Annotated in this window: 107 protein-coding genes, 1 tRNA gene and 3 pseudogenes (1 of these 111 only partly in view); 48 read left to right on the top strand and 63 right to left on the bottom strand. The window is 66.3% G+C overall.

All coding sequences use genetic code 11. The annotated features are described in order from the left end of the window. The 3 genes in view from HNP02_RS27885 to HNP02_RS27875 are tightly spaced (at most 58 nt apart) and all read right to left on the bottom strand, a layout consistent with a single transcriptional unit that may run on beyond the window. Window positions 1–213, bottom strand: partial view of an AarF/ABC1/UbiB kinase family protein gene (locus tag HNP02_RS27885; RefSeq protein ID WP_184443992.1) — the beginning only. The gene continues 1,128 nt to the left of window position 1, outside the view; 213 of the gene's 1,341 nt are visible here — the first part of the coding sequence; the start codon lies at window positions 211–213; its stop codon lies beyond the left edge, outside the window. A gap of 42 nt (window positions 214–255) precedes the next feature. After that, on the bottom strand, window positions 256–1,098 hold the full coding sequence (locus HNP02_RS27880; protein WP_184443872.1) for a TOMM precursor leader peptide-binding protein: 843 nt from the start codon (window positions 1,096–1,098) through the stop codon (window positions 256–258). A 58-nt stretch (window positions 1,099–1,156) separates the two neighbouring features. Next, on the bottom strand, window positions 1,157–2,497 hold the full coding sequence (locus HNP02_RS27875) for a zinc-dependent metalloprotease (protein ID WP_184443871.1): 1,341 nt from the start codon (window positions 2,495–2,497) through the stop codon (window positions 1,157–1,159). Between the two features lie 123 nt (window positions 2,498–2,620). Here HNP02_RS27875 and HNP02_RS27870 point away from each other — a divergent pair, with 123 nt between their 5' ends. From HNP02_RS27870 to HNP02_RS27860, 3 genes are all read left to right on the top strand, one after another. Next, window positions 2,621–3,643 (top strand): PDZ domain-containing protein, encoded by a 1,023-nt coding sequence (locus HNP02_RS27870; RefSeq protein ID WP_184443870.1) that lies wholly within the window; start codon window positions 2,621–2,623, stop codon window positions 3,641–3,643. Between the two features lie 86 nt (window positions 3,644–3,729). Continuing rightward, window positions 3,730–6,744, top strand: a complete 3,015-nt coding sequence (locus HNP02_RS27865; protein WP_184443869.1) for a UPF0182 family protein — start codon at window positions 3,730–3,732, stop codon at window positions 6,742–6,744. 128 nt (window positions 6,745–6,872) lie between these two features. Then, window positions 6,873–6,946, top strand: a tRNA-Met gene (locus HNP02_RS27860). A gap of 543 nt (window positions 6,947–7,489) precedes the next feature. Here HNP02_RS27860 and HNP02_RS27855 read toward each other — a convergent pair. Beyond that, complete coding sequence (locus tag HNP02_RS27855; RefSeq protein WP_184443868.1) at window positions 7,490–10,945, bottom strand: serine/threonine-protein kinase; 3,456 nt, start codon at window positions 10,943–10,945, stop codon at window positions 7,490–7,492. A 1,109-nt stretch (window positions 10,946–12,054) separates the two neighbouring features. On the opposite strand from HNP02_RS27855, the gene HNP02_RS27850 reads away from it, so the two are divergent. The 5 genes and pseudogenes from HNP02_RS27850 (at window position 12,055) to HNP02_RS27830 (ending at window position 15,806) form a co-directional block, all read left to right on the top strand. Then, window positions 12,055–13,014, top strand: a complete 960-nt coding sequence (locus tag HNP02_RS27850; protein WP_184443867.1) for a cutinase family protein — start codon at window positions 12,055–12,057, stop codon at window positions 13,012–13,014. Between the two features lie 30 nt (window positions 13,015–13,044). After that, on the top strand, window positions 13,045–13,224 hold the full coding sequence (locus tag HNP02_RS27845) for a hypothetical protein (RefSeq protein WP_184443866.1): 180 nt from the start codon (window positions 13,045–13,047) through the stop codon (window positions 13,222–13,224). 132 nt (window positions 13,225–13,356) lie between these two features. Next, window positions 13,357–14,571, top strand: coding sequence for a hypothetical protein (locus tag HNP02_RS27840; protein WP_184443991.1), 1,215 nt, complete (start codon window positions 13,357–13,359; stop codon window positions 14,569–14,571). 35 nt (window positions 14,572–14,606) lie between these two features. After that, the gene (locus HNP02_RS27835) at window positions 14,607–15,047 is read left to right on the top strand and encodes a DUF2231 domain-containing protein (RefSeq protein ID WP_184443865.1); all 441 of its coding nucleotides are present in this window, start codon (window positions 14,607–14,609) and stop codon (window positions 15,045–15,047) included. 82 nt (window positions 15,048–15,129) lie between these two features. After that, window positions 15,130–15,806, top strand: a pseudogene (locus HNP02_RS27830) (response regulator transcription factor). Here HNP02_RS27830 and HNP02_RS27825 read toward each other — a convergent pair. From HNP02_RS27825 to HNP02_RS27790, 8 genes are all read right to left on the bottom strand, one after another. Further along, complete coding sequence (locus HNP02_RS27825; RefSeq protein ID WP_184443864.1) at window positions 15,779–17,182, bottom strand: cell wall metabolism sensor histidine kinase WalK; 1,404 nt, start codon at window positions 17,180–17,182, stop codon at window positions 15,779–15,781. The pseudogene HNP02_RS27830 and the gene HNP02_RS27825 overlap by 28 nt on opposite strands. A gap of 69 nt (window positions 17,183–17,251) precedes the next feature. Continuing rightward, window positions 17,252–17,473 carry a hypothetical protein gene (locus HNP02_RS27820; protein ID WP_184443863.1) on the bottom strand — a complete coding sequence of 74 codons (222 nt, stop codon included), beginning with the start codon at window positions 17,471–17,473 and terminating at the stop codon, window positions 17,252–17,254. Next, window positions 17,470–18,252: a COG4280 domain-containing protein gene (locus tag HNP02_RS27815; RefSeq protein ID WP_184443862.1), complete on the bottom strand. Its 783-nt coding sequence runs from the start codon at window positions 18,250–18,252 to the stop codon at window positions 17,470–17,472. The genes HNP02_RS27820 and HNP02_RS27815 overlap by 4 nt, the downstream gene beginning before the upstream one ends. An 18-nt stretch (window positions 18,253–18,270) precedes the next feature. Then, the gene (locus tag HNP02_RS27810; RefSeq protein ID WP_184443861.1) at window positions 18,271–18,978 is read right to left on the bottom strand and encodes a phosphatase PAP2 family protein; all 708 of its coding nucleotides are present in this window, start codon (window positions 18,976–18,978) and stop codon (window positions 18,271–18,273) included. 186 nt (window positions 18,979–19,164) lie between these two features. Further along, window positions 19,165–22,527: an ATP-binding protein gene (locus HNP02_RS27805; RefSeq protein ID WP_184443860.1), complete on the bottom strand. Its 3,363-nt coding sequence runs from the start codon at window positions 22,525–22,527 to the stop codon at window positions 19,165–19,167. Beyond that, window positions 22,520–23,221, bottom strand: a complete 702-nt coding sequence (locus HNP02_RS27800; RefSeq protein ID WP_184443859.1) for a DUF4194 domain-containing protein — start codon at window positions 23,219–23,221, stop codon at window positions 22,520–22,522. Before HNP02_RS27800 ends, HNP02_RS27805 begins: the two co-directional genes overlap by 8 nt. Then, window positions 23,218–24,666: a DUF3375 domain-containing protein gene (locus HNP02_RS27795; RefSeq protein WP_184443858.1), complete on the bottom strand. Its 1,449-nt coding sequence runs from the start codon at window positions 24,664–24,666 to the stop codon at window positions 23,218–23,220. Before HNP02_RS27795 ends, HNP02_RS27800 begins: the two co-directional genes overlap by 4 nt. 241 nt (window positions 24,667–24,907) lie before the next feature. Further along, the gene (locus HNP02_RS27790) at window positions 24,908–25,720 is read right to left on the bottom strand and encodes a 2OG-Fe(II) oxygenase family protein (protein WP_184443857.1); all 813 of its coding nucleotides are present in this window, start codon (window positions 25,718–25,720) and stop codon (window positions 24,908–24,910) included. 124 nt (window positions 25,721–25,844) lie between these two features. On the opposite strand from HNP02_RS27790, the gene HNP02_RS27785 reads away from it, so the two are divergent. Then, window positions 25,845–26,786, top strand: a complete 942-nt coding sequence (locus HNP02_RS27785) for a LysR family transcriptional regulator (protein WP_184443856.1) — start codon at window positions 25,845–25,847, stop codon at window positions 26,784–26,786. A 21-nt stretch (window positions 26,787–26,807) separates the two neighbouring features. On the opposite strand, the gene hutH is transcribed toward HNP02_RS27785, so the two are convergent. Then, a complete protein-coding gene (gene hutH / locus HNP02_RS27780) occupies window positions 26,808–28,355 on the bottom strand; it encodes a histidine ammonia-lyase (protein ID WP_184443855.1) in 1,548 nt (515 codons plus the stop codon). A gap of 487 nt (window positions 28,356–28,842) precedes the next feature. Between hutH and HNP02_RS27775 the strand changes: the two genes are divergently transcribed. Next, window positions 28,843–29,634, top strand: coding sequence for an ABC transporter substrate-binding protein (locus HNP02_RS27775; RefSeq protein ID WP_255507010.1), 792 nt, complete (start codon window positions 28,843–28,845; stop codon window positions 29,632–29,634). A 47-nt stretch (window positions 29,635–29,681) separates the two neighbouring features. Here HNP02_RS27775 and HNP02_RS27770 read toward each other — a convergent pair whose 3' ends face one another. Genes HNP02_RS27770 through HNP02_RS27760 form a run of 3 tightly spaced genes read right to left on the bottom strand, consistent with a single transcriptional unit; the run spans window position 29,682 to window position 31,892 of the window. After that, window positions 29,682–30,086 (bottom strand): RidA family protein, encoded by a 405-nt coding sequence (locus HNP02_RS27770; protein ID WP_184443853.1) that lies wholly within the window; start codon window positions 30,084–30,086, stop codon window positions 29,682–29,684. 10 nt (window positions 30,087–30,096) lie between these two features. After that, window positions 30,097–30,855 carry an IclR family transcriptional regulator gene (locus HNP02_RS27765; protein ID WP_184443852.1) on the bottom strand — a complete coding sequence of 253 codons (759 nt, stop codon included), beginning with the start codon at window positions 30,853–30,855 and terminating at the stop codon, window positions 30,097–30,099. Then, complete coding sequence (locus HNP02_RS27760) at window positions 30,852–31,892, bottom strand: sugar kinase (protein ID WP_309241712.1); 1,041 nt, start codon at window positions 31,890–31,892, stop codon at window positions 30,852–30,854. Before HNP02_RS27760 ends, HNP02_RS27765 begins: the two co-directional genes overlap by 4 nt. A gap of 92 nt (window positions 31,893–31,984) precedes the next feature. On the opposite strand from HNP02_RS27760, the gene HNP02_RS27755 reads away from it, so the two are divergent. Genes HNP02_RS27755 through HNP02_RS27740 form a run of 4 tightly spaced genes read left to right on the top strand, consistent with a single transcriptional unit; the run spans window position 31,985 to window position 37,042 of the window. After that, window positions 31,985–33,286, top strand: coding sequence for an amino acid deaminase (locus tag HNP02_RS27755; protein ID WP_184443851.1), 1,302 nt, complete (start codon window positions 31,985–31,987; stop codon window positions 33,284–33,286). A gap of 22 nt (window positions 33,287–33,308) precedes the next feature. Next, the gene (locus tag HNP02_RS27750; protein ID WP_184443850.1) at window positions 33,309–34,922 is read left to right on the top strand and encodes an amidohydrolase family protein; all 1,614 of its coding nucleotides are present in this window, start codon (window positions 33,309–33,311) and stop codon (window positions 34,920–34,922) included. Continuing rightward, window positions 34,919–35,548, top strand: coding sequence for a bifunctional 4-hydroxy-2-oxoglutarate aldolase/2-dehydro-3-deoxy-phosphogluconate aldolase (locus tag HNP02_RS27745; protein WP_184443849.1), 630 nt, complete (start codon window positions 34,919–34,921; stop codon window positions 35,546–35,548). The genes HNP02_RS27750 and HNP02_RS27745 overlap by 4 nt, the downstream gene beginning before the upstream one ends. 30 nt (window positions 35,549–35,578) lie before the next feature. Continuing rightward, window positions 35,579–37,042 carry a GntP family permease gene (locus HNP02_RS27740; RefSeq protein WP_184443848.1) on the top strand — a complete coding sequence of 488 codons (1,464 nt, stop codon included), beginning with the start codon at window positions 35,579–35,581 and terminating at the stop codon, window positions 37,040–37,042. A gap of 28 nt (window positions 37,043–37,070) precedes the next feature. Here the strand turns inward: HNP02_RS27740 and HNP02_RS27735 are convergent, their stop codons facing one another. After that, on the bottom strand, window positions 37,071–37,649 hold the full coding sequence (locus HNP02_RS27735) for a TetR/AcrR family transcriptional regulator (RefSeq protein WP_184443847.1): 579 nt from the start codon (window positions 37,647–37,649) through the stop codon (window positions 37,071–37,073). Between the two features lie 105 nt (window positions 37,650–37,754). Between HNP02_RS27735 and HNP02_RS27730 the strand changes: the two genes are divergently transcribed. From HNP02_RS27730 to HNP02_RS27710, 5 genes are all read left to right on the top strand, one after another. Beyond that, the gene (locus HNP02_RS27730; RefSeq protein WP_184443846.1) at window positions 37,755–38,612 is read left to right on the top strand and encodes an oxidoreductase; all 858 of its coding nucleotides are present in this window, start codon (window positions 37,755–37,757) and stop codon (window positions 38,610–38,612) included. Beyond that, window positions 38,609–39,460, top strand: coding sequence for an alpha/beta fold hydrolase (locus tag HNP02_RS27725; protein WP_184443845.1), 852 nt, complete (start codon window positions 38,609–38,611; stop codon window positions 39,458–39,460). Before HNP02_RS27730 ends, HNP02_RS27725 begins: the two co-directional genes overlap by 4 nt. Window positions 39,461–39,541: 81 nt before the next feature. Further along, on the top strand, window positions 39,542–40,150 hold the full coding sequence (locus tag HNP02_RS27720) for a hypothetical protein (protein ID WP_309241711.1): 609 nt from the start codon (window positions 39,542–39,544) through the stop codon (window positions 40,148–40,150). After that, a complete protein-coding gene (locus tag HNP02_RS27715; RefSeq protein WP_184443844.1) occupies window positions 40,147–41,553 on the top strand; it encodes a hypothetical protein in 1,407 nt (468 codons plus the stop codon). The genes HNP02_RS27720 and HNP02_RS27715 overlap by 4 nt, the downstream gene beginning before the upstream one ends. Before the next feature lie 26 nt (window positions 41,554–41,579). Next, complete coding sequence (locus HNP02_RS27710) at window positions 41,580–42,368, top strand: NAD(P)-dependent oxidoreductase (protein ID WP_221318096.1); 789 nt, start codon at window positions 41,580–41,582, stop codon at window positions 42,366–42,368. Here HNP02_RS27710 and HNP02_RS27705 read toward each other — a convergent pair. The 4 genes from HNP02_RS27705 to HNP02_RS27690 form a co-directional block, all read right to left on the bottom strand. Continuing rightward, complete coding sequence (locus HNP02_RS27705; protein ID WP_184443843.1) at window positions 42,365–42,802, bottom strand: ankyrin repeat domain-containing protein; 438 nt, start codon at window positions 42,800–42,802, stop codon at window positions 42,365–42,367. The genes HNP02_RS27710 and HNP02_RS27705 overlap by 4 nt on opposite strands. 26 nt (window positions 42,803–42,828) lie before the next feature. Next, on the bottom strand, window positions 42,829–44,295 hold the full coding sequence (locus HNP02_RS27700) for a catalase (RefSeq protein WP_184443842.1): 1,467 nt from the start codon (window positions 44,293–44,295) through the stop codon (window positions 42,829–42,831). A gap of 407 nt (window positions 44,296–44,702) precedes the next feature. Continuing rightward, on the bottom strand, window positions 44,703–45,461 hold the full coding sequence (locus tag HNP02_RS27695) for a hypothetical protein (protein WP_184443841.1): 759 nt from the start codon (window positions 45,459–45,461) through the stop codon (window positions 44,703–44,705). A gap of 161 nt (window positions 45,462–45,622) precedes the next feature. Further along, window positions 45,623–47,404 carry an ABC transporter ATP-binding protein gene (locus HNP02_RS27690; RefSeq protein WP_184443840.1) on the bottom strand — a complete coding sequence of 594 codons (1,782 nt, stop codon included), beginning with the start codon at window positions 47,402–47,404 and terminating at the stop codon, window positions 45,623–45,625. Window positions 47,405–47,546: 142 nt separating this feature from the next. On the opposite strand from HNP02_RS27690, the gene HNP02_RS27685 reads away from it, so the two are divergent. The 6 genes from HNP02_RS27685 (at window position 47,547) to HNP02_RS27660 (ending at window position 51,948) form a co-directional block, all read left to right on the top strand. Then, window positions 47,547–49,451, top strand: coding sequence for an ABC transporter ATP-binding protein/permease (locus tag HNP02_RS27685; RefSeq protein ID WP_184443839.1), 1,905 nt, complete (start codon window positions 47,547–47,549; stop codon window positions 49,449–49,451). A gap of 169 nt (window positions 49,452–49,620) precedes the next feature. After that, window positions 49,621–50,424 carry a crotonase/enoyl-CoA hydratase family protein gene (locus tag HNP02_RS27680; protein WP_184443838.1) on the top strand — a complete coding sequence of 268 codons (804 nt, stop codon included), beginning with the start codon at window positions 49,621–49,623 and terminating at the stop codon, window positions 50,422–50,424. 139 nt (window positions 50,425–50,563) lie between these two features. Beyond that, a complete protein-coding gene (locus HNP02_RS27675) occupies window positions 50,564–50,812 on the top strand; it encodes a type II toxin-antitoxin system Phd/YefM family antitoxin (protein WP_184443837.1) in 249 nt (82 codons plus the stop codon). Window position 50,813: 1 nt separating this feature from the next. Continuing rightward, a complete protein-coding gene (locus tag HNP02_RS27670) occupies window positions 50,814–51,209 on the top strand; it encodes a type II toxin-antitoxin system VapC family toxin (RefSeq protein ID WP_184443836.1) in 396 nt (131 codons plus the stop codon). Window positions 51,210–51,268: 59 nt separating this feature from the next. Next, window positions 51,269–51,556: a helix-turn-helix transcriptional regulator gene (locus HNP02_RS27665; RefSeq protein WP_184443835.1), complete on the top strand. Its 288-nt coding sequence runs from the start codon at window positions 51,269–51,271 to the stop codon at window positions 51,554–51,556. Next, window positions 51,553–51,948, top strand: a complete 396-nt coding sequence (locus HNP02_RS27660; protein WP_184443834.1) for a VOC family protein — start codon at window positions 51,553–51,555, stop codon at window positions 51,946–51,948. Before HNP02_RS27665 ends, HNP02_RS27660 begins: the two co-directional genes overlap by 4 nt. Here the strand turns inward: HNP02_RS27660 and HNP02_RS27655 are convergent. Then, window positions 51,945–53,657, bottom strand: coding sequence for an MOSC and FAD-binding oxidoreductase domain-containing protein (locus HNP02_RS27655; RefSeq protein WP_184443833.1), 1,713 nt, complete (start codon window positions 53,655–53,657; stop codon window positions 51,945–51,947). The genes HNP02_RS27660 and HNP02_RS27655 overlap by 4 nt on opposite strands. A gap of 116 nt (window positions 53,658–53,773) precedes the next feature. On the opposite strand from HNP02_RS27655, the gene HNP02_RS27650 reads away from it, so the two are divergent. The 6 genes from HNP02_RS27650 to HNP02_RS27625 all read left to right on the top strand — a co-directional run bounded on the left by HNP02_RS27650 (window position 53,774) and on the right by HNP02_RS27625 (window position 58,628). Then, window positions 53,774–55,123, top strand: coding sequence for a TetR/AcrR family transcriptional regulator (locus HNP02_RS27650; RefSeq protein WP_184443832.1), 1,350 nt, complete (start codon window positions 53,774–53,776; stop codon window positions 55,121–55,123). A gap of 132 nt (window positions 55,124–55,255) precedes the next feature. Then, window positions 55,256–56,161, top strand: coding sequence for a DUF427 domain-containing protein (locus HNP02_RS27645; protein WP_255507009.1), 906 nt, complete (start codon window positions 55,256–55,258; stop codon window positions 56,159–56,161). After that, window positions 56,158–56,553 (top strand): VOC family protein, encoded by a 396-nt coding sequence (locus tag HNP02_RS27640; RefSeq protein WP_184443831.1) that lies wholly within the window; start codon window positions 56,158–56,160, stop codon window positions 56,551–56,553. The genes HNP02_RS27645 and HNP02_RS27640 overlap by 4 nt, the downstream gene beginning before the upstream one ends. Window positions 56,554–56,557: 4 nt before the next feature. Further along, on the top strand, window positions 56,558–58,024 hold the full coding sequence (locus HNP02_RS27635; RefSeq protein ID WP_184443830.1) for an NAD(P)/FAD-dependent oxidoreductase: 1,467 nt from the start codon (window positions 56,558–56,560) through the stop codon (window positions 58,022–58,024). Then, window positions 58,021–58,308, top strand: a complete 288-nt coding sequence (locus HNP02_RS27630; RefSeq protein ID WP_184443829.1) for a hypothetical protein — start codon at window positions 58,021–58,023, stop codon at window positions 58,306–58,308. Before HNP02_RS27635 ends, HNP02_RS27630 begins: the two co-directional genes overlap by 4 nt. A gap of 59 nt (window positions 58,309–58,367) precedes the next feature. Continuing rightward, complete coding sequence (locus HNP02_RS27625) at window positions 58,368–58,628, top strand: hypothetical protein (protein WP_184443986.1); 261 nt, start codon at window positions 58,368–58,370, stop codon at window positions 58,626–58,628. A gap of 34 nt (window positions 58,629–58,662) precedes the next feature. Here HNP02_RS27625 and HNP02_RS27620 read toward each other — a convergent pair whose 3' ends face one another. Further along, window positions 58,663–59,634, bottom strand: a complete 972-nt coding sequence (locus HNP02_RS27620) for an NADPH:quinone oxidoreductase family protein (protein WP_184443828.1) — start codon at window positions 59,632–59,634, stop codon at window positions 58,663–58,665. A gap of 53 nt (window positions 59,635–59,687) precedes the next feature. Between HNP02_RS27620 and HNP02_RS27615 the strand changes: the two genes are divergently transcribed. Together HNP02_RS27615 and HNP02_RS27610 are read left to right on the top strand one after the other, a co-directional pair. Beyond that, window positions 59,688–60,782, top strand: a complete 1,095-nt coding sequence (locus HNP02_RS27615) for an NAD(P)-dependent alcohol dehydrogenase (RefSeq protein WP_184443827.1) — start codon at window positions 59,688–59,690, stop codon at window positions 60,780–60,782. Between the two features lie 79 nt (window positions 60,783–60,861). Continuing rightward, the gene (locus HNP02_RS27610) at window positions 60,862–61,812 is read left to right on the top strand and encodes an alpha/beta fold hydrolase (RefSeq protein WP_184443826.1); all 951 of its coding nucleotides are present in this window, start codon (window positions 60,862–60,864) and stop codon (window positions 61,810–61,812) included. Here HNP02_RS27610 and HNP02_RS27605 read toward each other — a convergent pair. Then, the gene (locus tag HNP02_RS27605) at window positions 61,809–63,143 is read right to left on the bottom strand and encodes a flavin monoamine oxidase family protein (protein WP_184443825.1); all 1,335 of its coding nucleotides are present in this window, start codon (window positions 63,141–63,143) and stop codon (window positions 61,809–61,811) included. The genes HNP02_RS27610 and HNP02_RS27605 overlap by 4 nt on opposite strands. 111 nt (window positions 63,144–63,254) lie before the next feature. On the opposite strand from HNP02_RS27605, the gene HNP02_RS27600 reads away from it, so the two are divergent. Then, on the top strand, window positions 63,255–64,739 hold the full coding sequence (locus HNP02_RS27600) for an NAD(P)/FAD-dependent oxidoreductase (RefSeq protein WP_184443824.1): 1,485 nt from the start codon (window positions 63,255–63,257) through the stop codon (window positions 64,737–64,739). A gap of 1 nt (window position 64,740) precedes the next feature. On the opposite strand, the gene HNP02_RS27595 is transcribed toward HNP02_RS27600, so the two are convergent. After that, complete coding sequence (locus tag HNP02_RS27595) at window positions 64,741–65,502, bottom strand: AraC family transcriptional regulator (RefSeq protein ID WP_184443823.1); 762 nt, start codon at window positions 65,500–65,502, stop codon at window positions 64,741–64,743. A gap of 36 nt (window positions 65,503–65,538) precedes the next feature. Here HNP02_RS27595 and HNP02_RS27590 point away from each other — a divergent pair, with 36 nt between their 5' ends. Continuing rightward, the gene (locus HNP02_RS27590) at window positions 65,539–65,916 is read left to right on the top strand and encodes a DUF4345 domain-containing protein (protein WP_309241710.1); all 378 of its coding nucleotides are present in this window, start codon (window positions 65,539–65,541) and stop codon (window positions 65,914–65,916) included. A gap of 227 nt (window positions 65,917–66,143) precedes the next feature. Further along, entirely contained in the window at window positions 66,144–66,311 is a 168-nt protein-coding gene (locus HNP02_RS27585) for a hypothetical protein (protein ID WP_184443822.1), read from the top strand. A 58-nt stretch (window positions 66,312–66,369) separates the two neighbouring features. On the opposite strand, the gene HNP02_RS27580 is transcribed toward HNP02_RS27585, so the two are convergent. Then, window positions 66,370–67,485, bottom strand: coding sequence for a hypothetical protein (locus tag HNP02_RS27580; protein WP_184443821.1), 1,116 nt, complete (start codon window positions 67,483–67,485; stop codon window positions 66,370–66,372). Further along, entirely contained in the window at window positions 67,485–68,663 is a 1,179-nt protein-coding gene (locus HNP02_RS27575; RefSeq protein WP_184443820.1) for a phosphotransferase family protein, read from the bottom strand. The genes HNP02_RS27580 and HNP02_RS27575 overlap by 1 nt, the downstream gene beginning before the upstream one ends. Before the next feature lie 42 nt (window positions 68,664–68,705). On the opposite strand from HNP02_RS27575, the pseudogene HNP02_RS27570 reads away from it, so the two are divergent. The 3 genes and pseudogenes from HNP02_RS27570 to HNP02_RS27560 form a co-directional block, all read left to right on the top strand. Next, window positions 68,706–69,329: pseudogene (locus HNP02_RS27570) on the top strand (TetR/AcrR family transcriptional regulator); the annotation flags it as partial. Then, window positions 69,327–70,019, top strand: a complete 693-nt coding sequence (locus HNP02_RS27565; RefSeq protein ID WP_184443984.1) for a PIG-L deacetylase family protein — start codon at window positions 69,327–69,329, stop codon at window positions 70,017–70,019. The pseudogene HNP02_RS27570 and the gene HNP02_RS27565, both read left to right, overlap by 3 nt. A gap of 33 nt (window positions 70,020–70,052) precedes the next feature. Further along, complete coding sequence (locus HNP02_RS27560) at window positions 70,053–70,886, top strand: carboxylesterase family protein (protein ID WP_184443819.1); 834 nt, start codon at window positions 70,053–70,055, stop codon at window positions 70,884–70,886. Here HNP02_RS27560 and HNP02_RS27555 read toward each other — a convergent pair. The 18 genes from HNP02_RS27555 to HNP02_RS27470 form a co-directional block, all read right to left on the bottom strand. Further along, window positions 70,876–71,652, bottom strand: a complete 777-nt coding sequence (locus HNP02_RS27555) for an enoyl-CoA hydratase (protein WP_184443818.1) — start codon at window positions 71,650–71,652, stop codon at window positions 70,876–70,878. The genes HNP02_RS27560 and HNP02_RS27555 overlap by 11 nt on opposite strands. A 9-nt stretch (window positions 71,653–71,661) precedes the next feature. After that, the gene (gene nuoN, locus HNP02_RS27550) at window positions 71,662–73,239 is read right to left on the bottom strand and encodes an NADH-quinone oxidoreductase subunit NuoN (RefSeq protein WP_184443817.1); all 1,578 of its coding nucleotides are present in this window, start codon (window positions 73,237–73,239) and stop codon (window positions 71,662–71,664) included. Continuing rightward, complete coding sequence (locus HNP02_RS27545) at window positions 73,236–74,786, bottom strand: NADH-quinone oxidoreductase subunit M (protein ID WP_375373715.1); 1,551 nt, start codon at window positions 74,784–74,786, stop codon at window positions 73,236–73,238. Before HNP02_RS27545 ends, nuoN begins: the two co-directional genes overlap by 4 nt. Then, a complete protein-coding gene (gene nuoL, locus HNP02_RS27540; RefSeq protein ID WP_184443816.1) occupies window positions 74,783–76,729 on the bottom strand; it encodes an NADH-quinone oxidoreductase subunit L in 1,947 nt (648 codons plus the stop codon). The genes HNP02_RS27545 and nuoL overlap by 4 nt, the downstream gene beginning before the upstream one ends. Further along, entirely contained in the window at window positions 76,729–77,028 is a 300-nt protein-coding gene (gene nuoK, locus HNP02_RS27535) for an NADH-quinone oxidoreductase subunit NuoK (RefSeq protein ID WP_184443815.1), read from the bottom strand. The genes nuoL and nuoK overlap by 1 nt, the downstream gene beginning before the upstream one ends. Continuing rightward, entirely contained in the window at window positions 77,025–77,807 is a 783-nt protein-coding gene (locus tag HNP02_RS27530) for an NADH-quinone oxidoreductase subunit J (protein WP_184443814.1), read from the bottom strand. The genes nuoK and HNP02_RS27530 overlap by 4 nt, the downstream gene beginning before the upstream one ends. After that, a complete protein-coding gene (nuoI, locus tag HNP02_RS27525; RefSeq protein WP_184443813.1) occupies window positions 77,804–78,358 on the bottom strand; it encodes an NADH-quinone oxidoreductase subunit NuoI in 555 nt (184 codons plus the stop codon). The genes HNP02_RS27530 and nuoI overlap by 4 nt, the downstream gene beginning before the upstream one ends. Further along, window positions 78,351–79,559 (bottom strand): NADH-quinone oxidoreductase subunit NuoH, encoded by a 1,209-nt coding sequence (gene nuoH / locus HNP02_RS27520; RefSeq protein WP_255507035.1) that lies wholly within the window; start codon window positions 79,557–79,559, stop codon window positions 78,351–78,353. Before nuoH ends, nuoI begins: the two co-directional genes overlap by 8 nt. A gap of 11 nt (window positions 79,560–79,570) precedes the next feature. Continuing rightward, a complete protein-coding gene (locus HNP02_RS27515) occupies window positions 79,571–81,988 on the bottom strand; it encodes an NADH-quinone oxidoreductase subunit G (protein ID WP_184443811.1) in 2,418 nt (805 codons plus the stop codon). A 93-nt stretch (window positions 81,989–82,081) separates the two neighbouring features. After that, a complete protein-coding gene (gene nuoF, locus HNP02_RS27510) occupies window positions 82,082–83,395 on the bottom strand; it encodes an NADH-quinone oxidoreductase subunit NuoF (RefSeq protein ID WP_184443810.1) in 1,314 nt (437 codons plus the stop codon). Continuing rightward, window positions 83,392–84,246: an NADH-quinone oxidoreductase subunit NuoE gene (gene nuoE / locus HNP02_RS27505; protein WP_184443809.1), complete on the bottom strand. Its 855-nt coding sequence runs from the start codon at window positions 84,244–84,246 to the stop codon at window positions 83,392–83,394. Before nuoE ends, nuoF begins: the two co-directional genes overlap by 4 nt. 22 nt (window positions 84,247–84,268) lie before the next feature. Continuing rightward, complete coding sequence (nuoD, locus tag HNP02_RS27500; protein WP_184443808.1) at window positions 84,269–85,579, bottom strand: NADH dehydrogenase (quinone) subunit D; 1,311 nt, start codon at window positions 85,577–85,579, stop codon at window positions 84,269–84,271. Continuing rightward, a complete protein-coding gene (locus HNP02_RS27495; protein ID WP_184443807.1) occupies window positions 85,579–86,268 on the bottom strand; it encodes an NADH-quinone oxidoreductase subunit C in 690 nt (229 codons plus the stop codon). The genes nuoD and HNP02_RS27495 overlap by 1 nt, the downstream gene beginning before the upstream one ends. Continuing rightward, on the bottom strand, window positions 86,265–86,822 hold the full coding sequence (locus tag HNP02_RS27490; RefSeq protein ID WP_184443806.1) for an NADH-quinone oxidoreductase subunit B family protein: 558 nt from the start codon (window positions 86,820–86,822) through the stop codon (window positions 86,265–86,267). The genes HNP02_RS27495 and HNP02_RS27490 overlap by 4 nt, the downstream gene beginning before the upstream one ends. A 5-nt stretch (window positions 86,823–86,827) precedes the next feature. Then, window positions 86,828–87,202 carry an NADH-quinone oxidoreductase subunit A gene (locus tag HNP02_RS27485; RefSeq protein WP_184443805.1) on the bottom strand — a complete coding sequence of 125 codons (375 nt, stop codon included), beginning with the start codon at window positions 87,200–87,202 and terminating at the stop codon, window positions 86,828–86,830. A gap of 170 nt (window positions 87,203–87,372) precedes the next feature. After that, window positions 87,373–87,768: a response regulator transcription factor gene (locus HNP02_RS27480; RefSeq protein WP_184443804.1), complete on the bottom strand. Its 396-nt coding sequence runs from the start codon at window positions 87,766–87,768 to the stop codon at window positions 87,373–87,375. Window positions 87,769–87,778: 10 nt separating this feature from the next. Beyond that, entirely contained in the window at window positions 87,779–88,324 is a 546-nt protein-coding gene (locus HNP02_RS27475) for a YceI family protein (RefSeq protein WP_184443803.1), read from the bottom strand. Continuing rightward, on the bottom strand, window positions 88,321–88,710 hold the full coding sequence (locus HNP02_RS27470) for a nuclear transport factor 2 family protein (protein ID WP_309241709.1): 390 nt from the start codon (window positions 88,708–88,710) through the stop codon (window positions 88,321–88,323). Before HNP02_RS27470 ends, HNP02_RS27475 begins: the two co-directional genes overlap by 4 nt. Window positions 88,711–88,765: 55 nt before the next feature. On the opposite strand from HNP02_RS27470, the gene HNP02_RS27465 reads away from it, so the two are divergent. Further along, window positions 88,766–89,392 carry a class I SAM-dependent methyltransferase gene (locus HNP02_RS27465; protein WP_184443801.1) on the top strand — a complete coding sequence of 209 codons (627 nt, stop codon included), beginning with the start codon at window positions 88,766–88,768 and terminating at the stop codon, window positions 89,390–89,392. Window positions 89,393–89,396: 4 nt separating this feature from the next. Here the strand turns inward: HNP02_RS27465 and HNP02_RS27460 are convergent, their stop codons facing one another. The 10 genes from HNP02_RS27460 to HNP02_RS27415 all read right to left on the bottom strand — a co-directional run bounded on the left by HNP02_RS27460 (window position 89,397) and on the right by HNP02_RS27415 (window position 99,281). Then, window positions 89,397–90,788, bottom strand: a complete 1,392-nt coding sequence (locus HNP02_RS27460) for a phosphotransferase family protein (RefSeq protein ID WP_184443800.1) — start codon at window positions 90,786–90,788, stop codon at window positions 89,397–89,399. Beyond that, the gene (locus HNP02_RS27455; RefSeq protein ID WP_184443799.1) at window positions 90,785–92,026 is read right to left on the bottom strand and encodes an acyl-CoA dehydrogenase family protein; all 1,242 of its coding nucleotides are present in this window, start codon (window positions 92,024–92,026) and stop codon (window positions 90,785–90,787) included. Before HNP02_RS27455 ends, HNP02_RS27460 begins: the two co-directional genes overlap by 4 nt. A gap of 23 nt (window positions 92,027–92,049) precedes the next feature. Next, the gene (locus HNP02_RS27450; protein ID WP_184443798.1) at window positions 92,050–92,667 is read right to left on the bottom strand and encodes a TetR/AcrR family transcriptional regulator; all 618 of its coding nucleotides are present in this window, start codon (window positions 92,665–92,667) and stop codon (window positions 92,050–92,052) included. Window positions 92,668–92,676: 9 nt separating this feature from the next. Then, the gene (locus HNP02_RS27445) at window positions 92,677–93,588 is read right to left on the bottom strand and encodes a hydroxymethylglutaryl-CoA lyase (protein ID WP_184443797.1); all 912 of its coding nucleotides are present in this window, start codon (window positions 93,586–93,588) and stop codon (window positions 92,677–92,679) included. After that, window positions 93,585–94,790: a CaiB/BaiF CoA-transferase family protein gene (locus HNP02_RS27440; RefSeq protein ID WP_184443796.1), complete on the bottom strand. Its 1,206-nt coding sequence runs from the start codon at window positions 94,788–94,790 to the stop codon at window positions 93,585–93,587. The genes HNP02_RS27445 and HNP02_RS27440 overlap by 4 nt, the downstream gene beginning before the upstream one ends. Continuing rightward, on the bottom strand, window positions 94,787–95,980 hold the full coding sequence (locus HNP02_RS27435) for an alpha/beta fold hydrolase (protein ID WP_184443795.1): 1,194 nt from the start codon (window positions 95,978–95,980) through the stop codon (window positions 94,787–94,789). Before HNP02_RS27435 ends, HNP02_RS27440 begins: the two co-directional genes overlap by 4 nt. Then, entirely contained in the window at window positions 95,977–97,071 is a 1,095-nt protein-coding gene (locus tag HNP02_RS27430) for a homogentisate 1,2-dioxygenase (RefSeq protein ID WP_184443794.1), read from the bottom strand. The genes HNP02_RS27435 and HNP02_RS27430 overlap by 4 nt, the downstream gene beginning before the upstream one ends. Window positions 97,072–97,189: 118 nt before the next feature. Further along, window positions 97,190–97,501: a nitroreductase/quinone reductase family protein gene (locus tag HNP02_RS27425; protein ID WP_184443793.1), complete on the bottom strand. Its 312-nt coding sequence runs from the start codon at window positions 97,499–97,501 to the stop codon at window positions 97,190–97,192. A gap of 1 nt (window position 97,502) precedes the next feature. Beyond that, complete coding sequence (locus HNP02_RS27420) at window positions 97,503–98,675, bottom strand: acyl-CoA dehydrogenase family protein (RefSeq protein ID WP_184443792.1); 1,173 nt, start codon at window positions 98,673–98,675, stop codon at window positions 97,503–97,505. A 39-nt stretch (window positions 98,676–98,714) separates the two neighbouring features. Continuing rightward, entirely contained in the window at window positions 98,715–99,281 is a 567-nt protein-coding gene (locus HNP02_RS27415; protein ID WP_184443791.1) for a TetR/AcrR family transcriptional regulator, read from the bottom strand. Window positions 99,282–99,534: 253 nt separating this feature from the next. Between HNP02_RS27415 and HNP02_RS27410 the strand changes: the two genes are divergently transcribed. Continuing rightward, window positions 99,535–100,515 carry an esterase family protein gene (locus HNP02_RS27410; RefSeq protein WP_304611020.1) on the top strand — a complete coding sequence of 327 codons (981 nt, stop codon included), beginning with the start codon at window positions 99,535–99,537 and terminating at the stop codon, window positions 100,513–100,515. A gap of 71 nt (window positions 100,516–100,586) precedes the next feature. Here HNP02_RS27410 and HNP02_RS27405 read toward each other — a convergent pair whose 3' ends face one another. Genes HNP02_RS27405 through HNP02_RS27395 form a run of 3 tightly spaced genes read right to left on the bottom strand, consistent with a single transcriptional unit; the run spans window position 100,587 to window position 102,104 of the window. Beyond that, window positions 100,587–101,090 (bottom strand): chromate transporter, encoded by a 504-nt coding sequence (locus HNP02_RS27405; protein ID WP_184443789.1) that lies wholly within the window; start codon window positions 101,088–101,090, stop codon window positions 100,587–100,589. Next, a complete protein-coding gene (locus HNP02_RS27400; protein ID WP_184443788.1) occupies window positions 101,080–101,691 on the bottom strand; it encodes a chromate transporter in 612 nt (203 codons plus the stop codon). Before HNP02_RS27400 ends, HNP02_RS27405 begins: the two co-directional genes overlap by 11 nt. A gap of 17 nt (window positions 101,692–101,708) precedes the next feature. Continuing rightward, the gene (locus HNP02_RS27395; RefSeq protein ID WP_184443787.1) at window positions 101,709–102,104 is read right to left on the bottom strand and encodes a VOC family protein; all 396 of its coding nucleotides are present in this window, start codon (window positions 102,102–102,104) and stop codon (window positions 101,709–101,711) included. Between the two features lie 145 nt (window positions 102,105–102,249). Between HNP02_RS27395 and HNP02_RS27390 the strand changes: the two genes are divergently transcribed. The 5 genes from HNP02_RS27390 to HNP02_RS27370 all read left to right on the top strand — a co-directional run bounded on the left by HNP02_RS27390 (window position 102,250) and on the right by HNP02_RS27370 (window position 107,637). Continuing rightward, a complete protein-coding gene (locus HNP02_RS27390) occupies window positions 102,250–103,029 on the top strand; it encodes an IclR family transcriptional regulator (protein ID WP_184443786.1) in 780 nt (259 codons plus the stop codon). 147 nt (window positions 103,030–103,176) lie between these two features. Next, on the top strand, window positions 103,177–103,659 hold the full coding sequence (locus HNP02_RS27385) for a tripartite tricarboxylate transporter TctB family protein (RefSeq protein WP_184443785.1): 483 nt from the start codon (window positions 103,177–103,179) through the stop codon (window positions 103,657–103,659). Window positions 103,660–103,703: 44 nt separating this feature from the next. Beyond that, on the top strand, window positions 103,704–105,275 hold the full coding sequence (locus HNP02_RS27380) for a tripartite tricarboxylate transporter permease (protein ID WP_184443784.1): 1,572 nt from the start codon (window positions 103,704–103,706) through the stop codon (window positions 105,273–105,275). Further along, the gene (locus tag HNP02_RS27375) at window positions 105,272–106,273 is read left to right on the top strand and encodes a tripartite tricarboxylate transporter substrate binding protein (RefSeq protein WP_184443783.1); all 1,002 of its coding nucleotides are present in this window, start codon (window positions 105,272–105,274) and stop codon (window positions 106,271–106,273) included. Before HNP02_RS27380 ends, HNP02_RS27375 begins: the two co-directional genes overlap by 4 nt. Next, window positions 106,270–107,637 (top strand): MmgE/PrpD family protein, encoded by a 1,368-nt coding sequence (locus tag HNP02_RS27370; protein ID WP_184443782.1) that lies wholly within the window; start codon window positions 106,270–106,272, stop codon window positions 107,635–107,637. Before HNP02_RS27375 ends, HNP02_RS27370 begins: the two co-directional genes overlap by 4 nt. A 3-nt stretch (window positions 107,638–107,640) precedes the next feature. Here the strand turns inward: HNP02_RS27370 and HNP02_RS27365 are convergent, their stop codons facing one another. The 4 genes from HNP02_RS27365 to hisN all read right to left on the bottom strand — a co-directional run bounded on the left by HNP02_RS27365 (window position 107,641) and on the right by hisN (window position 112,202). Further along, window positions 107,641–108,639 carry an MDR family oxidoreductase gene (locus tag HNP02_RS27365; protein WP_184443781.1) on the bottom strand — a complete coding sequence of 333 codons (999 nt, stop codon included), beginning with the start codon at window positions 108,637–108,639 and terminating at the stop codon, window positions 107,641–107,643. 57 nt (window positions 108,640–108,696) lie between these two features. After that, a complete protein-coding gene (locus HNP02_RS27360; protein ID WP_184443780.1) occupies window positions 108,697–109,905 on the bottom strand; it encodes an acyl-CoA dehydrogenase family protein in 1,209 nt (402 codons plus the stop codon). 33 nt (window positions 109,906–109,938) lie between these two features. Beyond that, entirely contained in the window at window positions 109,939–111,336 is a 1,398-nt protein-coding gene (locus HNP02_RS27355; RefSeq protein WP_184443779.1) for an acyl-CoA dehydrogenase family protein, read from the bottom strand. An 80-nt stretch (window positions 111,337–111,416) separates the two neighbouring features. Then, window positions 111,417–112,202, bottom strand: a complete 786-nt coding sequence (gene hisN / locus HNP02_RS27350) for a histidinol-phosphatase (RefSeq protein ID WP_184443778.1) — start codon at window positions 112,200–112,202, stop codon at window positions 111,417–111,419. A gap of 24 nt (window positions 112,203–112,226) precedes the next feature. Here hisN and HNP02_RS27345 point away from each other — a divergent pair, with 24 nt between their 5' ends. Continuing rightward, a complete protein-coding gene (locus HNP02_RS27345) occupies window positions 112,227–112,598 on the top strand; it encodes a hypothetical protein (protein WP_184443777.1) in 372 nt (123 codons plus the stop codon). A gap of 18 nt (window positions 112,599–112,616) precedes the next feature. Beyond that, window positions 112,617–113,483, top strand: a complete 867-nt coding sequence (locus tag HNP02_RS27340) for a PhzF family phenazine biosynthesis protein (RefSeq protein WP_184443776.1) — start codon at window positions 112,617–112,619, stop codon at window positions 113,481–113,483. Between the two features lie 34 nt (window positions 113,484–113,517). On the opposite strand, the pseudogene HNP02_RS27335 reads toward HNP02_RS27340, so the two are convergent. Then, window positions 113,518–113,847 (bottom strand): annotated as a pseudogene (locus HNP02_RS27335) (HNH endonuclease); the annotation flags it as partial.

Genomic DNA, 113,847 nt, shown 5'->3' with positions numbered 1-113,847 from the left:
CATCGCGCCGCCCTTGAGCTCACCAAGGACGGTGAACAGCTGTTGGGCGGCCTTGTCCATCAGCTCGGCATTGACCTCGTCCTTCGACGAGCCGGTCAGGCGCTTTCCGAGGCCGAGCGCAGCCCGGCCGGCGATGCCGACGGGAAGGGACGCCAGCTTGGCATTGCGCGCAGCTCGGCCACGTTTGATGTCTGCCACCCGACCATCATCCATGACGATGCTGAACACCCGTCCACAACATACGCACAAACGTTGTCAGCACTGGCAGCGCGGGTGCCGCGACCAGCGTCGGCTGGCCGTCGAACCGGTCCTGACGTCCACCTCAAGGGTGGTGTCGAGGGTGGGCGGTGGATCGCCTGCCCTTCTGGGGTCGCCCGCGTCGCGGATCGCCTTGATGACGCGGTCGACCTGGCTCAGCGCCAGTGCCGCGGTGGCCAGCATGGTGGCCCGGTCGGCGCTGCCGACGGCGTCGCGCAGTTGGGCGGCCAGCGCGGGCCAGGCGGCGTCGCGGTCGCTGCGATGCAGGTCAGCGCAGCGCAGACAACTCGTCATGCCGGGGATGACCAGCGGGCCCACCAGGCCGGTGCCATCCCGTACGCGGACCGGCAGATGCGGCACCCTGGCGTCGTGCAGGTCCCGGAGCACGCGGGGATCGCTGACCAGATAGTCCGACAGCACCACCAAATCGGTGGTGCCAGGCCGGACGCCTGCGTGGCTGAGGTTGCTGTGTCGGACCCTGGCGCCCGAGCATCGCAGCGCCCCGGCCAGCAGATCGGACAGCGGCCCGCGGCCATGGATGCGGATGGACGCCGAGCGTGCAGGCGGGGGTGCGGTCGTCACGACCCCCGCGCCGACCAGGGAGGCGACGAGGTCGGCAACGGCTTCCGCGTCCGCAACACCCCGGTTCACCGCGAGGGCCTGCAGATCGGCCAGCGCGATGCCGGACTGCATGACGCGCAGCAGGTCGACGAGGGCAGCGGTGGACAATCCGTCCGGCGGGCGGACCAGCAGGGCGCGCCGAGGATCCCAGCCCACCTGAACGGCGCCGTCGGGGCGCATCAGCACCGGCATCGCCGGATCGAGTGCATACCGCGTCATCCGACGACTGTGCCACGCGCGACGGCCTTGGCGTTTTAGTTATCCACAGGCCTGCGCGCTAGTCGTCGGTGCGCTTGTCCTCGTCGTTCTGCAGGTCGGCGATCGCCTGCTCGATCCCGCTGGTGTCACCGCCGACGAGGCTGTCGATGAACGCGGCGGGCTCATCGAGGTCCTCGGCACGCGGCAGCAGATCCGGGTGCTGCCAGACGGCGTCGCGGGCGTCGGAGCCGATGGCCTCGGTCAGTCGCTCCCACAGCGCCGCAGCCTCGCGCAGCTTGCGCGGCCGCAGCTCCAGCCCGACGAGGGTGGCGAACGTCTGCTCGGCGGGGCCGCCGGTGGCGCGGCGGCGGCGCAGCATCTCGCTCAGCGCCGACGTGCCGGGAATGCGGTCGCCGAGGGCGTCGTTCACGACGGTCTGCACCCATCCTTCGATGAGCGCGAGCAGCGTCTCGAGCCGTTCCAGCGCCGCGACCTGCTCGGGTGTCGCCTTCGGCTCGAAGATGCCCTGGTTGAGCAGCTGCTCCATGGCCGAGGGATCGGCAAGCGATTCCGGATTGAAGCCGCGGGTGAATTCCTCGAGCCCGCTGGTGTCGACCTTCATACCCCGTGCGAACGCCTCGACGGCGCTGAGCAACTGGCTCGACAGCCACGGCACGTGGGTGAACAACCGGTGGTGCGCCGCCTCGCGGGCGGCCAGGAACGTCAGGATCTCACTGCGCGGTTGCTCGAGGCCCTCGGCGAGCGTCTCGATCGCGTCGGGCATCAGCGCGGCCACTCCCTTGGGGCCAAGCGGCAGTCCAATGTCGGTGGAGGTCAACACTTCTCGCGACAGAGTGCCAAGGGCCTGGCCGAGTTGCGATCCGAACGCCATGCCGCCCATCTGGGACATCATCGCCAGCAGGGGGCCGGCCATGCTCTTGGCCTCCTCGGGCAGCGTCGACGCCCACACTCCTGAGATCTGCTCGGCCACCGGATCGCACAACCGCTTCCAGGTGTCCAGCGTGTTGTCGATCCAGTCGCTGGGTGTCCACGCCGTCGACTTGGTGGTGCCTGCGGGTAGCGGCGTCACGCCGTCCAGCCACGTCTCGGCCAGGTGGACGGCATCGGCGATGGCGATGGCCGTGGCCTCGGGGATCGGCTTGACGAAGCCGATCGAGTTGGACGCCAGCTGACGGGCGAGGTCGTAGTTCACCGGGCCGGACTGCGAGCCGCCGCCCATCACGTTGCCGCCGCTGAACATCTCGCCGAGCTTGGTGAAGATCTGGCCCAGGTCGGACATGTCGAATCCGGCCCCGCCGAATCCGAACGGATCCGGCTGCGAGCCCGGATTGGGGTCCTTCTTGGGCTTGTCGCGGTCGGGGTCGTCTCCGGAGGAGAAGCCGAAGGGCAGGTCAGACATGCTTCAACGGTACTCACCATGGGGGCCCCACGTCGGCATGCGGGTCACGCTGAGAGTGAATATTCGCCCGCCTGGAGCGCAGCGACCGGGGGCTTGGCTGCGCAGAGCCTTAATGTGGGCGTCGTGAACAGGCGGATTCTCACCCTGGCGGTGGCACTGGTGCCGATCGTGACGTTCGGTCTACTGCTGTCGGCAGTGGCCGTGCCGTTCGTGGCGCTGGGTCCGGGGCCGACGTTCGACACGCTCGGCGAGGTCGACGGCAAGCAGGTCGTCGACATCGAGGGGACCAAGGTCTATCCCACCTCGGGGCACCTCAACATGACCACCGTGTCCCAGAGCGACGGGATCACGCTCGGTGAGGCGCTGGCGCTGTGGATGTCGGGTCGCGATCAGCTGGTGCCCAGGGATCTCGTCTATCCGCCGGACAAGTCCAAGGACGAGATCGACAAGAACAACAACAGCGACTTCCAGCGCTCCGAGGACAACGCCGAGTACGCCGCGTTGTCCTACCTGAAGTACCCGGAGGCGGTCACCGTCGAGAACGTCACCGACCCAGGGCCGTCGGCGGGCAAGCTGCAGGCGGGCGACGCCGTCGACATGGTCGACAACAAGCCCGTCGCCAACCTCGACGAGTTCACCGCGCTGTTGAAGGCCACCAAACCCGGCGACCAGATGGTGATCGACTACCGCCGCAAGGGCGACGGGATCGGCACGACCACGATCACCTTGGGCGAGAACAAGGATCGTGACTACGGCTTCCTCGGCGTCGGTGTGCGGGACGCGCCGTGGGCCGACTTCAAGATCGACTTCAACCTCGCCAACATCGGCGGACCGTCGGCGGGCCTGATGTTCAGCCTCGCCGTCGTCGACAAGCTCACCACGGGCGACCTGAACGGCGGCAAGTTCGTTGCGGGCACCGGCACGATCGGCGGCGACGGCAAGGTCGGCCCCATCGGCGGCATCACCCACAAGATGATCGCCGCGCAGGAGGCGGGCGCGACGATCTTCCTGGTGCCTGCGGACAACTGTGACGAGGCGCGCTCCGCGCACGACGATGGCCTGCAGTTGATCAAGGTCGACACCCTGACTTCGGCGGTCGATGCGTTGCACGCGGTTTCCGCCGGTGGCGAACCTCCCCATTGCTGAGAATTCCCTTGGCGACCAGTGCGTAGAGTTGTGGCACGTCGAACCCAGACGTGGACGTTGTAGACACCCGAGAGCGGAGTTGACGAGTGGGTATGCGGCCCGCGGCGAGGATGCCGAAGCTGACGCGGCGTAGCCGGATTCTGATCGCCATTGCATTGGTCGGCGTCCTGTTGGCCTTGGGCTCAGGCCCGCTGGTCGACACCTATGTGAACTGGCTGTGGTTCGGCGAGCTCGGCTACCGCTCGGTGTTCACCACCGTGTTGGCCACCAAGCTGGTCGTCTTCCTGGTCGGCGCACTGGTGATCGGTTCCGTGGTGTTCGGCGCGTTGGCGCTGGCGTACCGGACGCGGCCGGTCTTCGTCCCGACCGCCGGTCCGAACGATCCGGTGGCCAGGTACCGCACCGCGGCGATGGCCCGGCTCCGGCTGTTCGGCATCGGAATCCCGGTGTTCATCGGGGTGCTCGCGGGCATCGTCGCCCAGGCCAGCTGGGTGAAGGTGCAGCTGTTCCTGCACGGCGGAAGCTTCGGGGTCACCGACCCGCAGTTCGGGATGGACCTCGGTTTCTACGCGTTCGACCTGCCGTTCTACCGGCTGGTGTTGAGCTACCTGTTCGTGGCGACGTTCCTGGCGTTCGTCGCCAACCTGTTGGGCCACTACCTGTTCGGGGGCATCCGGCTTTCCGGTCGCACCGGGGCGTTGAGCCGTTCTGCGCGCATCCAGCTAATCTCGTTGGTCGGCACACTGATTCTGCTCAAGGCGGTCGCCTACTGGTTCGACCGCTACGAGCTGCTCAGCCACACCAGGGGCGGCAAGCCGTTCACCGGCGCCGGCTACACCGACATCAATGCGGTGCTGCCTGCCAAGCTGATCTTGCTGGCCATCGCGGTGATCTGCGCGGTCGCGGTGTTCTCGGCGATCGTGTTGCGCGACTTGCGCATTCCTGCCATCGGCGTGGTGCTGTTGCTGTTGTCCTCGCTGATCGTCGGCGCGGGCTGGCCGCTGGTCGTCGAGCAGATCAGCGTCAAACCCAATGCGGCGCAGAAGGAAAGCGAGTACATCAGTCGCAGCATCACCGCGACCCGGGATGCCTACGGACTGACCGACAAGAACGTCACCTACCGCGATTACAGCGGCAACAGCAACACCACCGCACAGCAGGTGGCTGCTGATCGTGCGACGACGTCGAACATCCGCTTGCTCGATCCGACGATCGTCGCCCCGGCGTTCACGCAGTTCCAGCAGGGCAAGAACTTCTACTCGTTCCCCGACCAGCTGTCGATCGACCGGTACGACGGACCCGACGGCAACCTGCGCGACTACGTCGTCGCGGCGCGGGAACTCAACCCCGACAGGCTGATCGACAACCAGCGTGACTGGATCAACCGGCACAGCGTGTACACCCACGGCAACGGGTTCATCGCCTCGCCGGCCAACACGGTGCGCGGCGTCGCCAACGATCCGAACCAGAACGGCGGCTATCCGGAGTTCCTCGCCAGCGTGGTCGGCGCCAACGGCACCGTGGTTACGCCAGGCCCTGCGCCACTGGATCAGCCCCGCATCTACTACGGCCCGATCATCGCCGGGGCGACCGACGACTACGCAATCGTCGGCAGGAACGGCACCGATCGCGAGTACGACTACGAGACCAACACCGAGACCAAGAACTACACCTACACCGGCTCTGGAGGGGTGCCGCTCGGGAACTGGTTCTCGCGCTCGGTGTTCGCGGTGAAGTTCGCCGAACGAAACTTCTTGTTCTCCAACGTCATCGGATCCAACAGCAAGATCTTGTTCAATCGTGATCCAGCCGCACGGGTGGAGGCGGTGGCGCCGTGGCTGACCACCGACAGCAGTGTGTACCCGGCCATCGTGAACAAGAAGCTGGTGTGGATCGTCGACGGCTACACCACGTTGGACAACTATCCGTACTCGGAGTTGACGTCGCTGTCGTCGGCCACGGCGGACTCCAGCGAGGTGGCGCTCAACCGGCTTCAGCTCGACAAGCAGGTGTCCTACATCCGCAACTCGGTGAAGGCCACCGTCGACGCCTACGACGGCACCGTGACGCTGTATGCGCAGGACGAGCAGGATCCGGTGCTCAAGGCATGGGAGAGCGTGTTCCCTGGGACGGTGAAGCCGAAGAGTGACATCTCGCCGGATCTTGCTGCGCACCTGCGGTACCCGGAGGACTTGTTCAAGGTGCAGCGCTCGCTGTTGGCGAAGTACCACGTCAACGATCCGGTGACGTTCTTCTCCACCTCGGACTTCTGGGACGTGCCGCTCGACCCGAACCCGACCGCGAGCAGTTATCAGCCGCCGTACTACATCGTCGCCAAGGACATTGCGCAGAACGACAGTTCGGCGTCCTTCCAGTTGACCAGCGCGATGAACCGGTTCCGCCGAGACTTCCTGGCGGCCTACATCAGTGCCAGTTCCGATCCGGCTACGTACGGCAAGATCACGGTGCTGACCATTCCGACTCAGGTCAACGGACCGAAGCTGGCGTTCAACGCGATCAGTACCGACACCGCGGTCAGCCAGGACCTCGGTGTGATCGGGCGTGACAATCAGAACCGGATCCGCTGGGGCAACTTGTTGACGCTGCCCGTGGCTCAGGGTGGTCTGCTCTACGTTGCGCCGGTGTACGCCTCGCCAGGGGCCAGTGACGCGGCATCGTCGTACCCCCGACTGATCCGCGTGGCGATGATGTACAACGACAAGGTGGGCTACGGCCCGACCGTCAGCGACGCGCTCGACGAGCTCTTCGGGGCCGGCGCTGGCGCCACGGCCACGGGGCCTGCACCGGTCGCGGGAGGGCCGGGAACCCCGCCTGCGGCGCCGCAGGCGGGCAACGTCGCACCGCCTGCCGCGTCACCTGGACCGGAGCAGCAGGGCCGAGCGCCCGAGGTACCGACGCCCGTTGCGGCGGTGCCGGGTGGTGCGATAGAGCTGTCGGCCGCGAAAGCCGCTGCCCTGCAGGACATCAATTCTGCGCTCGATGGGCTCCGTACGGCCCAGCAGGGCGGCAACTTCGCCGCCTACGGAGCAGCGCTGCAGAAGCTCGACGACGCGGTCGCCAAATATCAGAACGCGAAGTAGCTTGTCCGCGAGCGCGCGTGTCTGTACCCCGACGCACCGGGAAACAGCAGCATTCTGCGCGCGCTCGCGGCTGGTCAGGAGCCGATTTGGTAGGCAGCCGGTCCTTCGGTAACCTTGTGTTTACCCGTCGCGGGGTGGAGCAGCTCGGTAGCTCGCTGGGCTCATAACCCAGAGGTCGCAGGTTCGAATCCTGTCCCCGCTACTAACCCGCTAGCAGCGGAAAAAGGCCCCCAGAGGAGACTCTGGGGGCCTTTTTGTGGCCATTGGGAACACGATTGGGAACATTCGCAAAGCTAACGACTCAGCGGGAACCGATTGGGAACATCGCCCCAGTAACGACCTATAAGTCTTGGAGACCGTTCATCGACGCCCGTGACGCGAGACGCGGTCATCGCGCGACACCGTTCGTCTCAGGTTGGGACGACGTCGACGCACGCTCCACCAACAGCGCACTGCCCACTACGTCCAGCACGTCATGCAACGACGAAGGACAGCCGTGCTGCGTCGACATGCCGAACACCGGGCATGGCGTCGGACCGTCCGCGCGGCAGACGAGCGCGCAAGAGACAGGGCACGTGACGCCAGCCGCAGTCGCAGCGGTGCCGTATGCAGACAGACGGCCAGGCGGTTGGCCGCATTTACGTGAATCGCGCGCGTGCCGCCAGGACATTGACGCCACCGGGCTGTCGTTGGCGGGGCCGTCGCCGCCGCGGCGGTCACGGTCGGTGTCGGGAGGGGTACGCGGTCAGATGCGCTGCACCACTTGCGCGTTGATCGCCTGGTCGAGGAAATCGGCCGGGACGTCCGGCCATTGGGGCTGCCACCGGGCGGATCGCTGGTCGGCACGTAGCTCCAACAGCGTTGCGGCGACGTACGGACCGCCGTCGACGAGGTAACGCACCATCCGCAACTGTGCGCACTGCGCCGCGACGACCGCGATCGTGGCCTTCGCCTCATCGACACGCCCGGCGGCCGAAAGGCTGGCGCCCAGCAGCCGACGCGCCCGTAACAACGCTTGAGGGCGGTTCGGCGTCGCGGTTCGATCGACCCACTCCTGCGCCCACCGGCAGGCAAGTTCCCTCTTTTCCGGATCACCGGCGTCCATCAGGATCCGGATTGCCGAGGCCTCTTCAAACTGCAGGGTGATCTCGTCGATCGCGTCAACCGGTTGGCGGCGTAATTCGTAGGACGTCGGCGGCCACGAATCAGATCCCGGATATGGCGCAAGCCCGAGGCGGGTGCGTTCATGCTCCGCCATCGCCCGCAACCGGTTCAGTGATAGTGCCTGCGCCACCCGGGCGGCCTCGTCAAGCCGTTGACCGGCCGCAAACCGGTCGCCCTGAAGCGCCTTGATCCTTGCGGCGATCACGTAGCGGGCGATCTTGAAGTCGACCGAGCCACCCTCGGGGCCGAGTTTGTAGCCCTCCTCGAGCAGGCGGCTGGCCTCGTCGAGATCGCCTCGCTCGTAGAGCAATTCGCCCAGTGCCGAACTCGCCAGCCGAGCGGTGTAGGAGTGGCTGCCGCCGGACCGCTTGGCGATCTTGAGAGCCTTGCGCAAGCATGCCTCCGCCGCCGGTATGTCGAGCATCAATCGGTGCGCAAGGCCTGAGTAGCAGAGTCCGTGCACAATGTTGAAGTTGTCCCGGTTGTGTTCGGCGTACGGCGCCGCCCACGCCTGGATTCGGTTCACTTCGTCGAGGTCGTAACGATAGGCGGCGGCGAAGGTCGCCACGGTGGCGGCCACGCCTACGGCGAACGGACGCAGGTGATCTCGACGTGCCAGGCAGGGCGCGATGTGCTCGTCGATGCCTGCGAGCCGGTCCGAGCGCAGATCGGCAACCGCCCGCACAACCCCGCCTTCCGCGCGAAGGTCTGCGATTTCTTCGTCGTCGAGGTCGCACGACCCGAGCCGGGATTCCATGAGGGCCAGTGCCTGTTCGGCAGCTGGAATCCGGTGCAGCACGATGTTGGCCCAACCCAGGGCGAGCTGCACCCGCGGATCCGAATGCACGGCGGCGGCCGGAAGCTTGCCCACCAGCCCGATCAGCGTGGCCATTTGGGAATTCGCCACCAAGTAGATGCCGTCATTCTCGACGAGCTGCACCGCCCGCTGGTCATCGCCGGCGGCCAGCGCGTGATCGACCGCCTCGCTGACCAGGCGGTGCTCGGCGAACCACGTCGACGCCACGCGGTGCAACCGCTCGACCCGCTCGGGTTCATCACGACCGAGCCGGTGCCGCAGGAAGTCGAGGAACAATTGGTGGTAGCGGAACCACTGCTCGTCGATCCGGCGCAGGAACAAGTCGCGCTCCTCGACCTGTTCGAGCATCGCCTGCCCGTCCGGCACACCGGTCAGTGTCGTCGCCAGGTCCCCGCAGATGCGCTCGGTGATCGATGTGGCCAGCAGGAAGTCGAGCATCGACGGTTCCAGGGTGTCGAGTACGTTCTCGACGAGAAATTCGCTGATCGCGTGGTGGCGGCCGGTCATCGTGCCGATGAGCCGGACAGGATCGTCGCGGCCGCGCAGCGACAACGACGCCAGCTGGAGTGCCGCCACCCAGCCGTCCGTCTTGGTGGTGAGCTCTTCGACGTCGGCGTGGTCCAGGTCCAGGCCACTTAGGTCGACCAGAAAGTTCTCCGATTCGGCCACGTCGAAACGCAATGCGGTGGCGTCGATTTCAAGAAGTTCGTTCTGCATCCGCATCCGGCTCATCGGCAGGCCGCTCTGGCTGCGGCTTGTCACCACCACGCTCAGGCCGGCAGCGACGTTATCGAGAAGGTAGCGCAGCGCCGCGATGGTCGCCGGGTCGGTGACGCGCTGCCAGTCGTCGATCACCAGCGTCATGCGCGTGCCACTCTGATGGATCTCGTTGATCAACGAGGTCAGGACATAACGTTCGGCCTCGTCGCCGTGCTCCTCCAAGACGCCGGCGAGCTCGGTCGCCAGCGTGGGCGTCACCGCGCGGATGGCCTCGATCAGATGAGACAGAAACCAGACCACGTTGTTGTCGTCGTGGTCGACGGTCAACCAGGCCACCGCGACGCCTTCGGCGGTCAGCACCTTCGCCCATTGGGCGGCAAGCGTGCTCTTCCCGAAGCCGGTTGGCCCGTGGATCACCGTGAGCTTCTTGACCTGTTCTCGTAGCACGTCGATCAAGCGCGCGCGGTCCACCAACGCCTTCGTCGACACGGGTTGTTGGAACCGGGTTGCCGGTGTCGGCGGTGTCACCACCCGCGCCGGGTAGCTGCCGGATGGCGTGGCCGGCGACCGCGTGGGGTTGTACCGGATCGTCGGCGCACTTATCGGCACGGGCATGTCGTCGACCGGCAGGCCATGCCGCCGTTGCACGTCGCGCAACTGCTCCCCGAAGGCCTCCGCGGTCGCCGGCCGGTCCTCGATATCGCGCGACATCGCCTGCTCGATCACCGCGCACACATCGGTCGGCAGGCCGGAGTCTCGCAGGGTCGGCATCGGGTGCCTGGTGATCCGGAGAAACTGGGCGACCATCTGCTCGCCCTTGCGACGCTCGAATACCGCGTGACCCGTGCCGGTGCAGAACAACGTCGACGCCAGGCTGTAGACATCCGAGCTCACGTCCGGGGTTTGGCCGATTAGCACCTCCGGCGCCGTATACGCCGGCGAACCCGTGACCGCGCCGTCCGCGGTCTCGAACCCGCCGATGATGCGGGCAATCCCGAAGTCCGTCAGCTGCGGTTCGCCGTATTCGGTGAGCAGGATGTTCGCCGGCTTGACGTCGCGATGGAGCATCTTCCGCCGGTGCGCGGTTTCCAACGCGCCGGCGACCTTGACGCCGATGTGCAGCGCGTCGGCCCACCCGACCGGCCCGTTGTCATGAATCTTGGTCTCCAACGAACCGTGCGGGTGGTACTGCATCACGATGTATGGCCGGCCGGTGGCGGTCGTCCCGACCTGGAAGATGTTGACGATGTGCGGATGCCCGGACAGTTTGCCCATCGCGACCTGCTCGCGCACGAATCGCTCCAGGTTCTCCGGCTCGAGATACGCGGTCAGCACTTTCACCGCGACAGTGCGATCAAGCTCGCGCTGGTTGCACCGATACACCACGCCGAACCCGCCTCGGCCGATCTCCTCGGGATCGTCGAAACCGGCAGCCACCAACTCCGCCGGTACCCCGGCGTGCATATCGCCCTGCGTCGGCAGGGGGTCGCTGCTGACCATCGCTCGCCCCGTACTGCACCGGCGCCATGGCAGCCCCATGGCCACCCAACCTGAGCATAAGCCGAACGGTCATGGGGCGATGGCCGATGACCAAGCGAGTGCCGGGCGGATCGAAATCATTTCGGCCCAGGATCGTAGCCCAGCATCGTGGACACATCGGAAACGGATTTGGGAACAAAAGGTGGCGCCACTGCCGAGATGGCGTGAAACGTGGCGCGATGACTTGGACGCGCAATCAGTCGTGACCTGCAAGTCTGGGACGCGGGCGGCGACGCAAGACGGTCACCGGTTGGCTCATAACCCAGAGGTCGCAGGTTCGAATCCTGTCCCCGCTACTAGATGAAACGCCCCCGGAGATTTCTCCGGGGGCCGTTTTCATGTCTGCCGAGAACGCCAACGCCATGCTTTTCCTGTGGTCTGCACCGGATTTGGCGACAATCTGGCGGACCGAGCACACGCTGCGCCACGAAACGACGTCTTTGGCATGGTGGCACGAAGGCGCCACCGATGATTGAGCACCGACGACGGGCGACGCTCGCCGAAGCCAGCGATTTGGCGATGTATTGCCGTCTGGATGTCGTCACATTGGCTGGACCTGACCGAAGTCTGGCGGCGCGCGAATTGCGTCAAGTCGCCGCGGGCCTGCCGAATCTCCGAGGCATGCTGATCGCGCCGACCGTTGGACCCGCGCTGAGCGTTGGTTGAACTGCTGGTTGCGCGCGGATGCGTATCGAACTCCAGCCATTGCTGTCGGGTTCTGCGGGACGCTGGCACCGTGCGTGTCGGTCGGCACCATGGTGGCGGTCTAGACGCTCTGGGAGCCAAACCGAGGGCGACCAACGGTGTCACCGTCTTCGCTAGGTTTGGCAGCCGAGTCGATAGCGGCGGTTGAATCGTTGTCGTGACGGGTCACGCGATGGCTCTAGCGGCGGGGACGTCCGGCGTGACGACGTCGACGGGGTCGCCTGTGCTCGGTCGCCAACATTCGACGCAGGGTTTTGCTGGACATCGGTTTCGCCGAGCATGGGATCTGTATGTCGGCACCCGCATGGAGTCCATCCGCAGGTCGCGGGAGCCTAATTCGCTCGGCCTCCGAGTATGATTCCAGGATGTCGATCCACCGCGTACGTAGCTGCCGCGCGGTCAGTGCGCGGGCGGCGCTTCGCTGGGTCGGCCTGGGCGCGTCGGCGCTACTGGCCCTCTCGGCCCCGATCGTCATCCCCGACACAGCGGCTGTGGCAGCTGCCGACGATTGTCCCGACGCCGAGGTGGTCTTCGCTCGTGGCACCGACGAGCCACCCGGTATGGGCCGGGTCGGCGATGCCCTCGTCGATTCGCTACGCCAGCAGACCGACGGCCTGAACATCAGGGCCTACGCGGTGAACTACAAAGCCACCATCACTCAGCGGCACGGCGGCGATGGCGCCAAAGACGCGATTTCCCACATCAAATCCACCGTGTCTTCGTGTCCCAACACCAAGATCGTCTTGGGTGGTTACTCGCAAGGTGCGAGTGTGGTCAACATCGTGGCCGGTTTCTCCGGTATCAACTGGGGCGATCCTCTACCACCTGAGTACATGAAAAACATTGCGGCGGTTGCTACTTTCGGAAATGTGGCCGACCGCACCGACGGACCGCCACCGACCCAGAATTCGCCGCTCAGTGCCAAGGCGATCGACCTCTGCAACCCCAGCGACCCGATTTGTCACGCAGGTCCGGGCAACGCTTGGAGCGGGCACACGCAGGGCTATGTCCCCGAGTACACCGACCAGGCTGCGGCCTTCGTTGCGGCCGCGCTTCTGGCGGGGTCGGCCCAGTCGGTGCCCGGCTACGGCTCGCAGTCGCCGGTGTACGGCCCGCAGTCGCCGGTCTATGGCCCACCGCCCGGCCCGCAGTCGCCGGTCTATGGCCCACTGCCCGGCCCGCAGTCGGGGTATGGACTTCAGCCGCCAGAGTCTGTTCCGTCGGCACCGTCCCTCTCGCAGTTGCCGACGGATGGCTCGCAACAACCCACGTCCGCCCCTGGGAATGGGTCTACACCGTCGTCTCCTGGACCTGGATTGGCTTAGCGCGCGCTCTACCGCGGTGTCTCGAGCATCATGCTCGCCACCCTCTGTCGGGGAATTCCGCTGCAGGACATGGCCGATGAAGCCGTTGCCGTCGGCGAAAAAGGCTTGCAACGGTGCAATCCGGCGCAATGGCTGCGGCTGCCTACCGCCACTGAGCAGCGTATATGCGACCCGGCATCACCGCTCAAGCGCATGGAACGCAGCTCATAACCCAGAGGTCGCAGGTTCGAATCCTGTCCCCGCGAGCCGAATCAACCGTCTCAGCGTTCGTTCAGCGACCCGTCGATACCGTCCAGCGTTGTGACTAAGACGAGTGCAACTGCCGCCACAACCGGGCGGGCGATGTTGAGCAAGGTTCCCGAGATCACGGTGTGGTTCTGGATCATCAAGATCCTGTGCACCACCGTGGGTGAGAGCTTCGCCGACTGGATCAACATGACGTTGGGCCTTGGCCTCAACGCGACCGCGCTGATCTTCACCGCTGTACTCGTCGCGGTGCTGGGGTGGCAGTTGAGCCTGACCCGCTACGTGCCGTTCGTGTACTGGCTCACCGTCGTGGTGGTCAGCGTGACGGGCACGCTGTACACCGACATCCTCACCGATGACCTGCAGGTGCCGCTGGCCCTGAGCACCAGCGTGTTCGCGGCGGTACTGGCCGTGGTCTTCGGGGTGTGGTGGGCCCGGGAGCGGACGTTGTCGATCCACAGCATCGTCACGCTGCCACGGGAGTGCTTCTACTGGCTGGCGATTCTGGTCACCTTCGCCCTGGGTACCGCATCGGGTGACTGGATCCTGGAGCTCACCGGCTGGGGACCGGGTATTTCGGTGCTGTTGCCGGCTGGCCTGATCGTCGCGGTCGTGATCGGCTGGCGGCTGGGCGCCAACGCGGTGTTGTCGTTCTGGTTGGCCTACATCTTGACCCGCCCGCTGGGGGCCAATCTCGGTGACTGGTTGGGCTTCCCGCCCGACCAACAGGGCCTGGGTTTGGGTACGGCGATGACCAGCGTGATCTTCCTGACCGCGATCCTCGCCACCGTCGTGTACCTCACCGTCACCCGCAGCGACGTGATCGAAGAGCACGAACGGAGCAACACCCCTGCGGTCACCACGCACCCGGCCCGCGAGCGCGTCATGCACGGGTACTACGGCGTCATCGCGGTCGCCACGGGCGTTCTGCTGGTCTGGGCCGCCGGCCAACCGCACTCCGTCGCGGCGGCCAGTGAGGCGGAATCGGGCTCGTCGGTGACCGCGACACTGGCCCCGGGGCAGTCGGCAACGGCGAAGTTCCCGCCCGCCGAGACGGTGAAGTTCCGCACCATCACTGCCGACACACTGGCCAAGGTGCAGGCCGGTGACCAGGCGGGTGCGACGGCGCGGATCAAGGACCTCGAGACCGCGTGGGACGACGGCCAGGCCACCCTGCAGCCCCTCGACGACAACGGGTGGACCGTGCTGGACGGCCAGATCGACCACGTACTCACCGCGTTGCGGGCCGGCCAGCCCGACCCTGCGACCGAAAAACAAGCACTCACCACGCTTTTGACCGGACTTCAGTGACGATGACAACTTTGAATGGGTGACCCGCCCACGCCATGCTCGTGCACTTCATCGTGGTACTGGCTCCGCTGACCGCCGTCCTCGCGGTCACGTGCGCCGTCTGGCCGGCCGCACGGCAGCGGCTCGTCTGGCTGGTCGTGGCACTGGCCGCGGGCACCACGATCCTGACTCCGCTGACGACCGATGCCGGCGAATGGCTGGAGAAACGCGTAGGCCCGTCGCCGGTGTTGCACGCCCACACCGAACTCGGTGACACCATGATCTACTTCTCCGTCGGCCTACTGGTCGGCGCACTCTTGCTCGCCTACGCGCATATCCGTGAGCGTCGAGGGCAATCGGTCAAACGGGCTCTGCACTGGCTCATCGCGGCCGTCGTGGTCCTGGCGAGCGTGGCAGCCGGGGTGCAGGTGTACCGAATCGGTGACTCGGGCGCAAAGGCCACCTGGGGTGACCAGATGGCCGCGGCAAATCCCTGATGGCATCGGCTTGATGCGGCGCAGGCGACGGCTTCGGTCTGCTGTACTGCCGGAAGGACATCCGACCAGGGTGGAGGACGACATGCGCATCCTGCTGGTGGAAGACGAGCCGCGGCTGGCCGAGACCATCCGCCGCGGACTCGTCGCTGAGGGGTTCGTCGTCGACGTGGAGCCCGACGGGCTCGCCGGATTCGAGCAGCCTCCGGCGGTGGGTTCGACGTTCTTGTCCTCGACATCATGCTGCCCACCAAGAGCGGGTATGACATCGTGCGTGATCTGCGCAACGCCGCGGTGTGGACACCGGTGCTGATGCTGTCAGCCAAGGACGGCGAGTACGACCTCGCCGACGCGTTCGATCTGGGTGCCGACGACTACTTGGTCAAGCCGTTCTCGTTCGTGGTGCTGATCGCTCGGTTGCGGGCGCTGCAACGCCGGGGTGCCCCGCAGCGACCCGCGGTTCTCACCGTCGACGACCTGGCGTTGGACCCGGCGCGCCGTCGGGTCACCCGCGGCGGCGTCGAGGTGGATGTGACGCCCCGCGAATACGGGGTACTCGAGTTCTTGATGCGCCATGCGGGCGCGGTGGTCACCAAGCAGGAAATTCTGCAGTCGGTGTGGGACGTCAACTACGAGGGCGATGACAACATCGTCGAGGTCTACGTCGGGTATCTGCGTCGCAAGGTGGACGTGCCGTTCGGCACCCAATGCATCCACACCGAGCGCGGTGTCGGTTACCGGCTGGCCTCTGCAGCGACGTAGCTGTCGATGTCGGCCGGCAACGTCACGGTGAAGCATGCGCCGCCCCCGACGCGATCACTGACCTGCACGGTGCCGTGGTGCGCGGCGACGATTTCGGCGACGATGGCCAGGCCCAGCCCGCTGCCGCCTGCGTCTCGGGTGCGCGACGCGTCTAGGCGAACGAAACGGCCGAATACGTTTGTCCATTGTTCGCGGGGTATCCCGGGTCCGTCGTCGGCGACGCGTATCACTGCCACACCACCGTGTAGCTCGCAGCGCAGCTCGACGATGCTGCTCGCGTGCCGGGCGGCGTTATCGGCGAGATTGCGCACCATCCGCGTGAGTTGGCGCGCGTCACCGGTAACGCGGACCGCGGAGATCGACGCCCTAACGGTCAGAACGGAATTGCCGTGTAGCCGCGCGTGTTCGGCATTGAGGATGTCGTCGAGGTCGACGTCGCCGGGGCGATGCGACAGCTGGTGTTCGTCTGCGCGGGCCAACAGCAGCAGGTCCTCGATCAGTTCGCGCATCCGACGTGCCTCGGGAATCAGCGACTCGTCGATCAACGCGGTATCGAGCATCTCGGGACGCTTATGAGCGAGGTCGAGGGCCGTGCTGATCGTGGCCAGCGGACTGCGCAACTCGTGTGAGGCGTCACTAACGAACCGCCGCTGCGCGGCGTGGCCGGACTCCACCCGGCCCAGCATCGCGTTCATCGTCTGTGCAAGGTGCGCAATCTCATCTCCGGTCGGCGGCACGGGAACACGCTCGTCGAGATGCTCGGTGGAGATCGATGCCACCCGGGCTCGGATCTGCTCCACCGGACGCAGCGCCCCACCTACGAGTACATGGGTTGCCCACGCAACCAACACCACCAGCAGCGGACTGCTGACGGCCAGCAGCACCGCAACGGTTGCGATGATCGACTCGACGGGTTCGCGGGCACCGCCCACTATTACCGTCACCGGGCCCACCGGTGTGTCAGCACCGTCGGCGGTCATCCAGTAATCGCCGTTGTCGCCGGCGATTTCCACGTGACCCAGAAACGCCGAGTGACCAGGTGGCACCGTTTGGGAGACCAGCGGTGTCGCCGGCGCATCGGAGGAGGAGGCCACCACAATGCCGCGGGGATTCAGTATCTGAATGACGCCGACCTGGCCGTCGGTGCCGAGCAGGCCTGGATCGAGATCGGCTGGCGCATCACTGCGTAACTGTTCGACGAGCTGCACGGCGCGAGCCTCGGCGGCTTGCTGCGCCGACTGCTGCAACGTGTGATAGAGCACCAACAGCATCGCCGCTGACGCCACCGCCATACCCACGGTCACCACCACGGCCGCGACGACGGTCGAGCGGGTGCGCACCTTCCATCCCGACGGACGAACCGTCGGCAATCTCATCGCGGAACGCTTCGTCGCGAGCGGCGCGCAGTGCCAACGGCAGCCTCGTGCGCCGTATTCACTGAGTCATCATCTCTTGGCGTCAGGGGGCCGCCGGGTCGCCCGGCGAACGCTGACCGCGAGCAGTCCGGCGACGGTGACGACGACGATCCACCATGTCGGGGCCGTGGTGGCGCGGCTGAGCAGGTAGGTGATCAGGAGCGCAAGGAATACACCCGCGGCGACGCGCCAATCGTCTCCGACGATGAATCCGTACCAGAAGGCGCCGAACGCGCGGATGCGGCGGATCATGCGCGTTTTCCCGTCTGTTCGTCAGACATGCTGTTGCTCAGAGCATTTGGTCGAGATTGGCGCCGTCGAAACACTGCCACCAGGATCAGGGCGTATAGGCCGACCGCGGGAATGAGGACGAGTAATGCCAGATCCGATCCGGGCCACTGCGCCCCAGCGCCTTCGGCTCCCCAGAACATCCCGAACGCGGTCAGCATGATGCCGACGACGAACTTCATGCTGTTCTCCGGAACCCGCGACAGCGGCGCCCGCACCGCCACACCCGCAGCGGCCACCACGAGCACCGCCGCCACCGCCGCCACTGCGGCCAGCGCGACGTTGTGCTGATTGCTCCCAAAGGTCAACGCGATGAAGACGACCTCCAACCCCTCTAGGACAACGCCTTTGAAGGCGAGTGTGAAGCCATACCAGTCGGGGACCACGCGGCCCGACCCCGCCTGCGTGTGCTGCGTCGCGGCCAGCGTTGCTTGAAAGGCTGCGGTCTCGTCGTGCAGGGCCTTGTTACCGCTGGCCCGCAGAACCGCCTTGCGCAGCCATTGCAATCCGAACACCAACAACAGCCCACCTACGACGAGCCGCAAGGTGTCGAGCGGAATGGCTGATACCGCAGGCCCCAGCGCGGCGACGATCACGGCAAGGGTGAGCAAGCCGGCGAGAAGGCCCGCGATGGCCGAACGCCAACCCCGGCCGATGCCGGCAGCGAGAACGATCGTCAGAGCCTCGACCGCTTCGACGGCGCACGCGAGGAAAACCGCGATGAACAGCGCTGAGTTTCCCATTGACACCTCCCTTCCGTTCTAGGCGGCGACCGCGGGCACCGGGCCCGACACCGCGGCCGGGCCTGACCGACCGTGGGTATCCGACGATCCCATCATGCGCCGGTAGGCGAGATGCGCGAGCACCACAGCGGTGGCACCGAGGAGCACGCCTCCGACGATGTCGGTCACCCAGTGCACCCCGAGGTAGAGGCGGGTGAGGGCGACCAATGCGGTCGCGGTTGCGGTGAGCGCGAGCAGCGCACCGTGGGCGGCCCGTCCGCCGTGCTGGCTGGTCACGACCGTGAGCGCGCCAAGAAGGGCCAAGGTGCCGGTGACGTGCCCTGAGGGAAACGACCGATCGGTTTCGACGATGAGTTGGATGGCCTGCGGGGGACGATGGGCACCGACGACGATCTTGGTCAATGTGCTGGTGGCGCCCGCGGCGCCCAGCGTCACCAGGATCAAGATCGCTGGCCGGGCCGAACCGCTGCGCCACCACAGCACTGCCCCGGCGACGAGGGCGATCACACCCGTCGCTACCGGACTGCCCGCATCCGTCACCGCGATCGCCAACCACGTCAATCCGGGCCTGCGATGGTCCACCATCCAGCCGAGCACCTCGTGGTCGAACCCGGTGCCGGCCGCTGCATGATGCGCAAGGGCCCCCAGAGCGACGAACAGCGACAGCAGCACCGCCGAAATGAACGTGGGGGTCACGGTCCGGCAGGTGGCGGTTGGGTCGGTCATCGCTGCAGTCTCGATGGTTGCCGCTGAACGGCCGCTGAGAATCCATTCTTGGTTAGCTGATCGCGGGCACGGTCAGCCGGGGTTGGCTGAGGTCCCCACCGTGCCCGGTGAGCGCTGAGTATTCGCTGAACGGTGCTGAGGGTGCACCCAGGACATTTCCCTGGAGGGTCTGCCCGAGCGGTCTGCTCAGACTCCGGCAGGCACCCGTTGCGCGTCCGCACGCATCTCGTGGCGCAGCGTGGTGAACTCCGAGATCGTTCTGCTCGACACCGATGCGACTGGGCGGGCGTTGCGGCCCGTGGCCTCGGTCTTGGACACCATCACCACGCTGTCGATGTAGGGCTGGATGGTAGTCGCGTTCTGCACGGTCGCGACGATCACCAGCTGGAAGCCGAACTTGCGGAACGCCTGCAGCGCCTGCTGGGCGAACTGCGGGTCGGACTTGGAGAACGCCTCGTCGAGCATCAGCTGCGCGAAAACCGGTGTGTTGTCTTCGCTTTCCGGGCTGGCCAAGTTGAAGCTCAGCGCGCCCGCGAGGCAGAACGCCATCAGCTTCTCCTGCTCGCCGCCGGAGTTGTCGCCGGCATTGCTATGCGTGCGGATCAGCTCCTCGCTGCTGACGTGCCACTCGGCGCAGTCGAAGGTGAACCGGTTGCGCACGTCCAGCGCGTCACGGGTCCAGGCCCTGTCCTCCGGTGCGGTGGACGCCAGCCGATTGCGCAATCGCAGGATGTCGGCGTACTGGTCGAGGATCGCCTGCTTGTCGCCAAGCCCGACCTCGGCGATGCGTCGCGAGATGGACCGCACGATCTCGGTGAGCTCGGACACCGCCGTCAGCTGCCGCGGTGTGGCCCGCAGCGTCAGCCGGGTGCCGCGATTGAACTCCACCGAACCCAAACCCGTGTTCACGCGGTCGATCTGCTCGGCGATGCGTCGAGTCTCCTGCTCGGCGACGCGGTGCAGCGTCAGGATCGCGTCGGGCGCCTGTTCGGTGACCAGCCGCATCATCCGGTCGTACGCCTCGGGCAGTTCGCGCTCGTCGATGTGCCTGCACATCGCGACGTAGTCGTGGACGCGCTCGTCGAAATCGTCCGAGTCATTCGGTATCGCGTCGGGGAACGACGTGTCGAACGTGTTGAGGATGCGAGCCAGTTCGTCGTAGGAGCGGCGACGGCTCTCGCGCAGTTGTTCGCGTTCCTTCTTGATGGCGGTGAACAGCGCGTCGCGGTGCGGCTCGGGGTCGAGCAGCTCGAGCGACACCGGAAGCGCAGCGGCGTAGCGGTGCAGCAGCTCCGTCAGCGGCTCCGAGACGAACGCGGGGGACAGCCGCTCCTGCAGATCCATCAGCCGGGTGCGTCGCTCGTCGAGGGCGTCGCGCCGAGTCTGAATCGCGCCGCGGCGGGTCATGAACTTCTGGATCTGCGACCAGCATTCGTCGGCGCGCGCGTTGAGGGCCTCGAGGTCGGGGTTGTCGGCCATCAGCAGCTCGTACTGCTCGCGCAACCGGTCGGCGTGCCCGTCTGCGGTCTCGGTGTCGATCTGGCTCCACTGCGGGTACTGCTCGCAGATCGCCTTGCACGTGGCGGCGCGGTCGCGCCACTGCTGGCGCTGCGCGGCGATGTCGTCGGCGGCGCGGCGGGCCTTCTGGTAGATCTCCTCGGCCGACGCGAGTTCGAGGGTCAGGGCGTTGATCTTGGCCGACACGTCGCCCTGGTACAGGTATTCGGACTGCTTGACCGGTCGCCGGTCGTCCTTGATGGCCAGCCGGTCGGAGTCCTTGTACAGCCCGGCGTCGGTCACCGCGCGGCGGAACCGGGCGAACACGTCGGGGGTGTCGACGCAAACGTGGTCGCCTGCTGCCGTGATGACGTCGACGGCCTCCGCCGCGCACGGATGCTTGGGATCGACGGCGAACAGCTTGCCCGCCAACGTGTTCGGCTCGGGATCGACGGGTTCGGCGCCGAGCAGCTTCGCACGGACGTGATGCAGTTGCAGTCGGCCGCGCATGTCGGTCTCGTTGACGAACCGCAGCACCTTCTCCCAGTGCTGATCGGGCACCAGCAGCCGCAAGCCCGCACCGCGGAGCACCTTCTCCACCGCGAGCCGCCAGCGGGTCTGGTCGGGCTTGAGGTCCAGCAGTTCGGCGATGTAGGGCAGCTCGGCGACGTCGGCGCCCACCTCGGCGCAGATGTGGTCGCGCATCAACAGCGCGAATTCTGGCAGCGCCGAGCCGACGTGCTCGACGCGCTTGAGCTCCTTGGTGGCGTCGTCGCGGGCGATGCGGGCGGACTTCTGCGCATACTCGGCGTCGGTGGACGCCTCTCGATTGCGTTCGACCTTGGCGAGCAGTTCGGTGGCCTGGGTGAGCAGTTCCTCACGCAGGTTCCAGAACTCGTCGGAGGTGTCCGGGATTTCGACGTCCTGGGCGGTAAGCAGGTCTTCGTAGGCGGCGCGACGGCGTTCCACCTGCTCGGCCTCGGTCTCGGCGGCGGTCACCTGCGACTGCAGGGGGGCGATGTTCGCGCTGGTTCCGCTGATCTGTGCGTTGAGCGAATCCGCTTCGGCCTTGGCCAGATTCAGTGATCGGGTGACGTCCTCGTACTCGTTCTCGAGCTGATCGATGGTGCCGTCGAGCGTAGAAATTTGATCAGGGATCTGCACGATTCGGACGTGGTCGGTGTACGCCCGCACCATCGGCGCGTCGACGAGGTCGATGATGCCGAGGTCGGAGGATTCGGAGGCGTACCGGTGCTGGATCTGCTCGATGTCGCCGAGGATCTTGCGCTTCTTCTGCGCGACGGCGAGCAGTTCGCGGGCCTCGACCAGCGGGTCGATCTGCTTGAGCGCCTCGGGCAGCCGGGCCAGGCTGTCGGGTTCGTCGAGCATGAACTCGCGAACGAACTGCTCAAGTCCACCAACGCTTTTCAGTGACTTGGCCTTGCCGAGGAGCTGCTGGGCGGCGTCGGAGGCGCGGATGCCGATGGTGGCGTACAGCTGCGCGAGGTACTGCGACTCGACCTTGGTGGAGAACCGCCAGTCTTCCTTGAACACGCCGGCGTCGAAGCGGCCGGAGGCCCAGCGGTTGCAGACCTCCTCGATGTCGAGGTCCCCGTCGCCGAGGATGAACCGGCTCGAGGAGTCGTTGCGCGACTCGCCGGTCAGCCACTTGAGCACCAGGCCGGTCACGGTGCGGCCGGAGTCGCTGGCGTAGGTGACCGCGACCGCCGACCAGGCGCTGCCTTCGCCGCGCAGGTACATCACCCGGCTGGTGCCGCCGTCGCTGCGTTGTCCCCAGGCGCCGCGGACGTACTTGTCGACCGTTCGGCGGCCCGCGCTGGAGCCAGCAGCGGTGTTGTCACCGGAGGCGTTGAAGTTGCGCCGGTTGAACGGCAGGAAACCGATCGAAATCGCGTCCAGCAGTGAGGATTTGCCGCTGCCGGAGGCGCCGGCGATCAGCGCCCCGCCGCTGCTGAACGGGATGGAGTGATAGCCGTCGAACACGCCCCAGTTGATGACCTGAAGCCGCGACAGGTGGAATTGCTCAGTCAAGGTCGACCCCTTCGTTCTGGTCCTCGGGAGCGCCGCCGTTCAGTAGCTGTTCGAACTGCTGCTGGAGTTCGGTGATCACCGATGCGGTCATGATGGCGGTGATCACGGTGCTGATGGTGTAGCTGTCCTCGTCGTCGCGGGTCTTGCGGAGGATCTCGAGGCCGTTGAGGCGGGCGATGGCGGCGTCGATGCGGGCGGCGAAGCCGACGGCGTCGCGGTCGGTCTCGTTGAGCACGCCGGAGAACAGGCCGTGCATCTCCTCGCGACTGATCAACACGCTCTGCCCGCCTGAGGCGCGCATCATCTGCGCGAGGTGCAGGGCGAGGATCGAGTCGTAGGTGCCGAGCGGTTCGCGGCGCAGAAGCTTGATGCCCCTTGCGGATTCGTAGCGGGCCTGTTCGACGAACGCGACGTCGGTGGTGTCGACGATGCGCAACAGCAGGTCGAGTTCGGACAGCCGGACCGACAGCTCCTTGCGGTACTCGATTACCCAGCTGTAGATGTCGGCGTCGGCCTCGGCGCTGATGTAGCGGCGCGTGAGGAGCTGCTGCAGGGCCCAGCACGCACGGTCGGGCAGCTCGGAGACGTCGCCGTCGAAGCGCGGCCTGCGCGCAACGGACGGGCGGGCGGTCTCTTGGTCGACCTGCGGCAGCGAGGAGAAGTCGATGTCAACTTCTGTTTCTTGGTGGGTCACGTGCTAGCTCCAGCGATGGTTTCCGTGAAAGTCAAACAGGGGACGGCCATTTCGCGGTCGCGACCGTCCAGGGAACGGAAGCGAACGGTGGTCGACTCCGCGGAGGTGGCTGCTGCCGGTTGTTTTAGCGCCCAGGACCACAGCACGATGACGTGACCGAGGTATGCGGTGTCGAGCATGGCGACGGCCTCCGGCAGGGAGACGGGCCCTCCAGCGATGGCGCCGTTGAGCATGTCGGACATGGCGGGCGCGTCGACCTGGGTGGTCAGGGCAGCGAAGCTGGTGAGATCGACCTCGGTATCGCCGTGCACGGCGGGCTTGGGATTGGACAGGTCGCCGATCTTGAAGCCAAGGGCGCCAACGGAACTGATGGCGTGGCGGGCCAGCGGGACCTCGATGTCCAGGCGGGAGTCGGTGAACGAAGACTTCAGCAGGGCACGGGCGGCGCCGATGGCCTCGTTGAGTTGGCGGGCGACGCCGCGGCTCTGCTCCATGGTGCCGAAGGCGGTGAAGCGCTTGACGCGCTGGGCGCAGCGCTGCTGGATGCGCTCGACTTCGTCGATCTGGTGGCCGACGAGCTCGAAGAACCCGGCCATGACCTTGCGCAGCGCGGGGTCGAGTGCGGGCAGGGCCTCGGCGACGGCGGCGACGTCGGCCTCGAACTCGGCGCGCTGGTCGGGGTCGTTGATCATGCGCAGGAAGGCGCGGTGGCTGTCGCGGCCCTGGGAGTCCCATGCGGTCTGGTAGTCGGTGTACATCTGGCGCTGGCGGTCGCGGTACTCGAGGTTGGTGTCGATGGGTTCGTCGAGCGCGGAGGTGGCCTGCTCGATCAGGGTTCCGTACTGGCCGATGTCGGTGATCAGACGTTCCATCTGCAGGGCGATGGCGCGGGCCTCGTCGTAGCAGTCGGTGACATCGGGTTCGGGGCGCTGGCCGGCGTCGAGATCGTCGAGTTCAAGGTGGCGGGCCGCGATTTCGGCTTCGATGTGCTTGCGGATGCGGGCGGGGTCGTGATCGACCTTGACGGCCACCTGCTTGAGGCGCGCAGCGATGCCGGTGATGGAGCCCCCGGTGGCGATGGTGTCCTGGCGGCGCATCCCGCGGAGGAAGTCGAGGGCGCGGCGGGCGTCCTGGGTGAGGTAGCAGACGTTGCGTTCGGAACGTTCGGCTCTGGTCTCGGTGATGCGGTGCAGCCAGCCCTGGCTGGCCCAGGACTTGATCAGCGCGAGGCCTGACTGGGCGTCGTCGAGATCCTCGAGGTCGCGTTCGAGCCGCACGACCAGCTCGGTCTCCGCGACCGCGCCATCGCTGAGGTGACGTTCCATGAGCGTCGCGTACAGGCTGATGTTGTTGGTCGCGAGCAGGCGGATCGCCCGGGAGCCTTGTAGGTCGCGGTTGAGCTCGAGCAGGTCGACCGCGGACAACCCCGCGTTGTCGTCGTGCACGTGCGTTCCTCTATTCAGCGCATTGGTCTGGACGCCCCAACATAGGGCACTGCGACGACAACTCCGGCCCGCGGAGGGGCCGTGTCGGCGGAGAAATCACGCCTGACCGGGAGCAATGGGGTCAGTGTGATTCACGAGGCGGGTGTTGTGGTCAATGGGTCACCACCACCTGCGTCGCGCGGAGACGGCGGTGAGCAGATAAAGGGCCCCCGATGACTACCGTCATCGAGGGTGATCGTGACTACTGGGTCCGGCCGTAGAACAGGTCCTGCGTGAGCGTGTTGAGCCGCATGTCGGGTTTCTCTCCATAGGTGAGCACGGAGTTGATCCGCGGGCGGGACCCCGCTATCGGGCTGACGCGGTGCAGCGCGTTACGCCCGTGGAAGATGGCAAGCGCACCGGGTCCGCTCGGCAAGCGCACCGCGCCATCGCCGTCGCTCTGCAGGGTCTTCTCGATCGTCTGGTGGTTGTCGTTCTCGGCCGACCGCAGTCCCGGGTAGTAGTCGAAGTGGCCGCCATTCTCTGCTTCCTGGTACATCACGGTGACGGCGAACTCGCTGCGGTCGAAGTGCCAGCCAAGCTCGTCGCCATCTTCGAACAGCGCGATCATTACAGCGTCGAGTGGATCGGCGCTGCGGTAGAGCTCAGTCTTGCCGAGAACCGCAGCGATGAACTTGGTGAGGTCGTCGGATTCGTACAGCCGGCGGATCGGTGCATCGGCGGGTATCTGGTCGCACGCGATCGTCTTCTTCGCCGACCGTTGTTGTGCGGCGAGGGGGTGGGTGGCCGGCACGCTCGTGTCGGTTGGCTCGAAATAGATGGTGTGCGTGTTGTCGGTGCTGTGCGCAGCCGAGCCGAGTTGGTCGGCGTGCCGGATCATTTCGGTGCCGGCTTGGGTCGTCACGAACCCTGGCAGGTTGCACACGCCGTCGCGTCGCAGCTGCTCACGGCAGTCGGCGACGAATGCGCGACCACGGTCGCTGTCGAGATCGTTGATCGGATAGCGATCCAGATCGACGACGTCGGCGTAGGTGAGAGTTGTCGTCGTGCTCATCGTGTTCCTCCTCGAATGTGGGTGGACGTATTCGGGTCGATGACACCGAGCCTGTCAGGCGGACCACATTAGGACAATTCATACTTTTGCTGACATCCATTAGGAGCAGTCATATAATGGGCAAATGGGTCGTGACAGCAGCGCCATCGATCTGCGCTACCTCGCCGCGCTCATCGCGGTCAACAAAGACGAATCGTTCAGTCGCGCAGCCGAGCGCCTCGGGTACACCCAATCCGCCGTGAGTCAGCAGATCAGCCGTCTCGAACAATCGATCGGCCATCAATTGGTAGAACGCCCCGGCGGTCCACGTCCGGTTTCACTCACACCTGCGGGAAAGATGTTGCTGCGTCACGCAGAAGCGATAGTCGCCCGATTGACCAGCGCGGCGGCTGATCTGGACGCGCTGGACAACGGCTCGACGGGCAGGTTGCGCGTCGGCTGCTATCAGAGCGTCGGCGTACGAATACTCCCGCGGGTGCTGCGCGAATTCACCACGAGCCATCCTGGCGTCGACATTCAACTCGTGGAAAACGAGGACGACGGCGTGTTGCTTGCACAAGTCGAACGCGGCGAGTTGGACCTGAGCTTCGTCGTCGCGCCGCTACCAGAAGGCCCTTTCGATGCAGAGGAGCTGCTCGAAGATCCTTACGTCGTGGTGGTTCGGTCCGACTCCCCACTCGGCCAAGGTAAATCGACGATCACGCTGAAAGCCCTGATGGGTGTACCACTAATCACTTACGCCCGGTTACGCGAGGCGCATCTCATCGAGAACCGCCTCGGCCACCCCGCCCTGCGGGACCAGATCGTCTTCCGCTCCAACGACAATGGCACGATTCTCGGCCTTGCCGCTGAAGGTGTCGGCGCCGCCGTCCTCCCATGGCTCTCGGTGGATCCACACCGGCAGGGGATTCGTGTGCTGCAAATTTCCGGAGTGAGCCGGCGAATCATCGGAATCGCCTGGCACCAGGATCGATACCAGATTCCCGCCGCGCACGCATTCATCGACCTCGCCCACACCGTCGCTCGCGAGGAGGCAGAGTCGCTGCGCACCGCTACCAGCAACTGAGGCGCCTGTGCCCAGCGCGCGTCAGAACTCCAGGGTTCCCACCACGTCTTCCACGACTTGCGTTATGGTGCCACCGAATACGAGCTTCTGCAGCCGCTCCATGTCATCACCAAAGAATCGGTCTCGTGTAACCGGCGAGACGGCACCGCGCACCGCCTCGTAGACCGCATTCGACGCTTCGGAGCCTTGTCCGGCATTGAGTAGGTCACGTGCCTGCGCGGCGCACATCAGCTCGATGGCGAGCACATACCGCAACTTACGGGCGACTCGGTACGCCTTTGTCGCGGCCAAGTAGGCATTGCTGACGGGGTCCTCCTGGTTGGCCGAAGTCGGTACCGAATCAACCGAGGCCGGCGTGCTCGCGTTCTTCATCTCCATGTACAGGGCCGCCGCGGTGTACTGCGGGATCATGTAACCGTTGTGCAGACCGGGGTTCGGCGAGAGAAAGGCTGGCAGCTCGCTGAACGCGCTGTTGACCATGCGGTCCGTGCGGCGTTCGGAGATCTTCGCGAGCACCGTCATCGAAGTCACCATCAGGTCGGCCTGAATACCCACGAAGGTGCTGTCGAAATTCGCGCCCATCAGGGCCACGCCGTCGTCGCCCTCGGGAAAGATGACCGGGTTGTCGCCGACCGAATGCAGCTCGTCCTCGATGACCTTCAACGCGTCCTTGATGGCACGCTTTGCACCACCGTGCATCTGGGGGATCGCGCGCAGACTGTAAGTGTCCTGCACCCGGTAATCGCGGAACTTCTCGACAATTTCGCTGCCCGCGAGTATCCGTCGGACGTTGGCCGCGGCAGCCGACTGCTCCGGATGGCGCTTCATGGTGTGTAGTCGGGCGTCGAACGCGTTGATGGTTCCCCGAAGAGCCTCTAGGCTGACGGCCGCCGCCACGTCGGCCGCCTTCGCAGCTTCGATCGCGTCGTACGTCGCGAGCACGGCGATGCCGTTGACGGAGTGCGTGCCGTTGGTGAGGGTGAGCCCTTCCTTGCAGCCAAGGGTGACCGGCTTCAGGCCGGACCGCTCCAGAGCAGCTGTGCCCGAGAGCAACTCATCGCCCAGCCACGCCCGGCCTTCGCCGATGACGACAAGTGCCATGTGCGCCTCAGGGCTGAGATAGCCGACGGAGCCTTCGCCAGGGACATACGGCGTGATGCCGTTGTTGAGCATGTGTCGGATGAGTGTCAACACCTCGATGCTGGTGCCCGAGTAACCCTGGCCGAGGCCCACGAGCTCCATCAGCTGGATCGCGCGCACTACTTCGATGGGAAGAGGCTCACCCACCGACACGGCGTGCGACAGCACGATGTTCCGCTGCAGGGCTTCCGCATCCTCGGGTGAGATGACCTTGGACACGTTGTCGCCGAATCCCGTTGTAACGCCGTAGATCAGCCGGTTTTCGGCGAGAAAACGCTCGATCAGCTTGCGGGAGCGCTGGACTCGGTCGACGTATGCCGGTGCGAATTCGACCCGAGCGCCGTGGCGGGCCACCGCCACGAACTCCGCGATTGTCACGTCTCGGTCACCGAGCGTCACCACGTCGATGTCTACGGGGCGCTGCGTCATCTGCGGACTCCTTTGTGATGAGGAATGACTAGGAACCATTACGGTATGTCGTCTAAGACGTGAAGTTGATTAGAGTTACTACTGGAAACCATTAGCGGTGGGATGCTTGCAGCGTCTCGAGATCGACGGCCGCGCAGCAGAACACGTTCCGGGCGGGAGTACGACACACGTTGATGCCCCCAAGGCATTCGACGAGTCAGGGTCTGGTGCCGCTCAAGGTCTAGTACGAGAATTCATAGAAATCATCAGAAAACAGAATTGTCCTAATGTCGTGCAGATGACATTCTGCTGCAAGGAGTGGTCCCCGCTACGGCCGTGAAAATCTTTGAGGAGCATCGTGAATGTACGCGATTTGGTAGCCACTTCGAGTGGACGCCGAGACCGACTGGAACGACTCTGTCACGTTGGCGCTGTGTTTGCTACGGGCGCCGTGCTGACTCTGTCAGGGTGCGCGACTAACACCGAAGGCGGACAATCGACGACCTCGATGACCGCCGTGACCGCCGAGAAGGTGGACGCGATCGCCAACTCGGTACCCGAGGACATCAAGGCGAGCGGAAAACTCGTAGTCGGTGTGAACGTTCCCTACACGCCGAATGAGTTCAAAGACCCCACCGGAAAGATCGTCGGCTTCGATGTCGACCTGATGGACGCCGCCGCCTCCACCCTCGGCCTAAGCCCCGAATATCGCGAATCTGACTTCGCCAAGATCATCCCGTCGATTCAAGAGGGCACCTTCAACGTGGGGATGTCCTCGCTCGGTGACACTAAGGAACGCGAACGCAGCGTCGACTTCGTGACCTACTTCTCGGCGGGCTCGCTATGGGCGGGCCGCCATGGCGAGGGAATCGACCCAGAGAATGCATGCGGCAAGAAGGTCGCCGTACAGACCGCAGGCACTCAGGAACTTGATGAGCTGCCCGGTCGAAGCAAGAAGTGCACCGATGCCGGCAAGCCTGCGATCGAGGTTCTGAAGTTCGACGGCCAGGACGCCGCGACCAACGCGGTTGTGCTCGGCCAGGCGGATGCGATGTCGGCAGACTCACCGGTGACGCTCTACGCCATCAAACAGAGCAACGGCAAGCTCGATCGAGCGGGTGAGGTATTCGCCTCGCTGCCCTATGGCTGGGCGCTGGCCAAGGCTTCACCCCTAGCGCAGCCGCTGCTAAAGGCGTTGGAGCACTTGATACAAACCGGCACATACAAGCAGATCGCGACCAACTGGGGTGTCGAAGAGGGTGTGATCGACAAACCCGTGATCAACGGCGCCGTCAGCTGAGGCGACGAGCTCGCCGCGGAGTTGGCACTACCTCCGGTGAAGCGGTCCTAGTCCGTGATCGCGAACGCGTCTATCTCGACGAGCATCTCCTCGCGTGGAAGCCCGGTGAAAACCGTTGTGCGGCTGGGCAGCACGCCACCGGAGGTGTTGGCAGCCACGAACGCACCGTAGGCGTCGTTCATGGCGGCGAAGTCGTCTCGCGTGGTCAGGTAGACCCGCAGCATCACCACGTCGTCGAAGGTGGCGCCGCTGGCGTCGACGATGGCCTTGACGTTCTGCAACGTGCGTGTGGTCTGGGCCGCGACGTCGCCGGGATGGAGGTATTCGTTGGTGGCTGGATCCACCGGTCCTTGGCCCGACACCTGGACGAACGGGCCCCTTCGGATGCCCTGGGAGAAGGTGTGCGCGGGGGCGGGTGCATCGGAGGTGCGCACGGCTGTCTTGTCGGTCACGTCATGCCTTTCATGGAGTGTCCCGGCGGGGATCCCAGCCGAGTTCGTCGGAGATGGCCTCTGCGGCAGCGCGAACCTGCGGCAGGGTGGCCAGTACCTGTTCGTGGTTGAGGAGCATGTCGGGAACCGACATCGACACCGCGGCCGCCACGGCGCCGGTGCCGTCGCGGATGGGCACCGCAATGCAGTTCACGAAGCTCTCGTGTTCCTCGTGGTCCTCGGCGTAGCCCTGTGCGGCAACGAGTTCCACCTCGGCGACATAACGGTCGGGGGAGTCGATGGTGCGCTCGGTGAACTTGGTGTACTCGATCCGTTCGGCGATCTGTCGCCACTGCGACTGGGGCAGACCTGCGATCAGAACCTTGCCGACGGCGGTGCAGTGCAGGGGAGCGGGCCTGCCCACCCGCGAGTACATCCGCACGCTCTGGATCGCGTCCAACTTGTCGATGTAGACGGCCTCGGGCGGTTCGTAGACCGCGAGGTGGACGGTTTGACCGGTGCTGGCGTTCAGTGCGCTCAGGTGCGGACGCGCCAGGGTTCGCACGTCACGCTGCTCGAGCGCGCGGTTGGACAGCTCGAAGAACCGCGAAGCCAGCACGTAGCGGTGGTCGGCGTCATGTCGGACGAAGCGCTCGGACTCCATCGTGCGAAGCAACCGCAGCACCGTCGACTTGTGCACGTCGAGTTGTGTTGCGAGCTGCTCCAACGACTTCGGGCCCTCGCCGAGGGCGCCAAGGATGGTCAGTGCGCGCGACAGTGACTGGCTCATGCGATGCGCTCCGCCAGCTCGTTCGCGACCTCCAGTCGGGCCCACTCGGCCACGCCGACCTCGAGGAGTTCCTCGAGCCGGTGCAGCGGCGGAAGCCGCGCGATGTCGCCATGGCCCGTCAAAGCCGCGGCGGCGCAGAGGTGCCCGAGCCGAATCCGTTCCTGGTGCCCAAGTCCGTGCAAGAGCCCGGCCAGGAACCCGCCGGCAAAGGCGTCGCCTGCCCCGATCTTCTCGACGACGGCCAGACGCAACGCGGGCACGTCGACCCGCTTCAGTCCGTGGAAGCCGGTCACGGTGTGCGCGTCGTTCTTGACGATCAGGTGCTCGGGTTGTGGGAACAGCGCCCGCAGTTCCGCGGGGTCGTCGGTGCCGAACACCGCGAGTGCCTCGTCGGCGCCCATGAAGACGACGTCACTGCCACGGGTCACTCGCCCGAGTACCTCCGTTGCTTGCGTTGCTCTGCCGAGCCATAGCGCCGGCCGGTAGTTCAGATCGAAGCTGGCCAGGCGGCCGCGTCGTGGCATCGAAACGAGCGAATCGGTCAACTCCGTTGTCGATTCCGACAGTGCAGGGGTGATTCCGGTGACGTGCGTGAGAGCCGATGCGTCGAGCCATCTTTCGGCCATCGGCGTGCCGAGGTCTGCAGGTGAGAGCGCGCTCGCCGCGGATCCACTGCGGTAGTAGAGCATGCGACTCTCGCCAACGGCCAAGTCGCCGACCGCACCGGAACCTCCGCCGCGTTCCTTGACGTAGAGGCCGGTGGGTCGCACGGGGTCGGTCACCACCGCGGAGACGTCGACGCCCCGTTCGACGAGATGCTGGACCAGGTACCGGCCGAATCCGTCGTCCCCGACCCTGGAGATCCATCCTGCGGTGACGTTCAGCTGGGCGAGGACCGTCGCGACGTTGGCCTCCGCGCCGCCGGCCGTGCGCTCGAAGGACTCGGAGTCCTCAAGGGGACCCGGCTGCGCCACCAGCACCGCGAGCCCTTCGCCGATCGTGACCGCGCGCGGACGTGGCGCTGTCGGCGAAATCACATCGAACTCCTCAAGTGCTTGCGGTCACCAACCCTCTGGTGCAGAATAGCGCCCATCAAACAAATAGCGCAATTAGCGTTGCAAAATGCGCAATGCTAATCGGGAGGGAACCGATCGTGATCGACAAGGCCGCGGTAGCCGCGCTCGACGATCGCGTCCTTGGCCCGCAACACAAGGGGCTCCCTCCAGCGGCGTGGGGCAAGACCGCTCGCGAATTCGCGAGCACGGCGCCGTCTTTGGATCAGATGTCCACGCCCCTGTTGACGGTGGATCGCGGTGCGATGGAATCGAACGTGGCGGTGATGGCTGACTGGGCGAAGTCGGCGGGCGTGCTGCTCGCACCGCACGCGAAGACGACGATGGCGCCGCAGATATGGGCGAAGCAACTGACCGCAGGCGCCTGGGGCCTCACGTTGGCCACGCCATGGCAGGTGCAGCTGGCGCGGTCCTTCGGCGTCGGCCGGATCATGCTCGCCAACTCGATCGTGGACCCCGTGGCGTTGGCCTGGCTGGCCGCGGAGCTGGACCGCGATCTCTCCTTCGAATTCTTCAGCTGGGTGGACAGCGTCCAGACCGTCGAGCTGATGGATCGCCTACTCGGTTCGTGGCCGGGTGAACGGCCCGTCGACGTGGTGGTGGAACTTGGCGCGCCACACGGGCGCACCGGGGCGCGCACGCTCGAATCGGCACGGGCCGTCGCCGCGGCAGTGACGGACTCGGCACGGCTCGCACTGGCGGGCGTCGGCGGTTACGAGGGCGCGCTCAGCCACGATCGCGGGTCCGCTGGACTCGACACCGTCCGGGAGTATCTCGACCAACTCGGTCTTCTGCACCGCCAGCTCGACGACGAAGGACGTTACGGCACTGCGGCTTTGATCACTGCGGGTGGCAGCGCCTACCAGGACGTCGTGGTCGACCGGTTGGCGCACCTCGCCGACGAACGGGGTGAGCACGGTGTGCCCACGTCGGTCGTGCTCCGGTCGGGGGCGTACGTCATTCACGACGACGGCTTCTACGCAGGCATCTCACCGCTCATCCCCGGCCGGAGCGAGCGCCCACTGCGATCGGCGATGCACGGGTGGGCGCGCGCCGTCTCTCGACCCGAGCCGGAACTGGCGCTGCTCGACGCGGGTAAGCGCGACCTACCGTTCGACGAGGGGATGCCGATCCCGCAGCGCATCGCGGGCACCGCCGAGATCACCGCACTCAATGACCAGCACGCGTTCCTTCGGCTCCCCGGCGGGAGTGCCGACGACGTCCCTGTCGGCAGCGTCGTGCGGTTGGGGCTGTCGCATCCGTGCACGGCATTCGACAAGTGGCGGCTGATCCCGGTCGTCGACGACGCCGATGCGGCAACACCCCGCATCGTCGACCTCATCCACACCTTCTTCTAGCCCTTAGGCAGCGCGAAAACCCATGACCGACTTGCTGATCCGAGACGTCGACGTGGTCGACGGCACCGGCTCGGACAGATACCGGGCAGACGTGGTGGTACGCGACGGCCGGATCGCGGACATCGCCGGCGCCCGATCCATCCCTGGGGCGGACCGGATCATCGAACCGAGCCCTGGTGTCGTGTTGTCGCCGGGATTCATCGACATGCACGCCCATTCCGATCTGCGGCTGCTCACCGATCCCGGGCACTTCCCGAAGATCAGCCAAGGCGTGACCACCGAGGTCATCGGTCAGGACGGAATCGCCTACGCGCCCATCGACGACGCCGCGCTCGACGTGATCCGCCGCCAAATCGCCGGCTGGAACGGCAATCCGGCGGACCTGGACTTCTCCTGGCGCAGCGTCGCCCAGTATCTTGACCGGCTCGACGAGGGGATCACCCCCAACGCCGCCTACCTGGTGCCCCAAGGCACCCTGCGGCTGCTCGCGGTCGGCGCAGATCAACGCCCGGCCACCGCCGCCGAGATCCAGAACATGAAAGAGCTTCTCGCGCAGGGTCTCCGCGAGGGTGCCGTCGGCATGTCCAGCGGACTGACCTACACCCCTGGCATGTACGCCGACACCGGAGAGCTTGCCGCGCTGTGCGAGGTCGTCGCCGAGATCGGCGGCTTCTACGCCCCACACACCCGGTCGTACGGAGCGGGCGCGCTGGAGGCGTACGCCGAGATGATCGACCTCGCGCGCACTACCGGCTGCCCCCTGCACCTGACGCACGCGACGATGAACTTCGGCGTCAACCGCGGACGGGCCCAGGAGTTTCTGGACATGGTCGACACCGGTATCGCCGACGGGTGCGACATCACGCTCGATACCTATCCCTATCTGCCTGGCTCCACCACGCTGTCAGCCTTGCTGCCGAGCTGGGCCATGTCGGGTGGGCCGGACACGGCACTGGACCGCATGCAAGATCCCGACACTCGCGTGCGAATCGCCCAGGACGTCAACGTGAACGGGTCCGACGGCTGTCACGGCGTCACCGTCGAATGGGATACCATCCAGATCAGCGGGGTGGCCAACAGCGAGCTCGACGAGTACGTCGGGCGCACGATGCAGGCGATCGCCGCGGATCGCGGAGTTCCCCCGGTCGAGGTCTTCTTCGACCTACTCCTGCGTGATCAGCTGGCCACCAGCATCCTGCAGCACGTCGGCCACGAAGAGAACGTCCGCGCAATCATGGTGCACCCCAAGCACATGGGTGGCAGCGACGCCATTCTGGTGGGAGCAAAGCCGCACCCGAGGGCATGGGGCACCTTTCCGCGGTACCTCGGTCACTACGTTCGCGACATCGGCCTGTTGAGCCTGGAAGACTGCGTCAACCATCTGACGGGGCGAGCCGCCGAACGGCTGCGGCTCGCCGACCGCGGCATCGTGCGGGTCGGCTACGCCGCGGATCTCGTCCTCTTCGACCCCGCCGTCGTCACCGACACCGCCACGTTCGAGAACCCGAAGCAGCAGGCACGCGGAATCAGCCATGTCTTCGTGAACGGCGAGTGCGCGATCGACGACGGCCAACCCACCGGACGACTCGCCGGCCGCGCACTGCGGATGGACTCCACGAGGAATCAGACCATATGAATACCGCTGCTTCGGTCGCGATGGCGACCATCCTGGCCGACCGGGCACTGGCCGTCGTTCGCGCCCCTGAGATCCCCGATCCCGTCGCGCTCTCGAACGCCCTCGCGCAGTCCGGCATTCGCGCCGTCGAGCTGACCTTCACCACACCGGGTGTTCTCGACTACCTGACCGCCGCCGCGTCCTCGGATGCGGTGCTGGGAATGGGCACCGTCTGCACGGGGGATCAGGCCAAGGCGGCCATCGATGCGGGCGCACAGTTTCTCGTCACTCCGGGGATCCGGTCAGAGGTCGCGAAAGTCGGTTCAGACAGCGATGTTCCGGTGATCATGGGGGCCCTCACGCCTACCGAGGTCCTCACCGCACTGGATCTCGGCGCCGCTGCGGTGAAGATCTTTCCGGCCAGCGCCTTCGGTCCTCGGTACTTCAAGGATCTCCGCGGGCCGTTTCCCGACGTCGCGTTGATCCCCTCCGGCGGGGTCAACGCAGGCAATGCCGCCGAGTTCCTCGCCTACGGTGCCGTCGCCGTTACCGCGGGAACCGACGTCGTCTCACCGCAGGCCGTTGCATCTGGCGATTGGTCCGACATCGCCTCTCGCGCTGCCGCGTTCGTGCAAGCACTGAACTAGCCCACACCACCGTCACCGAAAGGCTCTCCGATGATCGACTGGCTCAGAACATCGACACCAGGACTGCTGGTCCTCTGCGGACTCGCGATCGCGATCCTGCTGTTCGCCATCATCAAGGTCAAACTGGAGCCGTTCATCGCGCTGCTCCTCACCGGCCTCGGACTTGCGCTGGCTGCCGGCCTACCGGTCAAGGACATCGTCGGTACTGCGATCAAGGGCAGCGATTCGATCCTCGAGACGGGTTTCGGGTCCATCCTCGGACACATCGCGGTGATCATCGGACTCGGCACGGTCTTGGGCGCCATCCTCGAACGGTCGGGCGGCGCCGACGTCTTGATGACCAAGCTGCTCGGGATATTCGGCGAACGCGGCGCGCCCGTCGCGATGGGCCTGCTCGGTCTGATCTTCGGCATCCCGGTCTTCTTCGACATCGGAATCTTCGTGCTGGCGCCGCTGGTCTACGTGGCCGCCAAGCGTGGCGGCAAGTCGCTGGTGCTGTACGCGATGCCGATGCTCGCCGGCCTGTCGATGACCCACGCGTTCCTGCCGCCACACCCGGGGCCGGTCGCCCTCGGTGGTCTGCTGGAGATCAGCTTGGGGTGGCTCATTCTGATGGGATTCGTCTGCGGGATACCGGGTTTCATTGCCGCCGGACTTGTGTGGGGCACCTACATCGGCAAGCGCATGATGGTCGAGGTCCCACCCGACTTCATCGTCGAGGAGCCCAAGGATTCCGACGGCGGGGGCGGATCGCCCACCGGCGGGGGAGTCGGCACTGTGAAGGAGACGGCGGCCAAAGTCGACAACGTCGTCAAGACCAATCCACCGTCGGTGGGTCTCATCGCGGCGATCATCGCCATACCGCTGGTTCTGATCCTCGGGGCGACGTTCGGCACCCAGCTTCTCGACCCGGGCCCGCTGCTGTCGGTGCTCACCTTCCTCGGTACGCCCGCGGTCGCGCTGCTCATCGCCGTGCTGGTCGCCTTCTACGTGCTCGGTGTCCGGCGCGGCTCAAGCGTGCAGGAACTCAGCGTCCTCACCGGCGAGTCGCTGCGCCCCGTCGGCATGCTGTTGCTGGTCGTCGGTGCCGGCGCCTTCTTCGGCAAGGTCATCTCCGCCACCGGAATTGGTACCGCGTTGGCCGAGACGATGTCCGCGGCGGGGCTGCCGGTGATCGTGTTGGCCTACGTCATCAGCTGTGGGCTGCGCATCGCGCAAGGCTCGGCGACCGTCGCCATCGTCACCACCGGTGGCATCGTGGCTCCGCTGGTCCACGCGGGTGGCTACTCCCAGATGGCGGTTGCCCTGATCGCGATGGCGATCGCCGCGGGTTCCATCATCCTCAGCCACGTCAATGACGGTGGCTTCTGGATCATCTCGAAGTTCTTCAACCTGTCCGTGAAGCAGACGCTGCAAACCTGGACGGTGCTGGAAACGGTGCTGTCGGTGGTGAGTTTCGCCGTGGCGGCGGGGTTGTTCGCAGCGTTCGCCTGACCGGCGAGCCCGTCAGCGCCCGGGGTACTTAGTCAGAGCCCAGCATGGCCAGAACCCTGGCCGCGACGTTGTCGAGGATCTCCTCGGCAAGCGCCCCATCGTTGACGGCGCGCGAGATCTGTAGTGCGCCCACCATCATCGCGAAGGCATCGAGCACCGTGGCCCGTGCCGAGAGCGGATCGTGCGGTGCGACGGCGGTGGCGACGGCATCGACGAACGAGAGCACGCCGTCGGTGTAGGACCGTTTGATGGCCGGGATGCTGCGGCCGATCTCGTCGAGTAGCGCCGCCGACGGGCAGCCCTCTTCGGCGTGATCACGGTGATCCGGCGACAAGTACAGCCGCACGAACGCTTCCACGCCGCCGGGCTGCTGGACCAGGGCGCCGATGTCCTCGCATTGCCGGGCCAATTGGTCACCGATCGACGTGGCGACCAAGTCGTTCTTCGACGAGAAATGCGCATAGAAAGCGCCGTTGGTCAGCCCGGCGTCGGCCATCAACGCGGCCACGCCCGAGCCGTCGATGCCGCAGCGTCTGAACCGCCGACCGGCAGTGTCCAGGATCCGCTGTCTGGTTGCCTGCTTCTGGTCGGACCCATATCGCGCCATCTGAGCCTCCACTTCCTTCAGGAGGACTTGCCATCCCTCCGCTCCTCAGTTTAGATTACAATCATACGATCACATTATGGTCATAATTCAATCTGAGGAGAACCCGTGTCAGCAGGACCACCGGTCGCACTGGTCACCGGCGCCACGTCCGGCATCGGGGAGTTGGCCGCCGCGGCACTGGTACGGGCGGGTTTTCGCGTTGTCGGAACCGGCCGCAACACGTCGAGCACAGGGGCGCGTGACGGAATCACCTTCGTCGATCTCGACGTCACCAATGACGAGGCGGTCGTCGCCACCGTCGCCCACGTCATCTCGCGCTTCGGCCGGATCGACGTACTGGTCAACAACGCAGGCATGGGATCGGCCGGTGCCGCCGAGGAGAACTCGCTTCGCCAGGACTGGAACGTCTTCGACGTCAACGTCTTCGGTGTACTGCGGATGACCAAAACGGTGCTGCCGCACATGAGGGCCCATGGCAGCGGCCGGATCATCAACATCTCGTCGATCTTCGGATTCATCCCCGCCCCGTTCATGGCCTCCTACGCCGCGGCCAAGCACGCCATCGAGGGGTACTCCGAATCGGTTGATCACGAGACCCGCGAGCACGGCATCCGGGTGCTCACCGTCGAACCCGCAGGTACTCGAACGCGATTCGACGACAACACTTCGCGACCGGACAACCCGATGCCGGTCTACGCCGCGGCACGCCAGATCGTCGGCGACGTGGTGGCCGCCGCGGTCAACGACGGTGACGATCCGGCTCTGGTCGCCGCGGCGATCGTGGCCGCAGCCACCGACTCCCGCCCGAAGCTGCGCTATCCCGCCAGCCCGAGGGCACGCCAGCTGGCCGTGTTGCGGCGGTGGGTTCCCGCCTCGGCCTTCGACAAGCAGATCCGCAAGTTCAACAAACTGCCCACCCACCGGTCGGTGCAGCCACTTCGCCAGGAAAGAAGCACCCCATGAGCGCCTTCGACGCCGACAATGCCGAAAACCTCACCGTGGACGGGCCCTCGGCGCGGTTCACGTACCGACGTTTGGGGCCTCGGGGCGGCGTACCGCTGATCCTGGTGCAGCGCTTCCGCGGAACCATCGACTGGTGGGATCCGGAGTTCCTCGACTATCTGTCCGCTGAGCATGACGTGATCCTGTTCGACAACGTCGGCATCGGTTACACGAATGGCGAGCCGCGTGATTCGGTCGACGGTTTCGCCGCCGGGGTCATCGAATTCATCGATGCGCTGGGGCTTTCCACCGCCGACCTGCTGGGCTGGTCATTGGGCGGCATCGTCGCCCAGGCCGTCGCCCGTCGCCGTCCCGATCTGGTGCGCAAGCTCGTCGTGGCAGGCAGTAGCCCGGTCGGACCGGTGCCCGGTCAACCCGAGATGAACCAGGATGTCCTGCGCATCATGGCCCAGCCGGAAGCCACCGCCGACGATCTACTGTTCCTCTTCTATCCCGACACCGACGTGGCCAGATCCCGCGGCGTCGACCACCTGAAGAATGTATCCACTCGGCTGGCCGCCGGGGGACCCCAAGTCTCCGAAGATGCTGCCCTGGGCCAACTTCAGGCCATCGGGAAGATCTTTTCGATACCTTTCGACGAGGTGCGATCGACGCTGGAGGCGATCAAGCATCCCGTGCTCTACGCCAACGGCGTCCACGACGTCATGATCCCCGCGCTCGCTTCCTACGTCGCCGTGCAGCACCTCGACGACGCGACGCTCGTGCTCTACAGCGACGCCGGGCACGCCTTCCTGTTCCAGCACAGCCGCGCCTTCACCACCCAGGTTGCCACCTTCCTGGCCGCCTGACCGCAGGCCCGTCACCCCGCGGCGCCACCGACGGATGGTTTTCCGTCATCACGGGCGTTGCGGTAGTGCGAGACTGACAAGGTGCACCATGTACTGCGAGCAGGCCTTCTGGGAGATCTACCGGTGCGGGACTTCATCGTCTCGCCTGGCTTTGCCGGCGTAGTCGCGCTGCTCGCGGCGGTCATCGCTGCGGGTGCCGTGCTCTACGCGTCCCGACGAGCCCGTCAGCGGTTCGAACAGCAGCGTGAGCAGCAGGAACGCCGTCAAGAACAGACTCGTGACGATGCGGCGAACGCTCTGGCGTGGGAGCGGTGGCAATGGGTGGTCGACACCGCAGGGATAGAGCCTGCCACCAGCGAGGGCGCCACTCTGGGTCTTGGGCCCGCGGTGACCCTGGAGCTGCTGGGTGGGCTGCTCCGTGATGCCGAGCGGCTCGGCGATGAGACGCTCGCCAAGGCCGTGGCGGTGTACCAGGAGCAGCTCTTGCTGGTGCTGGCGCAGCAGGCCGGTTCCGTTGCCGATCTCGGGGTGCCCACGAGGGCGCAATCGCCAGATGGCAAGCCAGCCACCAAACCAGCATCGTCGGCGCACCGGAAGCCCGACACCGCGGCGCCGGCGACGCCGACGACGCCCGGTGAAACGGCACCCGCCACGGTGACGCAGAGCGGCGGAGGGCGGCGGCGCCGATGACGACCACGCGGCAACACATCGAGGACCTCGACGTCGACAAGTGGGCGACGTTGACCCGACGCGCGGCGGCGGACTCAGTCGCGGCTGCCGAGCGGTTGGGGCTACAGCCACGGGCTGAATCGGTCGCATTGGCCCGGATGACTGAGCGCGAACTCGTCGAACACCGCCAACACAATGGGCCACCCGTGCCACGCCGGTCCCTGGCGATGCAGCTCGTCGAGGCCGACCATCTACGCCGTGTGGCCGAGGAGCAGGCCCGCGAGGCGCACCAGGGCAGGTTGGACGCCGAGGCGGCGGCCTCGCTGGCTCGGACGGAAGCCGGGGAAGCCGCGCGCGTTGCCACGGCGGCGGGCGAGCGGGTCCGCGCGGTGGAGGCGGAGGCCGCGCGCAAAGACGCTGAACGCGCAGCGGAGCGGGCGGCCGATCAGAAGGCGGTGCAGCAGGCGCAAGCCGAGACCGAACGGGTCCGCGCCACTGCGGCGGCCGAGGTGGCGGCAGCCGAGGAGAAGGTTCGGGCCGCGGAGGCACGTGCCGTCGAGCGGGGCACCGAACGGACGACCGAGCGGGCGGCGGGGGAGAAAACCCTGCAGCAGCTGCAGGCGGAGATCGAGCGCACCCGCGCCACTGCGGCGGCCGAAGTGGCGGCAGCCGAGGAGAAGGCGCGAGCCGCCGAGGCACGAGCCGAACAGCGGAGTGCCGAACGGACGGCCGAGCGGGCGACGGGGGAGGAAGCCGTACAGCGGGTGCGCGGCGAGCTGGAAAAGGTGCGCTCCGACGCGGCCGCCGAGGTGGCAGCGGCGCGCGGGCAGGCCAGCGGTGACGTCGCTGCTGCGCGGGAAACCGCAGAGGCCGACGTCACTGCTGCGCGGGCAGCTGCAGAGGCCGCGGTCACCGCCGCGCAGGAAGCCGCAGAGGCCGATGTCGCCCACTGGCGGGCCCATGCCGATGACATGGAGCGATGGGCGCGCGCCGAAGTGTCGACCCAGCTGTTGACGATTCCCATCCCGCCGTTGGACGTGCGTGCCCGAATCGGGTCTGTCGAAAGTACGGTCGACGCGCTGTACCAGATCGATTACGTGCTGGAGGTCGGACTGGCCGAGGACGTCGAGTCGCAGTTCGTGCCCGATCTCGAGTTCACGCGCAACCTCGTGTGGAAGGTGCAGCAGCAGGCCAAGGACCTAACCAGCGAATTGGCCAATCTGTCCTCGCGGTACGCCGACCCATCGCAGGCGCAGGCCGCCGCTGGCTACGCCGAAGCCGTGACCGACGCCTATCGTGCGTTCGTGCAGCGCATCGACGCCGCCATTCAGCGATTGGGAAGCCGCTTTCACAGCCCAGATGCCGAGATCATCGCGGCGGTCACCGCCATGCTCGCCGACCTTCGGGCTCAAGGCCTTTACTAGAGCCCACCCGCTCATAGGCTGTCGAGATGGGATCGATGCCTGCGCTCGCCGTCCTCCATCCCGGTGCCATGGGCGCGGCCGTGGCCGCCTGCCTGGTTGGGCGCGGCCACCAGGTCGGCTGGTTGCGCACCGGCCGCAGTGACGCGACGGTACGGCGGGCCGCAGAAGCCGGCTTGACCCCGTTCGACGACCTCGCGAAGCTGCTGGCCCACACCGACGTCGTGTTCTCGATCTGCCCGCCGCATGGGGCGCTCGACGTGGCCCGGGAGCTGGCGGGCTTCGGGGGAATCGTGGTGGACGCCAACGCCGTTAGCCCCGGGACGGCGATGCTCGTCAGTGACACCGTCACCGCCGGAGGAGCCCGCTACGTCGACGGCGGCATCATCGGACCGCCCCCGCTCACGGCGGGCACGACCCGCCTCTATCTGGCCGGCGACGACGGCGAGGTCGCGAACCTGTTCGCAGGGTCCGCGCTCGATGCGGTCAGTCTCGTGGGCGCGGCGCCGGCCGCATCGGCGCTGAAGATGACGTATGCCGCGTGGACCAAGACCACCGCGGCGTTGTTGGTCTCGATCCGAGATACCGCTGCCGCCTACGGAGTCGACGCCGACCTGGCAACCGAATGGGCGATAAGCCAACCCCACCTTGCCGATGCGTGGCTGCGCGCCCGCGAGCAGACCCAAGAGAAGGGCTGGCGTTGGGCCTATGAGCTCGCCGAGGTCGGCAGGACCTTCGCCGCGGTAGGACAGCCCGAAGGTTTCGGCGCCGCCGCCAGCGAGGTCTTCACGAGCAACGACGACCCACCGGGACGCTAGCTCACGCTGCGCCGCTCCACGAGTTCCACCAGTCGCCGTGCGAGTTCATCCCTTTCGAAGTACCTCGCGGTTTCGAGTGCGGACGGTGAGCCTGCCAGCGGATCGGCATGGGCCGCCAGCAGCAGGTCGATGACCGTCGAGTCGTTCTTGAAGACGGCGCCCGCCAACGGTGTTTGTCCTCGATTGTTGTGTCGATCGACGTCGGCCCCGCGTGCGATCAGTGCCGCGACCGCGGAATCGTTTCCGTAGTAGGCCGCCAGCATCACCATGGTGTCCCCGTTGGTGTTGGTGAGGTCCACGGGTACGCCTGCGTCGACGTAGGCGGCCAACATTGCGGCGTCGCCGCTGCGGGCCGCGTCGAACAGGCGGGCCGCCAGGTCCATGAGTTCGGCATCGAGGGTGGCTCGCTGCTCGTCAATCACGTTGTCTGCCATCTCAACTCCAGATTCGTGGTTGGCTGTTACAGCGCGCCGAGGGCCTCGCAGGCCTTGCGAACGCCTTCGCCGTAGGCGGGGTCGGCCTGGGTGCAATGCTCGATGTGCGCTTCGACGGTCTGGTGCCGGGCGCCCTTGATGGCGCGGGCGGTGTTGTCGAAGAGCCGCTGCTGCTCGTCGCCGGTCATGAGCCGGAACAGGTCACCGGGCTGCTCGAAGTAGTTGTCGTCGTCCTCGCGGAAGTCGAAGTGATCCGCGGTCGACCCGATCGACTCGGCGGGATCGGCGTAGGCGGGCTGCTCGGCCCACCGGCCGAAGGTGTTCGGCTCGACACCCGCGACTCCACCCTGGTTGCCGTCGACGCGCATGGCCCCGTCGCGGTGGTAGGTGTTCACCAGCGTGGCCCCGCGTGGGTAGTTGACCGGGATCTGGTGATGGTTGACGCCCACCCGGTACCGGGCGGCGTCGCCGTAGGAGAACAGCCTGCCCTGCAACATCTTGTCCGGGCTGAACGAGATCCCCGGGACGAGGTTGGACGGCGTGAACGCGGCCTGCTCGACGTCGGCGAAGTAGTTGTCCGGGTTGCGGTTCAGTTCGTATTCGCCGACCTCGATCAACGGGTAGTCCTTCTGGCTCCACACCTTGGTCAGATCGAAGGGGTGAAACCGGTAGGTAGCGGCGTCTGCTTCTGGCATCACCTGGATGTACACGGTCCACTTCGGGTAGTCGCCACGTTCGATGGCCTCGAAGAGGTCGCGGCCGTGCGACTCGCGGTCGCGGCCGATCAGTTCTCCTGCTTCGGCGTCGGTGAGGTTCTCGATGCCCTGCTGGGTGCGGAAGTGGAACTTGACCCAGTGCCGCTGGCCTTCGGCGTTGATCATGCTGTAGGCGTGCGAGCCGTAGCCGTGCATGTGCCGGAAAGACTTTGGGATGCCGCGGTCGCTCATGGTGATGGTCACCTGGTGCAACGATTCGGGCAGGCCCGTCCAAAAGCCCCAATTGTTCTCGGGGTCACGCATATTGGTGCGCGGGTCGCGCTTGACCGCACGGTTGAGGTCGGGGAACTTCAGCGGGTCGCGGTGAAAGAACACCGGGGTGTTGTTGCCGACCACGTCCCAGTTGCCTTCAGTGGTGTAGAAGCGCAGCGCGTAGCCGCGGATGTCGCGCTCGGCGTCGGCGGCTCCGCGCTCGCCGGCCACGGTGGAGAACCTGGCGAACATCTCGCAGCTGTTGCCGACCTGGCCGAAGATCGCCGCCTTCGTGTAGCGGGAGATGTCGTGGGTGATGCGCAATGTGCCGAAGGCACCCGAACCCTTGGCGTGCATGCGCCGTTCGGGGATGACCTCGCGGGCGAAGTGGGCGAGCTTCTCGATGAGCCACAGATCCTGCAGCAGCAGCGGGCCGCGTGGTCCGGCACTCATGCTGTTCTGGTTGTCGACGACCGGCGCTCCCGCCGCGGTGGTCAAGGGCTCGGTGTTCTCCTCGAATGCCATGATTTTCTCCTTGGCGGTGGGCCGTTGGGCAGGTCTAGATTGGACTGATTCCAATATCGCTCTGTGCGGGGCGTAGCGGTCGCACGGCGAGCGACAGATACTCCACAGATTTGGACATCGGATGCGGACTGATGTTCGTGTTTCATCGTCACAGCCACTTTGGGTGATGTCTCTACGGCTGCCCTGCAACTGACCTACCTGCTAGCCGTAATCCTTGACCCTGCGGTCGATGAAGTACGAGTTCGACATGGTGTCGATCACCGCGACGCCCAGGACACTGCCCAGCTCACGCGTCGTTGACTACAGTCCTGCTCCCACGCCGGCATGCCCGTGGGGCAGCGCGGTCGTGATCGCCGCAGTCAGGCCATCTCACCCGCGGCGGCGGAACGAAGGTTCAGGGTGCCCAATCAGAAGGGCTGATTTGGCTCGCCTTCAGTGGGGTTGTCGTGGTCATCTGTTCCAGAGGCGGTGTGGGCAATGTCGTGCCCCTCACCCACCCGAACACAGCCCGCGGTGCAGTCCTGCATCACGATTGGTTCGGAACCGCCCTGCTTCACTCGCCACTTCCAGGCGGTCTGGATGATGTTCAGCTCGTTGAGGACGGCGTCGCGTTCACCGACGGTGCAGTGCAGCGTCCGGTTGGCGCCGTCACTCGTTTCGTGAAGCAACTCGCGCTCGGAGAGTTGCAGCGGGTTGCGAATCAACCGAACTCCAAAGCGCTCCACCTTGTTGTGCGCCTGGAGCCGCTCGCAGATCCCGGCCAAGATCGCCTCGTCGTCATCGCTCAGCGGCTCGGTGTCACCGAAGTCGTCCGGCTCGGCGAATTCCAGGCCGACGACACCGACTGCTTCGTCAGCGGAGTCGTCGAATCGAATTGCGGTAGTACTCAGGCCCTGCTCGGTGAAGACCGAGCGCATGAGTGGGGCGGTCTGGGTCCCTCGCGGAGCACGCACCGAGCGCTCGACGAAGACCTCTCCCGGCTCCGGCTCGAAATGCTTGTGCAGCAACCAGATACCGAAGCGATTCCAGGCATCGGTGGCGACGAGATACTGGCCAAGCTCTTCCAGGCAGGCGTGGTCGTCCTCGCGCAGCTCTCCGACGTCGGTGGTATCCATGTCCCGCAGCGACTCGTAATCCTCGACACCGTGATCGCGCACCGTCAGCATCGCTCGTCTCCTTAAGCTGTCAATGTGCTGAAGGGATTTCCCAGCAGCAGTGGACAATCCGGATGCTAACAAGGGGAACGGCGCCGAACGAAAGATTCGACGAGAACGTAACGCTCGTGCACCCCTGCGTATCAACAGTTCACCGGTTGTTGGTGTGGCCGTCAGGCAGGTTGGTCGAATTGCAGGTGGTGGAGCTCGGCGTAGACACCGTCGAGGGTCAAGAGTTCCTCCTGGGTGCCGTCCTCGACCACCACGCCGTCCTTGACGACGATGATCTTGTGCACGTCGCGCAATGTGCTCAGCCGATGGGCGATGGTGATGACCGTGCGGCCGGCCATCAGCCGTTCCAGCGCCTGGATGACCAAGTGCTCCGATTCGGCATCCAGCGCCGCCGTCGGCTCGTCGAGGATCAGGATCGGGTTGTCCCGAATCAGCGCGCGGGCAATGCCAATCCGTTGGCGCTGACCGCCGGAGAGCGTCGAGCCACGGTCGCCGACCAGGCTGTGGTAGCCGTTGGGCATGCGGCTGATGAACTCGTCGGCGTTGGCCAGTTTGGCCGCCTCGATGATTTGCTCTTCGGTGGCGTCGGGACGGCCGAAGGCGATGTTGTCCCGGATCGTGCCCCGAAGGAGCACCGTGTTCTGCAGGACGAAGCCGATCTGGGTGCGCAGTCCGTGCAGCGTGTAGTTGTCGATGTCGACACCGTCGATCAGAATCCGGCCGCCCCCCAGGTTCCTGAACCGTGGGATGAGGCTGACGAGGGTGGATTTGCCACTGCCAGTGGGGCCGACGACGCCGACCATCTGGCCCGCACCGATCGTGAACGAGATGTCACGTAACACGGGCACCTCGGGGTCGTAGCCGAAGGAGACGTTCTCAAAGGTGACCTGACCCTTGAACGGCGGGGGTTCGGTCGGCGCCGCACGTTCGGGGATCACGTTGTCGGCGTCGCACACCGCCGTCACTCGCTGGAACCCCACCGAGACCTGGGCGAGGGTGTTGGTCATCTGGGAGAGCGCGCGCACCGGTTGGAAGAACCGCGCCATGTACGACAGGAACACGGTGAGCGCGCCGGCGGTCATCGTGCCGGCAATGATGAGAAGGGCGCCCCGCCAGAGCACCAAACCCGTACATACCGCGACTATCAGGCTGATGATCGGCGACAGCAGCGCCGACACCCGTCGCGTCTTGAGCCACGCAGTGACGGTTTGCTTGCTGACCTCCTGCAACTGCTTGTCTTCGTAGTCCTCGCGCGAGTAGGCCTGCACCACCTCAATCGACTGCAGACCCTCTTGCAGCGTGGCGAGCAGGTCGGACTGTTTGGTACGCACCTCTTGTGTCGCCGTTTTTATCGCCTTGTTGACGCGGACCAGGAAATAGAGCAGGAACGGGGCCACCGCGAGCGCGATGAGAGCGAAATCCCAACGGAGCAACAACATCACGATGACCATTGAAATGAGCGTCAGAGCGTCGGTGAAGATGTTGAGGACCGAGGTCGACGCAAAACTCTGGATCGTCTGAACGTCAGTGGTGAGCGTGCTGAGGATCGTGCCGACCCGGTTCGTGTCGTAAAAGGAGAGCGACAGTTCCTGCAAGTGGTGATAGAGCCGCACCCGCAGGTCGTTTCCGATGCACTGCCCGACCCGTTCCGTCGTATAGCTGGCGACGTAGAACGCCACGCCGCTCACCACCGCGATCAACACCACCATGATCCCGGCCGCCGCGGCGATGTGTGTCTTGGTCGAGCCGCCAACCATCGGGAACCAGAAGGTGATCCATGCCGGAGGTCGATGGCTTGCAACGACGTTGTCGAGGATGATCTTCAGCGGCCACGGCAGGGCGAGACCCATCAGAATCTGCACCAGCGTCGCCATCAGGATGACGGCGAGGGATCCGCGGTAGGGGCGCAGCAGATCACGAAGCAGCGGCGGCACGGCGGGCATCTCCTATTCCTACGAGCATTCAGCCGAACCGTAGCGGTGGGCGCCCACGCACGCTGGCCATTTCATACAGCGTTCAGCTACGGGGTCGATACTCGCCACGCAACGGTGCCCTTCAGGCGCCACCGCACCGGAGGGTGGTCCGTTGGAGAAGTTCAGGCCCTCGATCGACTGGGGCAATCAGATCGTCGTGTCCGTGTGGTGGATCCTCGAAGCCTGGGCCATCAGCGCGGCGTGCGTGTTGGTGATTGGAATCCTGCTGATCCGCTACACGACATGGGCGAAACGGTTCTGGAGCGTCACCGGCGACTACTTCATCGGTAGAGACAGCCTGCCCGTGTGGGCGACGCTGGCGGTCTTGCTTCTGTCGGTCATCTTCGAGGTGCGCATTGCCGTGCTGCTCAGTTACTACAACAACGATTTGTTCTCGGCGCTGCAGATCGCGTTTCAGGGGGTGGGTGCGCACAATGCGGCACAGCGTAATTCGGGAGTGCACGGCTTCTGGGTGGCGATCGGAATCTTTTGCCTCCTGGCAGTCATCCACATCGGCCGGATCCTGTTGGACACCTACCTGACCCAACGCTTCATCATCCGCTGGCGGGTGTGGTTGACCGACCGTCTCACCGGGGACTGGCTGACCGGCCGCGCCTACTATCGAAGCCGATTCACCGAGCCCATCATCGACAACCCCGACCAACGCATCCAGCAGGACATCGACGTCTTCACCACGGGCATCGGCACCGGCCCCAACGTTCCGACGTACTACTCGCAGAGCATCCTGCTGTTCGGTGCGGTCAACTCGGTGGCCTCCGTGGCGTCCTTCGCCGTGATCCTGTGGCGGCTTTCGGGGTCACTGACATTGTTCGGCGTCGAGATCCCCAAGGCACTGTTCTGGATCGTGATCGCCTATGTGCTCACGGCGTCGCTGATCGCATTTCGGATCGGTCATCCGTTGATACGGCTGAGTTTTCGCAACGAGCAGACCAACGCCGCGTTCCGGTACGCATTGGTGCGGCTGCGTGATGCTGCGGAGGCTGTCGCCTTCTACCGCGGTGAACGGGCCGAGCGGGAGCAGCTCGACAAGAGGTTCGCCGCCGTGATCGCCAACTACCGACACTACGTCCGACGCACACTGGGCTTGATCGGGTGGAACTACACCGTCACCGAAACCATCCTTCCGCTGCCGTTCGTGTTGCAGGCGCCGCGGTTGTTCGCCGGCACCATCAAGTTGGGCGACGTCACACAGTCGGCGGGGGCATTCGGCAGGATCGAATCGGGGATGTCGTTCTTCCGCAACGCGTACAGCCAATTCGCGAGCTACAACGCCGCGATCATCCGGTTGCACGGACTCGTGGAGGCCAACGAACGCGCCCGCGAATTACCCGTGCTGACAACTGAATCGAGCCCCGATGGCTCCATTGAGCTGACCGGCGTCGAGGTGCGAACACCCGCAGGCGACCGGCTGATCGATCCGCTCGATGTGCGACTGGAGCGTGGCGAGTCCATGGTCGTCACCGGTTCGTCGGGCAGCGGCAAGACCTCGCTGTTGCGCAGCCTCGCCGAGTTGTGGCCTGCCGCCACCGGTGTGTGGCGCCGACCCGCCGACGACCACGCGACGATGTTCTTGTCTCAACTGCCGTACCTGCCGCTGGGCGATCTACGTACGGTGGTGTCGTATCCGCAGAGATCGGGTGATGTCCCTGACGACGAGTTGGACGACGCGCTCACTCGGGTGTCACTGGCCCACCTGCGTTGGCGACTCGACGAAACGCAGGATTGGGCGAAGGTTCTGTCACCGGGGGAGCAGCAGCGCGTTGCGATCGCTCGGGTGTTGCTGACCAAGCCCACGGCGGTGTTCCTCGACGAAGCGACCTCCGCACTGGATGAGGGCATGGCGTTTGCGCTCTACGAGCTGCTGCGTACCGAGTTGCCGGGCACCGTGGTGGTCAGCGTCAGCCACCACAGCTCTCTGATGGAGCACCACCAACACCACTTGGCGCTGCTCGGGGAAGGTGCCTGGCGGCTCGACCGACTCGAGTCCGAGCAATGACGTCACCAGTCCGCCCCGCCCTCCGTTGAGATGGCGGTAGCGGCGGAGAAGTGCGAGTAGCTCTGACCGTCAGTGCTATCTGAACGCTTGTTGATGGGGTCGGATCGGTCGAGCATCAAACGTTGACGGCTCGTCTTCGTCGCTTCGCGCGGCAGTATCGTTGCCACGCATGAGCGAAGACAGGGTTCGGGTCACAATCGATACCGCGGGCGTGGCGACGGTGACGATGGTTCGCGCCGAAAAGCACAACGCGCTCGATCAAGCGATGTTCGAAGGGTTGATCGACGCTGCCGAGCAGGTGGCCGCCAACGCGTCCATCCGCGCCGTCGTGCTGCACGGGGAAGGCAAGAGTTTCTGCTCCGGCCTGGACATCGCGAGCTTCATGAGCGGACAAGGTGGCACGGGCGTGCTGCTGGTTCGCGACGACGACCGGCTGGCGAACGTCGCGCAACGCGTGGCGTATGACTGGTCGCTGGTGCCGGCACCGGTGATCGCTGCGGTTCACGGCAACTGCTTCGGCGGCGGTCTGCAGATCGCGCTCGGCGCCGACATCCGGATCGCCGCACCCGACGCGAAGCTGAGCGTCATGGAGGTCAAGTGGGGCCTCGTGCCCGACATGGGAATCACGCAGACGCTGCCGCGGCTGGTACCGATCGACGTCGCGAAGGAGCTGACGTTCACCGGTCGCACCGTCTCCGGCACGGAGGCATCCGCGCTGGGATTGGTCACACGCGTTGCCGACGATCCGCTCGCCGCGGCCCAGGAACTCGCAGCCGAGATCGCCCAGAAGTCACCCAACGCCGTCCGCGCGGCGAAGCGCCTCTACGACGAGACCTGGACCAGTAACGACAGTGCCGCGGCTCTGGTGCTCGAGACCGACCTGCAGGTGGGGCTCATCGGATCGCCCAATCAGATCGCCGCCGTGATGGCAGGAATGTCGGGGGAGCCGCCGGTCTTCGCCGACCCGGCTTAGCTTGGCGGCGAGGCGATTTAGAGGTCGAGGACGTACACCTCACCGCGCACACAGCGTCTCCATGTCGCGAAGCATTGGCGATGTGCCGTCCAGGACATGCCCGTAGCTCTGTGTAGCACTTCTTGCTACGATTAAACCCATGGCCAAGACCATCGCGCAGCGCGAACTGCGCAACGACAACGCCCGGGTGATCGACGCGGTCACGGCGGGCGAAACCTTCGTCGTCACCCGCAATGGCGAACCGGTCGCCGAGCTTCGGCCGATTCGAGCCGGTCGCCGCACCTTCATATCCCGCGACGAAGTCGCTGCGTTGGCGGCAGCCGGCGTGCGAATCGACCATCGCCGGTTCCGCGCCGACCAAGACCGGTTGATCGACCAAGGGCTATGAGGTGACGTCGGGCCTTCTCGACACGTCCGTCGTCATCGACTGGCACGATCCGGTCGTGCTCGCTGCGCTGCCCGACGAGATGGCGATATCCGCGATCACCGCGGCCGAGTTGGCGGCCGGCCCACACCTTGCCGCCGACGCGATGGAAGCTGCGAAGCGGCAGGCCCGGCTCCAGGAAGTCGAATCAACACTGGAACCCATCCAATTCGACGGGGCGGCTGCACGGAGTTACGGACTCGTCGTCGCCGCCGTCGTCCGCGAAGGAAGGACCCCGCGGAGCCGATTCGCTGACCTATTGATTGCCGCAACCGCACACGCCAATCAGCTCGATCTCTACACGCGAAACGGCGATGACTTCAACGGACTGGAGAAGCTCGTCGCGGTCATCGTCATCTGACGGGTCGCTCGGGCAGCTGAAGCTTGATATGCAAGTAGCCACTTGCCTATCATGAAGGTGTGGCGGACGTGTTCAGGGCACTCGACGACGAGACCAGGCGTCTCATCCTCGACGAACTCGCCGCGAGCGACGGACAGACCTTGTTCGAGATCTGCACACTGCTCACCACGCGGCATCGGCTCAGCTCGAGTCGGCAGGCGGTATCGCAGCATCTCGCCGTGCTCGAGTCGGCCGGGCTGGTCGTGACCGAGCGTCGCGGCCGGTCCAAGTTCCACTACTTCAACGGCGAGCCTCTCGCCGAGATCACACGACGATGGCCGTTCGTCGTCGGGAAGGAAGACCCATGAAGATCCGTCTGACCAGCCTCTTCGTCGACGATCAGCGAGCAGCGCTGGCGTTCTACACCGACGTGCTCGGCTTCACGAAACGCCGCGACGTGCCGATCGGGGAGGACTCCTGGCTCACCGTGGTTTCCTCCGACGACCCCGAAGGGCCCGAACTACTGCTGGAACCGTGCGGTCACCCCGCGGTCAAGCCCTACCGTGATGCCCTCGCCGAAGACGGAATCCCGTTGGCTCAGTTCGCCGTCGACGACGTCGAGGCCGAGCACGATCGATTGACGAAACTCGGCGTCGTCTTCACGCAGAAGCCGACCGATGGTGGCGACTACACCACGGCCGTGTTCGACGACACGTGCGGCAATCTCATCCAACTGATCGCCGAGAAGCCGGCCTCCTAGAGGTCGAGGACGAGGTCGCCGTCTGGGGCCGCGGAGCAGATGAGCACCGAGTCGCTTGGCGGTCGATCCAGTGGCGCCTGGACATACGTCGCGGCACCGGCCACGATCCCGGTCAGGCAGATGTGGCAGACGCCGCTCCTGCACGAGTACCTGGTGGGAACGTCGCAGGCTTCGGCCAGTTCGAGCAGGCTGTGGTAGTCCGGTGACCAGTTGGCGGTGAGTCCGCTGCGGGAGAACGTGACCTGCGGTCCCGTCGTGGGCATGCCCGGCGGCCGGTGTGGGCGCGAGGGGGCAGGCGCGTCGACGACGCCGGGGTTGATGGCAGACAGCGCGCCGAAGGATTCGGTGTGGATCCGGCCCCGGTCGATCCCGACGGCGGTCAGGGCGGCTCGCATGTCGTCCATGAATGCGTTTGGGCCGCAAAGGTATACGGCGGCTTCGGTGGGCAGGTTCAACATCGCGATCGATGACGCGGTGAGGCGCTCGGCTGGGCGACCCGGCCCGGGCTCGGCGGTGTAGAAGATGCGCTGCTGGGCATGGGGGAGGGCTTCGATCAACCGGGTGACCTCAGTGGCGAAGGCGTGCGACTCCCGGTCGTGCGTCGTGTGCACCCACCGGATTTGGCGTTGGCTACCGGCCTCGGCGAGTGCGTGCAGCATGGCCAGCACGGGCGTGGCGCCGACACCCGCCGACACCAGCACGACGGGGAAGCTGTCCTCGGTGAGGAAGAAGTCTCCGCGGGGCGCAGCGGCGTCCAGGGTCGATCCGGCACGGATGTGGGCGTGCAGCCATCGGCTCACCTGGCCGTGCTCCTCGCGCTTCACGCTGATGCGGTAGGTCCCGGCGCCGGGGTCACCCGACAACGAGTAGCTGCGCAACGGCGCTGGGTCGCCGGCGTCTGGGATCTTGACGGTCAGATACTGGCCCGGCCGTGGTCTCGGCAGGGGGCCACCGTCGGTTGGCACTAGATCGATGGACGTGATCGTCGAGCTCTCCCGCGCAATGGCATCGACCCGGAGTTGGCGAAATCCAGCCCACACCGGCCCGACCGCCACGGCCGAATCAGCTTGCGCGCCAAGCATGTCGCGAAAGGACTGCTGCCATCCCGGGCTGAGCGCGGGCAGGTCGACGGCGTGCTTGAGTCGATCCATGTCGCGGTCGGGCAGGTAGAGCAGCGCGTCGACGTCGGCGACCGACAGTTCGTGTCGGCCTCGGTGGGTCAGTTCGATGGGGTCGCCGGCCTCGACGCGCCCCTCGCGGATGACCCGCATGTAGAAGCCGGGCCGGTGATGGGCGACCAACAGGTTGGGCATCTCGGGCTCGCCGAGGCGCATGCCGACGCGAAAGCAGGTGACGCGCGGTTGGGTGACCTCGAATTCGGCCTCACCGATGCGGTAGCGGTCCCCGATGCATACCTCGTCGTCGCCGAGCCCGCTTACGGTGAAGTTCTCTCCGAAGTGGCCCGGTTCTAGGTCGTCACGCTCGAGGTAGCTGCGCCAGTAGTCGTAGGAGTGGGTCTGATAGACCAGCACGGCGCGCTGTTCGCCACCGTGGCCGGCGAGGTCGCCCTGCCCGTCGCCGTCGACGTTGAGCCTGCGCACCACCACAGGGCCCTCGACAGGGGTCTTCCATGCTCCAGTGAAGACCTTCTTGTCTTGCCAGGGCACGTTTTTCGGTCTACCGACGTTCACCGAGACCAGTCTCGCCACCTGTGGTTCCTTCCGACGACACCACCTACGTTAACGGCTTGCCGGCCCGGCAGCCTCTGACCGACACACTGGGTTGAATGTCCCATAATATGGAACGACGTCGATAGCCTTGAACAATGGCCGCCATCGACACATCCGGTGAGCAGCGGTTGACGCCCAAGGGACGCGCCACCCGCGAGCGGATCGTGGAAGCGGCAGCCGAGCTGATCCTGAACGACGGCTACTCGGCGTTCAACATGGACGGGGTGCGCAGGGCCGCGTCGGTGAGTGGCTCTCAACTGGCCCATTACTTCGCCGACAAGCAGGCACTCATTCGCGCGGTTCTGGTCCGCCAGCTCGACGTGGTGCTGGACTTTCATCGAAACCCGCAACTGCACGGGCTCCAGTCGTTCGACGACTTCGAACGCTGGATCGACAGGAACGTGCGCTACTTGCGCCGCATCGGTTACGAGGGCACTCCCACCTTCCACGCCCTCGTCGGCAGGCTGGTCAAGTCCGACGGTGCCACGCGGCGGACACTCGGCGAGGCCTACTGGCAATGGGTCGCGCTACTCGAGCATGCGCTGCAGCAGATGAAGGAGCACGGTGTTCTCGTTGCAGGTGCCGACCCGCGACGGCTGGCCATGGTCATCGTCAGCATCCACCAGGGCGGCGGCACCGTGGCCTACGCCTATCGCCAGGAATGGGCGCACGCCGACGCCGTGCGATTCGCGGTGAACCACCTGCGTATGTTCGCCACCGATCCCGCCGAACGTGCGCCACGGCCGGCCCGCCGCCGCCGCGTCTCCGCGGTCACTCGGATCGACGACGACACCGTGCATTTCACCCGGAAGGGACTCGAGACTCGGTCGCGCATAGTCGAGGTCGCCGCCGAGTTGATGTTTCAGTACGGCGTCGCCGGGACCAGCATGGAAGATCTGCGGAGCGCGGCTTCGGTGAGCGGATCGCAGATCTCGCACTACTTCCAGGACAAGCGGGACCTGACGCGTCGGGTCATCGATCGGCGCCGCGACGGCCTCATCGCCTTTCACACCCGACCGGAGATGGGCGCACTCGACAACCTCCAGTCGCTGCAGGCATGGGCACATGCCTGCGCGGCCGACGCGGAAGCCGTCTACCGCCGAGGTGGATGCAGCTTTGGGTCACTGGTAGGTGAACTGCTGGAAGCCGATGACGACGTGCTCGACGTCTTGACCGCCGGTTACGACCAGTGGCTCGAGTTGTTTCGCACGGGGTTCGTGGCAATGCGCGAGCGCGGCGAGCTGCGGTCTGACGCCGATCCGCGTCACCTCGCGGTCGCGCTGGTGGTCGCTCACCAGGGCGGCGCCATGGTCAGCCACGCAACGGACGACGCAGAACCGATGCAGGCGACCGTGATGGCCGCCGCAGATTACGTGTGCTCGTTGGTGCCCGGTCCCACGACGCGACGAACACCGAGAACGCCGCGCCGCGGCGCCAGATCCTGACCGCTAGACCATTTTCCCCGTCGCTTCGCTCGCCCCAGAGCACTCACACAGCGAACTGTCAGCACATTCCCACTTGTCAGTGGCTCCAACCGTTGGACATTATGGGTGGACCAGCCCACAATTATGGGTCGGATGACCCAGTGGGATGACGGCTCGGGAGGGATCACGATGGGACTCGCATGGCAGCAGGGTCCACTGGCTATCAGCTCCGTTGGACAGTTGCTCAGCCCGCACCCGTTGCCGGAGCGCCTGTTGTTCGCCGAGCCGCTGCGGCGTTGGATGAGGGTGCGTTTCGGCGAAGACTGGATCGCCGACAGCGAGGACGTGGTGCTCCTGCACGAGCCCGGCCGCTACCCGGTGGCATACTTCCCGCGCGCCAGCATCGACCCCGGCATGTTGGTCGCCGAAGACCGCGTCACGACTCATCCAGACCTCGGACAGGTGAACTGGTTCACCGTCGTTGCGGGCGAGCACAGCGCCAATCGTGCAGCCTGGCAATACGCTTCGCTTCCGCCCTTCGCAGAGGTACTCGATGGTCGGGTGGCCTTCGCCTGGCAGGCGATGGACGCGTTCTACGAAGAGGACGAACGCATCGTCGGACACGCGGCGGACTTCTACCACCGCATCGACATCCGCTCGACCTCGCGGCATCTCGAGGTCCGTGACGGTGATCGAGTGATCGCCGACACCGGTCACCCCCTTGCCCTCTACGAATCGGGCTTCGCCCCGCGCTGGTACGTCCCGCGTGGTGACGTCGTCGAGCCAGCTCTCGAACCCATTGAGGGACAGACGTTCTGCCCCTACAAGGGGCTGGCGAGCTACTACACCATCGGCGGACGCAAGCGGGCGGCGTGGTCCTACGTCGAGGCATGGCCGGAGGTCGCGCGCATCGGCAACCTGGTGTCGTTCGAGCCCGACAAGGTCGACGTCTTCATCGACGGCAAGCAGCTGCATCTGGAGCCGGGCCAAACCGTGATGGCACACGGCGTCGACCGCGGGCTGGACCCCGACGAGGTCCTCCAGAACGCGCGCAGATGACGGCAACCTTCGAAGTCATCGTCCTGCCGGTCTCCGATCCCGACGAGTCGCTCTGCTTCTACCGCGATGGCGCCGGTTTCGACCTCGACGTCGACTACTCACCGGCGCCCAACTTCCGGGTCATTCAGCTGACGCCGCCGGGATCAGCCGCCTCGATTCAATTCGGCGTCGGCCTCACCGACGCTCCGGTTGGATCGGTCCGTGGTCTGTATCTGGTGGTTCCCGATATCGAGTCCCATCGAGCAGGGCTGACCGATCGCGGAGTGGCCGTCGGCGCGATCCGGCACGAGGACACCGAGGGCGGTTGGCGTGGTTGCTTCCTTCCCGGCCTCGATCCGGATCGCGCCGATTACGCGAGTTTCGCCGACTTCGCCGATCAGAGGAGGGATTGAGCAGATGAACGAGCAAGAATACGACGTCATCGTCTTGGGTGCAGGACCGGTCGGACAGAGCGTTGTCGCCCGCGCACGCGCAGGCGGGCTTTCGGTCGCGGTGGTCGAACGGGAACTGGTCGGCGGCGAATGCTCGTACTGGGGTTGCATTCCCAGCAAGGCGCTGCTGCGCCCCGTCCTCGCCGTGGCCGATGCTCGCCACGTGGACGGCGCCCGCGAGGCGGTCACCGGTTCCCTCGACACCGCGAAGGTCTTCGGCCGCCGCGATCGCTACGTCAGCAACTGGGACGACAGCGGCCAGGCCACCTGGGTCAAGAACATTGGCGCCGACCTCTTCCGAGGCCACGCCCGGCTGATCGGCCCGCGACGCGTCGCAGTCGAGACCCCCGGCGTCGGTGTCGTGGTTCTCACCGGTCGCCATGCGGTGGCCGTCTGCACCGGCAGCACTGCGGCACTGCCCGACATCCCCGGCATCGAGAAGGCGGCTCCCTGGACCAACCGCAAAGCGACTGACAGCAGCGACATCCCAGGGCGGTTGGCCATCGTCGGCGGTGGCGGGATAGCCGTCGAAATGGCCACCGCGTGGCACGGTCTCGGATCACGGGTGACGCTGTTGGCGCGCGACTCAGGTGTACTCCCGAGGATGGAGCCGTTCGTCGGCGAGCTCGTCGCCCGCGGCCTCACCGACATGGGGGTGACCGTTCGGACCGGGGTCTCCGTCACCGAGCTACGCCGCCTCGAGATTGCGGGACCACTGTGGGTGAGCCTCGACGACGCCAGTGAATTGGAGGTTGACGCAATACTCTTCGCGATCGGTAGGACACCAAACACCGCCGATATCGGTCTTGAGACCGTCGGCCTCGAACCGGGAACATGGCTGGACGTCGACGACACCTGCGTGGTTCACGGCGTCGACGGAGACTGGCTCTACGCGATGGGCGACGCCAACCACCGTGCCCTGCTTACACATCAGGGCAAGTACCAAGCCCGCATGGCAGGCGATGCCATCGTGGCCCGCGCCGCGGGTCATCAGCTCGACACCGCCCCGTGGGGCGCTCACGTCGCCACCGCCGATTCGCACGCGGTACCGCAGGTCTTCTTCACCGACCCCGAGGCCGCATCAGTCGGGCTCACCGCCGCGGAGGCCGAACACCGGGGTCACCGCGTGCAGGTCGTCGACGTCAACATCGGCGACACGGTCCCCGGCGCCTTCCTCTACGCCGACGGTTACGGCGGGCGAGGCCGCATGGTCGTCGACGTCGACGACGGTCACCTACTCGGAGCCACCTTCGTCGGGGCAGGCGTTGCCGAACTGCTGCAGTCGGCCACCGTCGCAATCGCGGGACGGGTTCCGATTCAACGTCTTTGGCACGCCGTGCCGTGCTTCCCGACCATCAGCGAAGTATGGCTTCGACTGCTCGAAGCCCACCGTGACGCCCAACCGAATTCGACAGAGAAGGTAGATGCATGACAAATTCACGCCGCAGTATTCGCCGCCTAGTGGCCGTGGCCCCAGCCGCGATGCTGATCGGGCTTGGCACGTTGATCGCAGCATGCGGCAACAACGAAAGCCCGGCGCCGTCCAGCACGACGACCACGACGACCACCACACCCACGACGTCGACGACGGTGCCGTCCAGTGCACCGGTGTCCCCGACCGAGAAGGGCCTCAGCCCCACCGGCGGCAACCTGTTCACACCACCGGTGAAGGCGGAGCCTGCGCCGACGGAACCGCCTGGCGTGCACCGCAAGTAATACAAGACCAACGAACCGATAGGACTCTCGTGTTGCAATTACGTCGCCCCCGCGACTGGATGGCCCTCGTCGGAGGGGTGGTACTCATTGCGTTTGGCGCGTTGACCGCTGCATGTTCGACCGGCAACCAAGCGCCGTCCACCACGACCACCACAACCACTACGACGACGACCACCACGCCGCCAAGCACTGCACCGGTGTCCCCGACCGAGAAGAGCATCAGCCCGACCGGAGGGAATCTCTTCACACCGCCGGTGGTGGCACCCCCGGCGCCTGCGGTGCCGCCCGGCCAGCACCCGGGGATCAACGGGGTGTCCTAAGGCGTTCCGGAGCCGCCCCGGCGGCGACATCCGATCACCGCAGCTTGACGACGACCTTGCCCTTGGCGGTGCGCTCTTCGAGCGAGGCGATGGCCTCGGCGGCGCGGTCAAGTGGGTAGACGACGGGTTGGGGGGCGGTCACCACACCCGACGCCAGCAGCGGCTCCAACTCCGCCCACTGCTCGGTCAGATACCCGGGATGTGTTGCGGCCCAAGCGCCCCAGCCGACGCCGACCGCATCGACGTTGTTCAGGAGCAGCCGGTTGACCTTGACCGTGGGAATGTCACCGCCCGTGAAGCCGACCACGAGCAGCCGGCCACCAGGGGCCAGCGAGCGCAGCGAATCGGTGAACCGGTCACCACCGACCGGGTCGACGACGACGTCCACCCCGCGGCCGCCGGTCAGCTCCTTGACCCTGTCCTTGAAGCCGTCGGCCAGCACCACGTCGGTGGCACCCGCAGCCCGCGCGACGTCGGCCTTGTCCTCGGTGCTGACGACCGCGATGGTGCGTGACGCACCAAAGGCGGTGGCCAGCCGCAGCGTTGAGGTGCCGATGCCGCCGGCGGCGCCGTGCACCAACACCGTTTCGCCGGGCGCGAGCCTGCCGCGGGTCCGCAACGTGCAGTGCACCGTGAGGTCGTTGAACAGGATCCCCGCGCCCGCTTCGAACGACACCACGTCGGGCAGTTTGAACACCCGATCCGCTGGTACCGCAACGACTTCGGCCATCGCACCGTTCAGCATCGTCAAGGCGGCAACCCGGTCACCCGCCACCACGTGGGCACCCGCAGGCGCGGTGCGCACTACACCGGCGAGCTCGGCGCCAGGCACGTATGGCAGCTCGGGACGGTGCTGGTAGAGGCCACGCGTCTGCAGGGCGTCGGGAAATGCGACACCGGCCGCGTACACGTCGATCAGTACGGCGTCGGTGTCGGTCGGTTCGTCGATCTCGACGAGCTCCGCGGCTCCGGGTCCGTCGAGCCGGGCTATCTGTATGGCGCGCATGTCAGGCCTTCCCCGGCCTGTCCGGGCCGACCGGCACCATTTAACCTCCATGGGTGATCGACGCACGCGCCGCGGTACTGCACGAACCCGGTGGCGACCCCCAGCTCACCGACGTCACGATCCGGCCTCCGGTCGACGACGAGGTGCTGGTCCGCATCGACGCCGTCGGCATCTGCCACACCGACGTCAGCGTCGCTGCACGCTGGCAGGCCAAGCGGCTGCCGATGGTATTCGGGCACGAGGGCGTCGGCACGGTCATCGCCGCGGGCCCAGGGGCACGCGCAGCGGAGGGCCAGCTGGTGGTGCTGACGTTCGCCAGCTGCGGCCGGTGTTCCGACTGCACCGCTGGCAGGCCTGCCTACTGCGACCGCTCGACCGACCTGAACATGCGCGGCGACCGCCGCGACGAGGCCAGCGCCCTGCGGCTGGACGGCGAACCCGTCACCGGCGGCTTCTTCGGGCAGTCCAGCTTCGCCACCCACGCCCTGTCTCGGCCCGCGAACACCGTCGTCATGACCACGGAGCTCGCGCCCGAGCTCGCGGCCCCGCTTGCCTGCAGCGTGCAGACCGGAGTCGGCACGGTGCTGAACGCGTTGTCTGCAGGGCCGGATGATGCGCTGGTGGTCTTCGGAGCCGGCGCAGTGGGCCTGTCGGCGGTGATGGGCGCGCAGATCGCGGGCTGCCGCGCGATCGTCGCGGTCGATCCGGTGCCGGAGCGACTGGCGCTTGCCACCGAGCTGGGCGCCACCGCGACCCTGGACCCCACCGCCGTCGACGTGGTGGCGGCCATTGGCGATCTCACCGGGGGAGGACCGAACGTCGCGGTGGACAGCACGGCGCTTCCCGCAGTGACCGCGACCGCGCTGACCGTGTTGCGGCCGTGCGGGACGCTCGCGCTCGTCGGGCTCGGCGCGCTGAACGCGGAGTTGCCCGTCGGATTGATCCTTGGGAAGGGACTGCGGGTGCGGGGTGTCGTCGAGGGCGACAGTGAGCCGCACACGTTCATTCCGCGGCTGGCCGAGCTGGTCCGCAGTGGCGAGCTGCCCGTCGACAAGCTCGTCATCACGTTCAATCTGACTGCCTTCGACGAGGCGTGGGCCGCCGCCAAGGCGGGCCGGGTGATCAAACCCGTGCTCTTGACCGGATAAACTGCTGGTCCCGGCAGCGTTGCCGGTACCCGATTGGAGCGGCGATGAGCGCTTGCGCGAAGAGCAGACAGCAATAGCGATGGTCATGCAACTGCGGCGCTATGAGCCGGCCGATGTCCTGAAGATCGGGCGGGTCGTCGACGTCCGTTCCGCCGACGGAACCCGGCTGCACGCCGAGGTCTTCGGACCGGAAGACGGCTACCCGATCGTGCTGGCCCACGGCATCACCTGCGCGATTCGCGTCTGGGCCAACCAGATCGCCGACCTCTCGACTGACTACCGGGTGATCGCCTTCGACCACCGCGGCCACGGGCGCAGCGAAGTCCCACGCAGGCGCAGCAACTACGGCCTCGATTTCCTGGCGGCCGACCTGGACGCCGTACTGGACGCCACCCTGGCCCCCGGCGAGCGCGCCGTCATCGCCGGGCACTCGATGGGCGGCATCGCGATCACCTCGTGGGCGCAGCGCTACCCACTGCGGGTGACGCAGTGCGCCGACGCCGTCGCGCTGATCAACACCACGACCGGTGACCTGCTGCGCGACGTGAAGTTCCTGCCCGTGCCCAGCGCGCTGTCCGGTGGCAGGGTGGCGGCGGCGGGCGTGCTGCTCAAGCGACTCGGTGGGGCACCGCTGGTGCCCGGCTCGATCCAGCAGAGCCGGCGATTCGTCGCCGCACTGGCTGTTGGGCGCGACGCCGACCCCGCGATCGCGGACTTCGTCTTCGAACTCTTCGCGATGACCCCGCCCGCCGGGCGCGGCGGCTGGGCCCGCACGCTGGTCGACTCGCTCGGACCCAAGCACATCTCCTTGGCCAACCTCACCGTGCCCACGCTCGTCATCGGTAGCCGCGGTGATCGCCTTCTGCCCATCGGCGCGTCCCGCCGAATCGCCGAGCATGCACCGAATCTCGCCGCGTTCGTCGAACTGTCCGGCGGCCACTGCTCGAATCTAGAGCGCCCCGACGAGGTCAACCAGCACTTGCGTGCGCTGGTCGAGTCGGTGCGCGTCGAGCGGCGGATCAGCTCCTAGGCCAGGTAGGCGTCCACCTCGGCCGCCGCGCGCTGCCCCGACCGCACGGCACCGTCGAGGAAGCCGGTCCACTGGTCGGCCGTCTCGGTCCCCGCCCAGAAGATGCCGTCGACCGGTTTGCGCAGCCACTGCCCGTAGTTCGTCCACGATCCCGGCGGGACGGCCGCGGTGGGGCCGCCCGGGGCGAATCCTTCGCTGCCCCAACAGTGATCGACGTAGTCGATCGGATGCAGCGCCGCGTCGCCGAACAGCGCGGCGAAGCACTCCAACGCGACTTCGCGCCTGTCCTCGGCGGGCATCGGGTCGAACGTGCGGGGATCGGTGAAACCCAGCAGGATGCCAGGGCCGTCGTCGCCGGGGCTGACGTCGAACGTGATGAACACCTGCCCGTCGTCGGACAGCGCCTCACCCGAGCGGCCGTCGGCGCGCCAGAACGGGGTTTCGTAGGCGGCGTAGGCCTTGCTGAGGTTGCCCTGCGGCCAGTGCCCGGCCAACTGCGAATACCCTTCCGGCAGAGCGGGTTCGAAGGCGATGCCGCGGCGGTGCGAGGGCGGGATCGCCACGACGACGGCCTTGGCGGCCGTCACGCCGTTCCCCGAATGCACGGCCACGGTGCCGTCGGCGGCCCGCTCGATGCGTTGCACCACCGAATCCAGCGTCACCCGATCACCGAGCTCGTCGGCCATCCGCAGCGCGATCTGCTGGGTGCCTGCGGGGAAGCGGTCCTGCTGGGCACCACCCTCGACGTCGAGCATGGGGCCGATGCCCCCTGCCGCCTTGATGTAGCGCACGGCGTGCAGCAGCGACACGTCCTTGGGTTCGCAGCCCCACGTCACCCGCGACATGATCGCCATCAGATCCCGCGTCGACGCCCCGGCGTGCACGGAGCGCAGCCACCTCTCGAGGGACTGGTTGTCCACTCGGGGCGCAATCGTCGGCGTCCACGGATCCACCAGTGGAATCAGACGTTCCAGCCGATCGAACCGCCACTGGATGCGTGACACGTCGAGCAGTTCGAGGATCGACAGCCGGGGGATCGTGCTGCGGTACGAGCGCACCTTGCCGCGCCAGCGGATCAGGTTCTTGCCGCGGTTGTACGTCGGCACGGTCTCGCAGCCCAGTTCCGCGGCGAGCTTGAGCACCTCCGTCTGGGTCGGCCCGACGAACGTCGCGCCGAGATCCACCGGCACGTCGGCGATCGTCGTCGTGTACGACCGGCCGCCGACCCTGTCGCGGCCCTCGAGCACCACCACGTCGTGTCCCAGCCTGGCCAAGGCGCGTGCGGTCGACAGTCCGGCGAAGCCCGCCCCCACCACTACGACGTCGGTCATCGCTCCAGTCTGGCCACTCCGGTGCATTCCCGTGCCCAGATCGTTGACGTACCACATACCCGAGCACCTAGGCTGGCGGTACGCAGCGGGACCACGACGAGGAGGTTCTCCATGGATGCGAACGAGGCCGTCGAAGTATCAGACGTACTCATCATCGGCGCAGGCATCTCCGGTATCGGCGCGGCCTACCGCATCCACGAGAGGAATCCACAGCTCACGTACACCATGCTTGAGCGTCGGGAGCGGATCGGCGGCACCTGGGACCTGTTTCGCTACCCGGGCATCCGCTCCGACAGCGACATCTTCACGCTCAGCTATTCCTACGAGGCATGGACGCGGCCCGAAAACCTTGCCGACGGTGCCGACATCCGCGCCTACCTGACGGAGACGGCCCGCAAGTACGGGATCGACAGTCACATCCGCTTCAACACCCACGTGCGATCCGCCGACTGGGACTCGGAGACCGACACCTGGACCGTCCGCGTCGAGCAGGGTGGCGTCGAGCGGCGATACCGCGGTCGCTTCCTCTTCTTCGGCACCGGCTACTACAACTACGACGAGCCCTACTCGCCGGAGTTCCCGGGACTCGAGAACTTCACCGGCGAGGTGATTCATCCGCAGTACTGGCCGGAGTCGCTGGACTACACCGGGAAGAAGCTCGTCGTCATCGGCAGTGGCGCGACGGCCATCAGCATGATCCCCTCGCTGACGAAGATGGCCGCGCACGTCACGATGCTGCAGCGCTCGCCCACCTACCTAATGTCCGTCGCGAAGATCAACCCGATGCTTGCCATCGTTCGAAAATTCTTGCCGCGCAAGTTATCTCACGCGATTGCGCGGGCCTACTTCAAGATCCTCACCGTGGGCAGCTATTGGTTCGCCCGCAAGGCTCCAACGACCTTCAAGAAGTTCGCACGGGCCACGGCGTTGAAGCATCTTCCCGCAGGCTACGACGTGGACACTCATTTCAAGCCGCGTTACGACCCGTGGGACCAGCGGCTGTGTGTGATCCTCGGTGGAGACTTCTACGAGGAGATCACGAGCGGCCGTGTCGAAGTGGTGACCGACCACGTCGACCACATGGACGCCACGGGCGTCGTCCTCAAGTCGGGCGGACGCATCGATGCCGACGTGATCGTGACTGCGACCGGCCTTCAACTTCAGGCACTCGGCGGTATCTCGGTGAGCGTCGATGGCGCCGAGATCAAGCCCACCGACCGATTCGTCTACAAGGAGTACCTACTCGAGGACGTGCCGAACATGGCGTGGTGCATCGGCTACACCAACGCGTCGTGGACCCTGCGTGCAGACATGACCGCAAGGGCGGTGGCGAAGCTGTTGGCCTACATGGAGACTCACGGCTACACGCACGCCTACCCGCACCTGGGTGGCGTGCCGATGAAGGAGAAGCCGACGTTCGACCTCCAAGCCGGTTACGTGCAGCGGGCTCCGCACGCGCTGCCGAAGTCCGGCACGCGACGGCCATGGAAAGTCAGGCACAACTACCTGCTGGACGTCGTCGATCACCGCTTCGACCGGATCGAGGAGTCGATGGTGTTCGGCCGCGTATCGGTCCCGGCCGTGCAGTCGGTCTGAGTCACGGCGTCCGCAGAATCGCGCCCGTTCCCAGCAATTGGGTGGCCGACAACCCGAACGTGGCCTTGAATCGGTCGGCGAGGTGTGACGGGCTGGCGAAACCGGAGTCCACCGCCGCGGCCGTGAGGTTGCGTCCCGCGGCGATGGCCGTCCCGGCAGCCACCAGTCGCACCCAGAGCCGATAGCGTCGCAGGCTCGTCCCGACCTCGTCGCGGAACAGGTGCAGAAACCGCGACTCGGACAACCCTGCCTCGGCGGCCAGTTCACGCGACGACAGCGTCGTGGCAGGCTCGGCGCGTATCCGGGCTGCGGCGAGCACGATGCGGGGATCGATGACGCGCTCGACGGCAGGTGCGGCCAAATCGAGCCAGCGGCAGGCGCTTTGGTCGTCGTCGGGGGCGAACGCAAGCTGCTTCTCGGCGGCGTGGTGAACGCCGATGCCGTCCACCCACCGGCCGAACCCACGTCGGCACGAGTCCGCCCGAGCCGACGTCGGCTCCAGGTAGCAGGACACCAGCCGGCCGCCGTGGCAGAGGAGCTGATGGGTCAGCCGCGGCGGGATCAGGACGCTATGTGCGTCGCGCGTGGTTCCGTCGGGGGTCAGCACGGTGAGTGGCCGGTCGACGCCGACTGCCAAGCACCACACGGATCCCGAATGTGGCGCCAGATTCAGGCTCGGACCGGCGTAGAGCGCCTGGCCCGGCCACAGCCAGATCGACGAAGAGCAGGTTTGTGGAAGCGGTGACGCCACTTCTAGGACCATGCTGGCCTCCTACGTGAACTGGAACAGGAGGCTACCGTGGCCAGCGCAGTCGACACAGCGGTCATTGCCGTGATGGGTGTGTTCTTCCTCGGCATGGGGATATACGCACTCGCCGCCCCCGCGATGCTGGTGCGGCCGTTCGGCATCACGCTCGAACACCCCACGTCGCGGTCGGAGGTACGCGCCGTCTACGGCGGTTTCGGCCTGGCCATCGCAGGGGTGCTGGCGTACGCGGCCGTTGATGCAGGATCTCATCGAAGCGGGATCCTGCTAGCCGTCGGCATGGCCCTGGCGGGCATGGCGTTCGGCCGCCTCGTGTCCGCGGTGGTCGACGGTCGGACGGCGTTCTACCCCAATTGGTTCTACTTCGGCGTCGAGGCCGTAGCTGGCGCCGTGCTGCTGATCATTGCCTGACGGCCCGCGCCATCGAGTTCTGCGCGATGGTTGCGATCCTCGCGGCGATCGCAGCCCTCGTGCAGAAGTCGTGGGCCCTGTCACGCATACATGCTGCCAACCGGCGATCAATTTCTGCCACCGGAATTAAACCTCTGACCTGCTGGTTTAACACATCAGATCGGCGAGAACGGCCTCCCGCCGACACACAGAGGCCATACGGCAAGCAAGTAAGAAGAGGGAAGATCATGAAGAAGTTTGGATTCGCCAGCATCGTCGCAACCGGTTTCGCAGCAGCCTTGTTCGGCCTGGCCGCCCCCGCTGATGCGGGCGTCGACCACCACACGTGGCTCAACGACATCCAGCAGCAGGCAGTCGTCGGCTCGGCCACCTCGACCGTGGGCAACGGCCGCTGACGTACCCACCCATCAAGAAGGGGCACCCATCAATTGGGTGCCCCTTCTTCGTGCGCGACTACGGTGCGACGGTCAGCCAGTCCGCGAAACCCGACGGGTCGTGGCGGCCCAGCGCGCCGTGCTCGAAAAGGCCCCAGCCCTCGACCGGCGTGCCGTCGCCGTCGGTGCACACCGCCCGCCCGACGTGATCGATCACGCCGAAGCCGGCCCTGCCGACGATGGCGGGGTCGGTCATGTCGTAGGTGAGGCGTTCGGTGAACTTCTCGCCCCTCCACATGCCGTGAATCCAGTCCGAGTCGCCGCCGTAGCCGCCGCCGACGTGAATCGGCACAGGAAGTTTGGATTCCACGTCGAAGTGGAGCAGAGCACCATTCTGCGCCGTGGCGTCGATGGTGGCTCCGGTCGGGATCCGGGTGCCGGAGTTGTAGTGGATCTTGACCCGCGGCCAGCCCAATTGCTCGACGCGGCCGTCCTTCCAGACTCGGGTGCAGTCGTTCAGTGAGCGGAAGCCGGTGTGGTCCTCCTGGATGATGATGACGATCGAGAAGTCGTCGAACGCGATCGGCACGTAGAGCCACCACATGCCCTCGAACGGCGGATCGGCAGGCCGCCCACCGGGTTCGGCCTCACCGATCGGCCTGATGCCCCAGGACCGGTCTCGTGACCCGATCCACACCGATGGGTCGACGGTGATCTCCTCGCCGTCGATCGCGATGTGCCCACTCCACGAGCCCAATTGGGCGAATCGCTGCGCGTCCAACGTGATCCGGGTGCCGGTGCGCAGGATGTGGCGCTGCTCCTGGACGACGTCGAACAATCCGTTCCAGGTCAGATCGGCGGCGATGCCCTCGGTCTCGTCGAGCACGATCCGCAGTCGCTGTAGTGGCTCGTCGACCTCGATGCGGTAGCCGAGGACGTGCTGGTTGAGCCGGTCCTGGTCTATCGCGTCGGACAGGTGCACCGCCGTCTGCGTGTCGCCGCGGCGGATCAGGAAGAAGGCGTCCTTCACCCCGAGGTTGGGGTAGTAGCCGAGGCCGGTGATGAGGAAGACGTCGCCTGTCCGGTCGTGCGCGTTGAAGTAGGACCGGTCGTAGAAGTTGCGGTCCGACGATCCGGGCCAGGCGATCGGTTGCGGAATCTGGTGTACGGGAAACTCATCCATCGGGCCGAGCATCAGGCTTCCTCCATATCCCGGGTCGCTTCGCTCCTGCCCTCCGGAGCCTCTTCTATCAATCGCTTCAAAAGGCCTCCGTGGTAGAACGTCGACTCCAGATCGTCGATCTTCTCGATCTCGCCGAACCGCACCCGCCGTGCCCCGGTGCGCATGAAGACGCAGCACCAGATCACCCCGGAGTACACGTAGAACCACCGCAGGTCGCCCAGTTCGGCACCGGTCAGCCGCGTGTAGGTCTCGCGCACGTCCTCCTCGCGCATGACGTCGGGCAACCCCGGCAGGCCGGCGAGACCGGCGAGTTCCTGGAACACCATGTGCGCGAAGATGATCCACGACACGTCGAGCTCGCGCGGGCCTACCGTCGCCATCTCCCAGTCCAGTACGGCGACCGGGCGAAAGTCCTCGTAGAGCACGTTGCCGATGCGTGAGTCGCCCCACGTCAACACCGATTGCGAGGCGGCGACGTCGGCGGGGAAGTTGTCCTCGAGCCAGGCCAGTGCGCGCTCCACCAACTCCGAGCGACCGGCATCGGCCGCCGCGAACTCGTACCAGTCCTTCAGCCAGCCGAAGTGCCTGCGCAGTGGGGTGTCACCCGGTGGGTCGACCTCGGAGAGAAAGCCGAACGTCTGCTCGGCATCGGGTATCGCATGCAGTTTCGCCAGCACTTCGACGGTGGCATCCTGCAGTTCGCGCTGTTGCTCGATCGGTGCGTCGGCGAACCAGTTGTCCCCGAACGTGTAGGGCATGACGTCGGGCGGGACGATGCCGGAGACGTGATCCATCAGGAAGAACGGCGTCCCCAGCACGTCGCCGCTGGTGTCGAGCCACCGCACCACGGGCACCGGCACATCGGTCAGCTCTCCGACCAAGCGGATGACCTCGAATTGGTGGTCGAGCCGGTAGTCCTTGAACACCGGAACGTCCTCGGCGCGGGGTGCCACCCTGGCCACCCATCTCTGTTCGACGGAGTGCCCGTCTTTCTCCCACCGGCCGGTCAGAATGATGGTCTCCGACGACATTCCGTTGGACTCGACACCGCTTTCGATCGTCACGTCCGGGGTTACGCCTCCGGGCATCACGGTGGACAGCCACTGCGACATCACCGAGGGGAGAGTGGTGACGTCTCGCGAGGAGTGCTGCAGGCGGCTGATCTCTTCGACCGCCGGTTCGGTAGCCACAGGTTTACCCTTCCAAGCAATTACGCTACGCTTCGTAGCGTTATGAAAGCAGACCCGCCCGCGGTTGACAAGGCCGGGCACACGCGAGGAGCACACAGCGTTACTGCCTCAGGCCGCCCACGCGACCCGCGTATCGACGCTGCCATACTCGGCGCGACCGCGGATCTGCTCGTCGAAATCGGTTATTCGAATCTCACGATGGCCGCCGTCGCGGAGCGGGCGGGCACCACCAAGACCGCGCTGTACCGCCGCTGGTCGAGCAAGGCAGAACTCGTCCACGAGGCGGCCTTCCCGATCGCGCCGACCGCACTGACGGCACCCGAGGGCGACATCGCGGGCGACGTGCGGGCGATGATCGCGGCTACTCGCGACGTCTTCAGTAGTCCCTTGGTGCGGGCGGCGCTGCCGGGGCTGATCGCCGACATGGCGGACGATGCGGACCTGAATGCTCGGGTGGTGGGCCGCTTCACCGGCGTGTTCGGCGTGGTGGGTGCACGGCTGGCGCATGCCGTGAACCGAGGACAGATAAGCGCCGACGTCGACGCCGGCCGGCTGATCGAGATCATCGGCGGCGCAACCCTTCTCCGTCTGCTACTGGTGCCTGACCAGGAACTCGACGATGAGTGGGTCGACCAGACCGCGGCGATCGTGGTGCACGGCGTGATGCCGGAACGGGTGGCGCCACAGCCGTTTCCGGCCGACTGGAGGACGGCGCTCGTCCTGGTACCGCATCCCGACGACCCCGAGTACGGGTGTTCGGCGGCAGTCGCCAAGTGGACTGCGGCAGGCAAGACCGTGCACTACGCGTTGGCCTCGCGCGGTGAGGTCGGCATCGAGGGCATGCCGGCAGAGGAAGCCGGCCCGCTGCGCGAAGAAGAACAACGACGCTCGGCCGCCATCGTGGGGGTCAGTGACGTGCAGTTCTGGGACTTCCCCGACAGCCACATCCGCGATACCCCCGCGCTGCGCACCAAGATCGCCGAGACCATCTCGGCCCTGGCGCCCGAGGTGGTCGTGACCATCTACAGCGGTGCCCAGTGGGCGCCAGGTGCACCGAACCAGCGTGACCACATCGAGTTCTCCAATGCCGTTGCCGCAGCATATGACTCGCTTGTCGATCCGCCGCGATGGCTTTTCGAGTGCGGCCCCGACATCACGCACTGCGAGGTGGTGGACGGATTCGTGGACGCTGCGGTGGCGTCGCTCATGGCGCACGCCGTGTACCTCTCGGTGCTCGACCCCGGCACGCCCGTCGAGGAGCAAGCGCGCAACGAGGTCGATGCGGCGACGCCTCCGCGACCGGAGTTCGGTGGTCGGCGCACGGTGGGGTTCATTCTGCGAAGGCCCGCGACGTGATGCCGGTCGTTGCGACGCGGGCAGGGAAGGTGCGTGGCTCGGAGCAGGACCGCGTTCGGGTGTTTCGCGGAATCCCTCCTCGCGGCGGTGCCCGCGAAGGATTTGGTCGACGCAGCGACGGAGGTCGAGGCATCCGCACTCGGGCGCGAGGATCGATGGGGATACGGGCGGGCGGTGCGCGGCGCGATCTTCGGGCCCGTGGTGGACGGAACCGTCGTGCCGACAAGCCCGTGGCGGGCGATGGCCGCAGGCGCGGCCCGAGACGTCGAGATGATCATCGGGCACAACCGCGACGAGTACAACATCGTCATCGCAGGGGCCGGCGGCCCTCACACCGTCACCGAAGCCGCTTCGGACCGGGCCTTGCGCACGCTACCGCCACGACCGACTGGTGCCGAGGACTACCGGGCAGCCCATCCCGGCGCCGATCACGCCGAGCTGTACCAGATCGTGTGCTCGGACTTCGTGTACCGGATGCCGAGCCTGCATCTGGCCCAGGCACACGCCGCTGCCGGTGGCCGCACGTATCTCTACGAATTCTGTTGGGATGCAACGCCGATCGGCGCAGCGCACACCGTCGAGATCCCCGCAGTGTTCGGCACCCTCGACTCGCCGTACGGTGCCCAGCTCTACGGGACGCCACCGCCACCACGAGCCGTTGCGCTCTCCGATGACATGGGACGAGCCTGGCGGTCGTTCGCCGCGAATGGCGATCCGGGCTGGCCGCCGTACGACGCAACAGGCCAACTCACCCGCGTCTTCGGCGCCGAGTCTACGGTCGTGCGCTATCCCGAGCAGGTGTCGCAGGCGATCTGGGCGGACTACGAGTTCGAGCCGTTCCCGCTGCGCGCGTCGGTCAGCGAGTGATCTGCGACTTGTTGGCGCGGATGACGTCGAGGCGGCGTTGCTCTAGCCCAGCCAGGTCGTGCTCCTGAGCGCCTGCGATGGCGTCCTCGGCTGCCAGTGCCGGGTCGATGACGGCTGCGGCGCCGGTAACGTAGATCTCCTTGAGCCCCAGCATGGTTGGCTTGGGTACTTCGGCGACCTGACTGGCGAGTTCGACGGCTCGATCGAGTAGGCGGTCGTGGGCCACGACCTCGGTGACCAGCCCGATCCGCTCGGCGCGGACGGCGTCGACCACCTCGCCCGTCATGGACATGCGCCGCGCCATCGCCGCACCGACGACCTGGGGGAGTCGGGCGGTCATCCCGCCGCCGGGCAGGATCCCCACCCGCGCATGGGTGTCGGCGAACACCGCTCGCTCCGAGGCGATCAGGAAGTCGCAGCCAAGCGCCAACTCGAGGCCGCCGGTGAACGTCGCACCGTTGATCGCCCCGAGCGTCGGCGTGCGCATCTCGGCGACGGCGCTGATGCAGCTGTTCGACTTGAACTCCGCGAAGTACTTCAGACCGTCGCGGGCGGCCTCCTTCAGGTCGACGCCAGCGCAGAACGCAGGATCGGCGCCGGTGAGTACGATGGCACGCACCGAATCGTCTGCGTCGGCGGCCTTCAGGGCCGCGTACAGCGACCTGATCAGCTCGCGGTTCAACGCGTTTCGGGCCGCGGGACGGTTCATCGTCAGCACCCGGACCGCGCCCCTGTCGGTGCGGGTCACCAGCGCGTCGTCGGTCACGATCGCACGTTAGCGGACGAACTGGACGGCGTGATCGACCAGGTCGAGGAGCGGCTGCGGCAGGGCGCCGAGCGCCAGCGTGACGGCTGCGGTCAGGGTCACGGTCGCGGTGCTCAGTGCGCTCGGCACGACGACCGTTGGCGGGTCGTCGGGCGGTTCGGTGAAGAACATCAGCACGATCAATCGAACGTAGAAGTAGGCGGCGACGGCGCTGGCGATGACGCCGACGATGACCAAAGGAGCGGCACCGCCCTCGGCGGCGGCCTTGAACACCGCGAACTTCCCGACGAAGCCGCTGGTCAACGGGATCCCGGCGAAGGCGAGCAGGAAGAGCGAGAACACCACGCCCACAAGGGGATGCCGCCGACCGAGCCCCGCCCAGCGGGTCATGTCGGTCTCTTCCTCACCGGCTGCGTTGCGCACCAGGCTCACCACGGCGAAGGCGCCGAGGGTGCTGAACCCGTAGGCGAACAGGTAGAACAACGTCGCCGAGAGACCGTCGGGGTTGAGCGCGATGACGCCGGTCAGGATGAACCCGGTGTGCGCCACCGAGGAGTAGGCCAGCATGCGCTTCACGTCTGTCTGCGCTACCGCGGTCACCGTGCCGACGACCATGGTGAGGATCGCGACCGCCCACATCACGGGACGCCAGTCGTTCTCGAGTCCGGGAAGTGCGACGTAGAAGATGCGCAGTGTCGCGCCGAATGCCGCGATCTTGGTGGCCGCCGCCATGAAGGCCGTGATCGGTGTCGGGGCGCCCTGATAGACGTCGGGGATCCACGAATGGAACGGCACCGCACCGACTTTGAACAGCAGGCCCACCGACAACAGCGCCATGCCGATCAGCGCCAACGACGAGTTGCCCGGACTTGCGGCGACTTCGTTGCGGATCCCGCTCAGGCTCAGCCCGCCGGAGTAGCCGTAGAGCAGGGCGATGCCGTATAGGAAGAAGGCCGACGCGAACGCGCCGAGCAGGAAGTACTTCAGCGCGGCTTCTTGGGACAGCAGTCGCCGCCGCCGGGCCAGGCCGCACATCAGGTACAGCGGCAGCGAGAACACCTCGAGCGCGATGAACATCGTGAGCAGGTCGTCGGAGGCGGGGAACAACATCATGCCGCCGATCGCGAACATGGTCAGCGGGAAGATCTCCGTCTGTGCCACACCGGTCTTCGTCGCGATGATCTCTGCGATGCTGCCGGGCACCGCTGCGGCTTGTGAGGTGAACGCATCAAGGCCGCTGGCGCCGACCTCGGCGCCCACTTCGGCGGGAAGGCGACGTTCTGCCATCAGCAATGTGCCGAGGAGGCCGACCAACAGCAGCGTGCCCTGCAGGAAGAGCGCTGGCCTGTCGACGGCGACGGCACCGGCGACAGCCGTTTGCCCCTCCGCCGAGTGCAGGTCCATCCACGCCTTGACCACGGCGACCAGTGCGGCGAGTTGACCGCCGATGGCCAGCGTCAGCTGCACCCGGTAACGGGCGCCGCGGGGGAGGAACGCCTCGAGGAGCACGCCGATGACGGCGACGCCGAACACGATCAGCATCGGCAACAGCAGCCAGTATTCGACTGACGGTGGCGTGACGGTCATTTCGGTGCCTCCGCCACCCGCGGCGCGGGGTCCTGTTGGTCGATGGTGGTCAACGTGTGGCTCACGGCCGGGTTGATCAGGTCGAGCGCGGGCTTCGGGTATATCCCCAACACCAGCAGGATCGCGATCAGTGGCACCACCGCGACGAGCTCGCGGGGCACCAGATCACTCAGCTTCTCGTTGCCGCTCTTGACCGGCCCCGTCATCATCCGCTGATAGGCCCACAGGATGTAGATGGCCGACAGCACCAGGGCACTCGCCGCGAACACCGCGAATGCGGGATAGCGGGTAAAGGTGCCGATGAGCACCAGGAACTCGCTGATGAACGGCGCGAGACCCGGCAGCGACAGGGTGGCGAGGCCGGCGACCAGGAACGTGCCAGCCAGGATCGGCGCGACCTTCTGCACACCGCCGAAGTCGGCGATGGCCCGGCTTCCCCTGCGGGACACCAGGAATCCGGCGATCAGGAACAGTGCCGCCGTGGAGATGCCGTGATTGACCATGTAGAGCGTCGCCCCGGACTGGCCTTGGCTGGTCATCACGAAGATGCCAAGGATGATGAACCCGAAGTGCGAGATCGACGTATACGCGATGAGGCGCATGACGTCGGTCTGGCCGATCGCCACGATCGCACCGTAGACGATGCCGATCACCGCGAGCGTGATGATCAACGGGCGGAACGTCATCGAGGCGTCGGGGAACAACTGCAGGCAATAGCGCAGCATGCCGAACGTGCCGACCTTGTCGACGACGGCCATCATCAACACCGCTGTCGCGGGAGTCGACTCCACGGCGGCATCGGGCAGCCAGCGGTGGAACGGCCACAGCGGGGCCTTGACCGCGAACGCGAACATGAAACCGAGGAACAGCGCGTTGAGCACTGCGGGGTTGATGCCGAGTTGGCCGTTCGCGACCGCGGCGACGATCGCCCTGAAGTCGAACGTGCCCGCGTCGAACGTGGCGCTGTTGGCGGTCGCAACGTACAGTCCGATCACGGCGGCCAGCATGATGAGCCCGCCGAACAGGTTGTACAGCAAGAACTTCACCGCCGCCTTGCTGCGGTTCTCGCCCCCGAAGCCACCGATGAGGAAGTACAACGGGATGAGCATGGCTTCGAAGAACACGTAGAACAGCAGTACGTCGAGCGCGACCAGCGAGATCAGCACCATGCCTTCGACGGCGAGCGTCAGCGCCAGGTAGGTGTGCGTGGAACGCGGTTGGTCGCCGCCGTCGTTCCAGCCGGCGATCATCAGGATTGGCACCAGCACGGCGGTCAGGACCACCAGAGCCAGGGCGATGCCGTCGAGGCCGAGGATGTACCCGGTGCCGAACGACGGGATCCATTGGCGGTCCTCGACGAACTGGTACTGCGCTCCGGCGGGATCGAATTCGACCGCGAGTCCCACGGTGATGGCGAGCACGGCCACCGAGAGGCCAAGGGCGAGATACTTCGCGAGGTGCCGCGCGCCGGCGGGCAGCAGGATCACCAATGCTGCCCCTGCCATCGGGATGGCCCAGAGCACGGTCAACCACGGCATGCCGGTCACCAGACCCTCGTTACCAGGACCGCCGCGATCAACAGCGCGGCGCCGCCGAGCATCGAAAGGGCATAGGAGCGGGCGAACCCAGTTTGAAACTGCCGCAACCGTTCCGACGCGTCCCTGATCAGCGCGGCCAGCCCCCGTGATGCTCCGTCGACGGCGTCGTCGTCGATCTCGACAAGGCCAGCGGTGAGCAGCTGACCCGGTCGCATCAGGACGTCCTCGTTGAACGCGTCGCCGTAGAGATCGTTGCGGGCCGCCACGGTGAGCGCGGACCCGTCGGGCGCGGTCTCGGGTATCGGGCGGGTCGCGTACATCCGGTAGGCGATGCCGACACCGATGGCGACCACCGCCAGCGTAATGGTCGTCATGACCCACACCGGCACCGAGTGTTCGGCAACGCGAGCGCCAACGACCGGTTCGAGCCAGTGCTCGAGGGTGCCGCCGATGGCGAGCAGGCCACCGGCGCCTACCGATCCCACGGCCAGCACGATCATCGGCCACGTCATGCTGCGCGGGGATTCGTGCGGATGCGGCGGCTCCGTCATCTCTCCCGTCGCTTCGCTCGCCCGGGTCATTTCCCCCGTCGCTTCGCTCGCCCGGGCCGCCCAACGCTTCTCCCCGAAGAACGTCATCAGCATCACCCGCGTCATGTAGAACGCGGTGATGCCTGCGCCGAGCAGGGCCGCGCCGCCAAGCAGCAGCCCACGGACTCCGCCTGCGGCGAACGCGGTTTCGATGATGGCGTCCTTGGAGAAGAAGCCCGCGAACGGTGGCACGCCGATGATCGCGAGGTAGCCGAGCCCGAACGTCACGAACGTGATCGGCATGTAGGTGCGCAGCCCGCCGTACCTGCGCATGTCGGTTTCGTCGTTCATGCCGTGCATCACCGAACCGGCGCCGAGGAACAGTCCGGCCTTGAAGAATCCGTGGGTGAGCAGGTGCATGATCGCTATGGCGTAGCCGGCCGGTCCCAGCCCGGCGGCCAGCACCATGTACCCGATCTGCGACATGGTGGAAGCGGCGAGGGCCTTCTTGATGTCGTCCTTCGCGCACCCGATCACCGCGCCGAACAACAAGGTGACCGCACCCACGATGACGACGCCGACCCTGGCATTGGGGGCCAGGTCGTACACCGGCCCGGACCGCACGATCAGGTAGACGCCCGCGGTGACCATGGTCGCCGCGTGGATCAGCGCCGACACCGGGGTGGGGCCCTCCATCGCGTCGCCGAGCCAGGACTGCAGCGGCACCTGCGCGGACTTGCCGCACGCGGCGAGCAGCAGGAGCAATCCGATCGCGGTGAGTGTGCCCGAAGACATCTCGTCGGCGGCACCGAAGACTCCCGCGTAGGACACGGTGCCGACGTTTGCGAACATCACCATCAGCGCGAGCGCGAGGCCGATGTCACCGACTCGGTTGACCACGAAGGCCTTCTTCGCCGCGGTCGCGGCCGATGGCTTGTGCGACCAGAAGCCGATCAGCAGGTACGACGCCAGGCCGACGCCCTCCCAGCCGACGTAGAGCCCGAGATAGTTGTCGGCTAGCACCAGAAGCAACATCGCCGCGACGAACAGGTTCAGGTAGCCGAAGAACCTTCTGCGGTCGGGATCGTCGGCCATGTAGCCGACCGAGTACAGATGGATCAGCGAACCGACACCGGTGATCAACAGCACGAAGCAGACGGACAGCTGGTCCAGTTGAAGGCCGAAGTCGACCTGGAGTCCCGCCACCGGGACCCACGAGAACAGCCGTTCGTGAATCGTCCTGTCGTCGACGGTTCGGTTGAGCAGGTCGACGAACAGCACCAGACCGACGACGAAGGAGGCCAGCGCGGTCGCGCACCCCAGCAGGTGACCCCACGCATCGGTGGCCCGACCGCCGAGCAGCAGGACCGCCGCACCCGCGAGCGGGAGCAGGATGAGCAGCCACACCGGAATCGTGCCCATCAGTGCTTCAGCAGGCTGGCCGCATCGACCGACGCCGATCGCCTGGCTCGGAAGATGGTCATGATGATGGCAAGACCGACCACCACCTCGCACGCGGCGACGACCATGGTGAAGAACGCCACCACCTGACCGTCGAGGTGGCCGTGCATGCGGGAGAACGCGACGAACGCCAGGTTGGCGGCGTTGAGCATCAACTCGACGCACATGAACATCACGATGGCGTTGCGCCGCAACAGCACTCCGGCGGCGCCGATGGTGAACAGCGCAGCCGACAGATACAGGTAGTTGTCGGGATTCATCTGGCTCCGTTCTTGGCCGTGCCGTTCGACGATGACTCCTCGCGCATGCTGCGGTGCGGCAGGATCGCGCTCACCGAATCGTTGGCGTCGGAGCCGTCGGGAAGTCGGGCCGCCATGTCGACGGCGTTGTGCCTGGCGTAGACGCCGGGGCTGGGTCTCGGCGTCGGGTGCCCGCCGGGGGCAAATCGCTCGATCGCAAGTTCCCGCTGGGTCTTTCGGCGGTCGAAGCGCTCCCGGTGGGCCAGCAGCATCGCGCCGAGGGCGGCAGTGATCAGCAGCGCGCTGGTCAGTTCGAACGCCCACAGGTAGCGGGTGAAGATCAGTGCCGCCAGACCCTCCACGTTGCCGCCGCTGTTCGCCTCGGTCAGCCCGGAGAAGCCTGCGACCGACACGTTGCCGATGCCACCGATGAGCAGGATGCCGAACGCGGCACCCGCAACGCAGGCGGCGATGCGTTGTCCGCGAATGGTTTCCACCAGGGAGTCCGCCGAGTCCACCCCGATCAGCATCAGGACGAACAGGAACAGCATCATCACCGCGCCGGTGTAGACCACCACCTGCACGATGCCTAGGAACAGTGCGTCCTGCGCGATGTACAGCATGGCGAGGATGATCATCACCACTGCCAGGAAGACCGCGGAGTAGACCGCCTTGGGTGCGGCTACCAGCGCGAGCGCGCCGAGAACGGCGAGTACGGCGAGCACCCAGAACGTCACCTCTTCGGCCGTCGATGTCCGGTACGCGGTCTCGGCGGCCAGCACCGCGAAATCGGCTGTCATTTCAGCGTTTCCTTAGGGGTCTTTTCCATGGGCCCGGCCAAACCGTCGGCGGTGATGTTGCCGCGGTAGTAGTCCTCGTCGGTACTGCCCTCGGCCATGGCATGCGGGGGCGCCAGCATGTTCTGCAGCAAGGGCGCGAGGAGTTTGTCCTTGCCATAGATGAGATCGGAGCGGTTGTCGTCGGCCATCTCGTAGTCGTTGGTCATGGTCAACGCCCGGGTGGGGCACGCCTCGATGCACAACCCGCACCCGATGCAGCGCAGGTAATTGATTTGGTAGACCTGGCCGTATCGCTCACCGGGCGAGAATCGCTCCTCCTCGGTGTTGTCGGCGCCCTCGACGAAGATGGCGTCCGCGGGGCAGGCCCACGCGCAGAGCTCGCAGCCGATGCACTTCTCCAGGCCGTCGTCGTACCTGTTGAGTTGGTGACGACCGTGGTACCGGGGCGCGACCGCGCCTGGCTTCTCCGGATACTCCTCGGTGACGCGCTTCTTGAACATCGTCTTGAACGTCACGCCGAAACCGGCTAAGGCGTCGATGAAATTAGGCACGTGTGGGCTCCTTCTCGGGGATCGGAGGGATCGGGAAGGCGCCCGAGTCGGCGGCGGGTATGACGTCGATGGGGACGCGCCTGCGTCGTAGGGTCCGCCACATGTAGGCGAGCAGGATCACGGCCACGAAGGCGCCGATCGTGCTGAGCAGGACCGCCCAGCCTTCGTGACCCTTGACCTCGAATGTGCGCACGATCGCGACGGTCATGATCCAACCAAGTGATATGGGAATCAGGACCTTCCAGCCCAGTGCCATGAATTGGTCGTAGCGCAGACGGGGCAGGGTGGCGCGCAGCCACATGAAGAGGAACAGGAATCCCCACACCTTGGCGATGAACCACAGCAGCGGCCACCACCCGGTGTTGAAGCCGTCCCAGAGGCTCAACGGCCACGGCGCCTGCCAACCGCCGAGGAACAACGTGGTGGCCAGCGCCGACACCGTGGTCATGTTCACGTACTCCGCGAGCATGAAGATCGCGAAGCCCAGCGACGAATATTCGGTGTGGAAGCCACCGACCAGTTCGCCCTCGGCCTCGGGGAGATCGAATGGCGCCCTGTTGGTTTCCCCGACCATGGACGTCACGTAGATCAGAAACGACGGCAGCAGCAGGACGACGTACCAGACGTGCTGCTGTTTGGCGATGATCTCCGACGTCGACATGGTGCCCGAGTACAGGAACACCGCGGCGAAGCTCAGGGCCATGGCGATCTCGTAGGAGATCACCTGCGCACTGGAGCGCAGCCCGCCAAGCAGGGGGTAGGTGGAGCCGGATGCCCAGCCGGCCAACACGATTCCGTACACGCCGATCGACGTGACCGCGAGCACGTACAGCACGGCGACCGGAAGATCGGTCAGTTGCAGTGGAGTCTGGTGGCCGAACACGCTGACCATGCCGCCCATCGGGATCACGGCGAAGGCCATGATGGCGGGGATCACCGAGATGATCGGCGCCAGCAGGTAGACCGGCTTCTCGACGCCTGCCGGGATGAGGCCTTCCTTGAGCGCCAACTTGATTCCGTCGGCCAGGCTCTGCAGCAGCCCCCACGGTCCGACCCGGTTGGGCCCAGGGCGGTACTGCATCCAGCCGAGCACTTTGCGTTCGGCGAGGATCGCCACCAACACGGTCAGTAAGAGGAACACGAAGATGCCCAACGCCTTCGCCAGCGTCAGCCACCACGGGTCGTGGCCGAATGAGGTCAGATCCGGATAGGTCACTTCTGGTCACCTCCTCGAACGTCGACGACGGTGCCGACGGAGACCCGCAGCGTTGCGGCCACCGTCGACCCGTGCGAGTTCAGCGGCAGCCAGACCACGCGGTCGGGCATTTCGGTGATCTCCAGCGGCAAGGTGACTTCGCCATGTCCACTGCCGACGGTCACCCGATCGTCGTCGCTCACCCCGATCTCGGCGGCGGTGGCCGGGGACAGCCGGACGACCGAAGGCCGCGCCGTGCCGGCAAGGTGCGGCTCGCCGTCCTGAAGTCGGCCCGCGTCCAACAGCATTCGCCAACCGGCCAGAACGGCCTGACCGGCAGCAGGGACGGCAGGCGCCTGCCCGGCTACGTCCGGATCCGCGGCCCGAGGGCCCTGCCACGTGCCCAGCCTGCCGAGTTCGTCGCGGACTGCGGCGGCGTCGCCGAGGCCCAGATCGACGCCGACCTCCTCGGCCAACGCGGCGAGCACCCGCGCATCCGAGGTAGCAGTCGGTGGCAGGGCGGGGGCGAACGGCCGGGAGCGACCCTCCCAGTTCACGAACGTGCCCGCCTTCTCGGTGACTGTGGCGACGGGGAAGACGACGTCCGCGCGGTCGGTGACGGCGCTGTGACGCAGTTCCAGGCTCACCACGAACGGCTTGGCGCCCGCCCCGTCAAGGGCAGCCAGTGCCGCCGCAGGGTCGGGTAGGTCGTCGAGTTCCACGCCGCCGATCAGCAGTGCGCCCAGCGCGCCGTCGGCGGCCGCCTCCAAGATGCTCGATGCATCACGCCCTTGCGCGGTTGGCAGTTCGTCGACGTGCCACGCCGCGGCGACTTCGGCACGGGCGTCGGGATCGTCGACGGGCCTGCCGCCGGGCAGAAGGTTCGGTGCCGCACCCGCTTCCAGCGCACCGCGGTCGCCTGCGCGCCGCGGCACCCAGCCGATGCGCGCCCCCGTCGCGCGGGCCAGCCGCAGCGCCGCCGAATAGCCGCCCGTTGCAGTCGCCAGCCGTTCGCCGACCAGGATCACCGCACCCGGTAGCCGCAACGACTCGTCGACGTGCAGGGCGTCGAGTGCGGCCGCCTCGCCACCCGGCGCGGTGGCGATGAGCGTGCCGCCCATCTTCGTCAGCCCGCGGGTGGCGAACGGCGCGATCGCGGTGACCTTCAGGCCGTGCTTGCGGAATGCCTTGCGCAGCCGAAGGAAGACGATCGGAGACTCCTCCTCTGGCTCGAACCCGGCGAGCAGCACCGCGGGTGCTGCCTCGAGGTCGGCGTAGGTCACCGACATCTGCTGGCCGGCCACCGCGGCCGCCAGGAACTGCGCCTCCTCTTCCGAGTGTGCGCGGCTACGGAAGTCGATGTCGTTGGTACCCAAGACGATCCGAGTGAACTTCGAGTAGGCGTAGGCGTCTTCGAGCGTCGCCCGGCCGCCTACCAGCACGCCAGTGCGGCCGCCCGCCGCGCTGAGCCCGCGCACGGCGATCGCCACCGCCTCCGACCACGACGCGGGGCGCTGGTTGCCGTCCGCCTCGCGCACCAGCGGAGTGGCGATCCGGTCACCCTGTTTGGGGTACGCGAACGCCCAGCGCCCCTTGTCGCAATTCCACTCCTCGTTGACCTCGGGATCGTCACCGGCCAAGCGGCGCAGCACCTTCCCGCGCCGATGATCGGTGCGCTGAGCGCAGCCCGAGGCGCAGTGCTCACACGCGCTTGGCGAGGACACCAGGTCGAACGGGCGCGCCCGGAACCGGTAGGCGGTGCCGGTCAGCGCTCCCACCGGGCAGACCTGAACGGTGTTCCCGGAGAAGTAGGAGTCGAACGGGGTATCGGTGGCGATGCCAACCTGTTGCAGCGCACCGCGTTCGAGCAGTTCGATGAAGGGATCCCCGGCGATCTGATTCGAGAATCGCGTGCACCGCGCACACAGCACGCACCGTTCCCTGTCGAGTAGCACTTGCGACGACAGGTTGATCGGCTTGGGGAAGGTTCGCTTGACGTCGTCGAACCGGGTGTCGGCCTGGCCGTTCGACATCGCCTGGTTCTGCAGCGGGCATTCGCCGCCCTTGTCGCACACCGGACAGTCGAGCGGGTGATTGATCAGCAGCAGTTCCATCACGCCGTGCTGGGCCTTGTCGGCGATCTCCGATGTCAGTTGTGTCCGGACGACCATGTCGGGGGTGACCGTGATGGTGCACGATGCCATCGGCTTGCGCTGGCCCTCCACCTCGACGAGGCACTGACGGCAGGCGCCGACCGGTTCCAGCAGTGGGTGGTCACAGAACCGGGGGATCTGGATGCCCATCAGTTCCGCCGCGCGGATCACCAGGGTGCCCTTGGGCACGCTGAGCTGATGGTCGTCGATGGTCAGCGTGACGAGCTCGACGTCCGGCGCACTTGGCGCCGTCGGTTCGGTCTTCCTCTCTGCCATCGTCATGAGCGCGTCACCCCTTTCCCGCGAGCAGACATATATGGCCCTGATTCAGGGCAAAGGAGGGCACTTTGCGACTGCTCGCGCGGATGGTTGTCGTCATACGGCGGCCCCTTCCGGTGCGGCGAGCATCGATGCGTGCGGGTCGAACGGACACCCGCCGTCAAGGTGCGCGACGTACTCGTCGCGGAAGTACTTGATCGACGACAGGATTGGGCTCGCCGCGCCGTCGCCGAGCGCGCAGAACGACTTGCCGTTGATCGCATCGGCGATGTCGAGCAGTTTGTCGAGATCGGCTTCACCCGCCTGACCGGTCTCGAGGCGCTCGTAGATCTGGGCCAGCCAGTAGGTGCCCTCGCGACACGGTGTGCACTTGCCGCAGGACTCGTGGGCGTAGAACTGGGTCCAGCGGCGGACCGCCCGCACCACGCATGTGGTCTCGTCGAAGATCTGCAGCGCCTTGGTGCCGAGCATCGATCCGACCTTGGCCATGTTCTCGTAATCCAATGGCACGTCGAGGTGTTCGGCCGTCAGCAGTGGGGTGGACGATCCGCCGGGGGTCCAGAACTTCAGCTGGTGGCCTGCCCGCACCCCGCCTGCGTAGTCGAGGAGTTCGTTCAGCGTGATGCCCAACGGCGCCTCGTACTGGCCGGGCCTGGTGACGTGGCCGGACAGCGAGTACAGCGTGAAACCCGGCGACTTCTCCGAGCCCATCGACTTGAACCATTCGACCCCGCCGCGCATGACGGCGGGCACGCTCGCGATCGACTCGACGTTGTTGACCACCGTCGGGCAGGCGTACAGGCCAGCAACGGCGGGGAATGGCGGCCGCAGCCGAGGCTGGCCTCGCCTGCCCTCCAGCGAGTCGAGCAGCGCGGTCTCCTCGCCGCAGATGTAGGCGCCGGCGCCCGCGTGCACCACCAGGTCGAGGTCGAAGCCCGTGCCGCGGATGTCGGTGCCCAGGTATCCGGCCGCGTAGGCCTCGTCGACGGCGTTCTGCAACCGGCGCAGCACCGGCACCACCTCGCCGCGGACGTAGATGAACGCATGACGGGCGCGGATGGCGTAGGCCGCGATGATCGCGCCCTCGACCAGCACGTGCGGCGTGGCCATCATGAGTGGAATGTCCTTGCAGGTACCGGGTTCCGACTCATCGGCGTTGATCACCAGATAGTGCGGCTTGGCACCAGCACCGTCCGGGCCCTGCGGGATGAACGACCACTTCTGACCGGTGGGGAAGCCCGCGCCGCCGCGGCCGCGCAGTCCGGAGTCCTTGACGAGGGCGATGACCGCGTCGGGGTCCATCGCCAGCGCGGTCGACAGCGCCTGATAGCCGTCGTGGTCCAGGTAGGTCTGCAGCGTCCAGGATTCGGGATCGTCCCAGTAGGCGCTGAGCACGGGGGTGAGCGTCATGGCCGATCCCCATTCTTCGGCGGCACGTCAGCCGACGGTCCTGGCGCAGGTTCGTCGCGGGCCGACTTCTTCGCGATCTGCTCGTCGTCGGGTCCGTCGGCCACCGCACTTGCATTGGCCACCGATGGCGCCTCCATGCCGCGCTCTTGGGCCACCCTTAGTCCGGCCAGCGTCGCCTCGCCGGCGGCGCCGTCATTGGCTCCCGGCCGTTGATCGGGGAAACCGGCAAGGATGCGGGCCGTCTCGCGGAACGTGCACAGCGGTGCGCCGCGGGTGGGCGACACCGGCCAGCCGTCACGCAACTGGTCGACGAGATCCCTTGCCGACGAGGGTGTCTGGTTGTCGAAGAACTCCCAGTTGACCATCACCACGGGCGCGTAGTCGCACGCGGCGTTGCATTCGACGTGGTCCAGGGTGACCTTGCCATCTTCGGTGGTCTGCCCGGCGTGCACGCCGAGGTGTTCTTCGAGCACCTCGAGGATCGCGTCGCCGCCCATGACGGCACACAGCGTGTTGGTGCACACCCCGACCAGGTAGTCGCCCGTCGGCGTCCGCCGGTACATCGAGTAGAACGTGGCGACCGCGGTGACCTCGGCCGGGGTCAGGTCGAGTTGGTCTGCGCAGAAGGCGATTCCGGCCGGGGTGAGAAAGCCCTCCTCGGCCTGCACCAGATGCAGCATGGGCAGAAGGGCGGACCGTGAGCTGGGGTAGCGGCCGATGATCGCGGCGGCATCGGCGGCGAGCCGGGTCGTCACGTCGGCCGGATAGGACTGCGGCCCGCGGGTGATGGGCGGTCCCGGTTCGTCGGGCCGGGGTCCCAGACGAAGTTCGATCGCCGTCACTTGTGCCATCTCCTCTTCGCGCAAGCGCTCATCACCTATCCACACCGCCCATTACCGGGTCGATCGACGCCACCGCCGAGATCGCGTCGGCGACCATGCCGCCCTCGCACATCGCCGCCACCGCTTGAAGATTGGTGAACGACGGGTCGCGGTAGTGCACGCGATAGGGCCGTGTGCCTCCGTCGGACACCATGTGCACGCCGAGTTCGCCGCGCGGCGACTCGACCGCGACGTAAACCTGCCCGGCGGGCACCCGGATGCCCTCGGTGACCAGTTTGAAGTGATGGATCAGGGCTTCCATCGAGCCGCCCATGATCTTGGCGATGTATTCCTTCGAGTTGCCAAGACCGTCGGGGCCGAGTTTGAGGTCGGCCGGCCAGGCGAGTTTCTTGTCGGTGAGCATCACCGGTCCTGGCTTGAGTCGATCGACACACTGCTCGATGATCTTGAGCGACTCCCGCATCTCCCGCACCCGGATCAGGTAGCGGCCGTAGGCATCGCACTCGTCGGTGGTGATCACGTCGAACTCGTAGTTCTCGTACCCGCAATACGGTTGGGCGCGGCGCAGGTCGTGCGGCAGTCCGGTGGAGCGAAGGATCGGGCCGGTGATGCCGAGCGCCATGCAGCCCGTGAGATCCAGGTAGCCGACGCCGACGGTGCGGGCCTTCCAGATGTAGTTCTCGTTGAGCAGGTTCTCCAGATCGGTGAGCTTGTCGGGCATCGTCCGCAGCAGCTCCTCGAGCTGCGGCATCGCCTCGTCGGGCACGTCGACGGCCACCCCACCGGGCCGGATGTAGGCATGGTTCATGCGCAGGCCGGTGATGGTCTCGAACACCGCAAGCACCTGTTCACGTCCGAGGAAGCCGAAGAACATGGCCGACATGGCGCCCAGTTCCATGCCTCCTGTCGCCAGGGCGACGAGGTGGCTGGAGATCCGGTTGAGCTCCATCAGCATCACTCGGATGACGGTGGCCCGCTCGGGGATGTCGTCGGTCACGTCGAGTAACTTCTCGACGCCGAGGCAATACGCCGTCTCGTTGAAGAACGGCGACAGGTAGTCCATTCGCGTGACGAACGTGACGCCCTGCGTCCAGTTACGGTACTCGAGGTTCTTCTCGATTCCGGTGTGCAGGTAGCCGATTCCACAGCGGGCCTCGGTGATCGTCTCGCCGTCGATCTCGAGGATGAGCCGCAGCACGCCGTGTGTGGACGGGTGCTGGGGTCCCATGTTGACGACGATGCGCTCGCCTGCGACGCCACTGTCCCTTGCGGCCTTGACGACGTCGTCCCAGTCTTCCCCGCCCACCGTGATCACGGTCTCGGGAACGTCTTGTTGGGTCATCAGTTGTAGGACCTCCGCTCGTCGGGCGGGGGGATCGTCGCCCCGTGGTACTCCACGGGGATGCCGCCCAACGGGTAGTCCTTGCGTTGCGGATGGCCGACCCAGTCGTCGGGCATCTCGATGCGGGTCAGCGATGGGTGCCCGTCGAACACGATGCCGAAGAAGTCGTAGGTCTCCCGCTCGTGCCAGTCCGTGGTGGGGTAGACCGAATACAGCGAGGGCACATGGGGATCCGCATCGGGTGCGGCCACCTCGACGCGGATCCGCCGGTTGTGTGTGATCGACATCAGCGGGTAGACCGCGTGCAGTTCGCGGTCGGCGTCGCTGGGGTAGTGCACTCCCGAGACACCAAGGCACAGTTCGAATCTCAAGGCTGCGTCGTCGCGCAATGCCTGCGCAACGGCGACCAGATGCTCGCGGCGCACCTCGAGGGTGAGCTCGTCGCGGAACACCACGACGCGTTCGACGGCGGCGCTGAAGGCGTCCTCGCCGAGCACGGTGATCAACCTGTCGACCACGTCGTCGAAGTATCCGCCGTAGGGTCGCGGTGAACTGCCGGGCAGTACGACTTCGCGGATCAGCCTGCCGTATCCGGACGTGTCGCCGCTGCCCTCGACGCCGAAGCTGCCTCGTCGCACGCCGATCAGCTGGGGCGACTGCTCGTCGCTGGTGCCGTTCGCCTCGCTCATGACCGCAGCAGTCCCGTGAACTCGATGGTGGGCCGCGACGCGAGCGCCGCCTCCTCGGCGGCGGCGATGGCATCGGCGCGGTTGACCCCGAGTGGCATCTCCTGGATCTTGGCGTGCAGCATCAGGATCGCATTCAGTAGCATCTCAGGCCGTGGTGGACAGCCGGGCAGGTAGATGTCCACGGGGACCACGTGGTCAACGCCCTGGACGACGGCGTAGTTGTTGAACATGCCGCCCGAGGATGCGCAGACGCCCATCGCCAGAACCCATTTGGGCTCGGCCATCTGGTCGTAGACCTGTCGCAACACCGGCGCCATCTTCTGGCTGACGCGCCCCGCGACGATCATCAGATCGGCCTGCCGCGGCGTCGCCGAGAACCGCTCCATGCCGAACCTGGCGATGTCGAATCGCGGTCCGGCAGTGGCCATCATCTCGATGGCGCAGCACGCAAGGCCGAACGTCGCGGGCCACAGCGATCCCTTGCGGACGTAGCCGGCCACCTTCTCCACCGTCGACAGCAGGATGCCGCCGGGCAAGCGTTCTTCGAGACCCATCTAGATCAGTCCCAGCTCAATCCGCCGCGTCGCCACACATAGGCGTACGCGACGAACACGGTGAGCATGAAGAGCAACATCTCGACGACCGCGAACAGGCCAAGCGAGTCGAACGAGACGGCCCACGGATAGAGGAACACGATCTCGATGTCGAACACGATGAACAACATCGCGGTGAGGTAGTACTTGACCGGGAATCGCTGGCCGGTGGTTTCGTGACCGGGGGAACCCGGCGCCATCGGTTCGATGCCGCATTCGTAGGCCTCGAGCTTGGCCCGGTTGTAGCGCCGCGGTCCGATGAGGACGGCGATGCCGACCGAACCGACGGCGAACGCGGCCGCAATGGCCCCGAGCACCAGGATTGGTATGTAAACGTTCATGCCGCTGTGTCGCTCCCTCGTTGGCTGTCGATGTGAGCTGAACCACAGCTTAGTCACGTTAACGGTTGGCCCGCCGTATTTTGGATAGGATCAAGTTTGATCACTGGGCGTCAGCATCCTCGCCCGCGTGCGACGCGAAGAGTGAACCGTCCCAGACTATTTCGTGCTGGTTACTGCACGACGGCGCGCAGCAGCGTGGCTACCGCCTCGCCAAGGGCGATGGGGTCGATCGGATGCGGCACAGCGGCCTCGGCGCGTGACCAAGAGGCCAGCCAGGCGTCGTCCGGGCGGCCCGTCAGTACCAGGATCGGCGGGCAGTCGGCGATCTCGTCCTTGAGCTGCTTGGCCAGCCCCATCCCACCCGTCGGCGCCGCCTCCCCGTCCAGGATCGCCAGGTCGATGCCGCCCTCGTCGAGATTCTTGATCACGACGGCGGCCGTGGCGACGTCGAGGTAGGTCAGCTCGGGCAGGTCGGGGTGCACCCGCCGTCCGAGCGCCGATCGGACCTGGTCGCGGGTCAGCGCGTTGTCGCTATAGACCAGGATCCGCAGGGGCGAGTCGGGCACGGAGCCGATGCTACGGCGCGTCCGTGGCGCGCGGCGTGAATACGGCGTCACCTTCCAGCCGGGTGGCGTCCGGGATCATGCCCGCCATATTGCCGTCGACGCCAAAATCCTTGCGGCTGATCTCTGCCTTGGTGGTGATCCGGACGACGCCGTCGCCGAGCAGCTTCACCGTGGCGGGCAGGACGAGTCGGCGTTCGACCCGTTTGATGGTGATGGTGGCGTCGAGGTCAAGCGTGTCCGCTCCGGTGACCGTCGCGCCGTGCACGTCGATGCTGATCACGGGATGGTTCTCGACCTCGAAGAAGTCGGCCGACCGCAGGTGATCATCGCGCTTTCCGATGCCCGTGGACACCGATGCCGCGCCGACCCGCAGGTGGCCGGCGATGGTGTTGGCCGCGGTGATCTCGCCCTCGCCCTCGACGTCGCTGAACGTGCTCTTGACGGGGACCGCACCCCAGAACGTCTTGTTCCGGACCCTCACCGTCGAGCGGTTGCGATCCAGAATCCACGCGGTTCCCGGCTGGGCGTTGGCGAGCAGGTCCGAAACGGTGGTCATGTCGTGCTCCTCAGCAGCGGGTCCATGTCGGCCGGGTCGAAGTACTCGTCGACGCGGGTGATCCGGCCCCCGGTGTCCACCTTAATCACGATGCAGACCCGCATTTCGATCGATGTGCCGTCGGGTCGGCTGGCGCGCAGGATGTGTTGTTGCACGAATCCGCCGTCGAAGTACTGGCGATCCAGGATCTCGTAGCTCCGAGTCGCCGTGACGTTCATGAACCACCGGATCACCTTCAGCGCCCGGACGCGATCGTCGTTCTGTGAGTCTCCTGTGTGCCAGACCGTGACGTCATCGGCCCACATGTCGGCGACGGTCTCGTACTCACCGCGCTCGATGGCGCCGAACAGCCGGTTCGCCACGTCCAGGCACACGTCCGCGTTCACGGGTTCTCCATTTCTGCTTGACCTCAAGTCGAGTTCAGGTATCACACTGGAACACATGAGCACACCAGCAAGGGAACGATTCAACGAAGCCTACGAAAACCGCACTGCGCCTTGGGTGATCGGCGAGCCACAGCCCGCGATCGTCGGACTCGAGAAGACCGGGGTGTTGCGGGGGCGGATGCTCGATGCCGGCTGTGGACTCGGTGAGCACACGATCTTGTTGACGCGTCTTGGCTACGACGTGCTTGGCATCGACTATGCGCCGAGCGCGGTCGAACAGGCCCGCGCGAACGCTGCGGCAAAGGGGGTCGACGCGCGCTTCGGGGTGGCCGACGCGATGAACCTTGGCGCCGAGCCGGGCTACGACACGATCGTCGACAGTGCGCTGTTCCACATCTTCGACGACGCCGACCGGGCCCGCTACGTCGCGAGCCTGCATACCGCCCTGCGGGCTGGCGGGTACTTGCACGTGCTCGCCCTTTCCGACGCAGGCCGTGGCTTCGGGCCACAGGTCAGCGAGGCGCAGATCCGCACTGCGTTCGCCGACGGCTGGGACCTCGAGGCGCTCGACACCACGACCTACCGCGGCGTGGTGGGGGAGGCGCACTCGGAAGCGCTTGGCCTGGTGGTGGGCGCAAGGGTGGACGAACCCGCGTGGCTGGCGCGAGCCAGGCGGACCTGAGCGCCTACTCGTGCTCATAGCCGGGGTGTGCGACGGCCAGTCGGTGGTGGACGAGGGATCGGAGCACCGGCAGGAGTTCGGGGCCGCGGCTGTCGAGTTCACCCCTGCGGATCGCCGCGGCGAGTTCGCGCTCGTCGGGGTAGCCGAGCAGTTCCGGTGCGGCGGTGTCGTCGAGCAGTTCGCGTTCGACGGTGCGCAGCACGTTGGCCGCGACGCGGGCGTGAAAGCGGACTGAACCTTCGTCGGCGAGCCGACCATTGGGCCTAGTGCCGTTCCGCACGTCGGTCTCGAGGAATTCGGCCACGGCCGCGACCAGTTCGGCGGCGGTGGGTCTGCCGTGCAGGCCGGTCATGACGCGGGCTGCAACAATCCCCGGGTCGCTTCGCTCCTGCCCGCCGGCCACGAGTGTCAGAAGGTCGAACTCGGTCTCGCAGACGCGCCTGCCGATGGCGGCCAGCTCGACTGACCGCGTCTGGCCCGACAGGTGCCGCTCGGCCTGGTACCGGCAGATGACGCCCCAGCGCAACGTGGACAGGACCAGCCACCAGTGCATCGCGCCGCGGTCCAGTGCGCTGCCGGATGCCCGCTCGTAGGCACGCAGAAAGTCCTCGATGGACCCGAGCCCACCGGCGCCGAATGCGCGAGGTGCGCCGAACCGCCACGCCCTGATGCAGAACCAGGCGAGGTCCTCGTATACCTCGCCCATATGGGTGAGCTCCCAGTCGAGCACCGCCGCGAGTCGGGCCGGCGCGGCGTCGGTGTCGATGATGAGGTTGCCCATCCGGAAGTCACCGTGCACCAAGACATTCGGTGACACTGGTGGGCGGTTCGCGGCGAGCCACCGGAACGCCCATTCGAACGTTGCCGTGGTATCGCCCATCTCGTCGAGCTGGGCGTGCCACTCGTCGAGCGGCTCGGATGCCTTGAGTCCGATGTCGGACGGGTCCGCCTGGTGGATCGCGGCGAGTGCGTCAGCACATTCCGTCAGCAGGGACGCACGAGAGGCGTCGTCGAGTGCACGCTGAATGCGGCGGACGATGGTCTCGCCGCCGATGAAATCGCAGACGAGGTAGGGATTCCCGAGTGCGGTCGCGGAATCGTCGGCGACCAGGACGTGCGGTACGGGAGCACCGCTGACCGCGGCCCTTGTCAGTGCCGCCGCCTCGAGTTCCATGCCCGCGTGAATCTCGTCGGGGGGCCCGATCCGGAGGATGAGCTCGCGCCCGCCGGATTGCCATTCCCCGTCGCTTCGCTTGCCCCGGATATCGGTGACCGCCGTAAACGCCCACGTAGCTCGGCTCGCCCCGCCGGTCAGCACCCGCAGGTCGTCGATTCGGACGCCGCCAAGCACGGGCTCGAGTACGCCTGCGAGAGCGGAGGAATCGATCACGCTCATGCCTTGGAACCGAACTTGAACATCCGCTGCGCCACCCGCCGGATCTGGATCTCCTCGGCTCCCTCGGTGATCCGGTACCGGCGGTGATGACGGTAGATGTGCTCGAACGGCTCGTGCCTGCTGTAGCCGACGCCACCGTGGACCTGCATGGCCCTGTCGGCGGCCTCGCAGACCAGCCGGTTGGCGCGGTAGTTCGCCATCGACACCTTGTCGCTGACCTCCATGTGGGCGTTGGAGTCCAGGTGGGTCGCCGCGTAGTAGACCAGCAGGCGCACCATCTGCGCCTCGGTCTGCAGTTCCACCAGCGGCCACTGCACGGCCTGGTTGACCGCAAGCGGCTTGCCGAACACCTCCCGCTCCGAGGCGTACTCCACCGCGCGGTCGATGCAGTACTGCGCGGCACCGAGGCTGCTTGCGGCCTGCCGAATCCGGTTCTCGTGCAGGAACGTCTGGCCGACTTCGAGCCCACGGTCGACCTCGCCGAGCACGGCATCGGCGGGCACCCGGACGTCGCGCAACTCCACCTCACCGTGATCGGTCGGCATGTTGAACGTCCACCAGTAATACGGCACCGTGAAGCCGGGCGCGTCGGTCGGGACCAGGAATGCGGTGATGCCTCTTGCTTGGCCTGCCACGCCGGACGTGCGGGCGAAGATCAGGTCGTGGGTGGCGCGGTGCACACCGGTGTTCCACCGCTTGGACCCGTTGATCACCCAGTCCTGCCCGTCGGCCACCGCGGTCGTCTCCAGCCAGGTGGCGTCCGAACCATGGTTGGGCTCGGTCAGGCCGAACGCCATCGACCGCTCGCCGGTGATCAGCGCGTCGCACCACAGCGCCTTCTGTTCGTCGGTGCCGAACCGGTCCATCATGATGACCTGGGGGAAGTTGCCGACGATCGACGACTCGTCTTGCAGATCGTTGTGCAGGCCAAGGCCCTTGTGCGCCAGGTGTTCCCGGATGACCGCCATGTCCAGATTGGTGCCGTCGCGTCCGCCGAACTGCTTGGGCAGGCCGTACCGCAGCCACCCCGCCGCATCGGCGCGGCGGCGCATCTCGTCGAGCAGGTCCTCCCACGCCCTTGTCGGGATGCCGCCATTCTCCAGATCGGTCCTGGCGAACTCGCGGCGCCGGTCGAAGTACTGCATGTTCTCGGCTTCCAGCGGCTTGATCTCCGCGTCGATGAAGGCGTCCATCTCGGCGAGCAGGCCCGGAAGGTGATCCGGCAGGGCGAAATCCACTCTGATTCCCATCCTTGGTGTGGTTAAAAGCCGTACAGCGTCTTCTTCCAAATCGTCGACAGCGTCCGCACCGCGCTCTCGTCGGTGGGGGACACCCCGAGAGCAGCGATGTCCGGCCGATGGTAGACGGTGGTGAACCGCTCGAAGAGCAGCGAGATGGCCACGGCGGTGTGCTCGGGATCGACGTCCCCGGCGTAACCCTGCTCTTGAGCGCGCAGCACCGAAGCCCGCACGATGTCGATACCGAATCGGCGGAACTCGTTCTGCAGGGCGGCGAATCGCGGCTGGACGGCGGCGAGTTGGTCTACGGCGACCATGATCCCGATGTTCTGCTTGAACATGTTCCAGTACCCGGTTACCGTCGCGACGAAGAACTCCGTGTCCTCGGGGGACTCGGGGAGGTGAACCCGAAGCCCGGCGGGCGCGACGACGTCGCGCAGGAACGACTCGGCCAGGACCGCGAGCAAGTCTTCCTTGTCGGTGTAATAGCGGTAGAAGACGGCAGTCGACCTATCCGCGGCGGAGGTGATGTCGGCGAGCGTGGTGCCGTGGAAACCCCGCTCGGCGAACAGCTTCCGCGCAGCGCGTTCGATGGACTCGCGGGTCTGGTTGCCCTTCGCGGTGAACGTATCCCTTGGCATGGTCGGGCGTCAGCTCAGGATGCGGTCGCCGGCGCGCAGCAGGGCGCTTGGCAGGTCGTGGCCGACGACTCTGCGCGCGACGTCCGCCGCGTGGATCGCCGCCTGAAGGTCGACGTCCACCCCGATGCCGCTGTCGCGCAACATGTACACCAGATCCTCGGTGGCGATGTTGCCGCTGGCGCCGGGCGCGAACGGGCAGCCGCCCAGTCCGCCGACCGATGAGTCCAGCCGTGTGACCCCGGCCGCGACGGCCGCCCAGGCGCTGGCCAGTCCTGCGCCGCGGGTGTTGTGGAAGTGAGCGCCGAGCGGTAGCTCACCGATCACCGGTCGGAGACGTTCGACCAGCGCCGTCACCCGCCGTGGCGTCGTGGTCCCGATGGTGTCGGCGATGGCCACCCGGTCGGCACCGATCTCGACTGCGGCGGTCGCGATGTCGACCACGCGCAGTGGGTCGGTCGGCCCGTCGAACGGGCAGTCCCAGGCCGTCGCGATGATCACCTCGATGGTGCCGTCGCTCTCGTGCGCGATACGGGCGATGTCGGCGATCAGGTGAGTGGAGTCGGCTGTGGACCGCCCGACGTTGGCCTGGCTGTGCCCATCGGCGGCCGAGATCACGTACTCGATCGAGGTTATACCGGCTGCGATGGCTCGACCCGCTCCGCCGGGCCCGGCCACTAGCGCGGAGAACTCGATGCCATGCGACTGACGAAATCGAGGCAGTTCGGCGGCCAGCGCCGCTGCATCGGCCAACGCGGGTACCTTCGACGGCGACACGAATGCAGTGACCTCGATCTCGCGGACACCGGTCGCGACCACGGCCTCGAGCAGTTCGAGCTTGGCGGACAACAAGATTGGTGCCTCGATCTGCAGCCCGTCGCGCAGGCAGACCTCGCGCATCGTGACGTGATCGGGGAGGTTCACACCACTCCCTCCGTCCTCAGTGTCTCGAGCTCAGCGGCCGACTTGCCGAGCAGCTGCCGGTACACCTCGTCGTTGTGCTGACCTGGTTCGAATGAGCCGGCGCTACGAATGGTGCCTGGCGTCTCGGACAGCACCGGTACCACGCCAGGGCCGAGCACGTTGCGCCCGATGCGCTCGTCCCAGTGGTCGGCGAGCATGCCGCGGGATCGTAGCTGCGGATCGTCGACCACCTCGGCGACGGTGTTGATCGGACCGCTGATCACACCGGCCGCGCTGAGCGTCGAGATGATGTCGTCCGGCTGCCGCTCAACGGCCCAGTCCGCGATGATCTTGTCGATCTCATCCTGATTGCGGCCGCGGGCAACGTGATTGACGAACCGGTCGTCTCCTGCCAGCTCGGGTTGGCCCATGGCGGCGCACAGCCTGCGGAACACCGTGTCCTGATTGGCCGCGATCACCACCCAGCTGCCGTCGGCGGTTGGGTATATGTTCGAGGGTGCGATGCCCTCCAGCCGGGTGCCTGATGGTCCGCGTACCACCCCGCCGACGTCGTAGTCGGGGATGGTCGATTCCTGGATGGCCAGACAGGATTCGGTGAGTGCGGCGTCGACGACCTGGCCCTCGCCGGTGACGGTGCGCCGGTACAACGCGGCGAGCGCTCCCTGCACGGCGAACATGCCTGCCAGGCTGTCGCCCAGCGACAGCGCCAGTCGCGGGGGAGGTCCGCCGGGAAAGCCATTCATGTGCCGCAGTCCGCTGGCGGCCTCCGCCACCGACGCATACCCGGCCTTGTGGGACTCCGGCCCGGTCTGGCCGTAGCCGGATACCCGGACCAGGACGATGCCCCGGTTGCGTTCGCGCAGAACGTCGTAACCGAGGTCCCACTTCTCCAGCGTGCCGGGCCGGAAATTCTCCACGATGATGTCGGAGCGCTCGACCAGCTCCAGGAAGAGCTCGCGGCCCTTCGCCTCGCGCAGGTTGAGTGTCGCGGCCTTCTTGTTCCTGGCGTGCACCGTCCAGAAGAAGTGGTGTCCGTCGAGTTCGGCCTGGCCCCAGGTGCGCAGCGGGTCGGGGGAGCCGGGTGGCTCGATCTTGATGACCTCGGCACCCATGTCACCGAGCAGTCTGCCTGCGAACGGCCCCGAGATCAGCGTGCCGACCTCGATCACCCTGATGCCGTCCAACGGGCCGGTCACGGTCACAGTGAGAACCCGTGCCGGTGCAACCAATCGGTGCACACCCCGACGGCCTCGCGCAGCTTGTCGCGCTGATCGGACCCTGAGTAGTAGTGGTTGGCGCCGGGGATCTCGTGCATCTCCTTGTCAGGATGCCCGATCGCACTGAACAGCCGCTGTGTGTGGCTCGGCGTGCACGCGTCATCCGCCCGGTTGCCGATCACCAGCGTGGGCACCGCGATGTCCGGCCCGCAGGCCACGGCGTCGCCGTTGGCGTCGTCGTAGCTCCACTGCGACAGCCAACTGCGCAGCGTGCAGAACCGGGCCAGACCAACGGGGCTGTTGTTCACCACCTCAGGATCGCCCAGGTAACAGCTGCCTGGGGCGCGATCGTTCGGATCCACCGTCGGGTCCAGCCAGCGCGGGTCGGCCATCGTGCCGTGCACGACGAACGCGAACTCTTCATTGAGGCGGCCTGCGGCCTCCAATTCGGCGAGTTTGGCCTTGACCCACTTGGTGATTCGCCTGTTGCGGTCGACCTGGGCCTGCCGGTAGCGCGCCAGGAATTCCTGGCTGTACGGCGGCTGATTGGGGTTGTCCGGGTCGTAGAGGTCCAGTTCCGGGTCGCGCCTGCTCGGGTCGGACTCGTCGAGGATGGAGGCGTCCAGCCATTCGGTCATGGTGCCGTGCCTGCTGACGTGGGCGGCCAGCAGCATGATGCCGTCGGCGGGGATCAGCCCGAGCTTGGTCAGGTCGGGTCCGTCGCCCGACGGGCTTGCCGTGATCGTGGGGTGCTGCGCCTGCTGTTGATAGAACACCGACAGCGAGCCGCCGCCGCTCCAACCGGCCAGCACTACCTTCTCGTACCCCAACCGGTTCTTGGCGTCCTTGATGCACTCGCCGAGGTCCTCGACGACCTTCTCCATCAGCAGCGCCGAGTCGGTGCCGCGGAAGCGGCTGTTGCAGTAGATGACGTGGTGCCCCGCCCGTGCCAGCGCGTTGATCATGGGCAGGTAGGCGCCACCCCCGATCGGGTGCATGAATACGAGCACCGTATTTGAGGGTTTGGACTTCGGCTTCAGCAGATAGCTCTCCAGCACGACCAGCTCGGCGATGCCGCCGTAGACGTCGCGCACACCCGAAGTGTTCTGGTAGGCAACCAGATAAGGAATCCGCTCGTAGTCGAACTTGACGGGCTGGGAGGCGGTCGTGGTCACGAGTGCTGCCCCAGATCGTTGGCGAGAACCTCGGCGGACGGCACGAGCCGGCGCCTGGTGTCGATGGCGATCACCGACCAGTCCACGTGAGAGTAGTCGTCGAACTTGCGCCTGGCCCGCTCGCGCGCCTTCTCCGGTGCCCCGTGGTGAACTCCTTGCGGCGCATGGGATACCAGCCCGGGTGGCATCGGAATTCCGTACAGCGATCCGCCGTGGAAGAACGCGATCTCGTCGTAGTCGACGTTGCGGTGATACCAGGGCGTGCGTTCGGTGCCCGCCACCGCCTCGGCGCGCTTGGGCAGGAAGTTCATCACGTACACGCCGGTGGCCTGCATGAAGAGGTGCACGGTCGGTGGCAGGTGGACGCTGTCCGAGGTGACGACGTTGTAGTCGGCGATGTTGAACGTGAACGGGAAGTTGTCGCCGCGCCAGCCTTCGACGTCGAGCGGGTTGTGTTGGTAGTGAAGCGTTGTCGGGCCACCCTCGTGGACGAGGCGCACCTCGTATTCGTCACGGCCATCGTCATCGATGGGTGCCGGTTCGGGGATGACGGCCTGCGACGGATCGAACGGGAAGTGCCTGCCCAGTGAACCGGGCGGCGGCACTCGGAACTCGTCGGTGGCCTGGATCATCAGCCAGGTCGACTGATCGTCGGGTACTTGCCTGAAGGTGCACGCCTTCGGGATGTACACCCAGTCGCCCGCGCGGTAGCGCAGTGGCCCGAACTCGGTCTCCAGCAGGCCTGAGCCCTCGTGCACGAACGTCAGCAGGTCGCCGTCGACGTACCGCACGAACAACGGCATCGGCTCGGTGCGCCGTGACAGCAGCACCTGGCAGTCGGCGTTGGAGAACATCAGCAGAGGGCCGCCGTGCGCATCGGTGGCGTCACTGGGCTTCAACTCGCTGGACAGCACGTCGATGGGGCGCAGGGGACCGGTGACCCGGTAGGCCGTGGGGTCGTTGCGCCGGTACATGTTCGCGGTGCGCCCGGTGAACCCGCCGCGGCCCAGCTCGTCGTCCTTGAGCCCGTCGAGGTCGGCGTGGAGTCGCTTCGGCGTCGTGCCCTTGCGCAGATGGATGAACGATTCCATGGCTGTCTCCGATGGTGTGCGGCAGGAATGACATACAGAACTAAAACTGACGTTACTTTTATTTCGGGCGCGTTGCAAGAGCCGTTCCAGGCCTTCGCGGGTGTCTTCTTCCGCGGCTTCAGCGGTCCAGGTCGACGCGCACGGTCAGCAGGTTGTTGCCGAACGTCCGGACGCCGAAGCTGTTGAACTGCGGCAGGTCTCGAAGGCGCGCGTGCGGATCGGCATCGGGCATCAGATGCGCCGTGCCAGTGCGCCACCGTCCGCGCAGCCGCACCCGCACACGCGGATCCGCTTGGATGTTGCGAACGTACTGGGACTGCTCGCCGAACTCCGAGACGAACCAGAACTGGCCGTCGACGAGCTTGCCGCCCAACGGCGTGCGACGGGGTTCTCCAGATTTGCGGCCGATCGTCTCGAGCACATAGTTCATTTCACACCATCGCCGTGCGCGGGATCTTCATGCCCAGCGTCAACGCCCCCGCCAGTTCCCGGCTGGTGTCGTAGTCGAACACGACGTGGCCCGAGATGACGTCGACGTCGCGCTTGAAACGTTGCAGCGGGCTATCCAGGAAGTGCGCGCTCGCGCCGGATGCCTCCGTTAGCGCGGCGATGACCGCTCGCGACTCGTGCACGATGTGTGCCGCGGCTAGGCGGGCGTCGCCGCGTACCGGGCGGGGCACCGGATCACCGGTGGCGAGGATGGTCTCGATCTCGCCAACGGTGTCGGCGAGCAGACCCCGCAAGGCGCGCAGGCGCACCCGGGCCTGGCCCAGGTGGGCTTGGGCGATGGGTTTGTCCTTCTGAATGACGCCCTCGTAGGCCAGCACCCGCTGTGCCAGCCGATCTGCGTACAGCTCGGTCACGCGCTCGGCGCTGCCGAGCGCTGGCATGGCCGCCAGCAGCCCAAGTGCGGGCACCATCGGCCAGCGGTACGTCGGACAGTCATGCAGCTCCGCACCCGGCGCGGTGCCGCCGTAGATGTCGGTCACTCGCACCAGGCGGTACTCGGGGACGAACACGTCGGCGATGACCACGTCATTGGATCCGGTGGCGCGCATGCCGTCGGTGTGCCAGACGTCCCCGATGGTGATGTCGGTCATGGGCAGCAGCGCCAGCGCGGGGTAGATGCCAGCTGGCTCGTCAGGGGATTCGCACAGACATCCGACGATGATCCAGTTGCCGTCCATCACGCCGGTCGCCCACGACCAGCGGCCACTGAGCCTGATCCCGCCCGTAACGGGCAGACCCCGGCCGGTCGGGGCCAGCGGTGCTGGCGCCAGGAACGGCCGGGTGGCGAACGCCTCCTCCTGGGCGCGTTCGCCGAACAGCGCCAGCATCCAGTTGTGCAATGCGTAGAACCCGATGGTCCACGCACTGGAGGTGCAGCCTGCCGCCATTCGTCGCACCGGGTCGAGGATCGCGGGAAAGTCAGCCTGCAGGCCGCCGTAGCGCTTGGGCACCAGTAGATCGGTGAAACCCGACACGGCGAGGTCGGCAACGGTCGCATCGGGCAGGCGTCGGAGGTCTTCGGCGTGTCGCGCGCGGTCGGCGAGTCGGCCGACGAACGCGTCGGTGATTCCGTACGTCGCATCGAGGGTCGGCATGCGCCGGAAGTTACCATACTTTTTAGTATGGAACTCGGGTTACCTCGCGAGCATCAGCTGCAGAAACCGTTCGGCGTCAGCGGCGTCCTGGTCGCCAGGTACGGCGCCGGACAGATGCAGGAAGCCGATTCCCGCCGCGAAGGTGGCTCTGGCCCGCAGATCGGCTTCCTCGGCGACGAATCCGTAATCCAGGAACGCCTGCCGCACCGCCCGCAGCAGCAGGCGGTCAGCCGCCCGCACGCTGGCGGCCACCGACTCGTCGGAGCGGGCCCATTCCCGCATCGCGCGCTCGAGGGTCCAGTGTCGCGGGCTGACCAACGAGGCCATCATTGTCGACAGACGTTCACGCGGCGGCACGCCGCCCATCTCGTCGATGTGTCGACGGTCCTCGTCGCGCAATTCCCCCCAAGCCTGGACGAGTGCTGTGCGATAGCTGGGAATGCCGTCGAAGTGCCAGTAGAAGCTGCCCTTGGTGACGCCGAGCTGCGCGCACAACCGGTCGATCTTCAGTGCCTTCATGCCTTCGGCGGCAAGGATTGCGTAACCGGCCTGGATCCAGTCATCCACCGACAATCTGTTGCCAGCGGAGTCGCGCGTACTCACCATGAGCGGCAGCCTACGGTCGTCGCCACTGGCTCGGCTGACGGTCACGTCACCATTCCGTTAGGGCGTCAAACCTCTGCCTGGGGTTGGTCGACTTACTGGCCACATGTTTTACTGCCACCTACAACTAAACTCTCTGGTCTGTCCAAGGTTGGGCAGGCGCGGCTCCGGTTGCGAGACCGAGGGCCGCTTGGGCGGTCATCTGACCGTGGGTGTGGAACGAGTAACGCGGCAATCGCAAACTGAATGGATTTCATTGATGTTCGTTGACAGAATTCGTGGCCGATGGGCGCGCCGGTTCTTTGGTGCGACCATGGCGGCGCTCCTGCTACCCGGCATGATCGGGCTGGTTGGAGGCGGCGCGACTGCGGGGGCGTTCTCGCGTCCTGGTCTGCCAGTCGAGTATCTGATGGTGCCGTCGCCGTCCATGGGCAAGGACATCAAGGTCCAGTTCCAGAGCGGTGGCGCAGGCTCGCCTGCGGTGTACCTGCTCGACGGTCTGCGTGCCCGCGACGACTTCAACGGCTGGGACATCGAGACGGCCGCGTTCGAGTGGTACCTCGACTCCGGACTGTCGGTCGTCATGCCGGTTGGCGGCCAGTCCAGCTTCTACGCTGACTGGTACTCGCCTGCGCGCAACAACGCCGGCCCTCCCATCACCTACAAGTGGGAGACGTTCCTGACCTCGGAGCTGCCGGGCTACCTCAACTCGGAGAAGCAGGTCAAGCCGACCGGCAGCGCGGCGGTTGGTCTGTCGATGGCCGGTTCGGCATCGATGATCCTGTCGGTCTACCACCCGCAGCAGTTCGTCTACGCAGCCTCGCTGTCGGGCTTCCTGAACCCGTCCGAGGGTTCGTGGCCCTTCCTGATCAACATGTCGATGGGTGACGCCGGTGGTTTCAAGGCCAACGACATGTGGGGTGCCACGGAAGATCCGAACAGTGGCTGGAAGCGCAACGACCCGATGGTGCAGATTCCGGCACTGGTGGCCAACAACACGCGCCTCTGGGTGTACTGCGGTAACGGCCAGCCCAACGAGCTGGGTGGCGGCGACGTGCCTGCCAAGTTCCTCGAGGGCCTGACGATCCGCACCAACCGCACGTTCCAGGATGAGTACATCGCAGCTGGTGGCAAGAACGGGGTCTTCAACTTCCCGGACGCCGGTACGCACACCTGGGCCTACTGGGGCCAGCAGCTCCAGCAGATGAAGCCCGACCTGCAGCGGGTGCTCGGCTAACAGCGCTCAACGTCTGAGTTCAACGCCGCTGCTCGGTTCACGCCGAGCAGCGGCGTTGTTCGTTTCAACGGTCACCATCTGATCCCGACGCCGATGGCGGCCAACACGCCGAGCAGCGGCGGCACGCGCAGCAGCAGCGCCAGGGCGCCCACCACCATGACGGTGATGCTGCGCGGACCGTTCGCCGCGGCGTGCGTGATGAGTGACCAGTCGGTGACGACGAGCAGTGCCACGACGGCCAACGCCAACGACCGCAGCATCGCGCGAAACCGGGGCAGATGGATGAGGCGCCGCTTGGCGCGCTCGACGGGGATCACCAGGAACGGTGGAATCGCCACCGCCAGGCAGGCGATCAGGCTGCCCTTGATGCCACCCATGAAGTAGCTCGCGGCGACGAGGTACAGGCCGTTCGGGCCGGGGCTGATGTTGCCGACGGCCAGCGCCGGCAGGACGACGGCGTCCGGCGACACCCCGTTGGCGGCCAGTTGACTCTGCAGCACGGGCAGCGAGCCCAGTCCGCCGAAGCTGAACGTGCTGGCGATCAGGATGATCAGGAACAAATGGCTAAGGGGCATCTGAGTCTTCTTCTTGGGCGTCGCGAGGTACGAAGCACCACGGGGCCAGCAGACCGGCCGCGACGGCCGCGACGAGCAGCAGGAGCGGATTGGGCGCCACCGCGCCAAGGGCGACGTAGCAGAGGAACCCCGCAGGGCCGCGCCAGTGCCAGTCGACGGACAGCGTGTCCTTGAGGAGGAGCAGGGCCAACGCGACCGCGAAACCCGCGGCGAGCGCGGCGATCATCTCCAACGGCCGCTGCGACCACGTTTGGTCGCGCACCGAGACGTAGAGCCGCGCCAGCAAGATGGTGATGGTGACGGATGGCAACAGCATGCCGACGACGGCGGCGACGATGCCGCGCACACCGTCGACCTTGCGGCCGATCAAGATGGTCTGCGCCAGGATGGTGATGCCGGGCGTGACCCGGCTCAGCACCACGGTCTCGAGGAACTCCTCGTCGGTGAGCCATCTCCTGCGCAGGGCGAGCTCGCGCATCGCGACGATGGTGGCGCTGCCTCCGCCGAACGCCAGTGCGCCGATCCGCAAGAATCCGAGTAGGACGTTGGGCCATTCGTGGCCGGAGCGGTCTTCCCGGGAATCGGAATTCGCTCCGGCCACCGAATGTGCTTCTCTCGTCAGAACTTCCAGCTGCGGTCGGGAGTAGCGACGTCCACTTCGACGCCGTCGAGGTCCTTGAACTTGAAGAACCGCGGCGGCCACTGTTCCTTGTCCTCGCCGTAGATCTCGATGCCATAGCCCTTGAGGGCCTCCGCGGCGTGTGCGGTGTCCTCGATCTCGACGCCGATGTGGTTGGGGCCCAATGTGCCCTGAGTCCAGTGCGAGGTCTCCACCCGCTCGTCCGGGCACAGCAGCGAGTAGTTGACTTCGCCGTCGGACAGGTCGATGGCCTTGCCCGGGTAGTGGCCGGGGGTGCGGATGTCACCGAGGCGCTTGAAGCCGAACACCTTCTCGTAGAACTCGGCCGACCGTTCGAGATCGTCCGTCACGATCCCCAGATGGCGGATGCGCATCAATCCTCCTGAAATCTTCTGCTAGTCAGACGGTCTGTCTGCAAAACAGAAGCTAAGTCCGCTCTACGGAACATGTCAAGAGTCATTTGCCGTGCTCAGCCGGATGTACTGGACAAACTTCCACTCTGCCGACAACATTTCTTTCATGCAGACATATCCGGTCTCCGAAGACGGCGCGGAGCCGGCCTACCCGATCACGTCGGTCGACAACGCCTTGCGACTCGTCCGGTTGTTCAACGACCGGGACTCGCTACGGCTCACCGATGCGTGCAGCTACCTGGGTGTCGCTCACTCGACCGCCCACCGACTGTTGGCCATGCTGATCCACCACGGTTTCGTCCAGCAGGATCCACAGTCGAGGACTTATCGGCCCGGCCCGACGCTCCTGGAGATCGGGTTGGCGGTCGTCGAGCGCAGCGATGTCCGGGTCAAGGCACGCCCACTGCTGGTCGAACTCGTCGAGCGATTCAACGAGACCGTGCATCTGATGACGCTGGAGGGGACGCGGGTGCGCTACGTCGACGCCGCCGAGGGCAGCCGTGCCCTGAGGGTCGCCCCTCGCACCGGCAGCCTGCTGCACGCGCACTGCACTTCGGGCGGAAAGGTGCTGCTGGCCGGGCTCTCCGATGACCGCCTGCGGGCGATGTACGCCGATCCGGCCACGCTGGCGCCTCAGACCGAACATTCGCTATCGTCCCTGCCTGCCTTGATGACGGCGCTCGAGGAGGTGCGAGCCAACGGCTATGCGACGAACTTCGAGGAGAGCGAGGAGGGCGTCGGGTCGGTCGCCGTCGCGTTGCGTGATGCGGCGGGGAGCTCGGTGGCCGCCGTCGCCGTTGCCGTCCCGACGGTCAGGTTGAGCCGCGAGAAGCGCGCCGAAATCGCGTCCATTCTGCTGGAGCGCGCCGCGAAACTCAGGTGCTGACGGCCTGAGTGTCTGCTGTCAAGAAACCTTCTGCAGAACCCTTGACGCTGCGTCCGAGGTGAGAGTTACATACGTCACATCGATTCTGTCTGACAGAAATGATGTCTGACTGAAAGAAACCCACAGCCTTGAACGGAGGGCCTGCGAATGCGTCGGCTCGACCTCTTGACCGGCTTGGTGACCACCGTGGTTGGCGCGCTGGCGTTCTGGGACGCCAACGGGCTCGCGATGTTCGGCGACAGTCACGTGCCGGGACCCGGCTTCTTCCCGAAGATCCTCTCCGGCCTGTTGACCGCGCTCGGTCTGACGCTGGCCGGAATGGCGCTACGGGAGCGCGACGAGCCGGCCGCCGACGATGAAGCAGGCACCGACGAGCCGGGACCCACCCGCGGCGGCCGCGTCCGCGCGTTCGCGGTGCTGGTCGCGTTCGGCGTGATCGCACCGCTGGTCGCGGTCGTCGGATACGTGCCAGCGATGGTGCTGCTGGCACTCGTCGTGCTCTACGGCATCGAGCGTCGCCGAGACTTCCGCAGCTTCGTCGCCGCCCTGCTCATCCCGGTCGCAACGTACATGCTGTTCGCCCATGCCTTCAGCATTCCGCTGCCCAACGGTCCATTGCTCCCTGCGTAACCGCAACTGCACGAAGTCATTTCGAGACCGAGCCCAAGGAAGACATGAACGCACTGGAGAACCTCGTCGAGGGTCTTGGTTCGGCGCTGACCCCGCAGAACCTCATGTGGGTACTCATCGGCGTCACTCTCGGCACCGTCGTCGGCATTCTGCCAGGACTCGGCAACCCCGCCGCCGTGCTGGCCGTGCTCTTGCCGCTCACGCTGAAACTGCCACCGACGACCGGCCTGATCATGATGGCCGGCCTCTATCACGGCGCCAAGTTCGCGGGTTCGACGACGGCGATCCTGCTCAACATTCCGACCGAAACGTCTTCGGTGGTGCTGTGTTACGACGGTCATCAACTAGCCCGGCAGGGCAGGGCCGGGCCAGCGATGGGCATGTCGGCAATCTCCGGATTCATCGCAAGCACCTTGGGTGTGATCGCGCTGACCTTCCTCGCCCCGATCATCGCGAAGTTCGCCGTCGCATTCGGGCCACCCGAGTTCGCCGCCCTGATGGTGTTCGGTCTGCTGCTGGTCATCACCGTCACCGGCAAGTCGCCGATCAAGGGCTTCATCTCGATGACCGTCGGCCTGTTGCTGTCCACCGTGGGCGTCGACTTGTTCAGCGGCACACAACGATTCACCTTCGGCAACATCAACCTGTTCGACGGGGTCGAGTTCCTCGTCCTGACGCTTGGGATGTTCGCGGTGGCCGAGGTGCTGGTCAACGTCGAGCAGGTGCGGGGCAAGTCGCTGCTGACCATCCCGAAGGGCATCCGGAACCTGTTGCCCACCATGCAGGACCTCAAGGAGTGCCGCGGCGCCATCGCGCAGGGATCGATCACCGGCTTCCTGGTCGGGTCGGTGCCGGGCGGCGGCTCGACCATCGCTTCGTTCGTGGCCTACACGCTGCAGAAGAACATGTCGCGGCGGCCGGAGAAGTTCGGCAAGGGCGCCATGGAGGGCGTCGCCGCACCCGAGGCCGCCAACAACTCCGAGGTCGGCGGCGCGATGGTGCCGCTACTTTCGCTGGGATTGCCGGGCAGTGCAAGTACGTCGGTCATGCTGGCCGCCCTGCTGCTGTTCGGAATCCAGCCCGGCCCACGGCTGTTCGAGACGAACCCGGAAATAGTCTGGCCAGTGATCGCCAGCCTCTATCTTGGCAACTTCGCGCTCATCGTGCTCAACCTCCCGATGATTCCGATATGGGTGCGGCTGCTCAAGATTCCGTACTGGGTGCTCTATCCGTGCATCCTGGTGCTGTCGGTCGTGGGCGCATACAGCGTGCGCGGTTCGATGTTCGACATCTACATGCTGATCTTCTTCAGCGCCCTCGGATACGGCTTCCGCAAACTATCCATTCCACCGACACCGCTGCTGATGGCGTTCGTCCTTGGGCCGCAGGCGGAGAACGCGATTCGCCAGTCGTTGATTCTGTCCGACAACGATCTGCTGATCTTCGTCGAGCGGCCGATATCGGCGATCGTCCTCGGCCTCGCGGCCATCGTCGTGGTTCTGGCCATCTACACCAGGCGCAAGCCAGGCGGACAGATGCCGACCAAGAGTGACATCGATCCCGAACCCCTCCTCCCAACCGAACCGCAACCACGAAAGGTGAACACACAGCCATGAAGACGACGATGAGGTCCCTCGGAGTGGCGGCTGCGACGGTCGCGCTCGTCGCAGGCCTGTCTGCCTGCAATTCGACGAATGCCGCAGGCACGGGTGGCACGCCGAACAACGTGCAGTTCATCGTGGACACCGGACCGGGCGGGGGGAGTGATCTGTTCGCCCGCGAGATCATCAAGATCGCCCGCGACGAGAAGGTCCTTACGGACAACTGGCCCGTGGTGGCCAAACCCGAGGGCGGCGGCCTTGGCGCCATGGCGTTCCTCAAGGGCAAACCCGGTGACAGCAACTTCATTTCGGCGTTCACCTCGAAGTGGATCATTGCCGGACAGGCCACGGCGTCGGCGCCTGCAACGATGGCCGACCTGACCCCGATCGTCATGTTGGCCGACGAAATCCAGGTGATCGCCGCGCCTGCCGACGCGCCGTTCAACACGCTGACCGAGTTCCTCGCAGCCGCCAAGGCCAACCCAGGAGAGATGGTGCAGACCGGAGGCTCACCCCACTCGGTGGACAACCTCGTCGCCCTCGAGATCGAGAAGACTTCGGGCACCAAGTGGAAGTACCTCTCCTTCGATGACGGTGCGCCGCGCATCACCGCGCTGCTGCGTGGTGACGCGCAGATCGACATCGGAGCCCTTCCGGACTTCGCCGATCAGATCGAGGCAGGCAAACTCAAGCTCATCGGGGTGTTCGCCGACAAGCGCATCGATGGCTTCCCGAACGTCCCGACAATCGCCGAGCAGAAGGTCGACCTCGGCGAGTTCCCCGATCACCTCCAGTTCCGGGGCATCGCAGGCCCACCGAAGATGGCGCCCGAAGCCCTGAAGTTCTATCAGGACTTCTTCTCCAAGGTCACCGCAACCGACGGCTGGAAGCAGTATCTGAAGAGCGAAGGCCTGGTCCCGGAGTTCGTCACGGGGGACGAACTGACCACGCAGATCAGGGAGTTCAGCGACGCCACCAAGCCACTCGTCGCGGGAATGGTCAAGAACCCGTGACCGATCTACACGAAAACCCCACCAAGACAAGGTCGTTGGCCGACTTCGCCGCGTCGCTGACCGTTCCGGGTCCGCCCCCCGACGTGGTGCATCGGGCGAAGCGCTCACTGGTGGACTGGTTGGCCGCGGTGCTCGCGGGCTCGACGGAGCCGGCGTCGGCCAAGTTGCGCGACGTGATCGCCTCGGTCTCATCGGAGCCGGTGGCCACGATCGTCGGATCCAGCCAACGCACCAGCGGCCCTTTCGCGGCGCTGGCGAACGGATACGCTGCCCACGCGCTGGACTTCGACGACGTGTACAACCCGTCGGAGACCACGGTGCACCTGGGGGCGTGCGTCTGGCCGACGGTGATGGCGATCGCCGAGATGCGCCGCATGACGGGCGCACAGGCGCTGGCGAGCTATCTGGCCGGGTTCGAGGTGGGCGCTCGCGTCGCAAGGGCGGCGGGCATCACGCACTTCGAGAGCGCCTGGCAGGTGACCGGCACGGCGGGCCACCTGGCGTCGGCGGCGGCAGGTGCGCGCGCCGTCGGGTTATCAGGGGCGGCGACCGCCAATGCGCTTGGCATGGCGGCTGCGCAGGCGTCGGGGATCCGCGAGATCTACGGCACCGACGCCAAGGCACTGCAGCCTGGCCGCGCGGCGATGGCCGGTGTGTTGACCGCTCTGATGGCCGAACGGGGGATGACGGCGCGCGACACCGCACTCGAAGGGGAGCGGGGACTGCTGTCGGTCATCTCCCGCGATCCGCAGCCGGCGATTCTGGTCTCATCGCTTGGCGACGAGTGGGCGGTGTCGTCCAACGGTCACAAGCTCTATCCGAATGCGTCGCTGCTGCATCCTGCGATCGACGCCGCCGTCGCGCTGACCAAGGACCCCGGCTTCAGGCGCGATGCCGTCCAGTCGGTGGAGGTTCGGATGTTGCCGTTCGCCGCATCGGTGACCGGCAGGACGCACCCTCAACCAGGTTCGGAGGCTCGCTTCTCCGCCGCGCATTGCGTGGCATTTGCGCTGCACACGGGCTACCTGGGCCTGGACAGCTTCAGCGCGTTGGCCGTCGATGACCCCGAGGTGGTCAGGTTGCGCGACGCTGTCACCGTCATCCCCGACGACACCGTCGGCAAACGCGGTGCCCGGGTGCGGATCACCATGCGAGACGGCACGACCGTCGACCACGTCGTCGAGGCCAACCGCGGTACCCCCGACAACCCGCTCTCGGATGACGACCTCGCCGCCAAGCTGCGCTCGATTGCCGTGCCGCGCATCGGTGTTCATGCGGCCAACGAGCTGCTCGCCAGATGTTGGGAGCTGGACACGGCGACGCTGGCGGCCGACGTGCTTCGGCCGTTCAGCCACCCGGACTGACGGTCAGAACCCGCCTGCCACCTTCACCCGGATGCGGCCGGTGACGCCGCCCTTGACGATCGAGGGCAGCGTCTCGGGCACCTCGGACACGGGAATCTCGCGGGTGAGCAGATCAAGGTGCGGGGGAGTCAGGTCGGTGCCGATCCGCGCCCAGAGGGCGCGGCGCTCGGCGATGGGCACCAGGACCGAGTCGATGCCCGCGAGCGTGGCCCCGCGCAGGATGAACGGGTGCACGGTGGTCGGCAGGTCCGCGGCGCCCGCCAATCCCGACGCCGCAGCCAGGCCCCGGTACTTCAGCGTGCTGAGGGCGTAGGCCAGCGTCTGACCGCCGACGCAGTCCACGACGGCGGCCCATTTCGCCTTGCCGAGCACGCGGACCTTCTCACCCTCCTCGGGGAGACGGCCGATGATCTCTGCGGCGCCCAGTTGTTCGAGGAGTTCGTGGGCGGCGGTCTTGCCCGTCGATGCGACGACGTGGAACCCTGCCGCGGCAAGCAGGTCGACGCTGACGCTGCCGACTCCGCCGCTGGCACCCGTCACCAGAATCGGTCCGTCGTCGGGTGTGATGCCATGCGCGCGAATCGCTTCGACGCTCATCGCCGCCGTGAAGCCCGCGGTCCCGATCGCCGCGGCCTGCGCCGTGGTCAGGTTGTCGAGCTTGACCACCATGTCGGCGGGGTAGCGGGCGGTATCGGCGTAGCCGCCTGCGCGGCCGGTGCCGATGTCGTAGCCGTGCGCCACCACCGGGTCGCCGACGGCGAAGTCCGGGTTGGTGCTCGACGACACCGTGCCTGCGACGTCGATGCCGGGAATCAGCGGGTAGCTGCGCGCGACACCGCCGCCCGCGGTCACCGCCAATCCGTCCTTGAAGTTGACCGACGAGTAGTCGACCGCGATCGTGACGTCGCCCTCGGGCAGTGTGGAGTCGTCGACGATCTCCTGTAGGAGCAAGACGCCCTTCTCAGCGTCTTGGTGCGCGACCAGGGCGGTTATCTCAGCCATGCCGGAATCCTAATCTCACCGTCGCGAGCCGCCGATGGCCCGTATCGGAAGGTCCCGCTACTTGAGCTCGGACGACGACAGGCCAAGCAGCCTGCGTGCGACGACGAGCTGCTGGATCTGTTGGGTGCCCTCGAAGATGTCGAGAATCTTGGAGTCGCGTGCCCACTTCTCCAGAAGGGTCTCCTCGGAATAGCCGGTGGTGCCTGCCAATTCGACGGCCTTGAGGGTGATGTCGCTGGCGACTCGGGCCGACTTGGCCTTGCCCATCGAGGCTTCCTTGGAGTTGGGGATCTTGTTGTCTGCCTGCCACGCCGAACGGACGGTCAGCAGGTAGCCCGCCTCCCAGTCGGCCTCCATCCGCAGGAATTCCGCGGCGGGAGCGCTCTGAGCGTGGGCCGGCTTGTCGTAGGAGATCTCGATGCCTGCGTCGGTGAGGATCTTGCGCAGCTCCTCCAACGAGGCCCTCGCGATGCCGACGGCCATCGCCGCGACGATCGGGCGGGTGTTGTCGAACGTCTCCATGACGCCGCCAAAACCCTTGTCGACGTTGACATCCGGGTTGCCCAGCAGGTTCTCCTTCGGGATGCGGGCGTTGTCGAAACGGATCACCGCGGTGTCGGATGCCTTGATGCCCAGCTTGTGCTCGAGTCGTTCGACCGTCACGCCGGGGTGCTCGCGCGGCACGATGAACGACTTGATCGCCGCGCGGCCAAGCGACTTGTCCAGCGTTGCCCACACCACGATGTGGCTGGCCCGCGAACCCGCGGTCACGAAGATCTTCTCGCCGTTGATCACGTACTCGTCGCCGTCGAGCTTGGCGGTCGTCGACACGGCGGCGGAGTCGGAGCCGAAGCCGGGTTCGGTGATGGCCATCGCCGCCCACACCTTGCCGAGCCGCTCGAGTTGCTCGTCGGTCGCGACGCCGGAGAGCGCGGCGTTGCCAAGGCCCTGGAAGGGGATCGACAACACCAGCGCGACGTCACCCCAGCTGACCTCGAGCGCGTTGAGCACCGCGGACATGTTGCCGCCGTTGATGTTTCCCTTCTGTGCCTCGGCGTCGCGAAACGCCTCGGCGCCGGCGAGTGCGAAGACGTTGGCTTCGGAGATGCCCTCGAAGAGGTTGGCCAGGGTGTCCAGTTCGACCGGGTAGGCGTGTTCCTTCAGGTCGTACTTGCGGGAGATCGGGCGCAGCATCTCGGCGGCACCCTGATGACCCTTCTCCATGACGGCTTGCAGTTTCTTGGGCAGTTCCAGATTTATTGCCATGTCAGGTTTTCCGTTTCTCGATCGGCAGGACCGCTAGAGGACGACGACACCTTCGGCGACGCCGAGTGCCCGCAGATCGCGGTACCAGCGCTCGACCGGGTGTTCCTTGGTGAAGCCGTGACCGCCAAGCAACTGCACGCCGTCCAGTCCGATCTGCATGCCCTTGTCGGTGGCGAACCGCTTGGCCAGAGCAGCTTCCCGCGCGAACGACAGTCCCTGCTCGGCGCGGGCGGCGCCGCGCCAGGTGATCAGCCGCAGTCCGTCCAGTTCGATCGCGATGTTGGCGCACATGAACGCCACCGACTGCCTGCGGGCGATCGGCTCGCCGAATGCCTCGCGCTCCTTGACGTAGGGGATGACGTAGTCGAGCACCGCGTGCGAGGTGCCGACGGCCAGTGCGGCCCAACCCAATCGGGCCAGCGCGATCGCTTCCGAGTAGTCGCTGTCACCCGCGCCGTCCTCGCCGAGGCGGTTCTCCAGCGGCACCGCGACGTTGTCGAGCTGAATTCGGCCGAGTGCCGCGGCGCGGATGCCCATGCTGGGGTCGGGCGTGACCGTCAGCCCGGCGGTTTCGGCTTCGACGATGAACAATGCCGGTTTCCCGTTGAGCTGCGCGGCGACGACGAACAGTTCGGCGTCGGCTGCGGCGGGCACCAGCGACTTGACGCCGGTGAGCCGGTAGCCGCTCGGTGTGCGCACCGCGGTGGTCTTCAGCGCGGTCGGGTCGAAGAGCGCGTGAGGTTCGGCAATCACGACGCACGCCTGCGGGACGTTCTCGCCTGCGAACTCGGACAGGTAGGTGGCCTGCTGGCCGGAGCTGCCCCAGTGGGTGAGGGCCGACGCGACCCCGCCGGGGGCCAGGATCGGAAGGGCCAGGCCCATGTCGCCGTAGGCCAGCGCCTCGGCCACCAAGGCGTTGGTCACCGTGCTGCGGTGAGCGGCGATGCCGTCGAAGTCCTCGGGGATGTTGATCGCGGTGATGCCGAGTTCGGCGGCCTTGGCGATCAGGTCCGCCGGGTGGGCGGCGGCATCGTCGGCGTCGTACGCGGCGGGTCGCAGGATCTCCTCGGCGAACTCACTGACCGTCTCGAGGATCAGCTTCTGGTCCTCGTCGGGGTTCAGATCGAAGTAGTCGGCGCCACTCGGACGCAGACGCGTCGGCGGCTTGCCAAGGCTCTGCACTCGCTTGAACTGACGGGTGGACGCGCCGAGCGCGGTGAATGCCTGCTTGACGCCGTAGCGCAGTCCACGGTTTAGCGGGTCGCGCAGCCCGTGCCTGTCCAGGAACTCCTGACCCAGCAGGGGTGTGATGAGCGCCAGCCCGATGTCGGTCGCCGACCGCTTGTGCCGTTGCAGGCCAACCGCGCTCTCGGATCCGGAGCGCTTGGGGCGCTGATTCGTGCCGTTCTTGGCCGGCAGGGTGTTGGTCATGTGTGCAGCCTCGCGTCGTTGGGGAGTGCCGATGGCCGTATCTTACTCCGGAGTAAGGTTGGGAGATCCTGTTAGGCGGGTCACACCGGAGAAAGCCTGGCCAGCACCTGATCGTGCAACAGGCCGTTGGTCGCCACCGCGCTGCCGGTGTGTGGGCCCGACGTGCCGTCGAGGGTGGTGAACGACCCACCCGCTTCGCGCACCAACACGTCAAGCGGCGCCAGGTCCCACAGCTTCACCTCCGGCTCGACGGCGATGTCCACCGCACCCTCGGCCACCAGGCAGTACGACCAGAAGTCGCCGTAACCGCGCACCCGCCACACGGCGTCGGTGAGGTCGATGAAGTTCGCCCGCCGATCGCCCCAGCCGGTGGTGAGGTCGGAGAACGACAGGCTGGCCGACTCGATGTCGCCCACACCGGACACCGAGATGGCGCGCGGGGCGCCGCCGCGGAACGACGTGAAGGCACCCTGGCCGGTGCCCGCCCACCACCGCCGTGCCATCGCAGGCGCGCTCACCACGCCGACCACCGGCACGCCGTCCTGCAGCAGCGCGATCAGCGTCGACCACACCGGCACCCCGCGGACGAAGTTCTTGGTCCCGTCGATCGGATCCAGGACCCACTGCCTGCCCTCGAAGATCGCGGTGCCGCCGTACTCCTCGCCGAGGACCGCGTCGTCCGGACGGTGTTCGGCGAGCACGCCGCGGAGCAGTTCCTCGACTGATCGGTCGGCATCCGTCACCGGGGTCAGATCGGGTTTGGTCTCGATCCTGAGGTCCAGTGCACCGAACCGGTCGAGGGTCAACGCATCGGCGCGGTCGGCCAGCTGCAGCGCGAGAGTGACGTCGTCGGCGATTGAGCTCATGGCTGCAGTCCTACCATGGTCGATGTGTGGGAATTCGCTGTGCTGTTGCTGTTGCTCGGAGCCATCGCATTGATCGTGGTGCCACGGATCCGAAAGGGCGGTCCACGCGGTCGCCCAGGCAACGAGGTGATGCACGGCACCCTGCTGGTCACCGGCGTCAGCCCACGCCCCGACGCCGACGGCGAACAGTTCGTCACCATCAGCGGCGTCATCAACGGACCCACCGTGAACGAGCACGTGGTCTATCAACGGATGGTCGTCCCCGTGACTGCATGGCCGACGATGGGCCAGTTGATGCCCGTCGTGTACTCCGCGAAGAACCCCGACAATTGGGGGTTCGCACCATCGGAACCGCTCGAGCCGCCACCCCCGCCGCCGCCCGCGCCGTACAGCTAGGCGTCCGGTACCGGCGTCATGGGGAAGATCGGCTACAGCCATGTCGACGTCTTCAGTCAATTGCCATTCGGCGGCAACAGCCTGCCGGTGTTTCCCGACGCTCGGGGCCTGAGTTCTGAGCAGATGCTGCGCATCACGCAGGAGATGCGGCACTTCGAAGCGATCTTTCTCGAGCCGACGGATCAGCCGGGAACCATCCGCGCCAGGATCTTCGATCTGTTCGACGAATTGCCCTTCGCCGGACACCCGATCATCGGAGCGGCGGCCGTCCTGCACGAGCGGTCCGGACTTGGCGGCGCCCAAAGTTGGCAGTTCCAGTTGCCCGGCAAGACAGTCGAAATCGCCACGGACGTCACGGCTGAGGGCTATTCGGGTGTGCTCGATCAGGGCGCGCCGGAGTTCCTGGGATTGGTCGACGACGGTGCGCGGGTCGCCGCTGCCTTCAATCTCACGGCCGAGGATCTCGCGCCCGACCTGCCACTGGAGGTGGTGAGCACCGGCCTCCGCTACCTAATCGTCCCCGTTCGACCTGGCGCACTGGCACGGGCCCGAATCTCGTATGACATCACGGAATTGGTGCAGGGAGCTGGCGCTCAGTTCGCCGTCCTGCTCGACGAAGCGGCCGTTGAAGTACGGCACTGGAACAACGACGGCATCATCGAAGACGTCGCAACGGGTAGCGCCGCAGGCACGATCGGCGCCTACCGGCTACGCCATGGGCTGGTCCGTGGTGGCGACACGTTCACCCTGCATCAGGGCCAATACACCGGCCGCCCAAGCACTTTGCGCGTGCAACCCGAAGGCAACGCGAACCATGTCGAAACGGTGAAGGTGGGCGGCGACGTCGCCTTCGTCGGGCACGGCGTCATCGAGGCCCTGCCGTGAATCACCCGCACGTCGGTGGCGTCGTGGTGCGCGACTAGAACGGTGGTGGGATCGACTCTCGGTCCTCGGGGAAGGTGTCGAGGTAGGACAGGTATTCGTCGGGAATGTAGGGCGGTGGCCTGGGTGTGGTGCGGTAGTGATGGTTGGCCCGTCGTTCCGCGGCGATGGTTGCAGCCTGCGACTGTCGACGAGTACGGGTCCGTCTCGGCATCTTCGCGGTCTTGTCGACGAACTCAGCGGTCTGCACCTCGGCGGTCACCGGTGCCGTTGGGGCGCACAGCCCGGGGAAGATCAACGCACTCCCAGGATGGGTGACGTACTTTTCGCCGGCCGGTGAAGTCCAGATGACGGTGCCATCCCGTAG

The sequence above is a fragment of the Mycobacterium sp. AZCC_0083 genome, from assembly GCF_014202335.1.
GTDB lineage: Bacteria > Actinomycetota > Actinomycetes > Mycobacteriales > Mycobacteriaceae > Mycobacterium.
This window is presented reverse-complemented; position numbering and strand designations above follow the sequence as displayed.

Excerpts from the sequence above, each read along its gene's own strand:
- HNP02_RS27475 (WP_184443803.1), bottom strand. The coding sequence starts at position 88,324 with ATGACCACCGTTTCGGACCTGCTCGCCAACGCCCAGCCGGGAACCGCG.
- hisN (WP_184443778.1), bottom strand. The coding sequence starts at position 112,202 with ATGAGCTCAATCGCCGACGACGTCACTCTCGCGCTGCAGCTGGCCGAC.
- HNP02_RS27790 (WP_184443857.1), bottom strand. The coding sequence starts at position 25,720 with ATGAGCACGACGACAACTCTCACCTACGCCGACGTCGTCGATCTGGAT.
- HNP02_RS27645 (WP_255507009.1), top strand. The coding sequence starts at position 55,256 with ATGACCCAGTGGGATGACGGCTCGGGAGGGATCACGATGGGACTCGCA.
- HNP02_RS27365 (WP_184443781.1), bottom strand. The coding sequence starts at position 108,639 with ATGGCTGAGATAACCGCCCTGGTCGCGCACCAAGACGCTGAGAAGGGC.
- HNP02_RS27390 (WP_184443786.1), top strand. The coding sequence starts at position 102,250 with ATGCAGACATATCCGGTCTCCGAAGACGGCGCGGAGCCGGCCTACCCG.
- nuoK (WP_184443815.1), bottom strand. The coding sequence starts at position 77,028 with ATGAATCCCGACAACTACCTGTATCTGTCGGCTGCGCTGTTCACCATC.
- HNP02_RS27635 (WP_184443830.1), top strand. The coding sequence starts at position 56,558 with ATGAACGAGCAAGAATACGACGTCATCGTCTTGGGTGCAGGACCGGTC.
- HNP02_RS27530 (WP_184443814.1), bottom strand. The coding sequence starts at position 77,807 with ATGACAGCCGATTTCGCGGTGCTGGCCGCCGAGACCGCGTACCGGACA.
- HNP02_RS27380 (WP_184443784.1), top strand. The coding sequence starts at position 103,704 with ATGAACGCACTGGAGAACCTCGTCGAGGGTCTTGGTTCGGCGCTGACC.
- HNP02_RS27415 (WP_184443791.1), bottom strand. The coding sequence starts at position 99,281 with ATGGTGAGTACGCGCGACTCCGCTGGCAACAGATTGTCGGTGGATGAC.
- hutH (WP_184443855.1), bottom strand. The coding sequence starts at position 28,355 with ATGACGCAGCGCCCCGTAGACATCGACGTGGTGACGCTCGGTGACCGA.
- HNP02_RS27600 (WP_184443824.1), top strand. The coding sequence starts at position 63,255 with ATGGATGCGAACGAGGCCGTCGAAGTATCAGACGTACTCATCATCGGC.
- HNP02_RS27585 (WP_184443822.1), top strand. The coding sequence starts at position 66,144 with ATGAAGAAGTTTGGATTCGCCAGCATCGTCGCAACCGGTTTCGCAGCA.
- nuoL (WP_184443816.1), bottom strand. The coding sequence starts at position 76,729 with ATGGGCACGATTCCGGTGTGGCTGCTCATCCTGCTCCCGCTCGCGGGT.
- HNP02_RS27405 (WP_184443789.1), bottom strand. The coding sequence starts at position 101,090 with ATGCCCCTTAGCCATTTGTTCCTGATCATCCTGATCGCCAGCACGTTC.
- HNP02_RS27740 (WP_184443848.1), top strand. The coding sequence starts at position 35,579 with ATGATCGACTGGCTCAGAACATCGACACCAGGACTGCTGGTCCTCTGC.
- HNP02_RS27880 (WP_184443872.1), bottom strand. The coding sequence starts at position 1,098 with ATGACGCGGTATGCACTCGATCCGGCGATGCCGGTGCTGATGCGCCCC.
- HNP02_RS27690 (WP_184443840.1), bottom strand. The coding sequence starts at position 47,404 with ATGCCCGCCGTGCCGCCGCTGCTTCGTGATCTGCTGCGCCCCTACCGC.
- HNP02_RS27425 (WP_184443793.1), bottom strand. The coding sequence starts at position 97,501 with ATGAACTATGTGCTCGAGACGATCGGCCGCAAATCTGGAGAACCCCGT.
- nuoF (WP_184443810.1), bottom strand. The coding sequence starts at position 83,395 with ATGACGCTCACCCCCGTGCTCAGCGCCTACTGGGACGATCCCGAATCC.
- HNP02_RS27875 (WP_184443871.1), bottom strand. The coding sequence starts at position 2,497 with ATGTCTGACCTGCCCTTCGGCTTCTCCTCCGGAGACGACCCCGACCGC.
- HNP02_RS27595 (WP_184443823.1), bottom strand. The coding sequence starts at position 65,502 with ATGGTCCTAGAAGTGGCGTCACCGCTTCCACAAACCTGCTCTTCGTCG.
- HNP02_RS27755 (WP_184443851.1), top strand. The coding sequence starts at position 31,985 with ATGCTAATCGGGAGGGAACCGATCGTGATCGACAAGGCCGCGGTAGCC.
- HNP02_RS27810 (WP_184443861.1), bottom strand. The coding sequence starts at position 18,978 with ATGACCGACCCAACCGCCACCTGCCGGACCGTGACCCCCACGTTCATT.
- HNP02_RS27715 (WP_184443844.1), top strand. The coding sequence starts at position 40,147 with ATGACGACCACGCGGCAACACATCGAGGACCTCGACGTCGACAAGTGG.
- HNP02_RS27485 (WP_184443805.1), bottom strand. The coding sequence starts at position 87,202 with ATGAACGTTTACATACCAATCCTGGTGCTCGGGGCCATTGCGGCCGCG.
- HNP02_RS27750 (WP_184443850.1), top strand. The coding sequence starts at position 33,309 with ATGACCGACTTGCTGATCCGAGACGTCGACGTGGTCGACGGCACCGGC.
- HNP02_RS27855 (WP_184443868.1), bottom strand. The coding sequence starts at position 10,945 with ATGGTCAGCAGCGACCCCCTGCCGACGCAGGGCGATATGCACGCCGGG.
- HNP02_RS27840 (WP_184443991.1), top strand. The coding sequence starts at position 13,357 with ATGTTGAGCAAGGTTCCCGAGATCACGGTGTGGTTCTGGATCATCAAG.
- HNP02_RS27700 (WP_184443842.1), bottom strand. The coding sequence starts at position 44,295 with ATGGCATTCGAGGAGAACACCGAGCCCTTGACCACCGCGGCGGGAGCG.
- HNP02_RS27745 (WP_184443849.1), top strand. The coding sequence starts at position 34,919 with ATGAATACCGCTGCTTCGGTCGCGATGGCGACCATCCTGGCCGACCGG.
- HNP02_RS27580 (WP_184443821.1), bottom strand. The coding sequence starts at position 67,485 with ATGCTCGGCCCGATGGATGAGTTTCCCGTACACCAGATTCCGCAACCG.
- HNP02_RS27430 (WP_184443794.1), bottom strand. The coding sequence starts at position 97,071 with ATGGAATCGTTCATCCATCTGCGCAAGGGCACGACGCCGAAGCGACTC.
- HNP02_RS27820 (WP_184443863.1), bottom strand. The coding sequence starts at position 17,473 with ATGATCCGCCGCATCCGCGCGTTCGGCGCCTTCTGGTACGGATTCATC.
- HNP02_RS27490 (WP_184443806.1), bottom strand. The coding sequence starts at position 86,822 with ATGGGTCTCGAAGAACGCTTGCCCGGCGGCATCCTGCTGTCGACGGTG.
- nuoN (WP_184443817.1), bottom strand. The coding sequence starts at position 73,239 with ATGACCGTCACGCCACCGTCAGTCGAATACTGGCTGCTGTTGCCGATG.
- HNP02_RS27625 (WP_184443986.1), top strand. The coding sequence starts at position 58,368 with ATGGCCCTCGTCGGAGGGGTGGTACTCATTGCGTTTGGCGCGTTGACC.
- HNP02_RS27695 (WP_184443841.1), bottom strand. The coding sequence starts at position 45,461 with ATGCTGACGGTGCGCGATCACGGTGTCGAGGATTACGAGTCGCTGCGG.
- HNP02_RS27420 (WP_184443792.1), bottom strand. The coding sequence starts at position 98,675 with ATGCCGACCCTCGATGCGACGTACGGAATCACCGACGCGTTCGTCGGC.
- HNP02_RS27675 (WP_184443837.1), top strand. The coding sequence starts at position 50,564 with ATGGCCAAGACCATCGCGCAGCGCGAACTGCGCAACGACAACGCCCGG.
- nuoE (WP_184443809.1), bottom strand. The coding sequence starts at position 84,246 with ATGGCACAAGTGACGGCGATCGAACTTCGTCTGGGACCCCGGCCCGAC.
- HNP02_RS27620 (WP_184443828.1), bottom strand. The coding sequence starts at position 59,634 with ATGCGCGCCATACAGATAGCCCGGCTCGACGGACCCGGAGCCGCGGAG.
- HNP02_RS27360 (WP_184443780.1), bottom strand. The coding sequence starts at position 109,905 with ATGGCAATAAATCTGGAACTGCCCAAGAAACTGCAAGCCGTCATGGAG.
- HNP02_RS27815 (WP_184443862.1), bottom strand. The coding sequence starts at position 18,252 with ATGGGAAACTCAGCGCTGTTCATCGCGGTTTTCCTCGCGTGCGCCGTC.
- HNP02_RS27565 (WP_184443984.1), top strand. The coding sequence starts at position 69,327 with ATGCCGGAACGGGTGGCGCCACAGCCGTTTCCGGCCGACTGGAGGACG.
- HNP02_RS27735 (WP_184443847.1), bottom strand. The coding sequence starts at position 37,649 with ATGGCGCGATATGGGTCCGACCAGAAGCAGGCAACCAGACAGCGGATC.
- HNP02_RS27630 (WP_184443829.1), top strand. The coding sequence starts at position 58,021 with ATGACAAATTCACGCCGCAGTATTCGCCGCCTAGTGGCCGTGGCCCCA.
- HNP02_RS27395 (WP_184443787.1), bottom strand. The coding sequence starts at position 102,104 with ATGCGCATCCGCCATCTGGGGATCGTGACGGACGATCTCGAACGGTCG.
- HNP02_RS27775 (WP_255507010.1), top strand. The coding sequence starts at position 28,843 with ATGACCGCCGTGACCGCCGAGAAGGTGGACGCGATCGCCAACTCGGTA.
- HNP02_RS27450 (WP_184443798.1), bottom strand. The coding sequence starts at position 92,667 with ATGCCAAGGGATACGTTCACCGCGAAGGGCAACCAGACCCGCGAGTCC.
- HNP02_RS27765 (WP_184443852.1), bottom strand. The coding sequence starts at position 30,855 with ATGAGCCAGTCACTGTCGCGCGCACTGACCATCCTTGGCGCCCTCGGC.
- HNP02_RS27355 (WP_184443779.1), bottom strand. The coding sequence starts at position 111,336 with ATGACCAACACCCTGCCGGCCAAGAACGGCACGAATCAGCGCCCCAAG.
- HNP02_RS27465 (WP_184443801.1), top strand. The coding sequence starts at position 88,766 with ATGAGCACACCAGCAAGGGAACGATTCAACGAAGCCTACGAAAACCGC.
- HNP02_RS27835 (WP_184443865.1), top strand. The coding sequence starts at position 14,607 with ATGCTCGTGCACTTCATCGTGGTACTGGCTCCGCTGACCGCCGTCCTC.
- HNP02_RS27825 (WP_184443864.1), bottom strand. The coding sequence starts at position 17,182 with ATGAGATTGCCGACGGTTCGTCCGTCGGGATGGAAGGTGCGCACCCGC.
- HNP02_RS27515 (WP_184443811.1), bottom strand. The coding sequence starts at position 81,988 with ATGACGATGGCAGAGAGGAAGACCGAACCGACGGCGCCAAGTGCGCCG.
- HNP02_RS27710 (WP_221318096.1), top strand. The coding sequence starts at position 41,580 with ATGGGATCGATGCCTGCGCTCGCCGTCCTCCATCCCGGTGCCATGGGC.
- HNP02_RS27640 (WP_184443831.1), top strand. The coding sequence starts at position 56,158 with ATGACGGCAACCTTCGAAGTCATCGTCCTGCCGGTCTCCGATCCCGAC.
- HNP02_RS27650 (WP_184443832.1), top strand. The coding sequence starts at position 53,774 with ATGGCCGCCATCGACACATCCGGTGAGCAGCGGTTGACGCCCAAGGGA.
- HNP02_RS27680 (WP_184443838.1), top strand. The coding sequence starts at position 49,621 with ATGAGCGAAGACAGGGTTCGGGTCACAATCGATACCGCGGGCGTGGCG.
- HNP02_RS27610 (WP_184443826.1), top strand. The coding sequence starts at position 60,862 with ATGGTCATGCAACTGCGGCGCTATGAGCCGGCCGATGTCCTGAAGATC.
- HNP02_RS27660 (WP_184443834.1), top strand. The coding sequence starts at position 51,553 with ATGAAGATCCGTCTGACCAGCCTCTTCGTCGACGATCAGCGAGCAGCG.
- nuoD (WP_184443808.1), bottom strand. The coding sequence starts at position 85,579 with ATGACCCAACAAGACGTTCCCGAGACCGTGATCACGGTGGGCGGGGAA.
- HNP02_RS27705 (WP_184443843.1), bottom strand. The coding sequence starts at position 42,802 with ATGGCAGACAACGTGATTGACGAGCAGCGAGCCACCCTCGATGCCGAA.
- HNP02_RS27850 (WP_184443867.1), top strand. The coding sequence starts at position 12,055 with ATGTCGATCCACCGCGTACGTAGCTGCCGCGCGGTCAGTGCGCGGGCG.
- HNP02_RS27375 (WP_184443783.1), top strand. The coding sequence starts at position 105,272 with ATGAAGACGACGATGAGGTCCCTCGGAGTGGCGGCTGCGACGGTCGCG.
- HNP02_RS27605 (WP_184443825.1), bottom strand. The coding sequence starts at position 63,143 with ATGACCGACGTCGTAGTGGTGGGGGCGGGCTTCGCCGGACTGTCGACC.
- HNP02_RS27495 (WP_184443807.1), bottom strand. The coding sequence starts at position 86,268 with ATGAGCGAGGCGAACGGCACCAGCGACGAGCAGTCGCCCCAGCTGATC.
- HNP02_RS27385 (WP_184443785.1), top strand. The coding sequence starts at position 103,177 with ATGCGTCGGCTCGACCTCTTGACCGGCTTGGTGACCACCGTGGTTGGC.
- HNP02_RS27340 (WP_184443776.1), top strand. The coding sequence starts at position 112,617 with ATGGGGAAGATCGGCTACAGCCATGTCGACGTCTTCAGTCAATTGCCA.
- HNP02_RS27725 (WP_184443845.1), top strand. The coding sequence starts at position 38,609 with ATGAGCGCCTTCGACGCCGACAATGCCGAAAACCTCACCGTGGACGGG.
- HNP02_RS27845 (WP_184443866.1), top strand. The coding sequence starts at position 13,045 with ATGCTCGCCACCCTCTGTCGGGGAATTCCGCTGCAGGACATGGCCGAT.
- HNP02_RS27460 (WP_184443800.1), bottom strand. The coding sequence starts at position 90,788 with ATGAGCGTGATCGATTCCTCCGCTCTCGCAGGCGTACTCGAGCCCGTG.
- HNP02_RS27785 (WP_184443856.1), top strand. The coding sequence starts at position 25,845 with ATGGGTCGTGACAGCAGCGCCATCGATCTGCGCTACCTCGCCGCGCTC.